Source organism: Planomonospora antibiotica, from assembly GCF_014647955.1.
Taxonomy (GTDB): Bacteria; Actinomycetota; Actinomycetes; order Streptosporangiales; family Streptosporangiaceae; genus Planomonospora; species Planomonospora parontospora.
Map to the genome: position 1 here is coordinate 54727 of NZ_BMQE01000005.1, position 115343 is coordinate 170069.

Consider the following 115343-nt stretch of genomic DNA (forward strand, 5'->3'; position numbering starts at 1 on the left):
CGCTGCCGCCTCGGCCGATTCATCGTCGAGCTGGAACACGTGTGGTTGACGCGGAACCACCTCCAACGTCACCGCGACCTCGTCGGCCCCGGCGCGTCCGGCTAGCCGTACGGCGTCGTCCAGCAGGAGCTCGCTCGAGCCGACCTGGATCAGCAGGGGCGGCAGGCCGGTGAGATCGGCGAAGACCGGACTCGCCTCAGGCGCCGCACCGTCACCGCCGGCGAGGTACCGATCGAAGAGCCACTTGAGATCGGCCGGAGCGAAGAACGGGTCCACCCCGTCCTTGGACCGCATGCTCGCGCCGCTGAGGGTCAGATCGACCGCCGGCGAGAACAGGACCGCCGCCGCCGGCATCGGCAGGCCCGCGTCCCGGGCGCGCATCATGGTGACGACAGCCAGCGCGGCACCGGCCGAGTCGCCCGCGACCACCAACCGCTGCGGATCGACCCCGGAGTCCAGCAGCTCGCGGTAGGCCGCCATGCAGTCATCGGGCGCGGCCGGGAACGCATGCTCGGGCGCCAGCCGGTAGTCGAGCGAGACCACCCGGCCGTCCAGATGCCGCAGCAGCGCGGCGGAGATGTGAGCGGTGACACGTGCCGATCCGACCACGAACCCACCGCCGTGGAGATACAGCAGCACGTCCTCGCCCGCCGTGGCCGGCGCCGCCCTCCGCAGCTCCAGTGCCGGCCGCCCGCCGAGTGTCGTCGCCGATGAGTCGACGTCCGCAGGCAAGGGCCGGGTGAACAGCGCCGCGAACTGATCGCGCCGTTCGGCAATGTCGGACATTTCGCCTCCAGAAATTAATCAAGCTCCCTGACAGTCAGGCGACCTTACCATTATGCCGCCTGATATCGTCAAGCCTCCTGACGAACTCGTCTGAAAGAAGGACCGCACGACCATGACGACGCGTTCGGGAGCGGGGGGGCGGCGACATGAGCCGAAGCTGCCGCTTCCCACCCTGCTCACGCAGGTCAGGGATATCGCTCTCGAGGGACTCCACCGGCAGTTGGCCGACGAGGGGTTCGAGGGGATCCGGTATGTCCACGGCTCGGTCTTCCGGTACATCGACGCCGAGGGTTCGCGGCTGACCACACTCGCCGAACGATCCGGACTCACCAAGCAGGCGATCAGTGAACTCGTCAGCGAACTGGAGGACCACGGTTACCTCGAGCGGGTCGCCGACGAGGTCGACCGCCGCGCGAAGATCATCAGGCTTACCGGCCGAGGGAGGACGGCCCAGGCCGCAGCTGCCCGGATCCTCGCCGACGTCGAGCAGCGATGGTCCCGGCTTCTCGGCAGAGACCGGGTCACCATATTGCGGCGCGCTCTGGAACAGGTCATCGCCCTCGAAGCGGTCAGCACTCCGACCGCGTCTCCCCCGCAATAGGCGTGCCGGCACGGGGCCAGGGCCCCGCGCCGATTCGCCATGCCCGGTGTGATCATTGGCGAGATCGCTTTCAGCCATGACGTCATATGCTTCGTGTCAGAGCCGAGTTCCGCGTCCGTTCGCCGGGAACCCCGCCCCATGCCCCGGGGACCCGTGCGCCGTCCTTGTTACCGGCGGGTTAGGCTGCGGCCATGAGCATCCGTGACATCCCCGTGCAGACCCTTGACGGCGCGCCCACCACGTTGGCCGAGCTCGCCGCGGACAAGTCCGTCCTCGTGGTGAACGTCGCCTCCAGGTGCGGCCTGACCCCGCAGTACGCCGGGCTGGTCCGCCTCCAGCAGGCCTACGCCGAGCGCGGCTTCACCGTCGTCGGCGTGCCCTGCAACCAGTTCATGGGCCAGGAGCCGGGCACGGCCGAGGAGATCCAGGAGTTCTGCGCGACCAACTACGGTGTGGACTTCCCGCTGCTGGCCAAGACCGACGTCAACGGGGACGGCCGGCACCCGCTCTACGCCGAGCTGACGCGGGCCGCCGACACCGACGGCGAGGCCGGCGACGTGCAGTGGAACTTCGAGAAGTTCCTGCTCTCCCGTGAGGGGGAGGTGCTCGCGCGGTTCCGCCCGGGCGTCACCCCGGAGGACCCCGCCCTGGTCAACGCGGTCGAGAAGTCCCTCTGACCCGGGTCCCCTCCGCACCCCCGAGGCGGTGCCGTACGGCGGCGCGCCGGAAGCGGGCCCCGTACGGCCGCGCGGAGGCGGAGGCGGGGGCGGGGTGCGCGGCGGCGCGGCTCACGAGGCGCGCCGGGGGCCGCAGCTGCCCCTGACGACGAGCTCGGTGGGGAGCAGCACGCCGCGCGGGCGGCGGCCCCCCTCGCGCAGCACCAGCTCGGCCGCGCGGTAGCCGATGTCCTGCGCGGGCTGGGCGATCACGGTCAGCGGCGGGGAGCAGAGCTCGGCCCAGGGCACGTCGTCGAACATGATCATCGACAGGTCCTTGGGCACCCGCAGGTCCAGCTCCCGGGCGGCCAGCACGGCGGCCTCGCCCAGCAGGTTGCCGCCGGCCAGCACCGCCGTCAGGTCGGGGCGGTGCTGCAGGAGCCCCGCCGCCGCCGCGTAGGCGGAGTCGCGGCTGCCGCGGGCGAAGACGATGAGCTCCTCGTCCACCAGGGCGCCCAGCGCCTGCCGGAAGACCGCCACGCGCTGCTCCTGGCCGGGCCCGCCGAGGTAGGCGATGCGCCGGTGGCCCAGCCCGGTCAGGTAGTCGACCGCGGTCCGCACCCCGCTCCGGTCGTCGGCCAGCACGGCGGGCACGTCGCCGTGGCCTGCCGCCGAGCGGTGGGCGAACACCGTGGTCAGCCCGGTGCGCAGGGTCGGCGCCCAGATCTCCGCGTCCCCGGCCGGGACCGCGACCACTCGGCCCACGCCCTGCTCCAGCAGCATGCCGATCTGCTCCGCCTCGCGCTCGGCGTCGTCGCCGGTCGTGCCGAGGATCACCGGCTCGCCGGCGGCCCGCGCGCAGGCGAGCACGCCGTCGGCCAGGCGGCCGTAGAAGCTGTCGGTGATGTCGGGCACCAGCAGCCCGATCCCGCCGGAGCGCTGCTGGCGCAGGTTGCGCCCGAGCGCGCTGGGCCGGTAGTCGAGCTGGGTCGCGACGGCCAGCACCCGCTCCCGGGTCTCGGGGCTGGCCGAACCGCCCGACAGGACCCGCGAGACCGTGGCCACGCCGACGCCGGCCGCCTCCGCCACGTCCTTGATGGTCGTCCTGCGCGTGTTCATGGAAACGATTCCATCATGTTTTCCGTGTTCGCTCCAGCACGGAGGGATAACAGAGGTGCTGATGACGGCCGAAAACAGGCTTTTCTCTTGACAGGGATGTCCGGTTCGGGTGAGATGCATGAAAACGTATCCACTATCGGGTGAACGCGGGGTTGGCCCGAGGCGCTAAGGACTTCCATGGCTTCCATCGTTCTCAGCAACGTCGACAAGATCTACGCGGGCGGCGTGAAAGCCGTGAACGGCCTCAACCTTGAGATCAAGGACGGCGAGTTCATGGTGCTGGTCGGTCCGTCCGGCTGCGGCAAGTCCACCGCGCTGCGGATGATCGCCGGCCTCGAGGACATCAGCGGCGGCGAGATCATCATCGGCGACCGGGTGGTCAACCACCTGCCGCCGAAGGACCGCGACATCGCGATGGTCTTCCAGAACTACGCGCTCTACCCGCACATGACCGTCGAGGAGAACCTCGCCTTCGGTCTGAAGCTCCGCAAGATGCCGAAGGCGGAGATCTCCAAGCGGGTCAACGAGGCCGCCAAGATGCTCGGCCTGGAGCAGTACCTCAAGCGCAAGCCGGCCGCCCTCTCCGGTGGTCAGCGCCAGCGTGTGGCGATGGGCCGCGCCATCGTGCGCGAGCCGCAGGCCTTCCTCATGGACGAGCCGCTGTCCAACCTGGACGCCAAGCTCCGCGTCTCCATGCGCGCCTCCCTCAACACGATGCACGAGCGCCTGGGCGTGACCACCGTCTACGTCACCCACGACCAGGTCGAGGCCATGACCCTCGGCGACCGGGTCTGCGTCCTGCGCGACGGCCTGCTCCAGCAGGTCGACACCCCGCAGAACCTCTTCGACAAGCCGGTCAACCTGTTCGTCGCGGGCTTCATGGGCTCCCCGTCCATGAACTTCGTCAACGCCGAGCTGATCCGCACCGAGGGCGGCGCCGCCGTGGCCTTCGCCGGCTACAAGCTGCCGGTCCCGGACTCGACCTTCGCCGAGAAGGCCGGCCTCGACCAGTACATCGGCAAGAAGATCATCCTGGGCATCCGCCCCTCCGACTTCGAGGACGCCGTCGCCGCCAACGGCCACGCCGGCGGCTGGGTCCGCCTGCCGGTCCGCGCCGAGGTCACCGAGGAACTGGGCTCCGAGATCAACGTCCTGTTCCTGATCGACGCCCCGCCGGTCCAGCACCAGGACACCGTGGCCGCCGCCGACGCCGGCGACGACGAGGACGCGACCCTGCCGCTGGTCGGCGACAAGTCGCTGTGGACCGCCCGGGTGAACTCCCGCAGCCACGTCCGCCCCGGCCAGAACATCGAGCTGGTCGTGGACACCCACAACCTGCACTTCTTCGACCCGGCCTCCGGCCTGGCGATCGGCCACGCGGCGAACGCCCGCATCTGACCATCCCCGTAGGACGACTGGGCCCGTGCCGCGACCCCCTCCCGCGGCACGGGCCCTTTCGCGTCCCCCGGCTACTTCCGCCCGATGCTGCGGGAGATCCGGGAGGTCAGGTTGAGCGGCAGGAGCCTGCCGACCGCGACGATCGCCTTGTAGCGCAGGTCGGGCACGCTCACCCGCAGGCCCCGGGCCAGATCGCGCATGGCCTCGTCGACGACGTCGTCGGCCGAGAGCCACAGGAAGCCGGGGATGCCGGAGACGTTCATCTCGGCGCGCTCGTGGAACTCGGTGCGGACGAAGCCCGGGCACAGCGCCATTACCCGGACGCGGCCGCCGTCCAGCTCGGTGGCCGCGGACTCGCTGAAGTTGACCACCCACGCCTTCGACGCGCTGTAGGTGCCCCGGGTGAAGAAGGCGGCCACCGAGGCCACGTTGACCACCGCGCCCCGGTCGCGCTCCCGCATTCCCGGCAGGGCCGCCAGCGTCAGCCGGAGCACCGCCTCGCAGTGCACCTTCAGCATGCGCACCTCGTCGGCGACCGGGACGTCGAGGAACGCGCCGGGCAGGCCGAATCCGGCGTTGTTGACCAGCAGGTCGACGCCCTCGCGGAGCCGCCGCTCGACCGCGGCCAGGCCCTCCTCGCTCGCCAGGTCCGCGGGGAGGACCTCGGTCTCCACCCCGTAGCGCAGGCGCAGTTCCTCGGCGCGGGCGAGGAGGCGTTTCTCGTCGCGGGCGACCAGGACGAGGGAGAAACCGTCGGCGGCCAGGCGGCGGGCGAACGCGGCGCCGATGCCGGCGGTCGCGCCCGTGATCAGTGCGGAAGGCATGCCCGCAGTCTATTGAAAGGCCGCCCGCGGGCCCCGGGAGGACCCCGCCGTGCCGACCGGACCCCGGGGAGGCGGGCAAAGGGGAGGTGAAATCCGGGTTCCGATCCGGTCGGCTTTCCGGGCGGACCGGCCGGGTCTCAGGGGTGGCACCCCCGCCGGGCGCTGTCATGGAACCGGTCGTGAGGCAGGGCAGGACCGATCCGGGGAGCGCGATGGGAGCACGGAACACACCCTCCGCCGTCGTTCCGGACGACGACCGTGAGGACATCCGGATCGCCGTCGTGATGAACGGCGGCGTCAGCCTCGCGGTGTGGATGGGCGGGGTGACGAACGAGATCAACCGGCTGGCCCTGAGCTCGCCCGACGCCCGCGGGACCCGGAAGGCCCGCGGAGACCGTACGACCCGTGAGGAACGCGAGGCCGGCGGGGAGGTCTACCGGGGCCTGCTGGAACTGGTGGGCGCGACGGCCCGGGTGGACGTGATCACGGGCACGTCGGCCGGGGGGATCAACGGCGCCGCGCTGGCGTACGCCCAGGTGTACCGGGCCGATCTGCGGCCGCTGGGCCGGGTGTGGGCCGAGACGGGGTCGCTGGCGCGGCTGCTCCGCAGCCCCGCGTCCCCGCACCGGCCCTCCCTGCTGCGCGGTGACGGCCACCTCCTGCCGGAGCTCGCCGGGGCCTTCGACCGGCTGGTCCCCGCCCACCGGCGGCCGGACCGGTACGTTCCGCCGCGCGAACGGCCGATCGACCTCATGATCACGGGGACCCTGATGAACGGCGAGCACGTGCCGTTCCACGACGACTTCGGCAGCCCGATCACCGAGATCGACTCGGCGGGGATGTTCCGCTTCACGCGGGACGCGGGCACGCGGCCGGAGGAGGACCCGTTCCACTTCTCCCACGACGTCACCCGCCGGCTGGCGCTCGCGGCCCGGTGCACGTCCTCGTTCCCCGTCGCCTTCGAGCCGGGGTTCGCGCCGGTCGGCGACGGCGGGCCGGACGGGCTCCACCCCGACCTGGGCGCGGCCGGAGCCCGGCCCGCGGTCGCCTCCTTCGCTCCGAGCCGCTACGTCCTGGACGGCGGCGTCCTGCTGAACCGGCCCGTGGAGCCGGCGCTGGCGGCGATCTACCGGCAGCCGGCGGAGCGCCAGGTACGGCGGCTGCTGATGTACGTCAACCCCGCGCCCGCTCCGGCCGGCCCGGAGGAGCCCGCCCGCCACGACGCCCCGCCGGTGCTCGGGGACGTCCTGGAGGCCCTGTTCCGGCTGCCCTTCGAGCAGTCGGTGGCCGAGGAGCTCAGGCGGATCGAGGAGAGCAACGCGCGCGTGCGCGGGCGTCGGGCGGAGCGCCCGGCCCTGCTGGGGGTACTGGACTGCGCGCTCGCCGCCAGGCTCATGCCCGAGTACGCGCGGGCGCAGACGCGCCGCGAGGCCGCCCGGATCCACGCCGCCGCCGTCCGCGCGGGGGACCGGGAGGCGGGCTGGCGCAGGGACGAGTTCGAGGCCGCGCTGACGGCGTGCGCCGGGGCGCACGACGTGGTCCGCCAGGTGCCCGCAGGGCTGCCCGGGGACGATCCGGCCACCGCGGACTGGGACTGGGGCTTCGAGGCGATCGAGCAGGTGGGCGAGATCGCCGTCGACGTCCTCAAACGCGCCATCTGGCTGGCGCCGCTGCCCGACCGGGAGCTCCGCCGCAGGCTCCGGGAGCGCAGGCGCGAACTCCACGACGCGATCGCGGATCTGGCGGAGGCGCGCCGGGAGGAGGAGGGGGCCTGGTCGGGGCGCGTCCGGTCGCTCCCTTCGCCGCCGCCCGATCCGCACCACCGCCGGCGGGTGCTGTACGGCTGGCTGGCCGGGGCGACGGCCCGGACGACGCCCGACGGCAGGCCCTCGGCGGCGGCGGAGGCGGCCGCCCGGCGGGGCGGGATCGCGCTGCGGATCGCCGCCGTGCTGACCGGGGCCCGCGGCGACCTCTGGCGCGCCGCGGGCCGGGCCGGTGGAGAGGGGCCGCCGCAGGCCGCGGATCCGGCCGGAGGGGAGGACCCGCCGCAGGCCGCGGGCCGGGCCCGCCGGCAGGGAACGCCACAGGCCACGGTCCCGGCCGCCGCCTGCGAGGCCGGGCGCCTGCGGGACCTGCTGGCCGAGCTGGTTCCCGGGGAGGGGACGGCGTCGCCCGCCGCGGCGCTCCGCCGGATGCTCGTCGTCGGCGTCTGCCGGCTCGCCGTCGCCGGTGAGCCGCCGGAGGTGGAGCAGGAGGTCGTCCTCCAGCAGATCAGCGCCCGGACGCCGAACTCCTTCGGCGGCTCCGAGGATCCCCGGAAACTCGCCGGGACCGAGCTCGGCCAGTTCGGCGCCTTCTACAAGAAGTCCTGGCGGGTGAACGACTGGATCTGGGGCCGCCTGGACGGGGCGACCCGGATGGTGCAGGCCGTCCTCGACCCGGCGCGCCTGCTGCAGCTCGGGCTGTCCCCGCAGGAGGCGTACCGGCGGCTGCGTGCCGTGGCGGTCGGCGGGAGGTTCGCCGGCGAGCTGGCGGCGCGCTTCGACGGCGATCGCGAGCGGATCGAGCGGGAGCTCGCCTTCCTGGGGGCCGGGAGGGAGGCGGACGACCCGGTCCCGGTGGAACCGGGCGGTTTCGCGCCGGTGGGGCCGGACGGCCCGCTCCCGGTGGGGCCGGGCGGTTCCGCGCCGTGCCCGGAGCTGCCGGCGACGGTCCTGGCGGTCGCGCGCCGGCTGCACGCGGAGATCCTCGACGAGGAACTGGACGGCCTGGCCGAGGCCGTACGGGAGGACTCCGCCGCGGGTGCCCGGCGGGGTCCCGATGCGCGGCGCTTCCTGGAGGCGTGGGAGGGGCGGCCGGAGCCGCCGCCGATGGAGTTCCTCCTCGCGGCCTTCGCACAGGCGAAGATCGGTGAGGAGCGGTTCGCCGACGAGGTGGGGACGCCGCTGTTCCTGCACACGGCGGGCCGGGCCGGGGCGGTGGGGGCCGCGGTGATCGCCTCGGCGCTGGGGTCCGCGCTCCGCCCGGCGCGCCTGGCGGAGCTGCCGTGGTCGGTGGCCGGCGCGGTCGGGCAGGAGATCGCGACCCGGGTCCGGGCCGGCCGGCGGGAGGCCGGAGGGCTGCTGCGGCGGCTCCTCGAGCACGGGCAGTGAGCCCCGGCGCCCCGCCGGTCAGTCCTTCATGAACCGGCTGAGGAGCTCCTCGACCTGCCCGTTGAGCCGGGCCCCCCGGGGCCAGCCGGCGTAGTGGGTCAGGAAGATGACGATCTCGCGGAGCTCGTCCGGGGTCAGCTCCCCGGTGCGCAGCGCCGCGTCGAGCTGGAGCTCGACGTCGCCGTCCATCCCCTGCCCGACGAGCAGACCGAGCAGGAGCAGCCGCCGGTCGCGGAGGCTCAGCCCGTCGCGGGACCAGACCTCGGCGAACAGGTGCTCGACGGTCATGCCGAAGAAGTCGCCGGGGACGCCCGAGGGGTCGTCCTCACCGTGAACCTGCTTCATGATCTCCAATCCACGAGCCCGGCGGTCGGGAGCGGTGTCGTCGAGGTACTCGTCCATGGGTGCTCCGGTCGGCCGGTCGGGGACGGGCGCGACGGGCGGCGTCGCGATCCCTCCATCCTTGGCCGGTTCCGCGGTGAGCGGTAGCTCCTTCCCGCCAATAGTCACGACATATATGAACATCCCGCTGAGAAATCACCGAGGATGCGGAAACCGCCGCTCTCCGGGAGCGCGGATCCGTATCGTCCGGCACGATCCAAGATCGCACAACCGGGGCCGCGTCCGGGGCGCCGCCCCCGGGTGAAGCCCTCGCGCCTCCCCGGCGGTCCGCTGGGACCGATGCCCTGCGGGCCACCCGCGACGGCGTGCCCGTGCGCCGGGATACGCCCGTTATAACCACTCCGCCGGCCCTCCGTACCAAATAGAGCCGATCCATCGCCAAGATTTGGTCAAGATTTCCAAGATGGTCGTCAAGAGAACGGGAGGGATACTCAAAAAACGGGCACGAATCCCTTGCCGGCCCGCAAAGCGGAGGTACAGCCCTGGTGCGAAGTTCAAGGGCGCGGCTCGCCGCGACACCGGTGGCGCTCGTCGCCGCCCTGGCCGCAGGATGCGCGAGTCCCGAGTTCACCTACGTCCACGACGGCGACGGCCGGACCTACTTCAAGGTGCCGGCCGTCTGGCGGCAGATCGACCAGCAGGCCCTGGACGCGGTCCTGGAGCGGAGCGACTCCGAGTCGGCCACCGCGCAGGTCCGCAGGCAGCTCGTCTGGTCGGTCGCCTACGACGCCCACACCGAGCCCGCCGTCCAGCACCTGTACGGCCTGGGCACCTCCGACGAGCCCTTCGTCTTCGCCCGGGTCGCCAAGCTGCTGCCCGCCGAGCTGGACGAGCTCTCCCTGAACGGCATGCGCGACGTGATCCTGCCCGTCTCCGAGGAGGTGCGCGCCCGGGCGGAGCAGATCCCCGGCTACCCGCTGACCGGCTTCGAGCTCCTGGCCGACGAGGTGCTCCACCCCGGCGACGGGGTGCGCGGGGTGCACGTGCGGTTCAACTACGCCGTCCAGGGAGCGGGGGTGCAGACCTTCGACCTCACCTCCTACCTGAGCGAGGACGGACAGCGGCTCTCCACGATGCTGGTCCGCTGCTCGGCGGCGTGCTACCGCGAGCGCGCCGCGGAACTCGACAGGGTCACCCAGTCCTTCAAGGTCAAGCGAGCCATCGGGTGAGGAGCAGCCCGCCTATGGAGATGAAGCCGCCCCCGTCCCCGCACCCCGAGGGCCTGCGCCCGCCCGGCACCGGCCCGACCGACCGGCGCGCCGAGACCCGCAAGCGCATGCCGCTGTGGGACCGGACCAAGTTCGTCCTCGTCCTGACGATCGTCTACTTCGTCCTGGTCTGGAACCAGCTGGCGTCCTTCGAGGGCATCATGACCTTCCAGGACGCGATGGCCCGTACGGCGGGCGAGGCCCCGTGGATCTTCTGGCTGCTCGGCGCCGAGCTGCTGCGGCAGCTGCACTTCCTGGTCAGCGAGCGCTCCGCCGGCTACCACCGGTTCTGGACCCGAGGCGTGTTCGGCGGCTTCGAGCGCTGGAGCCACCGCCGCTTCTCCGACTGGAACCGCTTCCGGACGGCCCGCGCGATCAAGTGGCTGTTCTGGATCGCGGTGCTGGCGCTCGTCCTCGGCGAGGTGCTGGACACCTCACCGGCCATCGCGCTCTTCCAGGCCCCCGCGCTGCTCTGGCAGGCGCTGCCGTACGTCGCGCAGCTGGCCTTCGCGTTCTTCTTCATCGCCTTCCAGTTCATCGGCCTGTTCTGGCTGCTGTCGCGGGGCGGGGTGGAGACCTACTTCCCCGACGACATCACGACCCGCTTCTCCGACGTCTGGGGCCAGGACCACGTGGTCGAGCGGGTCAAGGAGAACATCGTCTTCCTGGAGCGGCCGGACGAGATTGAGGAGCGCGGCGGCTACGTGCCCAGCGGCCTGCTGCTGTGGGGGCCGCCGGGCACCGGCAAGACCCTGATGGCCGAGGCGGTGGCGGGGGAGACCGGCAAGCCGTACGTGTTCGTGGACCCCGGTGCCTTCGTCAACATGTTCATGGGCATCGGCATCCTGAAGGTGAAGTCGCTCTTCCGCAAGCTCCGCAAGCTCTCCCTGCGCTACGGCGGCGTGATCGTCTTCTTCGACGAGGCCGACTCCCTCGGCCGGCGCGGTTCCCTGGCGCAGCAGGGACCGCGGGGCGGCCCGGGATTCTCCCCGCACTCCGGCGGCTGCCACGGGTTCGGCTACCTGTCGGAGGACACCCGGTGGCTGCTCCACCGGGCGGGCTCCCGCGCCGGTACGGCGGAGCCTGAGACCGGCCGCAGCCGCTTCTTCATGGGCGGGAACATGGGCGGCGGCGGCGACCCCGGCACCCTGCAGGCGCTGCTGACCGAGCTGTCCGGCCTGAAGAAGCCGCGCGGCATCGTCAACCGGCACGTCCGGCGGCTGCTCGGCATGCGGCCCAAGCCGCCGCCGAAGTACCGGATCCTCGTCATGATGGCCACCAACATGCCCAACTCGCTGGACGAGGCGCTGCTGCGCCCGGGCCGCATCGACCGCATCTACAAGGTCGGCTACCCCTCCAAGGCGGGCCGGGTCCGCACCTACCGGGGCTACTTCGACAAGGTCCGGCACGAGCTGACCGACGAGCAGCTGGACAAGCTGGCGACCATCACGCCCTACGCCACCGGCGCCACGATCAAGGACCTGGTCAACGAGTCGCTGATCACCGCGACCCGGGACGGCCGGGAGGTCATCACCTGGTCCGACGTGACCCGGGCCAAGCGGCTCAAGCAGCTCGGCCCGCCCGAGGACGTGGAGTACATCGAGCGCGAGCGGCACGCGGTGGCCGTGCACGAGGCGTGCCACGCGGTGGCCGCCTACCGGACCCGCTACCACCTCGAGATCGACATCGCCACGATCGAGAAGGGCGCCGACTACCTCGGCATGGTCGCGAGCATCAAGCCCGAGGACCAGTTCACCCGGTGGAAGTCCGAGCACGAGGCCGACATCATGGTCTCGCTCGCCTCGCTGGCCGGGGAGCGGATGTTCTTCGCCGAGGACAACTCCTCCGGCGTCTCGGGGGACCTGTACTCGGCGACCTACCTCACCGCGCTGATGGAGGCGCACTGGGGGATGGGCCGCGGCGTCACGTCGGTGCCCGCCCTGCAGGAGCTGGAGATCATGGGCGGCAAGTCCCTGCCGAAGCCCGGCGGGGCCGGCGGCGCCCGGCCGGCGGGCGGCGGGAAGGGGATCAAGGCCCCGGACGTCCTGGGCGAGCGCATCGAGTACAACCTGGTGCGGCTGCTGGAGCGGACCGAGGAGCTGCTGCGGGAGCACCGGCGGGAGGTCCTCTGCCTGGCCCACGCGCTGGAGACGGACAAGACGCTGAACGGCGACGACGTGGTGGCGGTCCTGGAGCAGCGCCGGGGGCCGCTGGTCGACGGCTCGGTCTACGCCTCGGACGACTTCTACGCCGAGATCGAGGAGTACCACCTGGAGGCGGCCCGGGCGCACCGCGAGCACAGCCGCGTGGCACGCGAACTGCCCGTCCCGGCGGCCGTGCCCCGGCTCGAACCCGCCGCGCTGGTCCGGGGCGCGGTCGTGACGGGCAACGGCCACGGCTCCCCGGCCGTCGCCGGGACCGCTCCGGCGGGACCCGAGTTCGTGCCGTGGGCGGAGGACCGCCCGGAGCCCCCGCCGGCGCCGCCGTCACCCGGCCCGGTGCGGCCCGGTGGAGCGGAGCCGCGGCGGGACGGGAAGCCGCGGCACGGGGCGGGGGAACCGCCGGAGGAGCGCGGGGCCGGGGAGGTCCGCAAGGGTCCGAAGGAGCGGCGGGGGCTGCGGCGGTTCGCGGTGGTCGCCGCCAGCCTGGTCGCGCTGGCCGCGTTCACGCTGCTCGGCGCGGACGCCCTCAGCGGCGGAAGGCTCAGCGCGGCGGCGGGTCTGGCCGGTGAGGCGGGGCGGGGCGCCTCCATGGCGGCGTTCGCCGCGGCGGTGATCGCCTGCGTGCTGGCGGGGATCGCCTTCCTGGCGGTCCGGGCGGTCCAGGCCGCCCGGGTCAGGGCGGAGGCGGAGCGCGACCGGGCGGTGGAGCGGGCCCAGCTCCTGGCCGCCGCGCTCGATCCGGAGACCGCGATGCGCGTGCTGGGCTACGACGGCGGCGACCGCAGGCCGGGCTGAGAAAGGCCCCGGGGGAACCGGCGTGCGGTTCCCCCGGGGGATATGTCAGTCGAACTCGCCGGCCTTCACGCCTCCGACGAAGGCGTCCCACTCGCTCTGGGTGAACGCCAGCGCCGGACCGTTCGGGTCCTTGGAGTCGCGCACGAGGTAGAGCTCATCGGCATCGGCCTTGTGCGCGGCCAGGGCCGGGTCACCGGGCACGACGGCCACTTCCACGCAGTCGCCTCCGGTGCTGAGACTGCTCTTGCGCCACATGACGCGGGACGGATCCACAGTGGACACCCGCATTTCTCCTCTTCGTATCGGTTCTTCACAACTCTTTCGCCACCTGGGCGATGAAGGCCGCCGACGCCTCGGTGCCGAAGGCCATCGCTGTCAGGCTTCCGAACATCAGGGTGTACCGGCGCACCTCCTCCGGATCCTCCGGAACGAGCCCGCTCGCGGCCTGCTCCAGGTAGACCAGGTCGGGATCTTCGGGCTCGGGGAAGCTGAGCAGGCAGAACTTGCCGTCGACCGCGGCGTGCGCCCCCGCGGAGAACGGGATCACCCGGATCTCCACGTTGGGCAGCCTGCCGAGGTCGATCAGGCGCTCCAGCTGCTCGCGCATCACCTCGCGGCCGCCTACCCGGCGCCGGAGGACCGCCTCGTCGAGCACCGCGACGAGCTGGATCGGGTCACTCGAGCCGTGCAGCAACCGCTGGCGCGAGATGCGCACGGAGACCTTCTCATCCACTTCGGAGGGGGTGTGGGTGATGGAGGTCGCCTCGATGACGGCACGGGCGTACGGCTCGGTCTGCATCAGGCCGGGAACGACGAGCGGTTCGTAGCACCGCACGACGGAGGCCTCGGCCTCCAGCCCGATGTAGGAGTCGAAACCGGGTTTGAGGGCCTGGCGGTGGCGGTGCCACCACCCCCGCTGCCGGGCCTCCCTGGCCATCTGGATCAGGGAGTCGCGCTCCTGCCCGGTCACGCCGTACACGCTGGTGAGGGCCGCCACGTCCGTCGGCTTGGGACGGGTCAGGCCCGTCTCGTACCTCCAGATGGTGGTGTCGGTGGCGCCGATCCGTTCGGCCACCTCCACCCGCGACAGGCCGCTGTTCTCTCGCAGACGGTTCAGCTCGGCCATCAGACGGCGATGCCGGGCGGTGGGACTTCTCCGGGACGCCACACCCGAACCTCCGATCTGCCGGCGGAAGAAACTGTGGAATTTCAATATGAGCTGTTGCAGTCCTTGATAGAAAGGTTCACCGTGAGTGAGTGTGCCATCCCAGAGCGGCGTCCGCATGGGAATGCATCCACCGGGGAATGAGGCGATCATGACGACCGGGCAGCAGACCGTTCCACCCCGATCCACGGTCACCCTCCATGGCGTGCCGGAGTCCGTGGCCCTGGCCCGGCGCCGCGTCAGGGAGCTGCTGGGCGAGGCCCATCCGGCCTGTGACGACGTGACGCTGCTCGTCAGCGAGGTCGTCACCAACTCGGTGGTCCACTCCGGCTCGGGCGGTGGGGGACGGGTGGCGATGACGGTGGCGGTGGGCCCGGACGCCGTGCTGGTGGAGGTGAGCGACGCCGGCTCGGGGCACTCGGCGCCGCACGTGCGCAACGAGCCCGAGGCGGAGAGCGGGCGCGGCATGTTCCTGGTCGACCTGCTGGCCGCCCGCTGGGGGATCCGGGAGAGCGACCCGCACGGGCTCAGGACCCTCTGGTTCGAGGTCGCCTTCTGAGCACCGGCGCCTTCCGCGCACCGGTGGCCCGGACGCCCGGGACGCCGGGCGCCGGGACCCGGCGGCCATAACTCCCGCATGATGTGGTGTTTGGGTCTTTGCTAACCGGCCGGCTTGCCTGACCCTCGGTTCAGACGCGTGACAACCCCCCGACAACGCGTCTGAGGAGGATACGGGTGAGACGCCGTCTGACCGTCGGGATCGCCGCCCTGGCGCTGCTGTGCCTCGGCGCGACCGGGGTGGGAGCCTCCGCCGAGCCGCCGCCCAACAGCCAGTACAAGGTCGAGGGTCCGAGCGACTCCCGGCAGCGCAGCGCGGTCGCGGCCACCGGTGCCGCGATCGACCAGGTCGACCCCGCCTCTGTCGTGGTCACCGCCACGGAGGCCGAGGTCGCCGAGATCGAGAGGCTCGGCTACACCGTCACGAAGCTCGAGGCGCCCTCGCCGCCGCCGAAGTCGCTGGCCGACTTCCCGCCGGCCGACTCGGCCTACCACAACTACGCCGAGATGACCGCGGCGGTGAACCGGATCGTCGCCGACCACCCGACCATCGCCAGGAAGATCAGCTACGGCACCTCGTACGAGGGCCGCGACCTGATCGCCGTGAAGATCAGCGACAACGTGGCCACCGACGAGGCCGAGCCCGAGGTGCTGTTCACCCACCACCAGCACGCCCGGGAGCACCTGACCGTCGAGATGGCGCTCCACATCATGAACATGCTCACCGACGGCTACGGCGGCGACAGCCGCATCACGAACCTGGTGAACGGCCGCGAGATCTGGATCATGCCGGACCTCAACCCCGACGGCGGCGAGTACGACATCGCGACCGGCTCCTACCGCTCCTGGCGGAAGAACCGGCAGCCCAACTCCGGCTCGTCCTACGTCGGCACCGACCTGAACCGCAACTGGGCCTTCCAGTGGGGCTGCTGCGGCGGCTCCTCGGGCTCGGCGTCCAGCGACACCTACCGCGGACCCTCGGCCGCCTCCGCCCCCGAGGTCAGGGCGGTCGCCAACTGGGTGAACAGCCGGGTCGTCGGCGGGGTGCAGCAGATCAGGTCGCACATCGACTGGCACACCTACGGCGAGCTGATCCTGTGGCCGTACGGCTACACCTACAACGACACCGCACCCGGGCTCACCCAGGACGACCACGACGCCTTCGAGGCGCTGGGCCGGAACATGGCCTCCACCAACGGCTACACCCCCCAGCAGGCGAGCGACCTCTACATCACCGACGGCTCGATCGACGACTGGATGTGGGGCGTCCACAAGATCTTCAGCTACACCTTCGAGATGTACCCGACGAGCGCGTCCCCGGGCTTCTACCCGCCCGACGAGCAGATCGGCCCGCAGACGACCCGGAACAGGGAGGCGGTCCTGCGCTTCCTGGAGTACTCCGACTGCGTCTACCGGATCACCGGCAAGGAGGCGCAGTACTGCTCCTCCGGCCCGCCGCCGGCGACGGTCTACTCCGACGACTTCGAGACGTCGGCCGGCTGGACGGCGAACCCGTCCGGCACCGACACCGCCACCTCCGGCCAGTGGGAGCGCGGCGACCCGGCGGCCACCTCCTCCAGCGGGACCAAGCAGCTCGGCACCACGGTCAGCGGCGTCAACGACCTGGTCACCGGGCGCCTGGCGGGCTCCTCGGCCGGCGCCTACGACATCGACGGCGGCGTCACCAGCGTCCGGTCACCGGAGATCGCCCTGCCGAGCGGCGGGACGCTGAACCTGTCGCTGTCGTGGTACCTGGCGCACGGCTCCAACTCCTCCAGCGCGGACTACCTGAGGGTGAAGGTCGTCGGCCCGTCCGGGACGACCCAGGTGTTCCAGCAGCTCGGCGCGGCCACCGACCGCGATGGCGCGTGGGCGACGGCCACGGCGGACGTCTCGGCCTTCGCCGGGCAGACCGTCCGGATCCTCGTCGAGGCGGCCGACGCCTCGGGCGCCTCCCTGGTGGAGGCCGGCGTCGACAACGTGAGGATCACCCAGGGGTCCTGACCCCCGGCCCGGTGCGCGGCCGCCGTCCGGCGGCCGCGCACCCCGGCGCTGCGCCGGGCCCGGCGGAGGGTCAGGTCCGGCAGACCGCTCCCGGGGTCCGGCGGAGGGTCAGGTCCGGCAGACCAGCTCCCCGTGGAGCAGCGACAGCCAGCCGTCCGGCTCGGCGGCCCAGCTCCGCCAGCCCGCGGAGACGCGCTGCAGCTCCTCCTCGGTGGCGGCGCCCGAGGCGAGGGCCTGGCGGGCCATGTCGGACTTCAGGATCCGCTCGGCCCACATGCCGCCCCACCACTCCCGGTCCTCCGGCGTCGCGAAGCACCAGGTGGAGGAGGTGGCGGTGATGTCGGTGAAACCGGCGGCGCGGGCCCACGACAGCAGCCTGCGCCCCGCGTCCGGCTCACCCCCGTTGGCCCGGGCGACCTGCTGGTAGAGGGCCAGCCACTCGTCCAGCTCGGGCAGCTCCGGGAACCAGGTGAAGGCGGCGTAGTCGCTGTCGCGGACCGCGACGATCCCGCCCGGCCGGCAGACCCGCCGCATCTCCCGCAGCGCCTGGACCGGGTCGCCCACGTGCTGCAGCACCTGGTGGGCGTGGACGACGTCGAAGGAGTCGTCCGGGAAGTCCAGCGCGTGCACGTCGGCCACGGCGAACCCGATGCCGGCCGTACCCCGCCGCTCCGCCTCGGCGCGGGCCAGGCCGAGCGCCTCGGCGGTGACCTCGGAGGCGGTGACGACGCCTGGTGCGACCCGCTCGGCCAGGTCCGCGGTGATGGTGCCGGGGCCGCAGCCGACGTCCAGCAGCGACATCCCCGGTGACAGGTGGGGGAGCAGGTACGCCGCGGAGTTCTCCGCGGTGCGCCAGCGGTGGGAGCGCAGCACCGACTCGTGGTGCCCGTGGGTGTAGACGGCGTCCTTGGTGGCCATGACCACTCCTTCGGTCGAGTGGATCGACCGTAGCATCTATCTCACCCAGTGAGAGATTTTATCTCAATATATGAGAATCAGATAATTGATATCCCTATCTACTTGCCCTTATGGGGAAAAGGGGGCAAGACTCGAATGGGTCGTCACCGTCACCAACGGGGGTGGTTCACGTGCGCGACGAGTTCAGTACGCACGAGGTGTGGTCACTGGAGTGCCAGTGCTGCGGGCGCGTCTGGCAGGAGGAGTACGCCGTCCGCCACGCGGCGGACGAGCGCGGCCACGAGGCCGTGGTCTGGACCCAGGCGGGGGAGTCGGTCCAGCCCCCGTGGTCGGGGGTGGACTGCCCCGGTTGCGGAGCCTCCAAGGTGAGCGCCTTCCCGCAGGGGGGACGCCTGCGCACGGCCGCGGCCCGGGCTGACGCGAGCGCCGGTCGCCCGCCCGTGGAGGCGTTGTACTCGCCCGTCCCGCGCAAGCCGCCCGTCTCGCTCTACTGACCGTATCCGGGCCCGCTCCGGGCCCGCTCCGGGGCCGCTCCGGGGCCGGTCAGGGGAGTGCTCGCCCCGGCGCCGATCTGGCCGGGGCGGGTCTCGCGCGTGTCGGTGGATCCGCTGGATCCGCTGGATCCGCTGGATCCGCTGGATCCGCGGGGACCGCGCCGCAGCACGCGGTCCCCGCGGTCGGAGCGACCCCGTCGGAGTCGCCCTCTGAGGGCATGCCGCGATCATGATGGGGGGAACCCCGCGAAACGGTAAAGACCTGGCGGAACGCCGGCCGAGTCCCCGGGCGGCGTCCCGGTTCCCGTCTCGGACCGCTCATCACCTCGGGCCGGTCGTCCGGAGGAGGGCCTCCACGGGAGGGACGACGGCGGGCGGCGGATCACGGCTGGAACGGAGCCGGAGGGCTCGCCCGCCCGTGAAAGTTTCATGGTCCGTTGACATTTGGAAAACGCTTTCCTAGCGTGTCCCTGCCTCCGGGGCACGGAGCCGTGCGCTTCCGAGGGCGCAGGTGATCACCGGACGAACCCGGAGACCGGGTCGCCGTGACCTGCCGGACCAGCAAGGAGCTCGGCTGTGAGAAGCGGATTCGACACCAGGGCCGCGGCCGTCGCCGTCGTCGGCGCGCTCGCCGCGTCCGGATGGGCGGCCGGCACCTCCGCCGCCGCTGCGGCCGCCCCGGCACCCGGTGCCTACACCATCGTCAACGACGCGAGCGGCCTGTGCCTGACCGTCCCCGGAGCCGGTGGCTCCGACGGCCTCCAGCTCACCCAGGCCGGCTGCGGCGCCGCCGGCCAGACCTGGCAGCTGACCGCCGCCGGCGGCGGCTTCCAGCTCAGGGCCGCCCACAGCGCCAAGTGCGCCGGCGTCAAGGACGCCTCCACCTCCGCCGGCAAGGCCGTCCAGCAGGAGGGCTGCACCGGCGCCGCCTCACAGACCTGGAACCTGGTCGCCGCCGGCGCCGCCTACCGCGTGGTCAGCGCGGGCAGCGCCAAGTGCCTCAACACCAAGGACGGCTCCACCGGCTCCGGCGCCCCCGTCCAGCAGAACTCCTGCGACTCGGCCGCCACCAAGCGGTGGCGTCTCGTCCCGGCGGGCGGCGACCCCACGGCCACCCCGACGGCGACCCCCACCGTCACCCCGACGGTCACGCCCACCGCGACCCCGACGGCCACCCCGACAGCGACCCCCACCGTCACCCCGACGGTCACGCCCACCGCGACCCCGACGGCCACACCGACGACGCCGACCGGCACCCTGGTGGTCGCGACGAGCGGCGACGACAGCGGCCCCGGCACGCTGAAGCAGCCTCTGGCCACGATCCACAAGGCGGTGGAGCTGGCCCGGCCGGGGACCGTCATCGCGATCCGCGGCGGCACCTACCGGCTGACCGCCAACATCCAGCTGGTCAAGAGCGGCACCGCGGCCAAGCCCATCACGATGACCGCCTACGACGGCGAGCGTGTGGTCATCGACGGCGAGCAACTGCCCAACACGCCCGCCCCGGTCGGCGGCAGCATCCCCCGGACCGGGCGCGGAGCCGTCCACATGGAGGCCTCGCACTGGAGGCTCATCGGCCTGGAGATCGTCAACGGCCCCTACGGCCTGTACTGCGACGGCTGCAACGACAACGTCTTCGAGCGCCTGTCCACCCACGACAACTACGAGACCGGCGTGCAGATCCAGGGCGCCTCCAGTCGCAACCTCGTCCTCGACCTCGACAGTTACGGCAACCGCGACCCGCGTAAGAACGGGGAGAGCGCCGACGGCCTGGGCATCAAGGAGGGCGGCGGCACGGGCAACGTCGTGCGCGGTGCGCGGCTGTGGAACAACTCCGATGACGGCTTCGACGCCTGGGAGTTCACCTCGCCGATCCTGATCGAGGGCAGCGTCGCCTACGGCAACGGGTTCAACCGGTGGAACCTGCCGGGCTACACCGGTGACGGCAACGGGTTCAAACTGGGAGGCGGCGGGGAGACCGACCCGGCCGCGGCGCACGTGGTGCGCAACAGCATCGCCTACCGCAACCAGGTGGGCGGTTTCATCGACAACGCCAATCCGGGCGCCATCGTCCTGGAGCGCAGCACCGCGTGGCGCAACGGCGGCACGGGCTTCGACGCCTCCGACGCCGACGCGACCCTCACCCGCAACCTGGCCGCCGGCAACGGCAAGGCCGCGGATCTGGGCCCGGCCGCCGCCGGCAGCGGCAACTCCTGGGACACCGGCGGCACCTGGAACGACGCCGCCCTGGTCAGCACCGATCCCGCGACGCTGACCGGGCCGCGCAGGCCCGACGGCTCCATCCCGTCCTCGGACTTCCTGCGCCCCCGCAACGGAGCCGACGTGGGCGCCCGCCTTTAGCCCGGTCGAGTTCTCGGGTACGGCCGGCGGACGGCTCTGCGGCGCGCGCTCCTGACGGCGCTGCCGGGCGGCGATGCATACGGCGAGGCCGCCCCGGCCGGGCGGGACGGCCTCGATCCACCCCCGTCAGAGGCGGAAGTCCAGGTCGGGGACGATCTCGGCGACGTCCATCTGGGCCTTCTGCAGGCGGCCGGAGTAGTCCCAGTTCATCGCCTGCCAGCGGGTGAACTGGTCGAGCACCCACACGCCCGACTGGCGGCTGCCGTTGCCGGACTTGCCGTTCCCGCCGAAGGGCAGGTGCGCCTCGGCGCCGGAGGTGGAGTTGTTGACGCTGACCATGCCCGCACCGATGCCCGCGCGGAACCGGAAGGCCGCCTTCGGGTCGGTGGTGTAGATCGACGACGAGAGCCCGTAGCCGGGCCGGTTGGCCAGCGCGATCGCCTCCTCCAGCGTGCCGAAGGAGGTCACGCCCACGATCGGGCCGAACGTCTCCTCCAGGAAGAGCCGGTCGCCGGCGCGCACGCCGTCCACGACCACCGGGTGGTAGTAGAGGCCGCCGGAGCCGGTGAAGCCGCCCCGGGGGTTCTCCGGCGTGATCCGGCCGACCGGGCCGGAGACGACCGTGTGGTGCGGCTCGATCCAGCCGAGGTACTCCTCGTAGCGCTCGGCGAACCTGTGGTCCAGCAGCGGCCCGCAGAGCACCTCCCCGGCCGGGTCGCCGATCTCCGCCCCGGCCACGGCCGCCGTGTAGCGGGCGAGGAACTCGTCGTGCACGCTCTCGTGCACGATCACCGTACCGAGCGACGTGCAGCGCTGCCCGGCCGTGCCGAACCCGGCGAACAGCGCGCCCTCCACCGCCAGGTCCAGGTCGGCGTCCGGCATGACGACCATCGGGTTCTTGCCGCCCAGCTCCAGGCAGGGCGACTGCAGATGACGCCCGCACAGCTCGCCGATCCGCCGGCCGACCCCGCTGGAACCGGTGAACCCGACCTTGTGCACCGTGCCCTCCTCCAGGGCGGTCTCCAGCCCCGCGAAGGTCTGCCCGCCGTCGGCCAGGACGAGGTTCAGCACGCCGTCCGGGAGCCCCGCCGCGGCCAGCAGCCGGTAGAGCGCGTGCGCGGAGGCCGCGGCGTACTCGGCGGGCTTCCACACCACGGCATTGCCGCACAGCAGCGCCGGGACCAGGTACCACGACGGCACCGCGACCGGGAAGTTCCCCGCGGTGACCACCGCCGCCACCCCGACGGGGACCCGGAAGGTGAACAGGCTCTTGTCCGGCATCTCCGAGGGGACCGTCTGCCCGTAGAGCCGCCGCCCCTCGCCCAGGAAGAAGTCGCAGGTGTCGACGATCTCCCGGACCTCGCCCAGCGCCTCGGCGTACGGCTTGCCGATCTCGCGGGTGACCAGCCGGGCCAGCGCCTCGGCGTTGGCCTCCACCAGCCGCCCGACCGAGGCGATCACCCGTCCGCGCACCGGCGCGGGCACCCGCGCCCACTCCGCCTGCGCGGCCGCGGCGGTACGGCAGGCGGCGGCGAACGCGCCGGCGTCGGCCAGGTGGACGCGCGCGACGACCTCGTCCACGCGGGAGGGGTTGATCGAGTCGTAGGCCGTGCCGCCGGTCGCTTCCTTGCCGCCGACGACGGAGAAGATGTCGAGGGTCACCGTTGACCTCCTTCTTGGGGCGTGTGCCCGCATTCTCTCTGCCCGCCGGCGGCCCGTCACATCCACCCGCCGGGCCGGGGACGCCCGGGGGCGGGATCGGGCGTCCGGGACGGGGTCAGAGCATGCGGAAGTCGGCGAAGTCGAAGCCGGGGGAGACGACGCAGCTCACCAGCACGCCCTCGTCCCCGGCGGGGCGGGCGGCCTGCCAGGTGCCGCCGGGGACCAGGGCCTGCGGGACCTGGCCGTCCTCCACTCTGGGGCCGAGTGTCACCGCGCGGGCCGGCTGGCCCTCGTGGCCGCCCAGGATCAGGGTCAGCGGTCCGCCCCGGTGCCAGAGCCACACCTCGTCGGAGCGGACCACGTGCGGGCGCGACTCCTCGCCGGGCTCCAGCAGGAAGTAGATCCCGGTGGCGGTGGCGCGCGGCCCGCCGTACCCGGGCGGGGCGAGGTCGCAGGAGGTGCGCCAGGTCTCCCGGAACCAGCCGCCCTCGGGGTGGGGCAGCAGGTCCAGGGCCTCGGCGAGCGGAGGGCGGGAAGGCGTCGTCACCGCACCGATCCTAAGTCGTCGCCTCCTAAGTCGTCGCCGCTCCGGTCCCGGAAGGCGGACGGGACCGGAGCCGGGCACGCCCGGGACGGGCACGCGGCGGCAAGCGCACCGGCGGGGGCGTCCGGGACCATGATCGGAGGTTTTGTCGGGGCGCCCCGATAGCGTGCGGCACGTGATCGAACGGTGGAACCGGGACCAGGTGCTCGCGCTCGCGCCCGACGCCCCGTCCCAGAAGGCGGCCCAGGGGGTCTCCTCGCCCGGCAAGTGGTCGGGCGCCGGAGTCACCGCCGACGCGGTGTGGGGCGAGTGCAAGGGCAGCGGCTCCAAACCCTACCGGGCCTGTGTCGACCTGACCGAGCCCGCCTACAAGTGCACCTGCCCCAGCAGGAAGTTCCCGTGCAAGCACGCCCTCGGCCTGCTGCTGCTCTGGTCGGCCGGCGGCGTCCCGGACGCCGCCGAGCCCGCCGACTGGACGGCCGAGTGGCTCGACCAGCGCCGCGCCCGCGCGGCCGCCTCCGTCTCCGCCCGCGCGCAGCGGAGCGACCCGGCCCCCGACCCGAAGCGGGCCGGGCAGCGCGAGCAGCGGGTCGCGGCCGGCCTGGCGGAGCTGGAGCGGTGGCTGGCCGACCAGGTCAGGCAGGGACTGGCCGGGGCACGGCGGCACGACCAGTGGGACGGGCTGGTCAAGCGCCTGGTCGACGCGCAGGCCCCCGGGGTCGCGGGGACCGTCTCCCGCCTCGGCTCCGTCCTGGCGGCCGAGGACTGGCCCGCCCGCCTCCTCGGCGAATACTCCCTGCTCCACCTCCTGCTCACCGCCCACCGGCGTGCGGTCCCCGACGGGACGCCGGACGCGCTCGGCGCGGGGCTGCGGCAGACCGTGCGCACGCGGATCGGTTTCCCCGTCGCCAAGGAGGAGGTGCTCGCCGGTGAGACGGTCCGCGACCGGTGGGACGTGCTCGGGCGGCGCGACGAGGAGCAGGACCGGCTGACCACGCGGCGGGTGTGGCTGCGCGGCAGGACGACCGGCCGGGCCGCGCTCGTGCTCGCCTTCGCCCCCGCCGGGCAGGCGCTGGACGCCTCCCTGGTCACCGGCACCACGATGGACGCCGACCTGGCGTTCTACCCCGGCTCGGCGCCGCTGCGCGCCCTGGTCGCGGAGCGCCACGGTGCGGTCTCCGCGGGCGCCCCGCCCGGCTCCTCCCTGGAGGAGGCCCTCACGGAGGTGGCGGCGGCCCTGGCGGGCGATCCCTGGCTCGACTCGTGGCCGCTCGTGCTCGACCGGGCGGCTCCGATGCGGGACGGCGGATGGCTGCTCGGCGGCCCGGACGGCGGGCTCCCGCTGCACCCGTCGGCGGGCGTGCCCTGGCGGCTGCTCGCCGTCTCGGGCGGGCACCCGCTGACCGTCGCCGCCGAGTGGACCCCGCGCGGCCTGCTGCCGCTCGCGGCCTGGAACGAGGAAGGGCTGGTCGTGCTGTGAGCACTCCCACGAACACACCGCCGGGCACCCCCGCGGACACCCCGGAGGAGCACGGCCCGGTGCCCGATCCCGCGACGTCCGGGGCGCCGGCGGCGGGCGGGGGGCCGCTCCCGGTGGCGGGGCCGCCGACGAGTCCCGCGACCGGCGTCGCGGTCCCCTGGGAGGAGCTGGTCTCCACCGCGCTCGTCGGCACCGACCGCAGGCCGCTGCCCGGCGCGGCGGACCCGGCGGCGGAGCTGCTGGCGCAGGCCGCGGTGCACACCGTGCGGGCCCGCGCCGGGCGGCGTCCCCGCCCCGGGGAGCCGCTGGAGCCCGCCCCGGCCGAGGAGCAGCCCGCCGTCCCGCGCGCCGCGGGCGACCGGCTGGCCCGGATCCTCGGCGGCGAGCAGGGCAGACTGCTCACCGAGTGGCTGGGGACCGCCGCCGGGCTCGGCCGCCGGGTCCCGGCGCACCTGCTGCCCGAGCTCCTGGACCACGCCGCCCGCGACCGTTCGATCCGGCCGTTCGCCGCCGTCCTCGCCGGGCGGCGGGGCCGCTGGCTGGCCCGGCTCAACCCGGCCTGGGACTTCCTGGACCAGGAGGCCGGGGCGGCCGGGCCGAGGTCGGAGGAGTGGGAGCTGGGCACGCCGGGCGACCGGCGCGCCCACCTGGCCGCGCTCCGGGCCGCCGACCCCGCCGCCGCGCGCGAGCTGCTCGCGGCGGCCTGGGAGAAGGAGACCCCCGACGACCGGGCGGCCTTCTTGGAGATCCTCGCCGACGGGCTCGGTCCCGAGGACGAGCCGTTCCTGGAGGCCGCGCTGGACGACCGCCGCCGCGAGGTCAGGCACCAGGCCGCCGACCTGCTCACCCGGCTGCCGGACTCCCGGCTGGCGCGGCGGATGGCCGAGCGGGCCGCCCGCTGCTTCACCGCGGCGGGCCGCCGGATCCTGGTCGATCCGCCGCAGGAGTGCGACGCCGCGATGGAGCGCGACGGCATCCGGTCCCGACCGCCGCACGGCACCGGCGCCAGGAGCTGGTGGCTGCAGCAGCTGGTGGCCCGCACCCCGCTGCAGGTGTGGCCGGCCCTGCTCGGCCGTCCGCCGGGCGAGCTGGTCCGTGCGAAGATCCCCGACTGGGAGCGGGAGGTCCTGGCCGGATGGGTCAGGGCGACCGTGCTCCAGCGCGATCCCGGCTGGGCCCGGGAGCTGTTCGACCGGGACCCGCTCGCCGACCTGCTGGCCGTACTGCCCCGTGAGGAGCAGGAGGCCGTGGCCGCCGGATTCGTCCGAGGCCACGGCCTGGACGGGCAGCTCATCATGGTCCTCAGCGGTGCCGCCGCCCCCTGGGGGCCCGCGCTGACCCGGGCCGTGCTGCAGAAGATCCTCGACCTGTCCGGCACGCAGCCGTGGAACGTCGGCGAGCTGGCCAGGCTCGCCGGCGAGCGCGCCGACCCCGCCCTGCACGGCCTGGCCGAGCGGCTCTCGCTCGAACCCCCCATCCAGGAGGTCGCCGCCCTCCTGCGTTTCCGTGACGACATGCTGAAGGAGCTCATCCCATGACGACGGTGCTGCGCGCCCACGCCGAGGACCAGTACGCCGAGGAGCTGGCGGTGCTGGCCAAGGACGACGACCGGGCCAGGCCGCCGGGCTGGAAGCTGTCGCCGTGGGCGGTGACCACCTACATCCTCGGTGACGGCGACCGGATCACCCCGAAGTACATCGGGCCCCGCCGCATCGTGGAGGTGGCGGTGGCGACGCTGGCCACCGACCGGGCGCTGCTGCTGCTCGGCGTGCCCGGCACCGCCAAGACCTGGCTCTCGGAGCACCTGGCCGCCGCGGTCAGCGGCGACTCCACGCTGCTCGTCCAGGGCACGGCGGGCACCGCCGAGGAGGCGATCCGCTACGGCTGGAACTACGCCCGGCTGCTGGCCGAGGGCCCGTCCCGGGACGCCCTCACCCCGAGCCCGGTGATGCGCGCGATGGCCGAGGGACGGATCGCCCGGGTCGAGGAGCTCACCCGGATGCCCTCCGACGTGCAGGACGCGCTGATCACCGTGCTGTCGGAGAAGACGCTGCCGATCCCGGAGCTGAACGAGGAGGTCCAGGCCGCGCGCGGGTTCAACGTCATCGCCACCGCCAACGACCGCGACCGCGGCGTCAACGACCTGTCCAGCGCGCTGCGCCGCAGGTTCAACACCGTGGTGCTGCCGGTGCCGGCCACCGCGGAGGAGGAGGTGGACATCGTCTCCCGCCGGGTGGAGCAGCTCGGCCGCTCTCTGGAGCTGCCCGAGACGCTGACCGGCCTGGAGGAGATCCGCCGCGTCGTCACGGTCTTCCGGGAGCTGCGGACCGGCGTCACCGAGGACGGCCGGACCAAGGTCAAGTCGCCCAGCGGCACCCTCAGCACCGCTGAGGCGATCTCCGTCATCACCAACGGCATCGCCCTGGCCGCCCACTTCGGCGACGGCGTGCTCCGCCCCTCGGACGTGGCCGCCGGGATCGCCGGAGCGGTGGTCCAGGACCCGGTCTCCGACCGCGTCGTCTGGCGCGAGTACCTCGAGACCGTCGTCCGGGAGCGCCAGGACTGGCGCGACTTCTACCGGGCGTGCCGTGACGCGGGCTGAGCCGCGGCCCCTCCCGCCGGCGGCCCCGGGCGGTCCCGGGACCGCCGGTGGGCCGGACACCCCCTCGGCCCGCATCACGACAGGAGGCGAGCGATGAACGTGCACGTCCTCGGCGTGCGGCACCACGGCCCCGGCTCGGCGCGCTCCCTGCGCGCGGAGCTGGAGCGGCTGAAGCCCGACGTCGTGCTCATCGAGGGCCCGCCGGAGGCCGACGGGCTCGTGGACCTGGCGCGGGACCCCGACCTGCGGCCGCCGGTGGCGCTGCTGGCGCACGTGCCGGGCGAGCCGTCGAAGGCGGCGTTCTGGCCGTTCGCGGTCTTCTCACCCGAGTGGCAGGCGATCCGCTACGCGACCGGGGCGGGCGTGCCGGTGCGCTTCTGCGACCTGCCCGCCGCGCACGCCCTCGCGACCCGCCCGGACACGCCGGACGCCCCGGCGGGGGAGGGCGCGGCCGGCGGGGACGCGGATCCCCCGGCGGACCGGGAGCCCGGGGCGGGCGCGGACGGCGGGCCCGGCGGGCACGGAGCCGACGGGAGCGGAACCGGCGGCGAGGCCGGTGAGGACGCCGGCGCCGGTGCCGATCCCGCGGACACCGGGGACGAGGAGGCGCGGGCCGTACGGGTCGACCCGATCGGGGCGCTCGCCCGCGCCGCCGGTTACGACGATCCCGAGCGGTGGTGGGAGGACGCGGTCGAGCACCGCGGCGACACGCCGTTCCAGGTGATCGCCGAGGCGATGGCCGCGGTCCGCGAGGGGCACGTCCCCGACGCGCACGAGGCGCGGCGCGAGGCCTTCATGCGCCGCACGGTCCGCGGGGCGGTCAAGGACGGGTTCGAGCGGATCGCCGTGGTCTGCGGCGCCTGGCACGTGCCCGCGCTGACGGGCACGCCGGGCAGGGCCTGGGGTGCGGGGCTGCCGGCGGCGAAGGCGGACGACGCGCTGCTGCGCGGCCTGCCCAAGGCCAAGGTGGAGACGACCTGGGTGCCGTGGACCTACGGCCGGCTGGCGGCCTGGAGCGGGTACGGCGCGGGCGTGACCTCCCCGGGCTGGTACCACCACCTGTTCGCCGTGCCCGACCGGCCGGTGGAGCGGTGGCTGACCGAGGCCGCCGGGGTGCTGCGCGCCGAGGACCTGCCGGTCTCCTCCGCGCACGTCATCGAGGCCGTACGGCTGGCGCGCTCCCTGGCGGTGCTCCGCGGGCGGCCGCTGGCCGGGCTCGCGGAGGTCACCGAGGCCGCGCGGGCGGTCCTGTGCGAGGGCGACGACCTGCCGGTGGAGCTGATCGGGCGGCGCATGGTCGTGGGGGAGAGGCTCGGCCACGTCCCCGACGCCACCCCGATGGTCCCGCTCCAGCGGCACCTGCGCGCCGAGCAGCGGCGGCTGCGGCTCAAGCCCGAGGCGACGGAGCGCGAGCTCGACCTCGACCTGCGCAAGCCGCTCGACCTGGAGCGCAGCAGGCTGCTGCACCGCCTGCGGCTGCTCGGGGTGGGCTGGGGCGGCCCGCGGACGAGCACGGGCAAGGGCACCTTCCGGGAGTCGTGGACCCTCGTCTGGCGCCCGGAGTTCGACATCGAGCTGATCGAGGCGGGCGCCTGGGGCACCACCGTCCCGGCCGCCGCCGCCACCCGCGTCCGGGACCTGGCGTCCGCCGCCGCCTCCCTGGCCGACCTGACGGCGCTGGTCGAGCGCTGCCTCCTGGCCGACCTGCCGGAGGCGCTGCCGGACGTGCTGGACGCGCTGTCGGCGCGGGCGGCGCTGGACGGGGACGTGACGCACCTGATGGCGGCGCTGCCCGCGATGGTCAGGGCCCAGCGCTACGGCGACGTGCGCGGCACGCCCGCCGCGGGGCTGTCCTCCATCGCCGAGGCGCTGCTGACCCGGATCTGCGTCGGGCTGGCCGCCGCGGCGGCGGGGCTGGACGACGACGCCGCCCGCGACCTGGTCGGCCACGTCGACGCGGTGCACGCCGCGGTCGGCCTGCTCGACCCCGGGGAGGCCGTGGCGGAGGACGGGCCGAGGGCGCGCTGGCTGGGCGCGCTCCGCGCGGTGTCCCGCCGCTCCGACCTGCACGGGCTCATCGAGGGGCGGCTCGTCCGGATCCTGCTGGACGCCGGCGACCTGGACACCGCGCGGGCGGAGCGGCGCATGTCCCGCGCCATGTCCGCGGGGCACCCGCCCGCCCGGGCGGCGGCCTGGGTCGAGGGGTTCACCTCGGGGGGAGGGCTGCTGCTGGTCCACGACACCCGGCTTCTGGGACTGGTCGACGGGTGGCTGTCCGGGCTGGCCCCCGAGGCGTTCGTGGACGTGCTGCCCCTGCTCCGGCGGGCGTTCGGCGCCTTTGCCGCGCCGGAGCGCCGCTCGATCGGGGAGCGGGTCCGCGTCCTCGGCCGGGGGGCGACCCAGGGGACGGCCGAGGCCGACGACGACGTGGACGACGAGCGCGCGGCGGCGGCCGTGCGGACCGTGCTGGCGATTCTCGGGAGGGCCTGATGGACGACGGAGAGCGGTTGCGCCGCTGGCGGCTGGTGCTCGGCGGCGGTGACGCCGACGGCACCGGGTGCGCGCTGGGCGGGACCGACGCGGGGATGGACGGGGCCCTGGCCGCGCTCTACAACGACGGCGGCGGGGAGGGCTCGCGGGAGCGGAGCGCCGGGCTGGGCGCGTCCGCGCCGAGGGTCGCCCGCTGGCTGGGCGACATCAGGTCCTACTTCCCCTCGACCGTGGTCCAGGTGATGCAGAAGGACGCCGTCGAGCGGCTGAACCTCACCCGGCTGATGCTGGAGCCGGAGATGCTTGAGGCGGTCGAGCCGGACGTCCACCTGGTCGGCACGCTCCTGTCGCTCAACCGGGTGATGCCCGAGAAGGCCAGGGAGTCGGCCCGCGCACTGGTCCGCAAGGTCGTCTCCGAGCTGGAGCGGCGGCTGGTGCAGAAGACCAAGGCCGCGGTGACCGGCGCGCTGGACCGCTCGGCCCGCACCCACCGGCCCCGGCGGGTCGCCGACATCGACTGGGACCGGACGATCCGGGCGAACCTGAAGAACTACCTGCCCGAGAAGAACACCGTGATCCCCTCGCGCCTGGTCGGGTACGGCAGGCGCCAGCGGGCGGTCCAGCGCGAGGTGGTGCTCTGCATCGACCAGAGCGGTTCGATGGCCGCCTCGGTCGTCTACTCCAGCGTCTTCGGGGCGGTGCTCGCCTCGATGCGGTCGCTGAGGACGTCGCTGGTGGTCTTCGACACCGCGGTCGTCGACCTCACCGACCAGCTGCACGACCCGGTGGAGCTGCTGTTCGGCACCCAGCTCGGCGGCGGCACCGACATCAACCGGGCCATCGCCTACAGCCAGGGCCTCATCACCCGGCCCACCGACTCGATCTTCATCCTGATCAGCGACCTCTACGAGGGCGGGGTCCGGCAGGAGATGCTCCGCCGGGTCGCCCAGATGACCGCGGCCGGGGTGCAGGTGATCGTGCTGCTGGCACTGTCCGACGAGGGCGCGCCCTTCTACGACCGGGAGAACGCCGCCGCCCTGGCCGCGATGGGGGTGCCCGCCTTCGCCTGCACCCCCGACGCCTTCCCCGACCTGATGGCCGCCGCGATCGAGCGGCGCGACATCGGCCGGTGGGCCGAGCGCCACCTGGAGCGCCCGGCGGGCTGACGGACCCGTCCCGGCGGGAGGCGGCACGGGGGCCCGTCTTCCGCCGGGACGCCGGGCGCCTGCCCGGCAGGAGGCCCCGCGCCCGGCCGCCGGGACGTTCCGGCGTATGCCCGGCAGGAGGCCCCGCGCCCGGCCGCCGGGACGCTCAGTGCCCGCCGCCGCCCTCCTCCTCGGGACGGGCCCGGAGCGGGAGCACGAAGGCCGCGGCGAAGGCGACGGCGACCATGCCGCCGCAGACCCAGAGCGTGATCCGCATCGCCTCGGGGAAGGCCCGGCCGCCCTCCAGCAGGCCGAAGAAGAGCGTGCCGACCGCGGCGGCGCCGAGCGCACCGCCGAGCTGCTGGACGGCGGTGAGCGTGCCGCTGGCGGAGCCGGACTCGTGCGGCTCCACACCGGCCAGCACGATGTCGAAGAACGGCGCCATGACCATGCTCATGCCGGCGCCGGTGACGAGCAGGGCCGGGGTGAGCTGCCACGGCGTGACGCCCGTGCCGGCCAGGTCGAGGGTGACGGCGACGCCGGCCAGGCCCGCGACCATCACGACGGCGCCCAGGTGGATCAGCCGCCGGCCCGCCTTCTGCGCCAGGCCGGCGGCGTTGACGGCGATGAAGCCGAGCACGGTCCCGACGGCGCTGGGCAGGTTCGCCAGGCCCGCCTGCAGCGGGTCGTAGCCCAGGCCCAGCTGGAAGTACAGGCCGAGCACCATCGAGAAGCCGACCAGCGCGGTGAAGAAGACCAGGCCGGTGATCAGGCCGCCGGTGAAGGCGCGTTTGCGGAACAGGCCCGTCTCGAGCAGCGGGTCGCCGCCCGCGCGCCGCTTGCGGGCCTGGTGGCGGGCGAAGACCGCGAGCACCGCGGCCGAGGCGGCCATGGAGGCGAGGGTCCAGGCGGGCCAGCCGAGGTCGCGTCCCTGCACCAGGGGGTAGACCAGCAGGAAGGCGGCGGCGGAGATCAGCCCCATGCCGGTGAGGTCCAGCCGGGAGGCGCGCTCGCCGCGGGACTCGGGCAGCATGGTGACGGCTCCGGCGACGGCGAGCAGGCCGAGCGGGAGGTTGATCAGGAAGATCATGCGCCAGCCGGTGCCGAACAGGTCTGCGTCGACCAGCCAGCCCGCGAGCACCGGGCCGCCGACCATGGACAGGCCCATGACCGGGCCGAAGGCGCCGAACGCGGCGGCCATCTCCTTCGGCGGGAACATCTCCTTGATCATGCCCAGGCCCTGCGGGAGCATCACCGCGCCGAACAGCCCCTGCAGGATCCGCGCGCCGGTCAGCATCTCGGGGGAGAGGGCCAGACCGCACAGGAGCGAGCCGGCGGTGAAGCCCAGGGCGCCGACCACGAACATGCGCCTGCGGCCGTAGATGTCGCCGAGGCGCCCGCCGGTGATCAGTCCGACGGCCATCGCCATGGTGTAGCCGGCGCCGAGCCACTGGATCACGCTGGTCGATCCGCCCAGGTCGGCGCGGATCGACGGGGCCGCGATGTTGGTGATCACGGAGTCGACCAGGTCCATGACCTCGACGAGGAGGATCACGAAGAGGGCGGGCCAGCGCCATCGGTAGGGCTCGACGGCGGTCTCGGGGCCGGTGGTGGCGGGGCGGGTCATGGGGATCCCTTCGGAGGGGGCGTGCGGCAGTTTGCGAACACCGTTCGTCATGTACGAACGCTGTTATATAGACGAACACTGTTCGCGTCAAGTACGGTGTTCGTCATCGGTACGGCGTTCGCCGACCGGAAATCCAGCGGGGTAGCATCGCCGCGTGACCGACATCCCAGCCCCGCCCTGGCGCAAGACCCGCGCCCCCAGCGCTCCCCGCACCGCGCTGAGCAGGGAGCTCATCGTCTCCACCGGCCTGCGGGTCGTCGACGCCGAAGGGCTGGAGGCACTGAGCATGCGCCGGGTCGCCCAGGAGCTGGGCACCGGTCCCGCCTCGCTCTACGCCCACGTGGCGAACAAGGAGGAGCTGCTCGACCTGATCTACGACCGGGTCATGGCCGAGATCCACGTCCCCGAACCCGATCCGGAGCGCTGGCTGGAGCAGCTCAGGGACATGGTCATGGACGCGTTCCGGGTCTTCAGCTCGCACGCCGACATCGCCCGGGTGGGACTGGCCAACATCCCGACCAGTCCCAACGCGCTGCGCATCGCCGAGGGACAGCTGGCCATCATGCTCGCCGGCGGCGTGCCGCCGCGGATCGCCGCCCTGATGCTCGACCGGTTCGGCATCTACATCTGCGCCGACGCCTACGAGAGCGCGCTCTACCTCAACCGGCAGCGCGGCAGCGACAAGGACGTCGAGTCCTTCCTGGAGGAGACGTTCGGGCAGATCAAGACCTTCTACCGGAACCTGCCCGCCGACCGCTTCCCCCGCCTCACCGCCCATGTCGACGCGCTGACCGGTCCGGACGGGGACGAGCGGTTCGAGTTCGGCCTCGACCTGATGCTGCGCGGCCTGGCCTCCTACGTCCGGGACGCCGGCGCCGGGGGTCCTACGTCCAAGGACTGACCCGCCCGGCCGATGCGCCCGCCGGAGCGGCGGCCGTACGGTCCGATCATGACGATGACGGTTCTGGAACCTCCCCTGGGCATATTCGCGCGGCGCCACCGCGCGGTGACGATCGGCATGGTGGCCCTGATCGTGCTGGTCGCCTTCGAGGCGCTGGCGGTGGCGACCGCGATGCCGGTGGTCGGGCGCGAGCTCGACGGGCTGGGCCTGTACGCGCTGGCCTTCAGCGGGGCGCTGGCCGCAGGGATGACCGCCACCGTGCTGGGCGGGCGGTGGGGCGACCTGCGCGGGCCGGTGGTCCCGCTCTGGACAGGTGTGGCGGCCTTCGTGGCGGGACTCCTGGTGGCCGGTACGGCGCCCACCATGGACGTGTTCGTGCTGGGCCGGTTCGTGCAGGGCTTCGGCGGAGGGCTCTTCCAGGTCGCGCTGTACGTGCTGGTCTCCCGGGTCTACCCGGCCGAGACGCATCCGAAGGTCTTCTCGGTCTTCGCCGGGGCCTGGGTGGTGCCCTCCATGGTCGGGCCGGCGATCACCGGCGTGGTGGTCGAGCAACTCGGCTGGCGCTGGGTCTTCCTGGGGGTGCCGCTGCTGGTCGCCCCCGCCGCGCTGCTGCTCTGGCGCGGCCTGGCCGCCGTCCCGCCCGGTGAGCACCCCGCACCCGCCGGGCCCGGGAAGCGGACGCCGATCGCCCGGAGGTTCGGCTGGGCGGTGCTGGCGGCCGCGGGCGCGGCGCTCACGCAGTACGGCGGGGCGGCGCGCGGGGCGGGCGTGATCCTGCTGGCGGCCGGCCTGGCGGCGCTGGTCCCGGCCCTGGTCCGGCTGCTCCCGCCGGGCACGCTGCGCGCCGGGCGCGGCCTGCCCACGGTGATCGTGCTGCGCGGGATCGCGGCCGGCACCGTCTTCGGGGGCGAGGTGTACCTGCCGCTCATGCTCACCCAGGAGCGCGGTCTCTCCCCGGCCGCGGCGGGCATGGTGCTCACCGGCGGCGCGCTCGCCTGGTCGCTCGCCTCGTGGATCGTCGGGCGCAGGCCGTACGACCGGGTCCTGATCCTGCGGACCGGCCCGCTGCTGATCGCGGCGGGGCTGCTGATGACGGCCCTGACCGTGTTCCCGGACGTCCCGGTCGCCTTCGCCTTCGCCGGGGAGATCGTCATGGGTCTCGGGATCGGCAGCGTGTACCCCACGCTCTCGGTGCTCGTCCTGGAGCTGTCCGCGCCGGGCGAGGAGGGCGAGAACAGCGCCTCGATGGGCGTCGGGGAGTCGGCGTTCACGGTGATGACGGTCGCCGCGGTGGGCGCCGTCGTCGCGGCCTTCGGCGCGGCGGGTCCCGTCTACCTGGCCTGCTTCGTGCTGACCGCGCTGATGGCGGTCACCGGCACGCTCGTCGCGGGCCGGGTCCGGGCCTGACGGAGGCATGCCGGCGGCATGGCACCATGGGAAGAACGTGCCTCTTCCTCACGTTGAAGGGTGGGTCCCGCCCCCGGGCGGGATTCGCGTTTACGGGCACGGGGAGACCAAGGGGAGTTCATGCCACGGGTGTGCGAGCTGGAGGTGTACCGGCTGGTCCTGCCGTACGGCAGGCGGCCGGAGAGCGTCCTCGTCCGGCTCACCGACTACGGGGGCATGACCGGCTGGGGAGAGGTCGTCGATCCCGGCCCCGGGACCTGGCCGGTCCTGGTGGAGCGGCTGGCCAGGGAACTGGTCGGCGTCGACTGGGAGCACCCGGACGAGCTCGGCGAGATCCCCGGCGGCCCGGCCGCCGACATGGCCTGCTGGGACCTGTGGGCCCGGATGCGCGGCGTCCCGCTCGCCCACGCCCTCGGCGGCAGCCGCACCTCGCTGACGGCCACCGTCAGGATCGGCGCCGAGCGCAACCTGGAGAGCCTGGTCGCCCGGGTCAACCGGCACGTCTGCGCCGGATACGCGCACATCACCATGGACGTCCACCCCGGCTGGGACATCGAGCCGCTGCGCGCCGTCCGCCAGGCCTACCCGGCGCTGGGCATCGGTCTGGACGCCCGCTCCGCCTACACCGACGTCGACGCCCTCGAGGCGCTGGACGCCTACGCGCCCTCCGTCATCGAGCGCCCGTTCACCAACCTGTCGGACCACGCCGACCTGCAGGAGCGCGTCGCCGCGCCGGTGCTGCTGGAGGTGTCGTCGGAGCGGGAGCTGGACGAGGCGATCGCCGCGGGCGCGGGCCGCGCGCTGCTGATCCGCCCCGCCGTGCTGGGCTCCCTGCGGGGCGTGCGGCGAGTGCACGACGGCGCCGTGGCGGCCGGCTGGGAGATCGCCTGCGCCGGAGGCCAGGGCACGGGCCTGGCCAGGGCGGCCACCGTCGCCGCGGCCAGCCTGCCCGGGTGCAGCCTCCCCTGCGACGTGGCCGAACCGCCGCGCAGCGCCCAGATCGTCACCCCGCCGGTCGGCGCCTCCGGCGGGGTCGTGGCCGTCCCGCTGACCCAGCCCGGCCTGGGGCACACCATCGACGAGGAACGCGTCCGCCGCCTGGCCAAGCAGTCCCACCGCGTCTGAACGGCGGGCTCGTGCTCTGCGTGGCGGCTCGGGCCGGTTCGTAGCGACCGGTGCGCGTTTCGGTGGTTCGGCCGGGTCCGGTGCTGTGTGGTGGCCGGTGCGGGTGTGCACGGGGGCGGGCCGGTGGTCCTGGCGGCCGTCGCAGCTGGGCTCTGGTGGTTTCCGGCCTCCGGCCTGGACTCGGGCGCGCGGGGTGCGGTGCTTTATACGCCGCCAGGACCACCGGCCCGCCCCCGTGCCCGGCTGCTGCGCCGTACCGATGCGGGCCGTAGCGTCTCGCTCTCCGGCCGCCCGGTGTGCTCACCGCCGCTGAAGCGATTCGTCCGGGACCGTTCAGGGCGTGGCCGCCGTAGCTGAAGCCATCGTGGCGGAAAGGAGCTCAGGGCCGGGCACCGCAGGACCTGAGAGCTCTGGGAAACCGAGCCGGTGTTCACCGCGGGATGGACCCCGGCCCTCGATCGAGCCGTACGGCACGGCGACGACCGTAAACCGGTTGGAAGGTGGATCGAGTGCGTGGCATGGGCGGAAGCAAGGGCGCCAAGGAGCTGGAGCGGGCCCTACGGGCGGGTGAGCCGGTTGGAGTGAGGCGGGCGATCCGCGGCACCGCGCGGCTGGACGGCTACGTCGTGGGTGTCGGCAGGAAATGGGCGCTGCTGCACATCGTCTGCGATCAGATCCGCCTCGACGGGTACTCGGCCGTCCGGATCCGTGATGTGGAGCATGTGACATCCTCGGGTTGGCCGGGAGCCGACTTCGTCCACCGGGCGCTGTCGTCGCGCGGTGACAGGCCCGCTCCTCTGCCGGATGTCGATCTCGACTCCACCGCCCGGTTGATCGAGACCATGGCCGAGGCGTTCCCTATGCTGGGTCTGACGTTCGAGGAGATCGACCCCGATGCTCTCTTCATCGGCCGTGCGCGCGGGATCACGTCGAAGAAGAGGGTCCGCCTTCAGCAGATCAGCTCCCGGGCCGTCTGGGACACCTCCTACACCATGTGCGGGATCCGCGATATCACCAGGTTCGACGCCGGTGACGGATACATGGAGGCACTGCATCTGGTCGGAGGAGATCCACCCGGCTCGTGAACCGCACCCTGCGGCGCCCGGCCCTGAGCTCCTTTCCGCCACGATGGCTTCAGCTACGGCGGCCACGCCCTGAACCAGGCCGGTGCGGATCGCTTCAGCGGCGGTGAGCACACCGGGCGGCCGGAGAGCGAGACGCTACGGCCCGCATCGGTACGGCGCAGCAGCCGGGCACGGGGGCGGGCCGGTGGTCCTGGCGGCGTATAAAGCACCGCACCCCGCGCGCCCGAGCCCAGGCCGGAGGCCGGAAACCACCAGAGCCCAGCTGCGACGGCCGCCAGGACCACCGGCCCGCCCCCGTGCACACCCGCACCGGCCACCACACAGCACCGGACCCGGCCGAACCACCGCCACCACACAGCACCGGACCCGGCCGAACCACCGCCACCACACAGCACCGGACCCGGACCCGGCCACGGCCGTTCAGCCGCAGCCGTCGGTGATGCCCTTGGGCGCGGTGGGGTCCGCCGGCTTGGCGGTCGGCTTCGCGGTGGTCTTGACGGGCGCGGAGGCGCTCGGCGTGACGGCCGGGGTGGCGGGCAGAGTGACGGCAGGCGTGGCGGCAGGCGTGGTGGCGGGGGTGGCGGCCGGCCTGGGAGCGGCGGCCGAGGCCCGGATGGCCTTGGCGGTGACCGTGCGGATCCTGGCCCAGTCGGGGTAACCGGTGTTGATCAGCGGCGGCACGAACTGCACGCTGGTCACCCTGGCGCCCTTGACCTTCAGCGCCAGCGGGACCAGGTGCTCCAGCATCGGGCGCGGGATGTCGGTCCTGATCAGCTCCCTGGTGGCCAGCGCCACCTGGTTGAACCGGGCCAGCACGGTCGCCGGGTCGGCCTGCTGCAGAATGGCGCCGAGCACGCAGCGCTGGCGGCCCATCCGGCTGAAGTCGTCGCTGTAGGTGCGCGAGCGGGCGAACCACATCGCGTCGGCGCCCCCGAGCCTGCGCCTGCCCGCCTTGACCACGCCCTCGTTGTACTTGCCGAACACCACGTCGTGCGGCACGGTGATCGTCACACCGCCGAGCGCGTCGATGAGACGGGCGAAGCCCCACATGTTCACCAGGGCGTACCAGTCGATCTTCAACCCGAGCGTGTAGCCGACGGTGTCGATCAGGACCTGGGCGCCCTGCTCCTTCCGGCCGCCGAAGATCTCCGGGTGGGCGTCGGCGTACTCCCAGACCGCGAACAGCAGGTCCTCGCGCCCGCCTCCGGGCCCGGTCGGGAGGCGGAAGCCGTTCGGGAACCGCCTGGCCATCGGGCTGCCCGGCACGAAGCGGACGTTCTCCAGATTGCGCGGGAGGCTGAACAGCACGGTGTTGCCGGTGCGCACGTCGACGCTGGCCACGTTGATGCTGTCGGTGCGCACCCCGGGCCGGTGGTCGTCGGCGTCGCCGCCGAGCAGCAGGATGTTCACCCGGCTGCGGCCCGCCCACGGGTCCTGCTCGCGCCCGGCGGGAAACGTCGCGGCCGGGGAGGAGAAGACACCCTCGATCGCGGTCTGGGAGACCGCGGCGTACTGGCCGACGAACCCGAACGGCAGCAGCACGGCCACCGCGAGCACGCCGGCGACCGTCCCGGCGGCGGCCTGCCCCGTGGCGGGCAGCGTGCCGGGGTTGAGCACCATGAAGGAGTGCACGACCAGGGCGAACCAGGCGACCCCCAGGGCGAGCGAGGCCACGGTGACGCCCGTCAGCCAGGACGACGCCAGCAGCTGCCCGGCGAGGCTGCCGAGGTCGGAGGTGAGGCCGACCCAGAGCAGGGCGAGCAGCAGCGCGGCGTACAGCGAGAGCAGCACCAGCCCGGTCCGGCGCCAGCCCGCGCGCAGGTGCGCGGCCCCCGGTGCGATGACCGACAGCGCCGTCCATCCGATGACCGCGCCGATCCCGGGCGGTTTTGATCTGTCCCGCACCTGCTCCCCGTTTCCCGCGCTCCCCGCACTTCCCAGTGCGCTTCCCGCGCCCCGCGCCCGCGTCCGAGGGCTCGTGCACTCGTGCGCCGCACAGGAGATGGTAGGCGGAAGGGCAGGTCGAGCAGGCGAAGAGCGCGTGAACGCATCAGAAAAACATCCCGATTAATCCAGACATTTGAACTGGAATAAGATTCGGTCATGTCTTTCACTGAGATCCAGTACGGCGTGGCCGACGGTGTGGCCACCATCACGCTCGACCGCCCGGAGCGCCTCAACGCCTTCACCTACGTGATGCGCGCCGAGCTGATCGAGGCCTTCGACCGCGCGGACGCCGACGACGAGGTGCGCGCCGTGGTCGTCACCGGGCAGGGCCGGGCCTTCTGCGCCGGGGCCGACCTCGGCGGCGGCGGCGACACCTTCAACCACCGCAGGACCGGCGAGATGTTCGGCGGCGCCGACACCGTCGACGGCTCGCCGCGCGACGGCGGCGGCACGGTCGCCCTGCGCATCGCCCGCTCGCTCAAGCCGGTCATCGGCGCGATCAACGGCCCCGCCGTCGGCGTCGGGGTGACCATGACGCTCCCCATGGACGTCCGGCTCGCCTCCGACACCGCGAAGTTCGGCTTCGTCTTCGCCCGCCGCGGCATCGTGACCGAGGCCGCCTCCAGCTGGTTCCTGCCCCGGATCGTCGGCATCTCCCAGGCGATGGAGTGGGCCGCGACCGGCCGGGTCTTCCCCGCCTCCGAAGCGCTCGAAGGCCGCCTGGTCTCCCGGGTCCTGGCCCCCGCCGAGCTGCTCCCGGCCGCCTACGCGCTCGCCCGCGAGATCGCCGGCAACACCTCCGCCGTCTCGGTGGCCGCCATCCGCCGGCTCATGTGGTCGGGCCTGTCGGCCGCCTCCCCGTGGGAGGCGCACCGCGCCGACTCGATCCTGATGAACGTCCTCGGCGCCGCCCCGGACGCGGCCGAGGGTGTCACGTCCTTCCTGGAGAAGCGCCCGGCGGACTTCCCGATGAAGGTCAGCCGCGATCTTCCGGACGCCGTTCCCGCCTGGCCCGCCAACCCGTACGAAATATCCTGAAGCGCATGCACGACGTTCTCGGCCCCGACTACGAGCTCACGGTCCTGCCCATGCCGGACGACTACGAGGGCGAGGTCGTCGCCTCCCTCGTACGGCGCCGCGCCGCGGACCCCGCCGGCAGGGCCGTGCTCTACCTGCACGGCTTCACCGACTACTTCTTCCAGACCCACCTGGCCGAGCACTTCGCCGCCCAGGGGATCGACTTCTACGGCCTGGACCTGCGCAAGTACGGCCGCTCGCTGCTGCCGCACCAGACCCGCGGGTTCGTGCGCAGCGTCACCGAGTACTTCCCGGAGATCGACGAGGCGGTCCGGATCATCCGGGTCGAGCACGGCCACCAGGAGGTGATCCTCAACGCCCACTCCACCGGCGGGCTCGTCGCCGCGCTCTGGGCCGACCGGGTCAGGGGCCGGGGGCTGGTCCAGAACCTGGTGCTCAACAGCCCCTTCCTCGACCTCAACGTCCCCGGCCACCTGCGCCTGGCCGCCGACGTGCTGCACCTGCCGCTCTCCCGCCTGCCCGCCCGCGCCGTACTGCCCCTCGGGCTGTCCACCGCGTACGGCACCAGCCTGCACCGCGAGCACCACGGCGAGTGGGAGTTCGACCTGGAGTGGAAGCCGGTCGGCGGGTTCCCGGTGCACGCCGCCTGGCTGGCGGCGATCCGCCGCGCCCAGAGACGGCTCCACGGCGGCCTGCGCGTGGACGTGCCGGTCCTGGTGCTCTGCGCGGAGAAGGGCCTGCGGCTGCGCGACTTCGCCCCCGAGGCGCAGGGCGCCGACACCGTGCTCGACCCCGAGCAGATCGCCCGCTGGTCGACCAGGATCGGCGGCCACGTCACCTGCGTCCGCGTGCCCGGCGGCATGCACGACCTGGTGCTGTCGCCCGCGCCCGCGCGCGAGCGGGTCTTCGCCGAGATGGACCGCTGGCTGGCCTGCTACCGCTGAGCGGGCCGCGCCCCCGGCGGCCGGTCCCGATGTCCACCGGTCCCCGCGGGGACCGGTGTCCGTCGGGACCGGCCGCCAGGAGGACGCCCTGGCAGGCGGGAAGGACGGCCCCAGGGGGAACGGTCACCAGGGGAAGGCGAACAGGCCGTAGTAGGCCGCCGCGACCAGCAGCAGCCCGGTGCTGCCCAGGACGCCGGCGATCGCGACGTGCTGCGGGCGGCTGGGCTGCCAGCCCTCCCGCAGCGCCGAGACGACGGCGGCGGTGGCCGTCACCTCCTGCAGCAGCATCAGCACGGCCAGCCCCCGGATGACCAGCCAGCCGGCGAGGACCGCGGGCCAGGCCCCCGCCTGGTTGACCGAGAACAGCACCAGCAGCGTGATGAAGGCCAGCACCGAGGCGAGGAGCCCCGCCCCCGTCCACGCCATCCGGCGGAACCGGCGCCGGATGGGCGGCCAGAGCCGGGCGTTGGCCTCGGCCCGGGGACGGCTGCCGCGCAGCCGCACCACCACCGCGGCGACCGGGCCGGCCACGTAGCCGACGGCGGCCAGGCAGAGCGTGAGCCCCAGGACCGTGCCCCCGGCGTACCACGGCGCGGCCGGGACGTCACTGGCCTCGTAGCGCTGGACCGGGGTGGCGCCGGCGATGCGCGGAGAGGGCGACGAGGCGCGCGACGCCGCCGCGGGATCCGCCGTGCCGGGCAGGCCCCTGACCCAGTTGGCGAGCGTCTCCAGGTAGCCGGGGGCGAACGGGCCGCCGTGCACCCGCATGCCGTGGTCGGCCCCCTCCAGGTAGCGGATCGTGTAGGCGTCGTTGCCGCCCTCGGCGAGCGCGCGGGTGAGGGTCTGGCTGCTCTCCACGAACGGGATCGACGGATCGCGCGTGCCGTACAGGGCCAGCACCGGCCGGCGGGTCCCGCGCAGCGCCGGCACGCCGTCGTGGCGCAGGAAGTTCATGTCCACCGCGGACATCGCCCGGATGAGCAGCTCGCGCACCCCGCTCGGAGCGTGCAGCCGGTCCAGCTGCTCGCCCAGCGCCCAGCTGACCTGCCGTACGGGTGAGACGTTCGGGGCGGAGACCAGTACGGCGAAGCCGACGTCGGTGCTGCGGGAGGCCGCGATCGGCACCACCCAGCTGCCCTCGCTGACCCCCCACAGTCCGGTGCGGGCCGGGTCCACGTCGGCGCGCCCGCGCAGCTGGGCCAGCATGCGCAGCGCGTCGTCGGCGAGCAGGCCGAAGTCGCGGTGGCGGAAGTCGTAGCCGACGGTCCGCTTGTCGTAGACGAGCGTGACGATCCCGGCCCTGGCCAGCCACTCGGCCTGCGTGTCGAACTCGCTCCGCACGCCCGGCCCCGCCCCCTGCACGAAGACCAGCGCGGGATGCCGGCCCGGGGTGAGCGGCGCGCGGATCGTCGCCTCCAGGGTGGTGCCCGCGGCCGGGACGGTGACCTCCCGTACGGAGATGGGCGCCGTCGCGGAGACGGGCCGCAGCTCGCGGGCGGGCTGCGGCGGGAGCGTGCGGAAGACCGGGTCCACCGTCAGCGGCGACGGGTCGAACGGCGGGGGCAGGGTGTAACCCACCGTCGCCAGGGCCGCCATGATCACGCCGGCGGCCACGCCCAACACGCCCCGGCCCACGCGCATGCCGCTCCGCTCCCCGATGGCCGTCCGTCCGAGTCTCCGTCTTCGATCTTCAACCCTACCCAGAGTGGAGGAAGCGTGGGTATCCAGTGGATATCGATGAGACCGGCGAGGTGAGAGTGGCGGCATATGTCGCTGAGTCCTGTTAGCTTCAGGCGTCATGCGGGTGCTGCACACATCGGACTGGCACCTGGGCCGTTCGTTCCACCGGGAGAGCCTCCTGGCGGCCCAGGGGGTCTTCGTCGACCATCTGATCGAGACGGTCAGGGCCGAACGGGTCGAGGCGGTCGTCGTCTCGGGCGACGTCTACGACCGGGCGCTGCCGTCGGTCGACGCGGTCGACCTGTGCAACGAGGCGCTGCGGCGGCTGGTCGCCGAGGGCGTGCGGACCGTGCTGATCAGCGGCAACCACGACTCCGCGCGCCGCCTCGGCTTCGGGGCCGACCTGATCGACGCCTCGGGCGTGCACCTGCGCACCGACCCGGCCCGGGTCGGCACGCCCGTGCTCGTCGGCGACGTGGCGTTCTACGGCATCCCCTACCTGGAGCCCGAGCTGGTCCGCGGCCCCTGGGAGCTGCCCGAGCGCACCCACACCGCGGCGATCGGGCACGCCATGTCCCTCGTCCGGGCCGACCTCGCGCGCCGCGGCACCCGGTCGGTGGTGCTGGCCCACGCGTTCGTGACCGGGGGCCGGGCCAGCGACAGCGAGCGCGACATCAGCGTCGGCGGCGTCGCGCACGTCCCGGTCTCGGCCTTCGAGGGCGTCGACTACACGGCCCTCGGCCACCTGCACGGCCGCCAGCGGATGAGCGAGACCGTGCGCTACTCCGGTTCCCCGATCGCCTACTCCTTCTCCGAAATCGGTCAGGTCAAGGGCTCCTGGCTGGTGGACATCGGCCCGGACGGGTTCGCCGGCGCCGAGTTCGCCGAGGCGCCGGTGCCCCGCAGGCTCGGCCGCCTCGAAGGCCGCCTCGACGACCTGCTCGCCTCGGACGCCCACGCCGACCACGAGGACCGCTGGCTCCAGGTGGTGCTGACCGACCCCGTCCGGCCGAAGGGCGCCATGGAGCGCCTGCGCACCCGCTTCCCGCACGCGCTCACGCTCTCCTTCGAGCCCGAGGGCGGGCAGCCGGAGAGCGATGCCCGGCCCCGGCTGGCCGGTCGCCCCGAGATCGAGGTGGTGCTCGACTTCGTCCGCGAGGTGCGCGGTGAGGCCGCCGACGACGAGGAGACCCGGCTGCTCCGGCAGGCCGTCGAGGAGTCCCGCGCCAAGGAGGCGATGGCGTAGATGCGCCCCCACCGTCTGCAGATAACCGCCTTCGGCTCGTTCCCGGGCGAGGAGGAGGTCGATTTCGACTCCCTGGCCGAGGCCGGGCTGTTCCTGATCCACGGCTCCACCGGCGCGGGCAAGACCACCGTGCTGGACGCGCTCTGCTTCGCCCTGTACGGCCAGGTGCCCGGCCAGCGCAACAGCGCCCGCAGCCTGCGCTGCGACCACGCCCCGCCCGGTCGGGGCCCGCGCGTCGTCCTGGAGGTCACCATCCGGGGCCGCCGGCTGCGCGTCACCCGCTCGCCCGCCTGGCAGCGGCCCAAGCAGCGCGGCACCGGCACCACCCTGGAGCAGGCCAAGGTCCTGCTGGAGGAACTCGCGCCCTCGGGCGAGTGGACCGGCCTGACGACCCGGATGGACGAGGCGGGCGACCTCATCGGCGGCCTGCTCGGCATGAACCTGGCCCAGTTCTGCCAGGTCGCGATGTTGCCGCAGGGGGACTTCGCGCACTTCCTGCGCGCCGACGGCGAGGAGCGCCGCCGGGTCCTGGAGCGGCTCTTCTCGGTGAAGGTCTACGCCGCCGCCGAGTCCTGGCTCGCCGACCGGCGGACCGAGGCCTTCCGCGACCAGCAGGCCCTGCGCCGGGAGGTCGACTCCGTCGTCAACCGCGTCGAGGAGGCGGCGGGCCCCGGCCTCCTGACCGCCCTCGCCGCGCCTGCGGCCTGCGCGGCGTCCCCGGAGCCGGAGGCGGAGGCCCTGACGGCGCTGCCGGGGGTGGAGGCGGACGCCCCGGCGGCGCTCCCGGAGCCGGAGGCCGGGGTCCTCGCGGTGCTTCCGGGGATGGAGGTTCCGGAACCCGCGGCTGCTCCGGAGCCGGCGGTCGCTGCGGAGCACACCGCGGAGGCGCGGGACGTGGCCGCCTGGATGGAGGACGATCCGCTGGGCTGGGCCGGGGCGCTGGCCGGCCTCGCGGAGGGGGCGGCCGCGCGGGCGGCCGCCGAATGCGCCCGGAGCGAGAAGGCGGCGCTGGAGGCACGCCGGCTGCTGGAGGACGGTGTCGCGCTCGCCGACCGGCGGCGGCGGCACGCCGAGGCCCTCACCCGGAGCCGGGCGCTGCAGGAGAGCGCCGAGGAACGGGCCGACCTGGAGGCCATCCTGGCCGAGGCGGCCAGGGCCGACCGGGTGCTCCCGCTGATCCGGGAGGTCGAGCAGCGCACCGAGGCCGCCGCCAAGGCCCGCAGTCTGGCCGCCGACGCGCTCAACCGCGCCACCCCCCTCCTGGACCGGGACCTCCTGCACGGCGGGGCCCGGCCGGCGGGGCCCGGCCGGCTGACCGCGCTGGAGCGCGAGCGGCTGGACGAGATCACCCGGCTGGGGGAACTGCGCGCCGAGGAGCCGAGGCTGGCCGCGCTGCTCGAGGAGCGCGGCCGGGTGGAGGCGGAGGTCGCCCGCTTGAGCGGCGAGCAGACCGCCGCCGACACGCGGCTGGCGGTCCTCCCCGGCCTGCGTGCCGAGGTGGAGGCCCGTCTCACCGCCGCCCGCCTCGCCGAGGCCCGGCTGCCCGCCGCCGAGGAGGCCGGAGAGGCCGCCGCCCGGCTCGCGGAGCTGGAGACGGACCTCGCCCGGCTCGACGCCCGGCTGCACGACCTGGCCGGGAAGGAGGCCGCGCTCGCCGAGGCCCGGCAGGGGCTGCCCGCCGCGCTGAGCGAGGCCGCCGCCCGGCTGGCCGCCGTGCGGGCCGAGGCCGCCGGGATCCCCGCGGCCCGGGCGGCGGTCGCGGCCGCCGCCGCCGTGCTGGACGCCGTCCGGCGGCGCGACGGCCTGACGGTCCGGCTGGAGGAGGCCCGCCGGGCCCGCAGCGAGGCCGTCGACCGCGCCCAGGAGTCCCGCGACCGGCTCCAGGAGATCCGCCAGTCCCGGATCGACGGGATGGCGGCCGAGCTCGCCGCCCGGCTCGTCCCCGGCGACCCCTGCGCGGTCTGCGGCTCGCCCGACCACCCCGCCCCGGCCGCCCCCGCCGACGCGGCGCCCACGCCGGACGACGAGCGCGCGGCCGAGAGCGCCTATGAGGCGGCGCTGAGACTGCGGCAGGACGCCGAGAACGAGGTCGCCGACCTCACCTCCCGGCTGGACGAGACCCTCGCCGCCGCCGGCGGCCTCACCGCCGGGCAGGCCGGGGAGTCGCTCGCCGCGGCGGAGCGGGAGCACGCCGCCCTGGCCGGGGCCGCCGCGGGCGAACCGCGGCTGGCCGCCGAGGTGGACCGCATCACGGCCGAACTCGAGGACGTGCGGGCGCAGGCGGAGGAGATCACCGGCCTGCTGGCCGAGACCCGGGCCCGGCGGGAGAGCGCCGTGACCGAGCAGGCCCTGCTGTCCCCCCGTCTCCGCGCGGACCGGCACGGGACCGGAGACGCGCGCGAGGACGGGACCGCCGGCGAGGCGGAGGAGGTCGACGCCGGGAGCGCAGACGATACCGAGGACGCCGGCACCGGGAGCGCGGCCGGGGACGGCGCCGCCGGGCCGGTCGCCGGAGGGGAGGGCCCCGCGTCCTCTGCGGGCCGGGCGGCGCAGGCGCTCCGCCGGGCGGAGCGGACCCTGCGGGAGCTCCGGGAGTCCGCCCGGGCCGTGCCCGGCCTGGAAGCCGAGGCGGCAGGGCTGGCCGCCGAACTGGAAGGGCTGCGGGAGCGGTCGAGGGGACTGGCGGTGGCGCTGTCGGCCTGCCGTACGAACCTGGAGCGGATCACCGCGGACGCCGGCCTGCTGACCGCGCGCCTGGACGCGGCCCGGGGCGGGGACCTGACGCTGGCCGCCCGGCTGGAGCGGCTGGCCGACGAGGCCGGACTGCTCCGGGAGGCCGTGGAGGCCACCCGGCGGGAGCGGGACGCCGAGGACGAGCTGGAGGCGGCCCGGGCACGGGCCGCGGCCGGGGCCGCCGAGGCGGGCTTCGCCGGGATCGAGGACGCCCGGGCCGCGGTCCGTCCCGCGGCCGAGCAGGAGGAGAAGGCCGAGCGGCTCCGCGCGCTCGACCGGGAGCGTGCGGCCGTCGACGCCCAGCTCGCCGATCCGGAGCTGATCGCCGCGGCGGCCGAGCCCGAACCCGACCTGGCCGGGCTGAAATCCGGCCGGGACGCGGCCGACACCGTGCACGCCGCCCTGCTGTCGGCCTCGGACCGGGCCCGTCTCCGCCGCGACCGGCTGGCCGCGCTCCGCACCGAGCTGGCCGAGTGCCTGGACCGGTGGCGGCCCGCCGCCGAACGGCACCGCATCGCCGAGAGCCTCGCCGCGCTGGCCAGCGGGAACTCCGCCGACAACCAGTGGAGCATGCGGTTGTCGGCCTACGTCCTGGGCGAGCGGCTCCGCCAGGTGGTCGCCTCGGCCAACGAGCGCCTGGACCACATGTCGGGCGGGCGCTACCTCCTCCAGCACGACCTGCGCCGCGCGGCAGGGGACCGGAGCCGGTCGGGCGGCGGGCTCGGCCTGCGGATCCTGGACGGCTGGACCGGGGTGGACCGCGATCCCGCCACCCTGTCCGGCGGGGAGAGCTTCATCACCTCGCTGGCGCTGGCCCTCGGCCTGGCCGACGTGGTCACCGCCGAGGCCGGGGGAGTGGAGCTCGGCACGCTCTTCGTCGACGAGGGTTTCGGCACCCTCGACGAGGACACCCTCGACGGCGTCCTGGACATCCTGGACGGCCTGCGCGACGGAGGCCGGGCCGTCGGCATCGTCAGCCACGTCGGCGAGCTGCGCACCCGCATCCCGGCCCGCCTGCACGTCCGCAAGGAGCGCCACGGCTCGACGATCCGCCAGTAGCGGACCGGCGGGCGGGGCCCGGAGCCGCGCCGGTGGATCCCGGTGGAGGCCCGGGCCCCGCCCGCCGCGCCGCTGAGGGCGTCCGGCGGGCCCGCCGAGTCACTCCACCGGGACCGGGGGACGGCTGACGGACGACATCAGCGCCCGGACCCGCTCGGCGTGCCGGTCATGGCCGATGACCACCGGCGGCTCGTTGTACGGCATGGCGTCGGAGGAACGGCGCAGCTTGACGTACTGCCCGCAGGCGTCCACCGCGTAGGGCTCCATGTCGTCCTGGAGCGCGCCGATCACCGTGATCCCGTAGGTCTCGCCGATCCGCCGGAACAGCGCCACGGCCTCGCGCCGGTGCTCCTTGCCGAGGTTGCGGCCCAGTTCGTCCAGGACCAGGCAGAGGTGCCCGCCGCCGGAGGAGGCGATCGCCGCCGCGCAGACCAGCTTCACGGCCTTCTCGTCCATCAGCGCGGTGTTGGCCCTGCGGTTGTACGGCACGAAGGACTGCCCCTCGCCCCGGCGCCACTTGGGCGTCACCCGCCAGGCCCAGCGCTGCTCGGGGTCCGCGGGCGCGGGCGGCACCGGGAACTCCAGGGTCGCGCCGTATCCGCCGTAGGCGGTGTCCAGCTTGTCGAACTCCTCGACCACCCGGGTCAGCCGCGCCCTGATCGCCGCGGTCAGCGCCGCCCGGTGCACGGCGGTGGACTGGGCCGCCTCCTCGGCGCCCTTGGCGGCGGCGGCCAGGTCGCGCTGCCGGGTGGCGACCTGGGCCTCGATCTGGCGGCGCTGGTGCCGTTCGTACTCCTCCTGGCCGCGCAGGTAGGACGCGAGCGCCGCGCACACGCCGGGGAAGGTCGCCTGCTCCCGCGCCGTCCGGCCTGCGCCGGGCTCGGTCCGCTGCCGGATCAGGAACCGCAGTTCCTCCGGCATCTCGGCGTCCTCGCCGGGGAAGGTGTCGCGCAGCGCCTCGTCCAGGCCGCGCTCGGCGGTCCGCCACCACTCCTCGGCGGTCAGCGGGCGCTCGGCCTCGGGCAGCTCCCGCAGCCACTCGCGGGCCTGCTCGGCGGTGCCGCCCCACTCGCGGGTCAGCGCCTCCAGGCCGAGCGCCTCGCGCTCCGCCTCGACCGAGGCCGCCTGCGCCGCCGCCCGGGCCCGCTCGGCCTCGTGCCGGGCCCGCAGGCCCTCCAGCCGCTCGATCTCCATGTTCCTGGTCCGGGAGCGGAAGTCCAGCGCGCCCGCCCGCCGTTCGGCCTCCGCCACCGCCGGGGAGACCTCGGCCAGCGCCCCGGCCAGCTCGGTCAGCCGGACCCGCCGTTCGGCCAGCCGGCGCTCGACGTCGGCCAGCTGCACGGCGGCCCGGGCGCCCTCCAGCCGCCGCCCGGCCTCGGCCACCGCCTCCTCGGCGGCCCGTACGGTCCCGGCCGCCTCCTCCTGCAGGTCGCGTGCCCGGTGCAGGCGCTGCTCGGCGGCCTTGATCCGGGTCTCCCGGCCGGTGGCCACCGCCTCGAAGGCCCCCACCACGGTGACGCCCGCCGCGCTGACCAGCACCGAACCGGGCAGCGCGGACAGGGCCCGCGCCGCCGCCTCCAGGTCGGCGGCGTCGACGACGACCGCGTGCTCCTGCGGCCAGCCCCGGGCGCCGGTGACGGCGGCCGGGACCGCCCCGCCCGGCGGCACGGCGGTCCCGCTCCCCGGCGCGGCGCGCCCGTCCCCGGCCGGAACGGCTCCCCCGGGAGCACCGCCCACCGGGAGCCCTCCCGCCGGTCCGCCGTCCCGGGCGTGCTCGGCCACGTCGACCGCGTCGAGCAGGCCGGTCGCGCCCACGCCCGCCTCGGCGAGCGCCCTGAGCTGGGCGGCGGCCGGACCGCTCTCGGCGTCGTCCAGCGCGGCCCCGGCGTCCGCGACCTCGCGGTCGGCCACGCCGAGCGCCTTCAGCGCCTCACTCAGCCGGGCTCGGGCCCGGGCCAGCTCGTCCTCCGCGGCGGGCACGTCCCGGCCGTCGGCCAGCCGCCGCCGCTCCTCCAGGCCGGGGATCCGGCCGCGCAGCTCGTCCGCCGCGCTCTCCGCCACCGCACGGTCGGCGTCGAGCCGGGCCGCGCGGGCCTGCAGGGCGGCCAGCTCCGCCCGGGCCTCGGCCAGGCTCCGGTCCAGCGTGTCGTCCTTCAGCGTGGCGATCTCCGCGCGGACCGCCTCGATCTCCTCGGCCGCCCGCTCACCCGACCGGCGCAGCTCCTCCAGGTCGGCGGCGAGCGCCTCGTCCCGCAGCACCGCGTCACCGAGCCTGCGCGCCTGCCGTCCCCGCCAGCAGCGCAGCGCGTCCGCCAGCCGTACCCGGGCGCGGTCGCGCCGGTCGAAGGTCTCCAGCAGGGTCCGGGACTCGTCCTCGAACTCCTTGAGCATCTCCACGGCCCGCGCCGCCCGCACCCGCTTGGCGTGCTCGTCGCGGCGGGCCTCCCGCTCCTGGTCGAGCTCGGCGTCGAGTCCGGTCAGCGCGGCGATGGCCTCGAAGACCCGCTCGGGGGAGATCTCGTTGAGCGGTTGGGAGAGCAGGTTCGTGGCGACCTTGCTCCGCACCGAGGTGGACAGGAACGACACGCACCGCACGCGGTCGCCGTACAGGAACCTCGTCAGGTCGCGCGCGACCACGTCCCGCCGTCCCGCCGAACGCGGCAGGCCCGCCCAGATCTCGTCGGCCCGGACGACCCGCTCGGCCTCCGAGGCGGCGGCGGCCATCCGCACCCCCCGCGTCCACCGGACCTCCAGGTGCGGCGCCTCCTGGTTGACCCGCAGCCACACGGTCACCGCCTCGGGCAGCCCGGCCTCCGGGACGCGGGGGTGGTCGAAGACGCCCACGATGTAGCCGTGACCGGCGCTCGCCCACGTCCGCCCGCCGCCGCCGGCCGCGAGCTCGGCGTTGAACAGCAGCTCCGCGACCGACTTGGCGCCGGAGGCGAAACGCCACTGCTCGTCGCCGAGCAGGGCTGTGATCATCGCGATGAACGAGGACTTGCCCGCCCCGTTGGAGTCCTTCGGACCGGCCCCGGCGACCACGACGAGCGTGCCGGGAACGATCGGCACGGGGTGCGTGGACAGGCGGGAGATGTTGACCGCCTGCACGGCGATCAGCACCCGGTCGCCGACCACGTCGTGGCTCGGCTCGCCCGCCCGGACCTCCACCGGCACCAGGCTCGCCTGGCTCCCGGGTGAGTCCTTCGCCGTACGGCTCGACTGCTCGGCCAACCTCGTCGTTCCTTCCGTGTTCTGCTCTGGTGCGCCCGGCTGCTACCGGCGCCGGGCCCGTACGGCCGCCGCCAGCGGGGTGTGCGGCCCCGCGGCGAGGATCAGCTCCTCCTGCAGGCGCCGCCTGGCCGCCGGGGTCAGCCGGTGGAACTGCGGGCCCGGCACGTAGCCGCCCGCCTCCTCGCCCGACTTCACCTGGGTGACCAGCCCCGCGTGGCGCAGGGTCCGCAGCGCGGCCTCCAGCTCGCCGATGGGCAGCAGGGTGTGCCGCCGCAGCTCCTCCGCCTGGGCGGGGAAAGGCGACAGCCAGCTGTCGGCGGGCAGCAGGCCCTCGGCGCGGGGGATCGCCACCGAGTGGACCAGGACCAGCACCAGGACGGCCCGCTCGGCCTCGCCCAGGGCGGTGCCCGCCTCGGCCGCCGCGTCGTCGGCGTATCCGGAGGTCCACGTCTCCCGGCCGGAGACCAGGACCCTGCCCCGGCGCCGGAGCATCTCCGCCAGCACGCGGCGGAGCACCGGGTCGCGCAGCGCGGGGAACCGGGCCTCGTGCACCGGCTCGGCCGCGTGCTCCACCGCCATGAACGCGGCGACGACCTCCGCTCGGCGGCGCTCGTCGAACGGGGCGAGCAGGTCGTCGTCCGCGCCCTCGGGGAGGTCGAGGCTCGCGGCCGCGTCGTGGCCGGTCTCCCCGGCCACGGGCAGCACGGCCGGGACGCCCTCCTCGCCCGGGCCGGGCAGGCGCCGCACCAGCTCGCGCAGCTGCGCGTGGGAGGCGGCGGGCCAGGAGGCGCACCGGGGGCCGAGCCGTACGGCGCCGTCGGCCACCACCAGCCAGGCCGAGTCGTGCAGGCGGCGCAGGGCGCCGACGGCCCAGTTGCGCATGAGGTCGTCGGAGCGGCCGATCAGCGCCCGGTAGGCCGCCAGCACGTCGTCGACGGGCGCGGGGGTCCCCGGCCACGGGTCGGCGGTCAGGTCGCTCCAGCAGCACTTCAGGGCGGCGGCCAGCACCCGCCGGGTCTCCCCGGACCGTTCCACGGCCACCGGCGGGACCTGGTATTCGGCCAGGAGCGAGGGGGTCGTCCCGTCCGGCCAGGCGGGCAACGCCATACCGGTGCCGTCGCCGTGGCCCAGCCGCACCATGCCCGGAGGCGCGGCCTCGCCGGGGCCCAGGGGGAGAGGGCCGGTGGACCTGGCCCGGACGTGCGCGAGCGCCGCCGTCCCGGCGGCCTTCGTCCCGGCGGCCTTCGCGGCCCCGGAGATCTCGGCCGTCTCGATGGCCGCGGTGACGCCGGCGACCGCGTCGGATCCGGACGGTGAGACGGGAACAGCGGCCACGGCGGCGCCGGGCGCGCCGATGCCGTCAGGCGTCACGGCCGGTCCTCTCCAGCAGTCCGTGGGAGAGCCAGGCGGGCTCGGCTCCGGGCTCGGCGGACAGGCCGTCGGACCAGCGCAGGCGGTAGGGCGATTCGGGACGCAGATCGGCGGCGACGAGGTCGGCGAGCAGGCGGCGGACCGAGACCCACTCGCCGTCGGCGGTGAGCAGCTCCTCCAGCCGGGCCGAGGAGCGCCCGCCGAGCGCGGTCTCGGCGACCGAGGCCAGGCGGTCGAGTCCGTCGGCGCCGGGCTCGTAGGAGTCCGCCGGACCGGGGTCGGGCAGCGCGGGGCGCGGAGGGGCGGGCTGGACGGGTGCGGGACGGGGGCTCTCGTCGACCGCGCGGACGATCGCCGCCGGATCGTGCCACGGGGCGGGGGCGTCGAAGACGAAGCCGTCGAGCACCGCGGCCAGGCGCTCCTTGTCCGCCGTCTGGGCGAACGTCCGCCAGGTCTCGGCGGGCAGCAGCGTGAGGTTCCTCGTCGTGCCCGCGGAGTCGGCGAGCCGCCCGGCGGCGCGGCGGGAGGCGTCGCTGTAGGAGTAGATGGCCGCGCGCAGCTCGGTGCAGGTGCGGTCCAGGTCGGGCCAGCGGGTCAGGATCGTGGCGTGCAGGCTCTGCGCGCGCTGGGCGATCTCCTCGGTGCCCCAGAGCGTGGGCGCCTGCTCCCGGAGCTCCTCGATGGTGCCCCCGGTCAAGGTGATCAGCTCCAGGGCCCAGAGCCGGAAGGCCCGCGCCAGGTTCTGCGCGCTGACGCGCGCCTCCTCCATCGTCGTGCGCGGGTCGGTGACGTTGAGGTCCTCCAGCGCGAGGAGCCGGTGCACCTCGGACTGGCCGCCGTCGTGGAGCATGCGCCGGATGAACATCAGGCCCACCATGCTGGTGAACGACGCCCGGTAGCGGAGCTGGTGGGGCTTGGGGAAGACCTCGCGGACCGCGCCGAGGCCCTTGAGCACCCGCAGGCGGTTCTCGAACATCTCCAGCGGATGGGCCCGGCAGGCGTGCCGCATCTGCTCGTGGGTCAGCCACTCCTCCCCGGCCTCGGCGAACGCCGTGAACAAGGTCTCGGCGATGTCGACGAGAACGGGATCGTCCACCACCGCGCCGCTGTCGCGCGCGAGCGCGGCGAACATCCGGCGGTAGGTCGTGAGCACGGCCTCCTCGCTGAGGGCCGAGTCCAGGGTGATCTCGTGGTTCGTCTCTGGCACGCGCCCTACCGTAAGGCTTGCGCCCGACAATCCCGTCCTCCGTGTTCTCCGGACCCCTGCGAACCCCTATAAAACAGGACATTGTGCCTGATGGGACGGGGTGATGGCCGGAACCGGCCAGCGTCCGCCGTTCCTTCAGGTTAAATCCGGGTAACGCGGTAGTCGGCCGGTTCCACTGGGTAGCGCCGGGATCCGGGAGACGGATCGTGTGTCACCGTGAGAGGGAGACTGCGTGTGATAAATGTCCTGATAGCTGAGGACATGCACCTCGTTCGGGGGGCGATGGTCGCCCTGCTCTCGACGGAGGAGGACATCGAGGTCGTGGGGGAGGCGGGGCACGGCGACGAGGTGGTGGAGGCGTGCCTGCGCCACCGCCCCGACGTCGCGCTGATCGACATCGGCCTGCCCGGCACCGACGGCATCACCGCCGCGGCGGAGCTGCGGCGCGCCCTCCCCGGCTGCCGCACGGTCATCCTCACCGGCCTCGCGACGCCGGCCGCGCTGCGCAGGGCGCTGGACGCCGGGGCGCGCGGCTTCGTCGTCAAGGACACCCCCGCCGGCGAGCTCGCCGAGTGCGTGCGCCGGGTCGCGCACGGCGAGCAGGTCGTCGACCCCGACCTGGCCGTCGCCGCGCTCAGCGCCAGGGAGAACCCGCTGACCTGCCGGGAGCTGGAGGTCCTGAAGGTGGCCGCCGAGGGGGCCCCGGTCGAGGAGATCGCCGACCGGCTCTACCTGTCCGGGGGCACCGTCCGCAACTACCTGTCGCGGATCCTGTCGAAAGTCGGCGCGAGGACCCGCGTGGAGGCGATCAGGATCGCCAAGCAGGACGGCTGGCTCTGGCCGGACGACCTCAGCGAGGTCGGGCTGGTCCGCCACCGCTCGCGCGTCTGACCCCGCCCCGCCCCCGCTCGCGTACCAGGGCCCCGTCCCCGCCCGCCGCGGCCGTCCGCGCGTCCCGGCCCCCGTCGCCGTTCGGGCGGCGGGGGTCCGCGGCCGTCTGCGCGTGGCCCCCGTCACTGTCCGGGCGGCGGGGCCTCCAGCCCTGTGTGCGCCGCCAGGAAGGCCAGCAGGTCCGCCGCCAGCCAGGCCGCCCGCCCGGCGGCCCGGGCGCCGTGCCCGACGCCCTCCTCGTGGCGGAGCAGGACCGGCCGGTCGCCCGACGTGGCGTGCTGCAGCGCCGCGCACATCTTCCGCGCGTGCATGGGGTCCACCCGGGAGTCGCCGCCGAACGAGGCCAGCAGCGTCGCCGGGTAGTCCACGCCCTCGCGGACCCGGTGGTACGGCGAGTAGCCCAGCAGATGGGCCAGTTGCCCCGGGTCCTCCGCGGAGCCGTACTCCCCCCGCCAGGACGGGCCCAGGCCGGAGAGCTCGTAGCGGACCATGTCGAGCAGCGGGGCCGAGCAGGCGGCGGCGGCGAACAGCTCGGGCCGCTGGGTGATCGCGGCCCCGGCCAGCAGCCCGCCGTTGGACTCGCCGCAGGCGGCCAGCATCCCGGCCGTGGTCCAGCCGTCGGTGATCAGCCGCTCCGCGGCGGCCGTGAAGTCGTCGATGGAGTTCTGCTTGCGCTCCAGCATGCCGTCGCGGTGCCAGGCGGCCCCCTCCTCGCCGCCGCCGCGCACCTGGGCGAGCGCGAAGACGCCTCCGGCCTCCACCCACGGCAGGATGTAGGCGGAGTAGGAAGGGGTCAGCGGGATCCCGAACCCGCCGTAGCCGTACAGGATCGCCGGGCGGGGCCCGGTCCCGGGCCGGGCGAGCACGACCATCCGCACCGGCGTGCCGTCGGCCGAGGCGTAGACGATCTGGCGGGACTCCAGCTCGGGCGCGTCGACGGCGCCGGGCGCGGCGGCCCAGAGCGAGGTCCGCCCGGTGCGCGCGTCGTAGCGGTGCACGCTGCCCGGAGTGACGCCGTCGGTGTAGGAGAACCACACCTCGCAGCCGCCCTCGGGGCGCGCGGACATCCGGCCCGCGGTGCCGAGCCCGGGCAGCGGGACCCCTCCCACCCGCTCGCCGGTGGCCGGGTCGTGCACCCCGATCTCGCTGATCGCGTGCCGGGTCCGGCCGACGAGGAGCACCGGGCGGCCGGGACCGTCGAGGACCGCGAAGTCGGAGATCACCGCCTCGGGGTCGGGGCCGACCAGTTCCCGCCAGCCCTCGGGGCCGGGGTCGGCCGGATCGGCGACGCACAGCCAGCCCGTGGGCGCGTCCAGCGTGGTGAGCAGGTACAGCCGGCCGTCGCGGCCCACGGCGGGCACCGTGACCGCGTCCGCGCCCTCCTGCACCACCCGAAGGCCGGGCCGCTCGGGCGGGGACGCGGCCAGGTCGGCCAGCCAGACGTCGTTGCCGGCCCCGGCCGGAGCCGAGACCGTCAGCCAGCGGCCGTCGTGGCTGGAGCCCAGGCCGTAGGACCGCTCCTCGGCGCAGACCACGACGTCGTCGGCGGCGGGCGTGCCGAGCCGGTGCAGGCACACCCGCCGGTCGCGGACGTAGAAGAACGCCTTGCCGTCCGGGAGCCAGGCCACCGGGGCGTAGCGGCAGCGGTCGATCGGGCCGTCCACGGTCCGCCGGGTGCCGACCTCCATGACCCGCAGCTCCGACCGCTCGTCCCCGCCCCGCGACAGCTGATAGGCCAGCAGCCGGCCGGTGAGGTCGGGCTGCCACCGGTCCAGGACGGTCAGCCCGGAGGGGTCGATCGCGCCCGGGTCGACCAGCGCCTCCTCCGACCCGTCCGGGCCGGCGGTGTACAGGACCGGGTGCTCCCGCCCGGCCTCGTGACGCAGGAAGAAGCGGCGTTCCCCGCGCCACAGCGGCGGCGTGACCGTTCCGGCGGAACAGAGCTCGGCCACCCGGGCGTGCCAGCGGTCGCGGCCGGGCAGCGCGGCGGCGTGCGCCCGCCACAGGTCCTCCTGGGCGGCCGACCAGCTGCGGGTCCGCGGGCTCGCCGGGTCCTCCAGCCACCGGTACGGGTCCGGTACGGCGTGCCCGTGGAGGAGGTCGGTGACCGGCTGCCGCTCGGCGGGGGGATAGATCATCTGATCGGCTCCTGGACGTCCGGGGTGAGGTCAGGCCGCGTGCCCGGAGGGCGCGTCCGGCCGGGTGCCGGGCGGCGCCTCCGCGGAGGCGGTCCGTGGGTCCCACCGGCCGACCAGGCCGGCGTAGAGGGGGGACGAGGCGAGCAGTTCCGCGTGCGTCCCCAGCCGCACGCGCGTGCCGTCCATGACGAGGACGCGCCGGGCGCGCAGGGCGGAGGCCGGCCGGTGGGCGATGACGAGGAGCGTGCCGCCGCGGCGGGTGAACGCCTCCTCCGCGCGGGCCTCGGCCGCCGGATCGAGGTGGCAGGTCGCCTCGTCGAGGACGATCAGGCGGGCCGGGGTCAGGTAGGCCCGGGCCAGCGCGACCAGCTGGCGCTCACCGGGGGAGAGCAGCGCGGGGCGGATCTCGGCGCGGTAGCCGCCCAGCCGCTCCACCAGCCCGGTCAGGCCGACCGCGGCCACCGCCTCGTCCACCTCCCCGGCGCCGGCCCGCGCGAGGTAGGTCAGGTTCTCCATGAGGGATCCCCGGAAGACGTACGCCTCCTGCGGGATGAGCACCCGCTCGGCCGGGTCGAGGCGGTCGGCGGGCACGCCTCCGACCAGGACCTCGCCCGCGTCCGGCCGGAGCACGCCCGCGATGAGCCCGGCCAGCGTGGACTTGCCGATGCCGCTGGGCCCGACCACGGCGAGGTGGTCCCCCTCGGGGACGGACAGGTCGAGACCGGCGATCACCGGTTCGGCGTGCGGCCCGTAGGCGAACGTCACGCCGCGCAGCTCGGCGCCCCCGTCCGCGGCCGGCAGCCGGTCCCCCGCCGCGCGCGGCCGGTCCGCGCCGGTGCGCGCCGACTCCTCGATGCGGTCGAGGGAGACCCACAACCGGACCCCGCTGACGCCCAGGCCCTCCACGAGGTTGTCCAGGGCCGGGGCCAGCGACTGCGTGACGTAGGCCAGGGCGCCCAGGATCACGCCGGCGCCGGCCCCCTCCGACAGCAGCCACGGGGTGCCGGCCAGCACCAGCACGGCCGGGGACCACCCTCCCACCGCCAGCGAGAGCGTGCGGACGGCGGTCACCCGGGCGAGCGCACGCCCGGCTTCGGCCTGCTCCGTCACCCGGCGCCCCACCGCGGCGGCCGCCCGCTCCTCCGCCGCGCAGGCCGCGATGTCGCGCAGGCCGCCGGCCACGGCCGTGACCGACTCCGCCGTCCGCTCGTCGGCCAGCAGGAACGCCCGCTGCCGCCGGGCCAGGACCGGAAGCGAGAGCAGGAAGAGGCCGAGACCGGCGGCGAAGGGCGGCAGCACCAGCACCAGCACCTGCGGGATCAGCGTCATCAGCCCGAGCAGCACGCTCACCGCGGTGAACACGAAGGACCTGACGACCGTGACGACCGAGGCGAGGGCGTCGCGGGCCAGCTCGACCTGGAGGTTCGAGCGGGCCACCGCAGAGGCCTCCGTGCCCGGTCCCGGAGCGGCAGACCGCTCCAGCGCGCCCTCGACGACGTGGCTGAGCAGATCCTCCCGGAACGGCTCCACAATGGCGGCGACGGCCAGTACGACCCGCTGCGCGCCGACCGCGGCGACCAGCCAGGCACCGCCGAGGACCGCCAGCCAGGCCAGGCCGGTCGCCGGCCTGCCCGCGGCGAAGCCGTCGTCGATCGCCCGCGCGACGGCCAGGCCGATGACGAGCGCGGGCGCACTCTCCAGCACGGACCACAGGCCGAGCCGGACCAGTACGCGCGGATCCCGGCGGAGCGCCCGCAGAACCGGCCGCTTCACGGTGTGCCCGCCGGCTCCGCGGCGCCCGCCCGGCGCGGGCGGGGCCCAGGTCCGTCCGGCCCGGTCGGCCGCACCTCGAAGACGGCCCGGTAGCCGGGATCGTCCCAGAGCACCCGGTGCCGGTCGTAGCCGCGGACCCGGCCGCCCTCCAGCCAGATCACCCGGTCGGCCGCCGCCGCGGTCGCGACCCGGTGGGTCACGATCAGCCGGGTACGGCCAGCCAGCTCACCGGCGAGCGTCTCGCTCACCCGGCGCTCGGTCAGGGTGTCCAGGCTGGAGGTGGCGTCGTCCAGGACGAGCAGGCGCCGGCCGTGCGCGAAGGCGCGGGCCAGGCCGAGCCGCTGCCGCTCCCCGCCGGACATCGGCGCGTCGGCGAGCGGAGTGCCGTATCCCGAGGGGAGCCTCCTGACGAAGGCGTCGGCGCACGCGGCGTGGGCGGCCGCCCGCAGTGCCTCCAGCCGCTCCGGGGTGGGCGGGGCGTCCGGCGCCGCGGGACCCGCTCCGGGACCGGGCTCCCGCAGGCCGAGGCCGATGGCGTCGGCGACGGTCTCGCCGATCAGGACAGGGCGTTCGAAGGCGTAGCCGACGGCTCCGCCCAGCGCCTCCCGGGACAGGTCGGGCAGCTCGACGCCGTCGAGGAGCACCGCGCCGCCGGAGGGGTCGGCCAGGCGGCCCGCGAGGGCCGCGAGGACCGACTTGCCCGCACCCGAGCGGCCGACCACGGCCACCGAGCACCCTCCCGGGACCAGCAGGTCGACGCCGGACAGGCCGTCGGCGGTGACGCCTCTCAGCTCCAGGGTGCCGGGGCCGGGAGGCAGGGAGCGGCGGCCGTAGGCCCTGCGCGGCTCGGCGAGCAGCTCGCCGAGCCGCCCCGCGGCGGCGCGGGCCCGGGCCAGGCGGCCCACGTAGCCCAGCGCCGAACCGAGCCCGGCGCCGAGGACGACGTAGCGGGCGGCCGAATACAGCTCCCCCGCGGTGAGGTCGCCCGCGGCGAGGCGGAATCCCCCCACCCCGAGCACCGCCACCTCCAGCAGCGGCACCACGACACCGGCCTGCACGCCCGCGCGGGCGTTGGTCCGCCACATCTCCATGGCGTGCGCGCGCAGCCGGGGGAGCGGGGCCAGCACCCGGGCCTTCTCCTCTGCGTGGGTCCCGGCGGCGGCGATGGTGCGCGCCCCGGCCAGGGCGTCGATCAGCCGGGCCGCGATGTCGCCCTGCGCCTCCTGGTAGCCGCCGGCGAGGGTGGTGCTCACCCTGAGGAAGGCCCGGAGCACGAGCACGATGGCGACGAGGCCGGCGGCGAGGGTCAGCGTCAGCCAGGGATCGATGAGGGTGAGCGCCACCAGGCCTCCCGCGGTGGGGATGACCAGCGCCGCCCCGGTGACGAGGGTCTCCGGCGCGCGGCCCGCCTCTTCGGCGTTGACCCCCGCCCGGGTGACCAGCTCCCCCTCGGAGAAGCGCCGGTTCAGCGCGGGGCCGGCGCCGAGCACGTGCCGCACGGTCAGGTGGCGCAGCCACTCCGAGGCCCGGGTGCTGCAGGCTCCGGTCGCCCACACCCCGAGGGCGTCGCACGCCACGGCCGCGACCACGATCGCGGCGCAGGCGCCCAGCCACGTCCCGCGGGAGGGAGCGGCCGAGACGAGGGCGTCGACCGTCCGGCCCAGGACGAACGGGAGCGCCAGCTGCGCGAGGGCACCGGTCACGGCGGTGACGGCCAGGACGCCGAGCCACGGGCCGCTGCGCCGTACGATCCGGGCGACCAGCCGATCCGACGACCGCACCCGTCCCTCCTCTCCCGGTGCCGTCCGCAAAGGAAATGCCCGGGACGGCCTCCGAAAGGCCGTCCCGGACACGCGTGCCGCTAGTGGCAGAGCGCGACGCTGAGGTTGCTGGGCTTGCCGGAGTTGCAGGTCAGCGCGGTCAGGGTGCTGCCGCCGCCGCCACCGCCGCCGGTGGGGGCCTCGAGGGACTGCAGGTCGAGAAGGACCATGGGATTACTCCAGTTCTGTGTTCGGGGGATGGGTGTCGAACCGGGACTAGTGGCAGAGCGCGACGCTGAGGTTGCTGGGCTTGCCGGAGTTGCAGGTCAGCGCGGTCAGGGTGCTGCCGCCGCCGTGGCCGCCGCCGGTGGGGGCCTCGAGGGACTGCAGGTCGAGAAGGACCATGGGATTACTCCAGTTCTGTGTTCGGGGGATGGGTGTCGAACCGGGACTAGTGGCAGAGCGCGACGCTGAGGTTGCTGGGCTTGCCGGAGTTGCAGGTCAGCACGGTCAGGCTGCTGCCGCCGCCGCCGTGGCCGCCGCCGCTGGGGGCTTCCAGGGACTGCAGGTCGAGAAGTACCATTCGTTCACACCTCCTTCGGTGACTCGCCGGGGTGGGACCGCTCGGCGGGCTCGTGTGCAGGCGATGCCGTTGCCATGGCGCCTGCGCCGCCGGGCGGTTGGATGAAGGGGAGGAACACCGGGCGGTCGCTCAGCGCGGTGCTCATCGCGAACAGGACTCCGGCCGTGCCGGTCGCGAAGTCCATGGAGAGCCGGAGCAGCTGGTCGCCGGGGAAGGCCAGCCCGTCGCCGTGACTCAGCGCGTGCCAGGCCAGCCCCCGGATCTGCTCGGCCAGGTCGGTGCCGGGACCGTCGGGGAAGGGGCCCAGCCCTCCGCCGAGAGCCGCGATCATGCCGGCCCGGCCGGTGAACAGCCCGGGCTGCACGAAGAACCTGCCGCGGGTGACGAGCCGGCAGGCGTCGAGCGCGGCCGCGAACCCCTCGTCGTCGCGGTGGGCCAGATAACGGGCCAGGACCAGGCCTATGCCCACGGACCCCTCGTCGAGGTAGGGCAGGGTGCGCCAGCCCTGGTCGACCTGGAGCGTCCCGTCCTGGGTGGTCCTGCACCGCCGCAGGTCCTGGCGGAGCGCCACGGCGGCGTGCTCCAGCAGTGCGGTGTCGCCGGTGTGCTCGTAGGCGTGCAGGAAGAGCAGGGCGGAGCCGGCCGAGCCGTACATCAGGCCGGCGCGGGGGCCGGTCCCGCCGCTGAGCTCGGGCACGTCGTCGGGACCGCCGAGCCGGTCGGCGCAGATGCCGGCGGCGCGCAGCGCCGTGTCCGAGAGCGCGCGCTCACCGGTGGTCCGGGCGAGGTGGAAGAGGTTCAGGCCGATTCCGGCCAGGCCGCCGAACAGGCCGGTGTCGAGCAGCTCCCACTTCTCGCGCAGGCACCTGTCCACGATGTCCAGCGCGTCCTGGCGGTGGCCGAGCAGGTCCAGGACGTGCGCCACACCGTGCAGTCCGTCGTAGAAACCGACGCGCGCACCCCGCTCGAGGTCGCGCGCCCGGCGCCGCAGCCACTCCTCGTGCTCGGGGAGGCGTGCGGCCCCGGCGGCGTCCAGCGCGTAGAGCACGCCGGCGGCCCCGTGGGCGAAGGTGAGGCCGCCGCCGGGTTCGAACTGGGACGGGTCGCCGGGGAAGAGCCGGTCGTCGCGGTCGGGGGTGGCGCTCGCCAGGATGGCGCGGACCATCGCGTCCCGCACCTCCGGCCAGGCGTCGCGGCCCGGCCGGGGCGCCGGCAGCGCCGCCACCGGCTCCGCGCCCGTGATCGTCCGGACCGCGTCGTCGATCACCCCGGCCGGGACGGGGAAGGCCTCCTTGATCAGGCCCGCCAGCTGGGCGGCCTTGCCCCGGTCGAGCATCTGCATGATCATCAGCTGGGGGGCGAACAGCCCGATGCAGAGGCAGGCCAGGGCGTAGGCGTCCGTCTCGAGGCCGTGCCGGTCGCGGGGCGCGGCGAAGGCGGGGTGGCCGAGCGTGGCGCGTTCGCGGTTCTCGGCGAGGGTCGCGACCTCGTAGTCGATCAGGACCATGCGGCCCTCGGCGGTGACGAGGATGTTGTTCGGGTGCAGGTCGCCGAAGACCACCCCGCGCCCGTGCAGGGACTCGACGGCCGCGCGGACCTTGGGCAGCACGTCGAGCACCCAGGCGGTGTAGTCGGCGAGCTCGCGCGGGCCGCACGAGGCGCGGGTCAGCGGATACTTCTGCACGAGGAGCCGCTGCAGCGGGTTGCCGTCGACGAACTCCTGGACCAGGAAGTGGTGGTCGCCCAGTGTGAAGTAGTCGACGAGCGCGGGCACCGCGTCCAGCCCGGACAGCCGCTCCAGCATGTCCCGCTCGTGCGCCAGCCGGGTGACGGCGTCCCGGTCCATGGTGTCGAGCCCGGCGTACGGGCGCGCCTCCTTCAGCACCACCCGCCGGTCGGTCCGCGCGTCCCGGCCGAGGTAGACCCCGCCGCCGTTGGAGAACTGGATGACGCTCTCGATCTCGTACGGCAGGCCCGCGGTGGTGACCGCGTTGCGCGCGGCCAGGTGAGGTTCGAGGAAGGCCGGCAGAGTCACCCAGGAGGGGAGGCTGAAGGAGGGGCCGCGGACGTCCGGGACGAGGTTGCCGTCCCCGTCCTCGAGGGCCAGGACCAGCTCGCCGTTGCCTCCCGTGCAGTGGCGCGGGACGAAGCCTCCGTACCGTACGAAGAGCGGGCCCTCGCCGTACCGGAGATCGCTGAGGATGTAGGGCCCCCGCACCCCCCGCAGCAGGACGTCGAGCTCTTTCAGGGTGAGTTCGAGCTGGCTGTCGTCCAGCGGGTAGACCGTGACCAGCTTGCCGCTCGATCCGCGGGCGGCCGCCTTGGAGTTCAGCATCGTCATGACCGGCCGGCTGCGCAGGAACTTGAACGGGATGTCCCGCGGCACGCAGTAGTCCCACACCGCTTCCATGGCGCGCTCGGCGTCCTCCACGCACGCCGACACATGGATCTTCCATCCCTGCGGCGGCACCGTCCCCTCGGCCGGCGCGTAGTGCATCCACGTGTCGGTCGCCTGGTGAGACCAGCCGTCCGGGACCTCCCGGGACGCGAGGGGGAAATCGGGATGGCCGCCGCGGCTGCCGTCAAGAGTGTCGTAAAAGAGCGGATCCGCGAGGCAGTAAAGCTCGTACTGGTCATTCACGGGGATCTCCTTGCTGGCTTCCAAAGAGAGAATCCCGGACGTACACGGCTATTTCCAGTTACAAGTTACATCGCTCGAATATGCATAATTCACAGGCATGACGGTGAGGATGTGCGTCATGCGAGGTGGAGTCGATGAAGTGAAAGTTATTCAGAAAAGTCGACGGGGGCTTCGGCGACCAGCCGGAACCATCCGTCCGGCCCGGCCGCGGCGTCCACGGTGCCTCCGAGGCGGGCCATCCGCTGCCGGAGGTTGGCCAGGCCCCCGGCCTGAGGGTGCGGATCCGGACGCGGGCCGGAAGTGGGCGCGCGGCCGGGAGCGGGCTCGGCGGCGAGGGCTCCGGACGGGGACGCCGACCGGGAGCGGCCGGCCGGGAAGCGGCCGGGGCCGGACGCTCCGTCGTTGGCGACGGTCAGCCGCAGCCGGCCGTCGTGCCGGGTCGTCTCGATCACGCACTTGCGGACCGCGCTGTGCCGGAGCATGTTGGTGACGCTCTCCCTGATCACGGCGCCCAGCGCCATGTTCAGGTCCGCGGGCAGACCGGTGGCGTCGACCTGGATCAGGCAGTCGGCTCCCAGGCTCCACAGCAGGGCTTCGGCCCGTACGGCCTCGCCGTGCAGTGAGAGGTTCCGGTGGGACCGGGAGGCGTTCCGCACGGCGTGGGCGGCGTGCCGTACGGCCTGGAGCGCCTCGGCGAGATCGCCGCGGAGCCGGGCGTCGCCGTGCGCCTGCCGGTAGGCCAGCTCGCTCTTGATCGACGCCAGCCAGAGCCAGTGGCCCACGAGATCGTGCATGTCCCGGGTGAAGTCCTCGCGCGCCCGCGCGACGGCCCTGTCCCGCTCGGCCGCCTGCTCCCGCCTGAGCCGCCTGAGCCGCGCCCAGAGAAGGGCCGTGACGCCCAGCGAGGCGAGAAAGAGCAGAGCCGTGACCGCCACCGCGGGATGGATGTGAGACAGCATGCCGACTCTCGCCGGAGGGGGAGTAACTCCGCCATAAAACCATCAATTAGGTTAACTGTCAACAAAACCAAACAATGCTCGGATGTGTCAACGAGTCCGAAATGTCAAGACTGATGGCGGTCAACCGATATGTAATTCCCGCCGGACGGCCCCTCCGTGCGGGCGCGGGCCGGGGCCGCTCACGGCAGCACGAGCGGCAGCGGGACCAGCAGGTAGACGCCGGCCAGCAGGGCCGCGCCCGAGACCAGCAGGAAGAGCAGCACCCAGAACCCGCCGGGCAGGAAGGTCAGCCGGGCGAGCTGGTCGGCGTCGGAGTCGGGGGCGCGGCCGCGGCGGCGCTTGCGGCCCAGTTCGAGGATCGGCCGGACCCCGCCGAACAGCAGGAACCAGACGGCCAGATGGGCGATGACCGCGTCGACGTCCGGCGGGGCGTACCAGGTGAGCGCGGCGATCGCCCCGCCGACGGCCAGCAGGCTCACCGCCCCGAACAGGTTGCGGATCACCGCCAGCATGCAGACGAGCAGTGCGACCACGACGGCGATGAGCACGGCGACGTAGCCGGAGGAGGTCAGCCAGGCGCCGCCCAGACCCAGCAGGGAGGGGGCGACGTAACCGGCGGCGGCCGTCAGGATCATGCCCGGGCCGGTGGGCCTGCCGCGGGTGAGCGTCACGCCCGAGGTGTCGGAGTGCAGCCGGATGCCCTGCAGCTTGCGCCGGGTGAGCAGCGCCATCAGCGCGTGACCGCCCTCGTGGGCGATGGTGACCAGGCCCCGGGAGAGCTGCCACGAGGCCGACCACGTCACCACGGCCAGGGCGGCCAGCGCGGACAGCAGCACGACCCACGCGGGCGGTCCCGGCCGGGCCGTGGTGAGAGTCACCCACACTTCGGTCAACGTTCACTTCCCCTCGCGGATGCCCCGGAACGCCAGAGCAAAGCGTCCCACGGGAACAAGTCTGGTGGAGACGGTCCCAGGGTGCTGTATACCTGTGAAGTATCTGCCGTTATTAAGCTTGAAGTGCAGAACGGCAATGATCGGGAGATGCCCGTGAGCGACACCAGCGCCACACTCGTCAGAACCTTCTACGACGCGCTCGCGCGCCGCGACCTCGACGCCATGGAACGCTGCTACCACCCCGACGTCACCTTCGGCGACCCGATCTTCCAGGAGCTGGAGGGCCGGGCCCGGATCATGGGCATGTGGCGCCTGCTGATGGCGCGCGGCGCCGGCCTGGACGTCTCGCTCAGGCGGGTGACCGCCGGCCCCCACGAGGTCACCACCGACTGGATCGCCGGATACACCTTCACCGCGACCGGGAGGAAGGTCGTCAACCAGATCGACTCGCTGTTCCGGTTCGAGGGCGGGCTGATCGTCCGGCAGCACGACGACTTCGACTTCAGGCACTGGTCGAAGATGGCCCTCGGCAGGCCGGTGGGGCTCGTCGTCGGCTGGACTCCGGCGCTCCGGGCGCGGATCCGGAGCCGGGCGATGGAGGGCCTCAGGGAGTCGATGGCCCCCGCCTGACGCCGGTGCCCCCGCTCGGCGCCCGCCGTCCCCTCCCGGGAGAGCGGGGCCCCGCGGCCCGTCGGCCGAGGAGCCTGCGGGCCGCCTCCGCTCAGCCGAGGAGCTTGCGGGCCGCCTCCTCGATCTCGCCCTCCGAGAGCAGCACGTGCTTGGCCGCGTCGCCCAGCGGGACGAAGCTGTCGGAGGAGGTCACCCGGGCGATCCTCCCGCCGAACCCCGCGTCCAGCAGTTCCGCGACGATCCCCTCCGAGACGCCGCCGCCGCGGCGGGTCTCGTCGGCGATCAGCACGTTGCCGGTCAGCTCGGCCGCGCGCAGCAGGTCCTCGACCGGCAGCGGGGCGAGCCAGCGCAGGTCGAGCACCCGGCAGCTGTATCCCTCCGCGGTGAGCCTGACCGCGGCGCGCAGGCTCATCCGCAGGCCGTTGCCGAAGGTCACGATGGTCAGGTCGCGGCCGTCGCCGTAGCTGCGGGCACGGCCGATCGGCACGTGCGTCTCCGCCCAGCGCGACGGCGGGGCGTACGGCGCGAGCCAGCCGTTGTCGCCTTCCTCGAACATGTCGCGCGCGGTGTAGAGGGCGATCGGCTCGAGGAGGACGCAGACGCTGCCGTCGGTGCGCGCGGCGGCCAGGCAGGTGCGCAGCATCGCGGCGGCGTCGTCGGGCCGGGCCGGGGAGGCGACGACCAGGCCGGGGATGTCGCGCAGCGCGGCGACGGAGTTGTCGTTGTGGAAGTGGCCCCCGAAGCCCTTCTGGTAGGCGTAGGAGGGCAGGCGCAGCACCATCGGGTTGCGGAAGGCGCCGCGGGAGAAGAACTGCAGGGTGGCGGCCTCGCCGCGGATCTGGTCCAGGGCGTTGTGCAGGTAGGCGAGATACTGGACCTCGGGGACCGGGAGCAGGCCGGACACGCCCGCGCCCAGCGCCAGGCCCAGCACCGTCTGCTCGTCCAGGAGCGTGTCGAACACCCGGTTCGCGCCGAAGCGCTTCTGCAGGCCGCGGGTGACGCCGTAGACGCCGCCCTTGCGGGCCACGTCCTCGCCGAAGACCAGGACGTCCGGACGGGCGGCCAGCTCGTCGGCCAGGGTCCGGTTGATCGCCTGGGAGAGGGTCAGCGGCCCCTCGTTCTCGGGCAGCCGCCCGCCGAAGGCCCGCTCGCGGGCCGCGGCGGGGGCGGCGGCCGGGACCGCCTCGGCCACGGCGCCGGGGGTGCGGGGGGCCAGCGGCTCCACGATGTCGACGGCGGAGGTCAGCCGCGGCCTCCTGGAGCTCTCCATGGCCATCCGCAGCAGGTGCTCGCGCATCGTCTCGTAGCGGGTGAGCAGCTCGTCGGGGGTGGCCAGCCCGGCCTCGACGAGCAGGCGGGCGGTGGCCACCAGCGGATCGCGGGCGAGGTCGGCGTTGATCTCCCGCTTGGTCCGGTAGGACAGCTCCACGTCGGAGCCCGCGTGGCCCATCAGCCGGACGGTGCCCAGGTGCAGCAGGGCGGGGGAGCGGCTGGAGCGTACGTGGTCGGCGGCGGCCCTGGCCGCGTCGTGCGCGTCGGCCAGATCGCAGCCGTCGGCCTCGAAGTACTCCAGCAGGGGGTGGCGGGACGCCTCCACCCAGCCGCCCGGGGTGCGCACGCTGATGCCCAGGCCGTTGTCCTCGCAGACGAACAGGACCGGCATCCCCAGGCCCTGGTAGGAGCCGTAGGCGGCGGTGTTGAGGCCCGACAGGGCGCTGGCGTGGTTGACCGAGGCGTCGCCGAAGCTGCACACCGCGATCGCGTCGTCCGGCCAGGCCCCCCGCACGCCGAGCTGGCGGGCGCGCTCGATCGCGAAGGCGACGCCCACCGCGCGCGGCAGGTGGCTGGCGATCGTCGAGGTCTGCGGGATGACCGCGAGGTCGGGGTGGCCGAAGACCTTGTGCCGGCCGCCCGCGATCGGCTCCTCCGCCGAGGCGACCAGGCCGAGCAGCACGTCCCGCAGGCCCTGCTCGGGCAGCCGCCCGGCCATCGCCGAGCGTGCCAGGTAGAAGGCGCCGGAGCGGTAGTGGAGCAGCGCCGGGTCGGTCGTGCGCAGGGCCGCGGCGACCGCGGCGTTGCCCTCGTGACCGGCGGAGCCGATGGTGTAGAAGCCCTCGCCGCGTTCGCGCAGGAGGCGGGCGGTGACGTCCAGGAGCCGGCTGCCGAGCTGGAACTCGAAGAGCTCCCGGCAGCGGGCCCCCGTCAGACTCGTGCCCTCGCGCACCGGCAGGGCCGGGTCGCGTCGGGTCCCGGCGGTCAGGCCCGCCACCGCTTCGGCGAAATGAGTCTCAACAGAGTCGCGCGCCACAAGCCTGATTATGTCCCGGCGAGCCGTCCCCGTCGCCGTCCTTGGCCTCTTTCGTCCACCGGATCTTCCGTCCGGTCCGCGGGCGGCGGGTTCCGCCGACCCCGCCGGCCGCGTCGGGGCCGGGCGCCGGCCCGTCGTGGCGCCGGGGCGGAGTGACCGGGCCGGGCGGCACCGAAGTTAACGAACCCTAACGTCGCGCCTCGGCGAGCGCCGCGCGGGCCATCGCGTGCAGCAGCGGGGCCATCGCCTCCGGCGGCAGCTCGCCCGCGCTGTGCGGGGTCGAGTTGAGCAGGCCGAAGACCGCGTGGGTGGCCGCGCGCAGCCGGGGCGGCGGGCAGCCGGGGTGCAGCTCGCTCAGCACGGTCACCCACTCCTCCACGTACAGCCGCTGCAGCCGGCGGATCCGCCGCCGGGCCGGCTCGGGGACGTTGCCCAGCTCGCGGTCGTGCACGGTGATCAGCGCCGGATGGCTGAGCGCGAACTCGATCTGCCCGGCCAGCAGGGCGTCCAGCGCGCTCTCCGCGTCGGGCGCCGCGGTGACGCGCTCGGCCGCCGAGGAGTGCAGGCGCTCGCTGATGTCCAGCAGCATCTCCGCCAGCAGCGCCTCCTTGCCGCTGAAGTGCCGGTAGAGCGCCGGGCCCGAGGTGCCGACCGCCCCGCCGATGTCCTCGATGGAGACGCCGTGGAAGCCGCGCGCCGCGAACAGCTCCGCGGCGGCGTCCAGGATCTCCGTGCGCCGGGAGCGGCGTTCGCGGGTAGGGGTACGGGCGGTCGTCACGACTCGCATGGTAGACGGTGGCGTTAACGATGACTAACATCACCGGTGGAGTTAGCGGCCGTTAACCCCCGGCAACGGCGCCGGGCGGTGATCTGCGAAGGAGGCCCGCATTGAGCAGCTGGCCGGTGCTGCGCAGCACCTGCGACCCGGGCGGTGTCGCCTTCAAGGCGAACACCGAGGTCAACGAGCGGCTCGCCGCCGAGCTGCGGGAGCGGGTCGCCGCCGCCGCGCTGGGCGGGCCGGAGCGCTCGCGGGCCCGGCACGTCGCCCGCGGCAAGCTCCTGCCCCGCGAGCGCGTGGACGCCCTGCTCGACCCCGGCTCCCGCTTCCTGGAGCTCTCCCAGCTGGCCGCCACCGGCCTCTACGGCGGTGACGCCCCCGCGGCCGGGATCATCACCGGCATCGGCCGGGTCTCCGGCCGCGAGTGCGTGGTGGTCGCCAACGACGCGACGGTCAAGGGCGGCACCTACTACCCGATGACGGTCAAGAAGCACCTGCGGGCCCAGGAGGTCGCCCTCGACAACCGCCTGCCGTGCGTCTACCTCGTCGACTCCGGCGGCGCGTTCCTGCCCAAGCAGGACGAGGTCTTCCCCGACCGCGAGCACTTCGGCCGGATCTTCTACAACCAGGCCACCATGTCGGCGCGGGGCATCCCGCAGATCGCCGCCGTCCTCGGCTCCTGCACGGCCGGCGGCGCCTACGTCCCGGCGATGAGCGACGAGGCCGTGATCGTCCGCAACCAGGGCACGATCTTCCTGGGCGGGCCGCCGCTGGTGAAGGCCGCCACCGGTGAGGAGGTCACCGCCGAGGAGCTCGGCGGCGGCGACCTGCACTCCCGGACCAGCGGGGTCACCGACCACCTCGCCGAGGACGACGCCCACGCCCTGCGGATCGTCCGCGACATCGTGGCCACCCTCGCCCCCCGCCCCGAGGCCCCCTGGGAGCGCGCGCCGGCCGAGGAGCCCGCGCACGACCCCCGCGACCTGTACGGCATCGTGCCCGCCGACACCCGCACGCCGTACGACGTCCGGGAGGTCGTCGCCCGCGTCGTCGACGGCTCCCGGTTCCTGGAGTTCAAGGCCGAGTACGGCACGACGCTGGTGACCGGCTTCGCCCGCATCCACGGCCACCCCGTCGGGATCATCGCCAACAACGGCATCCTGTTCGCCGAGTCCGCGCTCAAGGGCGCGCACTTCATCGAGCTGTGCGACCGCCGCAACACCCCGCTGGTCTTCCTGCAGAACATCAGCGGGTTCATGGTCGGCCGGGCCTACGAGGCCGGCGGCATCGCCAAGCACGGCGCCAAGATGGTCACCGCCGTCGCCTGCGCCCGGGTGCCGAAGTTCACCGTCGTCGTCGGCGGCTCGTTCGGCGCCGGCAACTACGCCATGGCCGGCCGGGCCTACTCGCCCCGGTTCCTGTGGATGTGGCCCAACGCCCGCATCTCGGTGATGGGCGGCGAGCAGGCCGCCAACGTGCTGTCCACCGTCGGCGACGCCGACCCCGACGCGATCCGGCGGCAGTACGAGGAGCAGGGCAACCCCTACTACTCCACCGCCCGCCTCTGGGACGACGGCGTCATCGATCCGCTCGACACCCGCACCGTCCTCGGCCTGGCCCTGTCCGCCGCCGCGGGCGCCCCCCTCGACCCCGTCGGCTACGGCGTCTTCCGGATGTGACCGCGACCATGACCCCGACCCCGACCCCGACCACGGCTCCGCCCGTGCACCCGACCGTGACCGTGGCTCCGGCCACGGCTCCGGCCGCGACCCTGCCCGTGACCCCGACCGTGGCTCCGACCACGGCCCGTCCGCTCCGCCGGGGGCAGCCCTGATGCGCTTCCACACCGTCCTCATCGCCAACCGGGGCGAGATCGCCCTGCGGATCATCCGCACGCTCCGGCGGCTCGGCATCCGCTCCGTCGCCGTCCACAGCGACGCCGACGCCGGCGCGCCGCACGCCCGCGAGGCCGACACGGCGGTCCGGCTGCCCGGCGGCTACCTCGACATCGAGGCGGTCGTCGCCGCCGCCGCGGCCACCGGGGCCCAGGCCGTCCACCCCGGCTACGGCTTCCTGGCCGAGAACACCGCCTTCGCCCGGCGCTGCGCCGAGGCCGGCCTGGTCTTCGTCGGACCGCCCGCCGAGGCCGTCGAGGCCATGGGCGACAAGATCCGCGCCAAGGCGACCGTCTCGGCGGCCGGGGTGCCGGTCGTGCCCGGTGCCGCCGAGCCCGACGACGACCTGCTCACCGCGGACATCGGCTTCCCCGCGCTGATCAAGCCGTCGGCGGGCGGCGGCGGCAAGGGCATGGTGCTGGTCCGCTCGGCCGCCGAGCTGCCGGACGCGCTGGAGTCCGCCCGCCGTACGGCCGCCGCCGCGTTCGGCGACGCGACCCTGCTGGTCGAGCGGTTCGTGGAGGACCCCCGGCACATCGAGATCCAGGTGCTGGCCGACGCCCACGGCAACGTGATCCACCTCGGCGAGCGCGAGTGCAGCCTGCAGCGCCGCCACCAGAAGATCGTCGAGGAGGCCCCGTCCCCGCTGCTGGACGCGGAGACGCGGGCCAGGATGGGCGCGGCGGCGGTCGAGGCCGCCCGGTCCGTCGGCTACGTCGGAGCCGGGACGGTGGAGTTCATCGTCCAGGGCTCCACGGCCGACTACTACTTCATGGAGATGAACACCCGCCTGCAGGTCGAGCACCCCGTCACCGAGCTGGTCACCGGCCTGGACCTGGTCGAGCTCCAGCTCCGGGTGGCGGCCGGGGAGCCGCTCCCGCTCACCCAGGACGACGTGCGGCTGCACGGCCACGCCGTCGAGGCCCGCGTCTACGCCGAGGACCCCGCCCGCGGGTTCCTGCCGACCGGCGGCCGGATCCTCGCCCTGCACGAGCCCGGCGTCCCCGGCCCCGGCCGGCCCGCCACCGACGGGACCGTCCGGGTCGACTCCGGCCTCGCGGCCGGCGCGGTCGTCGGCAGCGACTACGACCCGATGCTGTCGAAGGTCATCGCCTGGGGGCACGACCGGCCGAGCGCGCTGCGCACCCTCGACCGGGCGCTCGCCGACACGACCGTCCTCGGCGTGACGACGAACATCGCCTTCCTGCGGGCGCTGGTCGCCCACCCCGAGGTGGCCGCCGGGAACCTCGACACCGGCCTGGTCGAACGCCGCCTCGGCGAACTGGTCCCGCCCGCGGGCACCCCGGACGACGTCCTGGCCGCCGCCGCCCTGCTGCTGCAGCACGAGCTCGTGCCCGCCGCCCCGGCCGACCCGTGGGACGTGCCCGACGGCTGGCGGCCCGGCGCCGGGGCCGCGTGGACCGTCTGGCGGCTGGAGGGCCCCGGCGGCGTGACCGCGGTCGGGGTGCGCGGGCTGCCCGCCGCCGGGAGCGGGGCCGCCGAGGTCCGCCTGCCGTCCGGCGACGGTGACGGTACGGCCGGCACGGACCGGGTCCTCCGCGCGGACCTGGCCGTGGACGGCTCCGACGTGCTCGTCACCCTGGACGGCGTCCGGCGGCGCTACGCCACCGCCCGCGACGGCGACACCGTCTGGCTCGGCCGGGAGGGGAGCGCCTGGGCCCTGACCCGCCACCACCTGGGCGATCCCGGAGACCGGGCGGGAGCCGGAGCGGCCGGCGACGGCGTGGTCCGCAGCCCGATGCCCGGCACCGTGCTCGTGGTGAAGACGGCGGTGGGGGAGCGGGTCGCCGAGGGGCAGCCGCTGGTGATCGTCGAAGCGATGAAGATGGAGCACACCGTGACCGCCCCCGTCGGCGGGACGGTCGCCGAGCTGCCGGTGCGCGCCGGGCAGGCGGTCGACATGGACGCCGTGCTCGCCGTCGTCCGGCGGGAGGAGGAGTCGTGACGGACAGGGGGGCGCGGCCCGCGCCGTACCGGGCGGAGGGCCTGCCGGAGCGGGTCACGGTCTACGAGGTGGGGCCGCGCGACGGGCTGCAGAACGAGCCGGTGGTCGTCCCCGTCGAGGTCAAGGCCGAGTTCGTGGCCCGGCTCGCCGCCGCCGGGCACACGGTGATCGAGACGACCAGCTTCGTGCACCCGAAGTGGGTGCCGCAGCTCGCCGACGCCGCCGAGCTGCTGGCCGCCGTCGAGCGGGCCCCCGGGGTGCGCTACCCGGTGCTGGTGCCCAACGAGCGCGGCCTGGAGCGGGCGCTGGAGCTGGGCGTCACCGAGATCGCGGTCTTCGCCAGCGCCACCGAGACGTTCGCCGCCAAGAACCTCAACCGGACGCTGGACTCCCAGTTCGAGATGTTCGAGCCGGTCGTCGCGCGGGCGCTGGAGCACGGCCTGAAGGTGCGGGCCTACGTGTCGATGTGCTTCGGCGACCCGTGGGAGGGCCCCACCCCGATCGGCCAGGTCGTCGAGGTCGGCCGCAGACTGCTCGACCTCGGCTGCTACGAGCTCTCCCTCGGCGACACCGTCGGCGTCGGCACCCCCGGCCACGTGGCCGCGCTGATCGGGGCATTCGGCGGCCCCGAGCGGCTGGCGGTGCACTTCCACGACACCTACGGCCAGGCCCTGGCCAACACCCTGGCCGCGCTCCGCGCCGGGGTGACCGTGGTCGACGCCTCCACCGGCGGCATCGGCGGCTGCCCGTACGCCGAGTCCGCCACCGGCAACCTCGCCACCGAGGACCTGGTCTGGATGCTGCACGGTCTCGGCGTGGAGACCGGCCTCGACCTCGGCGCCCTGGTGGAGACCAGTACCTGGCTGGCCGGAAGGCTCGGCCGCCCCAGCCCGTCCCGGGTCGTCCAGGCCCTGTCCAAGGCCCTGCCCAAGGAGTGACAGCAGCGATGAAGCTGACCGAAGAGTACGAGGACCTGCGCAAGACCGTCGAGGCGTTCGCCCGCGACGCGGTCGCCCCGGTGATCGGGGAGCTGTACGAACGCGAGGAGTTCCCCTACGACATCGTCCGCCAGATGGGCCGGATGGGCCTGTTCGGCCTGCCCATCCCCGAGGAGTACGGCGGCATGGGCGGCGACTACTTCGCGCTCTGCCTCACCCTGGAGGAACTGGCCCGGGTCGACTCCAGCGTGGCGATCACCGTCGAGGCCGCGGTCTCGCTGGGCGCCATGCCGATCTACCGCTTCGGTACGGCCGGGCAGCGCGAGCGGTGGCTGCCGAAGCTGGCGAGCGGCGAGATGCTGGGCGCGTTCGGCCTCACCGAGCCGGGCGGCGGCTCCGACGTGCCGGGCGGCATGCGGACCACGGCGGTGCTGGACGGCGGCGAATGGGTGATCAACGGCTCCAAGGCCTTCATCACCAACTCCGGCACCGACATCACCGGAGTGGTCGGCGTGGCCGCGATCACCGGGCGGCGCGCCGACGGCCGCCCCGAGATCTCCACCATCCTGGTCCCGGCCGGCACCCCCGGCTTCACCGTCGCCAAGAAGTACTCCAAGGTCGGCTGGAACTGCTCCGACACCCGCGAGCTCTCCTTCGCCGACTGCCGCGTCCCGGCGGAGAACCTCCTCGGCGAGCGCGGCCGCGGCTACGCGCAGTTCCTGCAGACCCTCGACGAGGGCCGCATCGCGATCGCCGCCCTCTCGGTGGGCCTGGCCCAGGGCTGCGTGGACGAGTGCCTGGGCTACGTCCGCGAACGCCAGGCGTTCGGCCACCCGATCGGCCACTACCAGGCCATCCAGTTCAAGATCGCCGACATGGAGGTCCGCGCGCACACCGCCCGCCTGGCCTACTACCACGCGGCGGAGAAGATGCTGGCGGGCGAGCCGTTCAAGAAGGAGGCCGCCATCGCCAAGCTGGTCTCCTCCAACGCCGCGATGGACAACGCCCGCGACGCCACCCAGGTCTTCGGCGGCTACGGGTTCATGAACGAATACCCCGTCGGGCGCTTCTACCGCGACGCGAAGATCCTGGAGATCGGCGAGGGCACCAGCGAGGTCCAGCGCATGCTGATCGCCCGCGAGCTGGGCCTGTCCGACCTCTGACCCGGAGACACGCGCGGAAGGGGCGGAGGCCGATGGGCCCCTTCCGCGTCGTGGCGGACCGCCGGCGCCGCCTGCACGGCGACCCCGGTCGCCACGAGGCGGGCCGAGGCCCGTGGCCGTGTCTCACGACCTTCTCCCCGCGGTCCGGTCACGGAACCCGGCCCGGCCACCCGCCGCGCGGCCTGCGGGGAACGGCGGCGCTGACCGTGGTTCCCTCTCCCGGCACCCCGTTGACGCTCAGGGCGCCGCCCAGGCGCGCGAATTCGGCGCGCCTGCCGCCCAGGCGGGCTTCGAGGGCGCCGACCGCCCCGTCGCCGTCGGCGCCGATCGTCAGACGCAGCCCGCTGGGGGCCGCGGTGAGGGCGAGGGAGACGGTGCGCGTCCCGGGCCGCCGCTCCATCTCCTGCAGCACGTCGCCGATCGCATCCCGGACGACGTCGCCGACGTGCCCCGGGAGGTCCTCCTCGGGCAGCGCCCATATCTCCACCCTCACCCCGGTCCGCAGGGACCAGGCGGTGAGGTGGTCCTCCAGCTCCCGAGCGAAAGCGGGCGGTGCGCTCAGGAGTAGTTCATCATTCGACACGCTTTCCTCTGTCTCTGCGTGATGGACGGGTATGTGAGCTTGTTTCGACGCTGCGCTCGCCGCCTCCCCGAAGCGGTCCCGACGGATCGCACACCGGGTGCCGGATGTCGGCGGCACGTCAGGCGCCGAGGCGGGAGCTCACCGGGCCGGGGCGGGCGGTTCAGGCGCGCCAGCCGCCGTCCACGGTCAGGTCGACCGCGTTGACGGCGCGGTTCTCCAGCAGGAAGACCGACGCGTCGACGACCTCGGCCATGGTCGGGACGCGGCCGGTGAGGGTCCGTTCCGCGACGACCTGCAGCAGCGCGGCCCGGTCCGCCCAGGACGGGGTGTCGGCCACGACGCCCGGATGGATCGCGTTGACCCGCACCGGTGCCAGCTCCGCCGCCAGCGTGGCCACCATGCCGGTGACCCCGCCGTTGACGATGGACACGGTCGTGGAGCCGGGATACGGCCGCTCCCGGGCGATCCCGCCGAACAGCAGGACCGAGGCGTCCCGGGACAGGCGCGGCGCCAGCGTGTGCACCACCTCGGTGTAACCGACCAGCTTCAGGATCGTCAGCTCGGCAGCCCGCCCGTGGTCGTAACCGGCGAGGGTGTTCTGATCGCGGTCCACGGCGACCAGGGCCAGCCGGTCCACCTCGCCCACGTCGGCGAGCGCGGCGGCCACGGCGCCGGGTTCGATCAGATCCAGGGCGATCCCGCGGGCCGTGCCGGGACCGCCGAGTCCGGCGGCGACCTGGGCGGCCCGGTCGGCCCGGCGGCCGGTCACCACGACCGACCGGCCCCGACGCACGAAGTGCCGCGCCAGCTCCGCCCCGATTCCGCCGGTACCCCCGACGATGACTACCTCACCCATGTGACATGCCCTTCCTCGCGTGCGGCCGTTGCGGACGACGCTAGGAGGGCGCACTTGGAGGACGCTTGGGACGCTCTTGTGGCCGGAGGCCGGGTCGGCGGGCGGTTTCCGGGTCAGGCCGGGCCGAGCAGGTCCCACCGGTTGCCGGCGATGTCCAGGAACACGGCGATCCGGCCGTAGGGCTCCGTGCGCGGCGCGGTCACGAACTCGACCCCGGCCGCCGTCATCCGCCGGTGGGCCGCGTCGAAGTCGTCCACGACGATCGTGACCAGGTCGATCCGCATCCCCATGATCATAGGCGCCTCCGGGCGGATCTTGACGCTTGTCCGGTACCCGAAGAGGAACAGGGGATGATCCCGCGCGCAGGCGTCACCGCGACAGGGCTGCTCGTGCTCTCGCTCGTACTGGCCGGAGCCTGCGGTGACGGCGGTGGCCGCGCGGACGGACGGGTCTCCTCGGAGATCGTGACAGCCGCTGGGGTCGGTGGCCTTCACCCCTGACGGTGGCGCGCTGGTCTACACGGAGGGCGTCACCGTGAAGCGCGTCCCGGCCGATGGAGGAGAGGCGCCGCGGCGCCTCGCGTCGGTGGGACTGGCCGGTACGTCGCAGATCATGCGCTTCAGCCTCGACGGCACCGGCCGGTACCTGCTCTCCACAGACCGGTGGCGGAGCTTCCGGGTCGACCTCACCGACGGTTCGGCCACGTCGTTGCCGATCACCACGGACCAGCGCCCGGCCGAAGGCGACCTCAACGCCGCCTGGTGACGACGTGCCGTCCCCGGCCTGTGATCCGTGGCGGACCGGGGACGGCGCGCCGGAGGCCGCCGTTCCCGCCGGGGTCACTCCTGCGCGCGGGCCGCGGCCGCGACCGCGGCGGCGAGGGCTTCGCTGATGTGGGCCTCGGCGGCGGCCTTGGTGACGCCGAGGCCGGAGAGCACGCCCGTGCCGTCCTCGAGCTCCAGCAGCGCGAGCAGGATGTGCTCGGTCCCGATGTAGTTGTGGCCCAGCCGCAGGGCCTCCCGGAACGTGAGCTCCAGGGCCTTGCGGGCCTGGGGGCCGTACGGGACGAGGTCGGGCACCTGCTCGGCCGCCGGGGGCAGCGCCGCGGCGGCGGCCTGCCGTACGGTCTCCAGGGGCACGTTCTGCGCGACGAACAGCCGGGCGGCGATCGCCTCCGGCTCGCTCAGCAGCCCCAGCACCAGGTGCGCGGGGCCGATCTCGGCGTTGCCCGCCGCCCTGGCCTCGTTCGTCGCCGCCATCACGACGTTCCTCGCCCGGGGGGTGAAGCGCTGGAACCCCTGGTCGGGGTCGAGGTCCGAGGGGTCGCCGGGGGTCTTCGGGACGAAGCGTTTCTGCGCCGCCTGCTTGCTGACGCCCATGCTCCGGCCGATGTCCGTCCAGGACGCGCCCGAGCGCCGCGCCTGGTCCACGAAGTGGCCGATCAGGTGGTCGGCCACCTCGCCGAGGGCGTCGGCGGCGATGACCGCGTCGGAGAGCTGGTCGAGGGCGTCGGAGTGGGCCTTCTTGATGGCCTCGATGAGGTCGTCGAGGCGGACGGGGTTGGTGAGCTGAACAGGCTTCGTCATGCGTCAACCATAGGTTGACGATATCGGACCGTCAACCCAAGGTTGACGGCTTCCGGGACTGCGCCCCTCGGGACCGCTCGGGCATCATGGGGGAGTGGATCTCAACTACTACGACACGCTCATCGCGGTCGCCGAGGACTGTCCGGTCGACGCGGGCGTGGACCCCCCTCTGGGCCGGGACGGGAAGAAGACGATCGCCGTCGTGCAGTTCGAGATGCTCTCGGACCGGCCGGGCGCACTGACCCAGGAGGACGTGCTGTTCGAGACCTGGCTGAGGCGGCAGGAGGGCCTCGGCGCGCTGCCGGAGGCCGAGCGCGCGGAGCTGCGGGCACGCCTCTTCGCCAAGCCGCAGGCGTGCCTGCGGGCCTCGCCCCTGCCGAAGAAGTACGGCTGGGGCCTGCTGTTCGACGCGCAGGGCCGCATCACGCTGTGCCCGATGGAGTCGGAGGACTACCGGCGGATCGCCGCCGGTTCGGTCCCGGACGTCACGGTCCGCAGGGCCATGCGCTCCCGCCGGGGCTGATCCCCGCGCGGTCCGTGCCCGCCGACCGGCCGGACGGCGGCCTCGGGTGCGGGACCCGTGGCCCGATCCTCCCGGCCGGAACGCGGGCGCCGGTGAACGGGCCGGAGCCCGCGTGCCGTCGTCCGCGCTGAAATTTTCATCCCCCGTGAAAGTCGTTCGCACAGCTCAGAGAGGCGCGAGGTGAGGGGGAAACCCCTCGCGGCTAGGTGGGGGAGGGGCGTGCGGCTACTTTGGGAGCGCTCCCACCAACCCCCTAAGGAGCCGTTCGATGTCAAGAAAATCCATTCTGGCCACGGTGTGCGCGGCGCTGGTCGTGGCCTCCGGCGCCGCGGTCTCACTGGCCGCCGGAGCGTCCGCGGCCGATTCCTCCTTCTACGTCGATCCGGAGACCAGTGCGGCCAGGTGGGTTGCCGCCAATCCCGGTGACTCCAGGGCGGCCGTCATCCGCGACCGGATCGCCGCCGTGCCGCAGGCGCGCTGGTTCACCACGACCAACACCTCGGCGGTCCGCTCGCAGGTGTCGTCGTTCGTCGGCGCGGCCGCGGCCGCGGGCAAGACGCCCATCATGGTCGTCTACAACATCCCCAACCGCGACTGCAGCGGCGCCAGCACCGGCGGAGCGCCCAACCACACGGCCTACCGGCAGTGGATCGACGAACTGGCCGCCGGTCTGCAGGGACGCCCGGCCTCGATCATCCTCGAACCCGACGTGCTGCCGATCATGACCAACTGCATGAGCTCCTCCCAGCAGCAGGAGGTCAACGCCTCCATGGCGTACGCGGGCAAGAAGCTGAAGGCGGCCTCGAGCCAGGCGAAGGTCTACTTCGACATCGGCCACTCGGGCTGGCTGGGCGCGGGCGAGGCCGCGGCCCGGCTGCGGGCCGCGGGCATCGAGAGCAGCGCCGACGGCATCGCGCTCAACGTCTCCAACTACCGGTGGACCTCCACCGAGACGGCGTACGCCAAGAGCATCATCTCCGCCACGGGGATCTCCCGGCTCCGCGCGGTCATCGACACCAGCCGCAACGGCAACGGCCCGCTGGGCAGCGAGTGGTGCGACCCGGCCGGCCGGGCGATCGGCACGCCGAGCACGACGAACACCGGCGACTCGATGATCGACGCGTTCCTCTGGATCAAGCTTCCGGGTGAGGCGGACGGCTGCATCGCCGGGGCCGGGCAGTTCGTCCCGCAGCGGGCCTACGACATGGCGATGGCGGCCCCGAACACGCCCACGGCGACCCCGACCGTGACGCCCACCGTGACCCCCACCGCCACGCCCACCGTGACCCCCACGGTGACCCCCAGCTCCACGCCCATCGGCGGGCGGGCCTGCACCGCGGCCTACAAGGTGGTCAACTCCTGGCAGGGCGGCTTCCAGGCCGAGGTGACCGTCAAGAGCAGCGGCAGCGCGGCGCTCTCCGGCTGGACCGTGACCTGGGCCTTCCCGAACGGCCAGACCGTCAGCCAGCTCTGGAACGGCCGGCACACCCAGAGCGGCGCCGACGTCTCGGTGCGGAACGCCGACCACAACGGGAACCTCGCCGCAGGAGCCTCGGCGTCCTTCGGGTTCACCGGCACCGGGAGCGGCGCCGCGCCGTCCTCCGTGAGCTGCTCCGCCGCCTGACCAGGGCGGAGCCCGCGACCCGGTACGGCCCGCGTCCGACGCGCATCCCCGCGGGCCGTACCGGACCCCGTCCGCGGACCGGCACGGGATCGCATCCCGGACCGGCCCGTGAAAGCCCGTGAGCCGGGTCCGCCGAATGAGGATCGGCGGGCCCGGCTCACCGGATTCGGGCGCGGACGGCCACGGTCACGATCGGGAGCTCGAACTCGCCGTCCGAGGTCTCGGGCGTGGAGTCCAGGTAGGCCCTGATCCGGTCCATCAGCTCCGCGCGTTCGGCCCCGGGCATGGTGAGGACATGCGAGTGGGTGCCGATCGTCGCCGCCATGGACGCGGCCGTACGGCGCTGCCCGTGGGCGAACTCGGCCTGCTCCACCCCGAGAAGACCCCTGCCCTCCAGGGTGGCCGCAGGGGACCGCCAGCCCTGGAGCGACACGGTGCTGGCGGCCGTCTCCTTCAGCCCGCGGACCCACGGGACGCGGTCGTCGTCGAGGTTCCAGAGACCGGCCAGCATCCCGCCCGGCGCCAGGACGCGGCGCATCTCCGGCAGGGCCCGGTCGAGGTCGAACCAGTGCATCGCCTGCCCGACGAGGACGGCGTCGACCGAGCCGTCGGGCAGCGGGATCTCCTCCGCGCTGCCGGGCAGCGACCGGACCTCCGGCAGGGCCCGGCGGAGCTCACCGAGCATGGCCGGGTCCGGCTCCACCGCGACGACGGCCGAAGCGCCGCCCGCCTGCCGTACCAGCACCTCGGTCAGCTTCCCGGTCCCCGCCCCCAGGTCGAGCAGGCGCGGCGGCGTGCCGCCGGAGACGGGTTCCAGCGCCCAGCGCACGGCGTCGGCGGGATAACCGGGACGCTCCCGGGCGTAGGCGGCGGCCTGGCCGCCGAACGACGACGCGCGCGGGGCGAGGGCGCCGGGATCGATCCTCCCGAAGGCGGCTGGGCTGTCCACCGGCACACGATAACCCGGAAACCGGGCCGGGTCGCTCCCCGTGGCACGGTGCGCGCTCCCGCCGGACGGTACGTGGCGGCATGCGATGACGCGTGGCGGCGGGGCGGCCGGGGCCCGGTGACGGGCGCGGGGGTCAGCTGGGCAGCTGGGCCTCCAGGCGGTAGCCGTCCACGGTCACGTAGACCTGGTCGCCCGGCCGGGCGTTCAGGCGCATCAGCACGGGCTGCAGCGAGTCGAAGACCGGGTGGTCCCGCCAGACGAGGACCACCGCGTTGTCGCCGGGGCCGGTCACCGACAGCAGCGTGCCGGGCCGCATGCCGAGCCGGGTGGCGTACCCCTCGGGCACGGCCACCGGCGCCCCGCGCAGGTGCTCGCTGGTGACCTCGATCCGCTGCCAGCGGCTGGGGTCGGTGGCCGGGTTGGGCGGCGGGGGCATCGGGGCGCGCTCCCGCTGGCTGGTGATCAGGTGCGGCCGGCTGTTGCCGGACAGCGCAGAGAGCGCAGCCAGGGCGGCGCGGGGGTCGATCGAACCGGCGTCGACCTGGGGGATCGGCTGGCCGCCGCGGTGGTGGCCGTTGGCCCCCGGCGTACGGCGGGGCAGTTGCTTGGTGCCCGTGCCGTCGGACGCGGCGGAGGACTCCCCGGGCGCCGCGGACGCGGCGAGCGCGTCCAGCCACGCCTGCGCGGAGTGGGTGCGGATGCCGAGCTGATGCTCCATGAGCGCGAAGACGTCGGCGTCGTCCGGTTTGCTCGCGAGCAGCTGGGTGGTCCGCTCCCGCAGGCCGCCCAGGTCGCCGACGACGAGCCAGCCGTCCTGGAGCCGCCGGTCGGGCATGAGGGTGACGAGGACCCGCCAGAGCGGGGTGCCGAGCGTGGGGACCCCGACGGGGTGCGCGGGGTCGGCGCCGATGAGCTGGTCCTCGGTGGCGGCGGCGCCCAGCCACTCGGTGAGGCCGAACATGTGGCCGGTCAGCGGGGCCGACTCCGAGGAGCGCAGCCAGAGCAGGATGCGCTCCTCGGCGGCGCGCTGGGCCGCCGAGAGGGCGCCGAGGTCGGCGTTGAGCTTGTGCGCCAGCGCGCGCAGGCTGATCGGGTCGACGGCGAACAGGCGGTCCACGGCGACGGCCCGCTCCAGCGGGCTCCAGTCGCGGAACATGTTGTCCACCAGGCGCACCAGCGGGTAGTCGCTGATGTCGACCCGGGGCGGGGCGGGCGGGGCCGCCGGGGCGGGCCGCTGGGGCAGCGGGGCCGGGGCGGTCTGCGCGGGAGCCGGGGCCTGCGCGGGCACCGGGACGGTCGGCGGGGCCTGGGCGGGCACCGGGACGGTCGGCGGGGAGGAGACGGCGGGGGCGGCCTGTACGGCCGGTGCGGCGGCGGGGGCGGTCTGCGCGGCGGCGGGCGCGGCCTGCTCGGTGAGTCCCGGGATCCGGCCGAGCACCTCGCGGAACATCGCGGTGACCACCACCTCGGGGGAGGCGGGCACGGCGGATCCGGTGAGGTCGCCGGCGGTCAGGCGGCGCAGCCGGGACCAGCCGCCCAGGCCGGCGATGGCCGAGCGCGCGGGCTCCGGCCAGCCGGGGAGGGTGGGGTCGACGGTGTGCACGTGCAGGGCGGGCAGCACGTCGCTCAGCGGCAGGTGCTCCCACCGGGCGACCGAGAGCCGGGCCAGCCGGTCGCAGACCCAGTCGAGCCCGGCGGTGCCGAGGGCTTTGGGGAGGGTGACGGAGGACCACCAGCCCGCCGGCAGGCGGGGGTCGGCCAGGGCTTCGGCGACCTGCTGCTGACGGCTCCAGCGCAGGGCCGGGACCAGATCACTCAGGCAGATCGATGACTCGGCATCCATCGGTTGACCGCAACCTCCCCAAAGTGACGCATGTGGCTAATGGTGCAGCCTACGCCGCAAGCTATCAATTGGTCTTAAGAGGGTAAAGCTGGTTGGAACCCAGATCAGACCGTAGGATACGCGGACGACCACCGATGACCGTAACAGCTTCGGCGCCGGCCCGGCTCCCCGCTTCCAGTGCGGCCTCGTCGTCGGCCCCCGCCAGCAGGGCCGTCAGCAGCCCGGCGGCGAACGCGTCCCCCGCTCCGGTGGAGTCCACGGCCTGGGCGGCGACCCCGGGGACCCGGGCGACCGGACGGCCGCGCCGGGCCATCACGGCCCCCTGGGAACCGAGTTTCACCGCCGCCGCGCCGTACCGGAGGCTGAGCCGCTCGGCCGCCCGCTCGGCGGAGGTCTCGCCGGTCAGCAGCAGCGCCTCGTCGCGGTTGGGGATCACCAGCCCGGCCGGTCCGGTCTCGCGGACGAACCGCTCGGTCCCGAAGTCCCGCAGGAAACCCGTCGAGGCGGGGTCCACGCTGCTGGACAGGCCGCGCCGGCCGGCCTCGGCCAGGACCAGGCGGGCCAGCAGCAGGCCGGGCTCGGCGAAGAGGAGGTAGCCGGACAGGTGCAGGTGGGCCACCCCGTCGAGCAGGGCCGGGTCCCAGTCGGCCACGCCCAGGCGGCCGCCCGCGCCCCGGTTGGTGAGCATGGACCGCTCCCCGGTCGCGTCGACCACGGCGATCACCACGGCGGTCGGCCGTTCCGGGTCCGTGCGCAGGTACGGCCGGACCCCGGCCCGCCGCAGCTCGGCCTCGTGCCAGCCGCCGGTGTCGGCGCCGACCCGGGCCAGGAACCGCACGTCCGCGCCCAGGCGGGCGGCCCAGGCGGCGGTGTTGGCCCCCGAGCCGCCCGGGCGCAGCTCGATGTCGGCGGCGGTGTCCGTTCCGGCGGCCAGACCGGCGAACCCGGCCCGGCCGTGCAGCGCGACGACGTCGGTGACCACGTCGCCGACCACCAGCAGGCCCCTGCCGCCCGCGGTCCTCTCGGATCCCGCGGCGTCCTCGGACCCCGCGGCGTCCTCGGACCCCGCGGTCCTCTCGCGCCCCGCGGCGCCTTCGGGTCCCTCGGTGTCCTTCACGGGATGTCAGTCCTCCCCGCTCCAGGACCGGGCGATCCTCGCGGCCAGGCGGACGTTCCCGCGCACGGCGGCCAGGTTCGCCTCCAGCGAGGCGCCGCCGGTGCCGCGCACCAGGTACCCGAGGAGGAACGGGGTGATCGCCTGGCCGGTGACCTTCTCCCGATCCGCCGCGGCGAGCGCCTCGGCGAGCACGCGGTCGTGCAGCTCCGGGTCGAGCTGCCGGTCGCGGGGGACCGGGTTGGCCACGATCAGGGCGGTCTCCGGGCCGCCGAGGGCGTCCTGGGCCCGCATCGCGGCGGCGGCCTCGTCCGGGGTCTCGATCCGCCACTCGACCGGCTCGCCGGAGGTGTGCAGGTAGAAACCGGGGAACTCGTCGGTGCGGAACCCCGCGACGGTGACGCCCCGGGTCTCCAGCCGCTGCAGGGTGGCCGGGACGTCCAGGATCGACTTCACCCCCGCGCACACGACGGTGATGCGGGTACGGCTGAGCGCGTCGAGGTCGGCCGACTCGTCCTGGTCGGCGGTCCACCCGCGGTGGACGCCGCCGAGCCCGCCGGTGGCGAAGATCCGGATGCCGGCCCGGGCGGCCAGGAACGAGGTCGCCGAGACCGTGGTCGCGCCGCTCGCCCTCAGCGCCGCGGCGAGGGGCAGGTCGCGGGCGCCCAGCTTGCGCAGCCCGGTCCCGGTGGCGATCCGCTCGAGCCCGGCGGAGTCCAGGCCGATGCGCGCGACCCCGTCCAGCACCGCGATGGTCGCGGGGACGGCCCCCTCCTCGCGGACGATCTCCTCCAGCTCGGCCGCGACCTCCAGGTTGCGGGGCTGGGGGAGACCGTGCGAGATGATCGTGGACTCGAGGGCCACGACGGGGGAACCCTGCGCCAGCGCCTCGGCCACCTCCTCGGAGGGGCGGAGCATGCTGTCGAGCGGCTGCCGGGTGGTACGCATGAGCGGGTTCTGTCTCCTGGATCCGGGGCCGGGCGGTCGCCCGGCTGGAACGGCGCAAACGGTCGTTTCTGCTTCAAACAAGCACGTTACGGCATGGTAGGGCGGCGCCCGCCCGGAGCCCGGACGGCAACGGGAGTGAGGCAGTAAAGAATCTACATTGTAAAGGGGAAGGGTGTCGCGCGTCCCGGTGAAGGCCGCAGGCCGCCATCGGGAGGCCACGCCATAGCCTGGGGCTATGAGCACACTGCCCGACCTCGAGTCCCTGCGGTTGCTCGTCGACGTCGAGAGACTGGGGAGCCTGGGGCAGGCGGCCCGGACGGCGGGCATCGCCCAGCCCTCGGCGAGCAAGCGGATCGCGCTCCTGGAGCGCCGCCTCGGCCTGACCCTGCTGGAACGCACCCCCCGCGGCTCCACCCTCACCTCCCAGGGGACGATGATCGCGGCCTGGGCGGCGCAGGTGCTCGCGGCGGCCGAGGAGCTGATGCGCGGGGCGGAGGCCGTGCGGCACGCGCGGGCGGCGCACCTGCACATCGCGGCCAGCATGACCGTGGCCGAGTACCTCCTGCCGCGCTGGCTCGGAGAGCTGCAGAGCCGTGAACCGCAGGTCCAGGTCGGGCTGGAGGTGCAGAACTCCGCGGAGGTGGCCAGGCTCGTCGGAGGAGAGGCGGGCGGGATCGAGCTCGGGTTCGTGGAGGGGCCCTCGGTGCCGCAGGGGCTGGCCTCCCGGGTGGTGGCCGCGGACCGGCTGGTGGTCGTGGTCGCGGCGGGCCATCCGTGGGCGCGCCGCCGTACGCCGCTGCTCGCCGCGGAGCTGGCCGCGACCCCGCTGGTGGTCCGCGAGCGCGGTTCCGGCACCCGGGAGACCCTCGACCGGGCGCTGGCCGGGCACGCCGTCGCGGCTCCCCGGCTGGAGCTCGGTTCGAACACCGCGGTCAAGGGCGCCGCCCGCGAGGGCTCGGCCCCGGCGGTGCTGAGCGGCTACGCGGTCGAGGGGGAGCTCGCCACCGGGCGGCTGGCCGAGGTGGCGACCGCCGGCATCGACCTGGAGCGCAGCCTGCGGGCGGTCTGGCGCCGGGGGCGCCCGCCCACCGGTCCCGCCGCGGTCCTGCTCTCCATCGCCCTCGGCACGGCCAGGGGCTGACCGCGCGGGCCGGTCGGGCGGGTCGGGTGCGAGGGGGCCGAGGGGGCGGTCCCCGGGTGTGAGGGGGGCGAAGGGCCGGTCGGCCGGGCGCGAGGAGACCGTGGAACCGGCTCCGGCCCGGTGGCGGACCCGCGGCCGCTCCGGGCGTGCGAGAGCTATAGACCTGTTTGTCTTTTTCGATATATGGTGCCCGGCATGGCATCCGCCGAGCCGACGCCCCCGGTCCGCTCCCGCCGCGCCTCCCGATATGACGTCGTCGTCGCCGGAGGCGGCCACAACGGCCTGGTCGCCGCGGCCTACCTCGCCCGCTCCGGCCGCCGGGTGCTCGTCCTCGAACGCCTCGGCCACGTGGGCGGCCTGGCCGTCTCGGCCCGGGCGTTCCCCGGGGTCGACGCCCGGCTGTCGCGCTACTCCTACCTGGTCAGCCTGCTCCCGGCCAAGGTCGTGAAGGACCTGGGGCTCGCGGTGGAGCTGCGCCGCCGCCGGTACGCCTCCTACACGCCGGTGGGGGAGACCGGCCTGCTGGTGGACGGCGGCGACGCCGGCCGCACCGCCGCGTCGTTCGCCCGGGTCACCGGCGGGACCGCCGACCTCGGCGCCTGGCGGCGCTTCTACGCGATGACCGCGCAGGTGGCCGCCCGGATCGCGCCGACCCTGCTCGAACCCCTCATGAGCCGTACGGCGATGCGCGACCTGGTGGGCGCCGAGGCCTGGCGCGAGCTGTTCGAGCGGCCGATCGGCGAGGTCGTGGACGAGCGGTTCGCCGACGACACCGTGCGCGGGGTGGTGCTCACCGACGCCCTGATCGGCACCTTCGCCGACCCGTGCGACGAGAGCCTGCTGGCCAACCGGTGCTTCCTGTACCACGTGATCGGCGACGGCACCGGCGAGTGGAACGTCCCGGTCGGCGGGATGGGCGCGGTCTCCGGGGCGCTGGCCGGGGCCGCGCGGGCGGCCGGGGCGGAGATCCGCACCGGGGCCGAGGTCGTGGCGGTCGACCCCGGCGGGGAGGTGACCTTCCGCGACGGGACCGGGGAGCACGCGGTCACCGGCGAGCGGGTGCTGGCCAACGTGCCGCCCGCCGTACTGGCCCGGCTGCTCGGCGGCGGCGATGACGGGCCCGCGCCGGAGGGCGCCCAGCTGAAGATCAACATGGTGCTGTCCCGGTTGCCCCGGCTCAGGGACCCGGAGGTCGACCCGGCGGCGGCCTTCAGCGGCACGTTCCACGTCAACGAGGGCCGCGAGCAGCTCGCCCGCGCCCACGCCGAGGCCGCGCGGGGGGCGATCCCGGGCCTGCCCCCGGCCGAGGTGTACTGCCACTCGCTGACCGACCCCTCCGTCCTCGGTCCGGAGCTGCGCGCGGCCGGGGCCCAGACGATGACCCTGTTCGGCCTGCACATGCCCGCCCGGCTGTTCCGCGCCGACCCCGCCGGAGCGCGGGAGGAGGCGGTGCGCGCGACGCTCGCCTCGGTGAACCGGGTCCTCGCCGAACCGGTCGAGGACTGCCTGCTGCGCGGCCCGGACGGCCGCCCCTGCCTGGAGGCGAAGACCCCGGTGGACCTGGAGGCCGAGGCGGGCCTGCCCGGCGGGCACATCTTCCACCGCGACCTGTCCTGGCCGTTCGGCGAGCCCGGCAGGTGGGGGGTGGAGACCGGTTTCGAGCGGATCCTGCTCTGCGGCGCGGGCGCCCGGCGCGGCGGCGGCGTCAGCGGCATCCCCGGGCACAACGCCGCGATGGCGCTGCTGTCCTGACGGCCGCGGGCCTTCGCGCGAGGGCGCCGCGGTCGTGGGCCCTCGTGCGGGGATCCGCTGCGGTGGTGGGCCTTCCGCGCGGGGATCCGCTGCCGCCCCGACGGCCGCAGGTCTTTCCCGCGGGAACCTCAGGGGTCCTTCATGAGCCTCTCATGATGGGTCTCTAGCGTTGCAGGCATGGGCGACGGTGAGGCGGCGCGGGTGCTGGTCGTGGACGACGAGCCCGCGCTCAGGGAGGCGCTGCAGAGCAGCCTGGAGTACGAGGGCTACCGGGTGGGCCTGGCCTCCGACGGGCAGGCCGCGCTGGAGGTCCTGGAGCGGGAGCCGTACGAGGTGGTGCTGCTGGACGTGATGATGCCCCGCCTGGACGGGCTGACCGCCTGCCGCAGGCTCCGGGCGGCCGGCAACCACGTGCCGGTGCTCATGCTGACCGCGCGCGACGCCGTGGGCGACCGCGTGTCCGGGCTGGACGCCGGGGCCGACGACTACCTGGCCAAGCCGTTCGAGCTGGACGAGCTGCTGGCCCGGGTCAGGGCCCTGCTGCGGCGCGGCGCCCTGGCCGCCCCGGCGGCGGAGCAGGACTCCGGCGTGCTCGTCTGCGGCGACCTGCGGATGGACACCGCCGGCCGGGACGTCACCAGAGCGGGCGTCCCGCTGGAGCTGACCCGGACCGAGTACCTGCTGCTGGAGCTGTTCATGGTGCACCCCCGGCAGGTGCTCACCCGCGAGCAGATCCTCAGCGAGGTGTGGGGCTTCGACTTCGAGCCGTCGTCCAACTCCCTGGACGTCTACGTGATGTACCTGCGGCGCAAGACCGAGACGGGCGGGCTGCCCCGGCTGATCCACACCGTCCGCGGCGTCGGCTACGTGCTGCGGCCCTCGCCGTGAGGACGCCGTGAGGACGGGTCCCCGCTCCCTGCGCTCGCGGCTCACCCTGCTGGTCGCGGCGGCCGTCGCGGCGGCGATCGCGGTGTGCGCGGGCGCCTGCTGGTTCCTGGTCCGCTCCGAGCTCCTCGACCAGGTGGACCGCTCCCTGCGCAGCCCGAAGGGACCGCAGGGCGTCGAGTGGATCGAGCGGTACTGCTCCGGTGCGGAACCGGACCGCCCGCCGCCCCGGCTGGCCCTCCTCCAGCTGGTCGACGCGGCCGGCCGGACGTGCGCCGTCGGCACCGAGGTCGAGGTCGTCCCGGGCGACCGGGAACTGGCACGGGCGCCCAGGGGCACGGAGGCGTTCCGGGACGGGACGACCTCGGAGGGGGACGAGGTCCGGGTGCTGGTCCAGAGCGTCGGCGGAGGCCTGGTGCTGATGGAGTCCCGGCCGTTGGAGGAGTTCCGGTCCACGCTCACCGCGCTCGCCGGGATCCTGGCCGGGGTCGCCGCGCTCGGCGTGGTGGGCGCGGCGACCGCGGGCCGGCTCATCGCCCGTACGGCGCTGCGGCCGGTGGAGCGGCTGACCGGGGCGGTCGAGCACATCGCCAGGACCGAGGACCTCGGCACCCGCATCCCGGTCGAGGGCACCGACGAGCTCGCCCGGCTCGGCGCCTCCTTCAACGCGATGACCGCCGCGCTGGCCGGGGCCCGGGAGCGCCAGCGGAGGCTGATCGCCGACGCCGGGCACGAGCTGCGCACCCCGCTGACCAGCCTGCGCACCAACATCGACCTGCTGCTGCGCAGCGAGGACTCCGGCCGCCCGCTGGAGCCCGCCCCCAAGTGCAGGCTGCTGGCCGGCCTCAAGGCCCAGTTCGAGGAGATGTCCACGCTGGTCGGGGCGCTGCTCCAGCTCTCCCGGGGCGACAGCGAGCACGCGCCGCGCGTCGAGGTGGCCTTCCACGAGGTGGTCGGGGCGGCCGTGGAGCGGGCCCGGCTCCGCGCCCGCGACCTGCCGATCGAGACCGACCTCGGGCCCTGGTACGTCCACGCGGACCCGGCCGCGCTGGAGCGCGCGGTGGTCAACCTGCTCGACAACGCGGTGAAGTTCTCCGCGGACCCCGGCGACGGTCCGGAAGGCGCCCGGCCCGGCTCCGGCGACGGCCCGGGAGACGGCGGCCCCGGCGGCCCCGGTGGTCCCGCTGGTTCCGGCGGGGGGCGGGGGCCGGTGGTCGTACGGCTCCGCGACGGTGAGCTGACCGTCCGCGACCACGGTCCCGGCATCGCCCGTGCGGAGCTGCCCTACGTCTTCGACCGGTTCTGGCGCTCGCCCTCGGCCCGGAGCATGCCGGGTTCGGGCCTGGGGCTGGCGATCGTGGCGCAGGCCGTACGGGAGGCCGGGGGAGAGGTCGCCCTGGAGAACGCCGACGACGGCGGGGCCGTCGCCCGGCTGCGCCTTCCCGGCTCCCTCGCGGCGGGCGGCGGAGACTGACTTCCGGCATCCCTGTTTTTCTCACCCTGCGTTAACGGTCGCCTCAGGATCACCCAAGACCGCGTGCCGAATCTGGGGTCATGAGAGAGCAGAACCGCCATCCGCGGGGGGAAGCATGGACCGGCTGACGGTTCCGGCGCCGGTGCGCACCCGGCTGGTCGAGGTCGTCGTGCCCGTCCACAACGAGGAGCGGGTGCTGGCCGAGAGCGTCCGCCGGCTGCACGCCTACCTCACCGGGACCTTCCCGTACGGCTTCCGCATCACGATCGCAGACAACGCCAGCACCGACGGGACCTGGCGGATCGCCCTGGACCTGAGCCGGGAGCTGCCGCACGTGCGCGCCGTCCACCTGGACGCCAAGGGCCGGGGCCGGGCGCTGCGCAGGGTGTGGTCGGAGAGCGCCGCCGACGTGGTCGCCTACATGGACGTGGACCTTTCCACCGACCTGGACGCGTTCCTGCCGCTGGTGGCCCCCCTGCTGTCGGGCCACAGCGGCCTGGCCATCGGCACCCGCCTGTCCCGGGGCTCGAACGTGGTGCGCGGGCCCAAGCGGGAGTTCATCTCGCGGACCTACAACCTGATGCTCCGCGGGGCGATGGGCGCGGGCTTCTCCGACGCCCAGTGCGGGTTCAAGGCGGTCCGCACCGAGATCGCCCAGGCGCTGCTGCCGGCGGTCGAGGACGAGGAGTGGTTCTTCGACACCGAACTGCTGCTGCTCGCCGAGCGGCACGGGCTGCGCATCCACGAGGTGCCGGTGGACTGGGTGGACGACCCCGACAGCCGGGTGGACATCGTCAGGACCGTCATGGACGACCTGAAGGGCATGGCGCGGGTGGCCCGCAGGGCCCTGTCCGGCCCGGTCCGCCTCCCGGTCCCGCCGCGGGTCGGGAACGCCCGGTTGCCCAGCGGCATGGCCCGCCAGCTGCCCAGCTTCGCCGTCATCGGCCTGGTCAGCACCCTGGCGCACCTCCTGCTGTTCGTCAACCTGCGGCTGCTGGTGCCCGCGGTGGTCGCCAACGGCATCGCCCTGGTCGTCACCGCCGTCGCGAACACCGCCGCCAACCGCCGCTTCACCTTCGGCGTCACCGGGCGCGCCGGGGCGCTGCGCCACCAGCTCGAAGGCGGTCTCGCCCTGGTCGTCGGCTTCGCCCTGAGCACCGGCGGCCTCGCCCTGCTGGACGTCCTCATGCCGGACGCGTCCACCACCGCCGAGGTCGCCGCGGTCGTCGCCGCCAACGCCCTCGCGACCCTGGTGCGCTTCCTGCTGCTGCGCGTCTGGGTCTTCCACCCCCGCCGTGTGAAGGAGCCTGCCCGATGAACGGCCCCGTCCCCGCAGCCTCCACCGATCCCGGAGCGGTCCCCGGCGCCCCCGCCGCTTCGGACGCCGTCCCCGTGCAGGACGATCCACGGGGGGCTCCGCGCGGCGCCCGGCACGCGGGTCCGGCCGCCGGCGCGCCCCGGTGGGCGCGTCCCGGCCTGTGGGCCGTGCTGGCGCTGGCGGCCTTCCTGTACACGTGGGCGCTCGGCCGGAACGGCGACGCCAACGGTTACTACGCGGCCGCGATCCTGTCGGGCACGCAGAGCTGGAAGGCGTTCTTCTTCGGCGCGCTGGACGCCGGGTCGTTCATCACGGTGGACAAGCCGCCGGTCGCCCTGTGGGTGATGGGCCTGTCGGCGAGGGTCTTCGGCTACGGCACGTGGAGCATGCTCCTGCCCCAGGCGGCCGCGGGCGTCGCCTCCGTCTGGGCCGTGCACTCGGCGGTGCGGCGCTCCCTGGCGGAGCTCCCGGGCCACGCCTCGTGGGCCGCCGGGCTGGTCGCGGCCCTGGTGATGACGCTGACCCCGATCACGGTCGCGATCAACCGGGACAACAACCCCGACACGGTCCTGGTGCTGCTCCTGGTGGCGGCCGCCTGGTTCTGCCTGGAGGCGATCCGCGACGGCCGCACGCGCACGCTGGTCGTCTCGGCCGTCCTCGTCGGTTTCGCCTTCAACACCAAGATGCTCCAGGCCTACCTGGTGGTGCCGGCCTTCGCCCTGGCCTACCTGGCGCTGGCACCGGGCACGGTGTTGCGCCGGTTCGGCCGCCTGCCGGCCGCGGGCGCGGCCCTGGGCGTCTCCAGCGGGTGGTGGATGCTCGTGGTCGACCTGTGGCCGGCCGGGAGCCGTCCCTACGTCGGCGGCAGCACCGACAACTCCGTCTGGGACCTGGTCATCGGGTACAACGGCCTCGGCCGGATCTTCGGCGGGAACGGCCGCGGAGGCGGCGGCGGGTTCGGCGGGGAGCCGGGCGCGGGACGCCTGTTCAACGACGTCCTGGCCGGTCAGATCTCCTGGCTGCTGCCCTTCGCGGTCCTGGCGCTGACCTGCGGCCTGGTCCTGGCCGGCCGCAGGTCCCTGCCCGGCGCCCGCGCGGCCCTGCTGCTGTGGGGCGGCTGGCTGGTCGTGCACTACGCGGTCTTCAGCTTCTCCAGCGGCACCTTCCACCCGTACTACACCACCGCGATGGCCCCGGCCGTCGCCGCCCTCACCGGGCTCGGCGGAGTGCTGATGTGGCAGGCCCACCGCGAGTCCCCGGTGTGGGCGTGGGCGCTCCCGCTCGGGATCGCGGTCACCGGGGCGTGGTCGTTCACCGTGCTGCGCCGCAGCTCGGACTTCGTGCCCTGGCTGGCCTGGGCCGTGGCGGGGGCGAGCGCGGTGGCGGTGCTCGGGCTGGTCGCGGCCCGCCTCGGGCGGCGGACCAGGCTGCGGATCGCCGCGGCCGCGCTGCTCGCCGGGGTGCTCGGCGGTCTGGCCGGTCCCGCCGCCTACGCGCTGACCCCGCTCGGTTCGGCCGTCAACGGGACGAATCCGACCGCGGGCCCGGCCGGAAGCGGTGGTCCCGGCGGCATGCGCGGCTTCGGCGGGACGCCGGGCGGCACCCGGCCGGGTTTCCCCGGCGACGGGGCGCGGCAGGCCCCGCCGCAGGGCCCCGGAGGCGGCGCGGACGCCGGGGCGGGTACCACGGCGGACGGTGCCGCGGACGGCCCGGTGGCGGACGGCGCCGCGGGCGACGCCGCCGCGCGCGGCGACGGGATGCGGGGAGGCCCCGGCGGGTCCCTGAGCGCGGAGATGATCGCCTATCTGAAGGAGAACCGGGGCGGGGCGACCTGGCTGGTGGCGGTGGGCAGCGCGCAGAGCGCTTCCTCTGCCATCCTCTCGACGGGCCTGCCCGTCATCGCGATGGGCGGTTTCACCGGAAGCGACCCCGCCATGACCGCGGACCGGCTCCAGGAGCTCGTCGCCTCCGGGCGGCTGAGGTACGTGATGCCCGGCGGCGGGCGGAGCGGCCCCGGCGGCGGGGGCTCCTCGGAGGTGAGCACGTGGGTGCAGGCCAACTGCACCGCCGTCGCAGCCTCCGAGTACGGCGGCACCGGCGCCCCGGAGGGCACCACCGGTACCGGGCAGTCCCTCTACCGCTGCGGCTGAACCGCGTGCCTCCCCCGTCCCCGGCGTACCTGCCGGACCGTCCGCACCGGCGGACCCGGTGGCCGTCGCCGGACGGGGCGGGGGAGGCGCGCTGCTGTAGTCTTGCGCCGTGCAGAGCGGAGAAGGGGCGCGCGGCAGCCGCGCGGACCAGGCGGACCAGCGGCGGGCGGAGCTGCTCGAAGCCGCCCGGAGGGTCGTGCTGGAGCGGGGGCTGGCCGGCACCCGCGTCGCCGACATCGCCAGGGCGACGAACGTGAGCGGCGGACTGATCCACTATCACTTCGCCACCAAGGACGATCTCATCACCGAGATGCTCCGCAGCACGACCGAGTCGGAGATCCAGCGGCTCAGGGAGATCGTCGACGGCCCGGGGACGGCGGTGCAGCGGCTGGACAGCGTCCTGCGCCTGTGCATCCCGGCCTCCCGGGACGACCAGGGCTGGATCCTCTGGCTCGACGCCTGGGCGGTCGGGGTGCGCGAGGAGCACGTCCGGACCATCCTGCTGGAGTTCGAGGGCGCCTGGATCGAGATCCTCCGCGAGGTGATCACGCAGGGCGTGGCGCTGGGGGAGTTCGCGTGCGACGACCCGCAGGGCGCGGCCGAGCGCCTCGACGGCATGCTCGACGGCCTGGCCATCCGCTACACCCTGGACGCCGGGAACATGTCCAGGAGCAGGCTCCTGCACCACGCCCGCGTCGCCGCCGCCCGCGAGGTGGGCCTGGACCCGTCGGTCTTCCCCGTCTCCTGAGCGGGCCCGGACACGCGCCGGAGGATCGTCCTTCCCGGGCGCGGACATCGGGAGAACCGGCCCTCCCGGGCACGGACCTCCGGAGGACGCGGGTCCTGCGGGCGGGGCCCGGCCGGGACGCCGCGCTCAGGCGGGCATGGCCGCCAGGAGGTAGGCCAGCCGGGCCGCGGCGGCCTCGACGTCGTCGGCGCTGCCGAGCCGGTAGCCCCACGAGGTGATGAAACCGCCGTCCGGCGCGCAGGTGACGGTCTCCGCCAGGGTCTCGCTGAACCGGTTGCGGACGCGGACGTAGGCGGGGTCGCCGAGCGAGACGCCCGACAGGGACAGGTCGGCGTGCGAACGGGTCGCCGTGGCGAACCTCTCCAGACAGGACAGCGTGTCGAGCATCGTGCCTCACCTCCGTCCCGTCGAGGATTGCACGATCTTCGGAAGTTAATCAAGCAATTGCGGCGATCATTCGGCCGATTGCCGGGTGAGGTCCTCCAGGACCCGGACGATCACCGCTCGCGCGTCCTCGCGGAAGGCCGCCACCTCGCAGAACTCCTCGAAGGACCGCTCGTAGAAGGTGATGTCCTCCGGGTCGCGCAGGACCAGGTTCCTGGTGCGGGTGGGCACCGCGACCTGGTCGCGGTCGTAGATCCAGAAGCCGTTGAGCAGGGCGGACGGCAGGGGCGCCGTGAAGGGGACCACGCCGAACTCCACGTTCGGCAGCGCGGTCACGGCGAGCAGCCGGTCGAGCTGGCCGCACATCACGTCCAGCGGCGCCAGCCGGTAGCGCAGCACCGCCTCGGGCACGACGAAGCGGAACCGCTTGCGCTGGTCGTAGAGGATCTCCTGGCGCTGCATGCGGACCCGGATGGCCGCGTCGACCTCGTCGGGGGCGTTGTAGAGGCGCTTGAGCCGGGTGAAGACGCTCCGGGCGTACTCGGTGGTCTGCAGCAGGCCGACGACCAGGCCCGGCTCGAACGCCCGCAGCAGCGTGGTCCGCGCCTCCAGGTCGCGGATGTCCTCCTGGAGCGCGGCCAGGCCGCTGCGGTGCCGCTGCCGCCAGGAGTCCTGGCGCTCCAGCAGCCCGGTGAGCTGCTCGGTGAGCTCCTCGACGACCTCGGGCGCGGCCCCCACGGCCCGCCCCCACGCGCCGATGTCGTCGACGGTGGCGGTCTGGCGGGCGTTCTCGATCCGGGAGACCTTGGAGGCCTGCCAGCCCAGCCGCTCGGCGAGTTCCTTGCCCGACAGGCGGGAGGCCTCCCGCAACTGCCTGAGCTGCACGCCCATCCGGGTGCGGGCCTGCTGGAACTCGCTCATTCCTCGTCCTCCTGGTGGGCGGCCTGCACGAGGGTAGACGCCGGGTGCGGATCATGCCATAGGGCCGCCGCAATCGTGATCGACATGTGCGGCGGGGGAGGTCCCGCCGCCGGCCCGGGGGAGGGCACGGGCTCAGGAGCGCGCCCTCCGGGCGATGTCCACGAGGAGTTCGCGGGGGCTCAGGAGAGCACCCGCCGGGCGATGTCCACGAGGAGTTCGCGGGGGACCTCGACGGCGGTCTCCCCCTCCAGGACGTGCCGGAGCCCGGCCAGGGCCTCGGCGTCGGTCACCCGGAGCCCCTGGACGACGACGGTGCCGCGGTCGGTCTCGTAGAGGGAGGGGCAGGCGCCCGCCTCCGACGTGGAGCCGAGAAACCGCAAACGCATGATGGGTCCTTCCCCGAACGCCATTCGCAACGCAATTGCGCGCAATCTTAAACGGATCAAAGGGGAAGAACGGTGCGGATCACCGAACTCCCAGGAATCTGGGAGCGGCGAACCCGCCCGGCGGCGCCCGGCGACCCGCACTCCCGGTACGGAGCGGGCCGCGCCGGACGCTCACAGCAGGGCGCGGGGGATGTCCGTCACCGCGGCGCGCAGTTCCTCACCCAGCGCCTTGGCCTGGGCGTCCATGCGGGGGCTGGAGGCGACGCCCCGGCCGAGGAGCCCGTGGACGACGAAGTTGAGGGCGAGCAGGTTGGGCAGGTCGAAGCGCTCGACCACGAGACCGGCCGTCTCCGGGAGGAGCTCCCGCAGCCGCCCGGCCGTCAGGTGCTCCGAGAGCCACGCGAACCGCTCGGCGGTCCCGGTCCAGACCCCGAGGTTGGCGTTGCCGCCCTTGTCGCCGGACCGGGCGCCGGCGATCGTCCCCAGCGGAGCCCGCAGGGTCGGCCCCCCGCCCCCGCCGGCCGGGAGGGACGCCCGCACGGCCTGCCGGGGGGACGGCCGTACGGCCTCGGGCGCAGGTGGGGGGACCACCGCGCCGGAGGCGCCCGCGGGTGAGGCCGGCGGGTCGGCGGGCACCTCCCGGCCGTCCAGCAGGACCCGCGGGCGGACGGCGTCCGCGGGCACCAGGCACGGCCAGTAGACCCCGTACGGCGAGGCGTCCCCCGGAGGGGCCAGGCCGTGGAAGCCCGGGTAGGAGGCCAGGCCGGTCTCCACCACGGCGGCGGAGAAGGCGCGGCCGGCCTTCCCCCGGTCGGGGTCCATCACGGTGACGCGCAGCAGCGCGGTGCCCGCGAGCGGGGTGAGCTCGACGTGGACCTGCTCGAAGGAGTCCCGCGGCACGCGGGCCCAGACGGCGTCCAGCGCGAGCCGGGCCTTGGCCTCGATGTCCAGGCCGGTCAGCACCATGGTCATGGTGTTGCGGTAACCGGCGGGGTAGGTGACCGCCACCTTGAGCGTCTCCGGCGGCGCCTCGCCGCGCACCCCGGAGATCCGGACGCGGTCCGGGCCCTGCTGCTCCAGCCGGATCGTGTCGAACCGGGCCGTGACGTCCGGCCCGAGGTAGCGCGGGGAGCCGATCTCGTAGAGCAGCTGGGCGGTGACCGTGCCGACGGACACGGTCCCGCCCGTCCCGGGGTGCTTGGTGACCACGCCGGACCCGTCGGCCTCCAGCTCCACCAGCGGGAACCCGCAGTGCGGCAGGTCGGGCACCTCGCCGAAGAACGCGTAGTTGCCGCCGGTCGCCTGGCAGCCGCACTCGATGACGTGCCCGGCGGCCACCGAGCCGGCCAGCGCGTCGTGGTCGCCGGGGCCCCAGCCGTACCGCCAGATCCCCGGCCCGGTGACCAGCGCCGCGTCGGTGACGCGGCCGGTCACCACCACGTCCGCCCCCGCCGCGAGCGCGGCGGCGATCGGCCGCCCGCCCAGGTAGGCGTTGGCGGTCAGGGGCGTCGCGGTGAGCTTCTCGCCGGTGTCGGCGTTGACCGCGTCACCGAGGACGCCGAGGTCGCCGGTGAGGTCGTCACCGGTCACGCAGGCGACCCGGACCCGCAGCCCGAGCCGGTCGGCCAGCTCCGACACCGCCGCGGCGCACCCGGCCGGATCCAGCCCGCCGGCGTTCGACACGATCCGGACGCCCCGCTCCAGGCAGGTGCCGAGGACCTGCTCCAGCTGCGCCAGGAACGTCGGCGCGTAACCGGGACGGCCGCTGCGCCGGTTGCCCGCCAGGATCAGCATGGTCAGCTCGGCGAGCCAGTCGCCGGTGAGCACGTCGATCGGCCCGCCCTCGACCATCTCCCGGGCGGCCGAGAGGCGGTCGCCGTAGAAGCCGGAGCAGTTCGCGACGCGGAGCATCAGGCGCCCCGGACGGGCTCTCCGGGGTCCGACGGCTCCGGCCGCGGCACCCAGGACGGCAGGCGCTTGGCCATGAAGGCGGCGATGCCCTCCTGGCCCTCGGCGGAGGTGAACCGCTGGGCCGACAGCTCGGCCATCCGGCGCATGCCCTCCTCCACCGGGAGGGCCGGCACGGTCCGGACGAGCTGCTTGGTGATCGCCAGCGCCTCGGGGCCGCCGCGCAGCAGCATGTCGGCGTAGCGGGCGACGGTGGCGTCCAGCTCCTCCTCCGGGACGGCCCGGGTCAGCAGGCCGATCTCCTGGGCGCGGGCGGCGTCGAAGACCTCGCCGGTGAGGAGGTACTCGGCCGCGGCCCGCGGGTCGAGCCGCCGCAGCACGGTCACCGCGATCATGGCGGGCACCACCCCCAGCCGGACCTCGGTGAACGCGAACGAGGCCGAGTCCGGCGCGATCGCGAAGTCGCACGCCGCGACCAGGCCGAGCCCCCCGGCGCGCGCGGTGCCGTTCAGCCGGCAGATGACCGGCTTGGGACTCTCCCAGATCATGCTCATGATCTCCGGGAACGACGCCGTCACCGGCGCCTCGTGCGCGCCGCCCGGCTCGGAGCGCTGCTCCTTCAGGTCCGCTCCGGCGCAGAACACCGGCCCGGTCCCGGTCAGGACGATCACCCGCACGCTCTCGTCGGCCAGCGCCCAGTTGAGCCGGTCCTCCAGGTCGCCGAGCAACCGCACGGACAGCGCGTTGCGGTTGCGCGGCGAGTCGAGCGTGATCGTGGCGATCCCGCCGGACACCTCCTTGCGCACCAGCCGCTCCACCGGCCAACCCCCGTCGCTGTTCATTCCGCCCACTTCCCTCGTCGGCGCGCCGCGGACGGGCCGTCTCCCGTCCCGCGTGGCGCGTTCACTCCGGCCTCCCGATCACGGCCAGTACGGCTCCCGCCTCGACCCGGCGGCCCGGTGCCGCGTCCAGCCCGGTCACCGTGCCCGCGGCGGGCGCGGTGATCCGGTGCTCCATCTTCATAGCTTCCAATACCACGACCACCTGCCCGGCGGTGACCTGATCGCCGGATGCCACCTCGACGCGCAGCACGGTACCGGGCATGGGCGCGAGCAGCGAGCCGGGGGCCGGGCGCTCGACCGGCTCGGGCAGGCGGGGCAGCGGCGTGAGCCGTACCGAGCCGAGGGGGGAGTCCACGTACGTCACGCCGTCGTGGCGGGCGACCCCGAAGCGGTGCCGTACGCCGCCGGTCTCCAGGACCACGAGATCCGGGGCGGCGCCGACCAGGACGGTGTCCGGGAAGCCTTCGGCCCGCAGGCCGTCCCTCGTGATCCGGTAGGCGACCGTGCGGACGGCGCCGCCGCCGGACGGATCCGGGCCGGCCGCGCCGGCCGGGCTCTCTGCGTCTCCCCTGCTCCCCGTGTTACCCGCGCCGACCCTGAAGGCGGCGTGCTGCGGCTGGGAGACCACGTTGCGCCACCCGCTCGGCAGCCCGGCCTGCACGGTCGCCGCGGCCCGGTTCGCGGCGGCCTGGGCGAGGGCGGCGGCCAGGGCGGAGAGCGGGACCGCGTCCGGGCCGCCGGGACCGGCGGACGCACCGGATGCGGTCGGCTCTCCGGAGGCGGTGGACCCGAGGGGTCCGCCGGAGGTTCCGGAGACGAGGCCGGCCCCGGGAGGTCCGGACGGCCCCCGGTCCGCGGCGGCGAGGCCGTGCCGGTCCAGGAAACCGGTGTCGGTCGCGCCGGCCAGGAACGCCTCGTGGCGCAGCACCGCGACCAGCAGGTCCCGGTTGGTGACCGGGCCGTGGATCCTCGCCCGGGCGAGCGCGCCGGCGAGCCTGCGGGCGGCGTCGGCGCGGGTCGCGCCGTGAGCGATCACCTTGGCGAGCATCGGGTCGTAGTGCACGCCCACCTCGGAGCCGTCCTCGACGCCGGAGTCCAGCCGCAGACCGCCGGAGACGGAGGCGAAGCGGGCCGCGACGCCGGGGACGTCGAACCGGTGCAGGACGCCGCTCTGCGGGAGCCAGCCCAGCGCGGGGTCCTCGGCGTACAGGCGGGCCTCGATCGCGTGGCCCGCGGGCGCGGGGGGCGCCGGCGGCAGGGCGCCGCCCTCGGCGATCCGCAGCTGGAACCCGACCAGGTCGAGGCCGTACACGCACTCGGTGACCGGGTGCTCGACCTGGAGCCGGGTGTTCATCTCCAGGAAGGCGACGGTGTCGTCCTTGACGAGGAACTCGACGGTCCCCGCCCCGACGTAGCCGACGGCCCGGGCGGCGTCGGCCGCCGCCGCGCACAGCCGCGCGCGCAGCGCGGGGGAGACGGCGGGGGAGGGGGTCTCCTCGATCACCTTCTGGTGCCGCCGCTGGATCGAGCACTCCCGCTCGCCCAGCGTCCAGACCGTGCCGTGCGCGTCGGCCAGGACCTGCACCTCGATGTGGCGGGCGTCCTCCAGCAGGGGCTCGACGAAGACCGCGCCGTCGCCGAAGGCCGACTCCGCCTCGCGCCGGGCCGACTCGACCGCCCCCGGGAGGTCGTCGGTGAGCCGGACGATCCGCATCCCCCGCCCGCCGCCCCCGGCCGAGGCCTTCACCAGCAGCGGGACCGCCCAGCCGGACGCGTCCCCGCTCATCCGGGCGAAGACGGCGTCCAGGTCCCGGTCGAGGTCGTCCATCGAGTAGCCGGGGCCCGCGGTGAAGTGGGGCAGGACCGGCACCCCCGCCTCGGCCATCAGCGCCTTGGCTCCGATCTTGGAGCCCATGGCGGCGATGGCCTCGGGACCCGGACCGACCCAGGTCAGCCCGGCGTCGAGGACGGCCCGGGCGAAGTCCGCGCTCTCCGACAGGAAGCCGTATCCGGGGTGGACGGCGTCGGCGCCGGTCCGCAGGGCGGCCCCGACGACCTTCCCGATCGACAGGTAGGTCTCGGCGGGCGCGACGCCGGGCAGCCGTACGGCGTGGTCGGCCTCGGCGGTGTGCGGTGCGCCGGAGTCGGCGTCGGAGAAGACCGCGACGGTCTCGATGCCGAGGTCGCGGCAGGTGCGGAAGACGCGGCGGGCGATCTCGCCCCGGTTCGCGACGAGCAGGCGGCGGATCACGGTCACATCCGGAAGACGCCGAAGCCCGCGGGCTCCGGGACGGGGGCGTTGTTGACGGCCGACAGGCACAGGCCCAGGACGGTGCGGGTGTCGCGGGGGTCGATGACCCCGTCGTCGTAGAGCCGCCCGGACAGGAAGAACGGCAGCGACTCCGCCTCGATCTGCGCCTCGACCGCCGCGCGCATCACCGCGTCCGCCTCCTCGTCGTACGGTCTGCCCCGGGCCTCGGCGGCGGCCCGGCCGACGATGGACAGCACCCCCGCGAGCTGCGCCGGGCCCATGACGGCCGATTTGGCGCTCGGCCAGGTGAACAGGAACCGGGGGTCGTAGGCCCGCCCGCACATGCCGTAGTTGCCCGCGCCGTAGGAGGCGCCCATGACGACCGTGAGGTGCGGGACGGTCGAGTTGGAGACCGCGTTGATCATCATGGCGCCGTGCTTGATGATGCCGCCCTGCTCGTACTCCCGGCCGACCATGTAGCCGGTCGTGTTCTGCAGGAAGAGCAGCGGCGTGCGCGCCTGGTTCGCCAGCTGGACGAACTGAGCGGCCTTCTGGGCCTCCTGGCTGAACAGCACGCCGCGGGCGTTGGCCAGGATCCCGACCGGGTAGCCGTGCAGCCGCGCCCACCCCGTCACCAGGCTCGGGCCGTACAGGGGCTTGAACTCGTCGAACTCGCTGCCGTCCGCGATCCGCACGATCACCTCGCGCGGGTCGAAGGGGATCCGCAGGTCCTCCGGCACGATGCCCAGCAGCTCGTCGGGGTCGTACAGCGGGTCCCGCACGGGGCCGGGCGCGCGGCCGCGCCTGACCCGGCCGAGCCCGCGCACGATCCGGCGCCCGATCCGCAGGGCGTCGTGCTCGTCGTCGGCCAGGTGGTCGGCGAGGCCGGAGACGCGGGCGTGCATCTCGGCGCCGCCCAGCGACTCGTCGTCGGACTCCTCACCGGTGGCCATCTTCACCAGCGGCGGCCCGCCGAGGAAGACCTTGGCCCGCTCCCTGACCATGACCACGTGGTCGCTCATCCCGGGCACGTAGGCGCCCCCGGCGGTGGAACTGCCGAACACCAGGGCGATCGTCGGGATGCCGGCGGCGCTCAGCCGGGTCAGGTCGCGGAAGATCCGCCCGCCCGGGATGAAGATCTCCTTCTGCGTCGGCAGGTCCGCCCCGCCCGACTCGACCAGGTTGACCAGCGGCAGCCGGTTCTCCAGCGCGATGTCGGCGGCGCGGAGCGTCTTGCGCAGGGTCCACGGGTTGGACGCGCCGCCCCGCACGGTCGGGTCGTTGGCGACGACCACGCACTCGACGCCCTCGACCACCCCGATGCCGGTGACCACGCTCGCGCCGACCGGGAAGTCGCTGCCCCAGCCCGCCAGCGGGGAGAGCTCCAGGAACGCGGAGTCGGGGTCGACCAGCAGCTCGATCCGCTCCCGCGCGAGCAGTCCGCCGCGCGCCCGGTGCCGCTCGACGTATCTGCCGCCGCCGCCCGCCACGGCCTTGGCCTGCTCGGCCTCCAGCGCGGCCAGCTTGGCGATCATCGCCTCGCGCCGTGCCCGGTACTCGTCCGAGGAGGTGTGCGACCCGCTCACCTGCCCTCCCTCGCGGCTCCCGCCGGCGCGGTGGGCCCCGGCCGGTCCGCCGGGCCGGCGGACCCCGCCGGCCCGGATGCCCGCAGTGTGGCACACCGGGCGGCCGGTCCGCCTCCTCCGGGTCGGCACCACCAGGTCGGCACCGCCGGGTCAGCCGCAGTGGCTCCAGCCGCTCTTCCAGGACAGCGAACCGTGCGAGCCGCCCCAGATCACGCACTTCTTGGCGGCGGTGAGCCGTACCGGGCCCGCGTAGGCGGTGAAGTTGCCGGGGTTGCTCCCCGACGAGCCACCCTTCACCTGGAGGATCGCGTTCATCTTGACCTTGCCCGGGTGGACGTACCGGGACAGGGTGACGACGCAGTTCTGCTTGCTGGTGGCGTTGTAGAGCAGGTGGATAGTCGCGCTGCCGCCGAGCGCGCGGGAGTTGATCTGCCTGAAGCCCGACCCGCACACCTGGGCCGCGGTGAAGGTGTTCGGCTTCAGCGTCGGCTTGGAGGTCGGCTTGGACGTCGGCTTGGACGTCGGCTTGGACGTCGTCTTCGCGGTGGCCGTGGGTCTGGCCGCCGGCTTCGCGGTGGTCCTGGCCGGGGAGGGTGAGGGCTCGGAGGAGCCGCCGATGTCCGTCGGCTGCGACGCCTCGTCGCCCGGCTGCAGCGTCCCGTCGTCCGGGCGGGAGGTGGCCTTCCGCGTCGGGCGCGGCGTCGGCTTCCCCCTGCGCCCGTCGTCCGAACGGGCCCGGGAGTCTCCCGCCGCCGGTTCTCCGGGGTCCGCCGGGCCGCGCGTGGGCTCCGGTGCGGGACTCTTCTGCTTCGGGGCCGGTTCGGGGGACTCGGAGGCCGCGGGCGGCTCGTCGGGGGTGAGCTCGGGGACAGGTTCTCCGACGGGTTCTCCGGCGGGCTCCTGCCGTTCCGCGGAGGAGGCCGCCGGACCGGCGGCCCTGGAGGCGGCGGCCTTCTCGTCGTTCTGCAGGACGACCACGGTTCCGGTGGCCACGCCGAGGGCGGCCACGGCCGCCACCCCGGCCAGCAGCAGGCCCGTCGGGCGCCGCGGCCGGGGCGGCGGCTCCGCGGGACCGGCCGCCCGCGCCCCGCCCTGCCCGGGAGCCGCGGCGTGCGCTGCGGCCTGCGGTGCGCCCTGCGGCGCGGCCGCTCCGGCCTGCCCGGGGACCCCTGCGGGGCCGGGAGGCGGGACGCGGAGCGCCGGGGCGGTGCCCGACATGAGGTGGCCGACGAGCTGCTCGGCGGTGGGCCGCATCGCCGGGTCCTTGGCCAGGCCGGCGGCGATCAGGTCGCGCAGCGGCCCGGGGTCCAGCCGGCCCAGGTCCGGCTCGAGGGTCAGGATCCGGTTCATCACCACGGGGATGGAGTCCTGGCCGAACGCGGGCGTCCCGGTGGCGGCGAAGACCATGGTCACGGCCCAGGCGAACACGTCGACCGCGGGCGTGGCCTCGCCGCCGCTGAGCTGCTCGGGCGCCAGGTAGGACGGCGTCCCCACCGACGTCCCGGTGGCGGTCGTGCCGGGGGAGTCCAGCGCCCTGGCGATGCCGAAGTCGATCACGACCGGGCCCTCGGGGCCCATCAGCACGTTGGCGGGCTTGAAGTCGCGGTGCAGGATGCCCGCGCGGTGGATGGCCGACAGGGCGGTGGCCGTGCTGACGGCCAGGCGCTCCAGCGCGGCGCCGCGGCGCGGGCCCTCGGTGTCGACCAGCCGGCGCAGCGACGGGCCGGGCACGTACTCGCTGACGATGTACGGCCGGCTGCCCGCCAGATCGGCGTGCAGGACCGGCGCGGTGCAGAACCGGGCCACCCGCCGGGCGACCGAGACCTCCCGCAGGAAGCGCGCGCGGGCGTCGGAGTCCGTCGTCAGCCCCTGGTGGAGGAGCTTGACGGCGACCTGCTCGCCCTGGGGCCCCCGCCCCAGGTAGACGACCCCCTGGCCGCCCTCCCCGAGGCGCCCGGTGAGCTCGAACGGTCCCAGCCGCCGAGGATCCTCCGCCGTGAGCGGCTGTACCACGATGACCCCCCGGCAAAACCTGAAAATTCGGTTATGTGGGGCAGCACGCTACCAGTGCGGGAGGGGAGGCGGATGATCTACCGGTTCCCCGGCCTCAGATGGCCTTGCCCGGGTTGAGGATGCCGAGCGGGTCGAAGACGCGCTTGATGCCGTGGTGGACCTCCTCGGTGACCGGCCCCGCCTCCAGCGCCAGCCAGCGCCGCTTCAGCAGTCCCACCCCGTGCTCCCCGGTGAGCGTGCCGCCCCGGTTCAGGGCCTCCCGGAAGACCTCGTCGGCGGCGGCCCAGACGTTGGGCGGCGGCTCGGGCAGCCCGCGGTCGAAGACGAAGACCGGGTGCAGGTTGCCGTCCCCGGCGTGCGCCACCGTGCAGATCAGCACGTCGTGCCGGACCGCGATCGCCTCGATGGCGGAGATCATGTCCGGTAGCGCCGAGCGCGGCACGCACACGTCCTCGACCAGGCAGGCGCCGAGCCGCTCCTTGGCGTGGTAGGCCAGCCGCCGCAGGCCGATCAGCTCCTCGGCCTCCTGGGGGCCGGCCGCCACGGCGACGAACGAGGCTCCGTTCTCCTCGCACAGCTCGCGCATCCGCTCGGCCACCGCGGGCCCGTCGACCGCGTCGGACTGCGCGATCAGCATCGCCTGGACGGCGGGCTCCAGGCCGATGTTCCGCCAGTCGTCGATGGCCTTGAGGGTGGCCCGGTCGAGCATCTCCAGCAGCGACGGCTGGCAGCCGGCCGCGATGACCGCCGCCACGGCCGCCGCCGCGTCGCGCAGGGAGGCGAACTCCGCGGCGATCGTCGCGGGCGGGGCCAGGGGCGCGCGGCGCAGCCGTACGGTGGCGGAGGTGATCACACCGAGGGTGCCCTCGGACCCGACGAACAGCCCGGTCAGGTCGTAGCCCGTCACCCCCTTGACCGTCCGCCTGCCGGTGGTGAGGATCCGCCCGTCGGCCAGGACGACCTCCAGGCCCAGCGCCGAGTCGCGGGTCACGCCGTACTTCACGCAGCGCAGGCCGCCGGCGTTGGTGGCCAGGTTGCCGCCGATGGTGGAGATCTCGTAGGAGGAGGGGTCGGGCGCGTACATCAGGCCGTGCTCGCGGGCCGCGCGGTCCAGGTCGGCGGTGATGACGCCGGGCTCCACCACGGCGATCTCGTCGGCGGGGGAGAGCTCCCTGATCGCGGTCATCCTCTGCAGCGCCAGCACGACGCACCCCTGCACGGCCGTCGCGCCGCCGGCCAGCCCCGTCCCGGCCCCGCGGGGGACCACCGGCACCCGGTGCCGGGTGGCCCACTCCATGACGGCGACCACGTCGGCGGTGCTCTCGGCGAGCACGACGGCGAGCGGGCCGCCCGGCTCCAGGAACGTCCGGTCGCGGGCGTAGGAGTCGGTGACGTCGGGGTCGGTCAGCACCTTCCCGGAACCGAGCGCGGCGGTGAGTTCAGCGATAGCGGTCACACCCCGGACTGTACGGCCCGCGGGACCGGTCCCCGTACCGCCCGTAAGCCCGGTTCCGGGCCCGCCGCCCGCGCGCATCCCGGCCCGGAGTCGTCGTCCGGCATCATGCCGTTAATTAATTCCTGTCCCTTATGTCCTAGTTGTGAGATATCTTCCAACAAACCAATTGATCACATTTTTACAACATCAGTCGGACGGTTTACCTCTGCTTTATTTCGTCCTCTAACGTCCCGCACGGTGCGCAAATAGGCGCGCCGGGGAGCGTCCGCGCCCGGCGAACCCGGGCAGGGAGGGTATCCGTTGTCCAGCAGAGGCAGAGGCGCGCGCAAGCGCCTTCTCGCGATCGTGCCCGTTCTCGGGCTCGCCGCCGCGGGACTGTCCGTCAGCGGCGTGTCGGCCCAGGCCGACAGCTCGGCCGCACGATATGTCCCGTCGTCGAGCGACCACTACATCAACTACGCGCCGCCGCGGATCCAGAGCGACAGCACGGCCATCGACGAGCGGTTCCAGCGCGGCACCGCCAAGCGGTCGGGCCTGGCCCACGCCCAGGAGATCGACCGGAAGTTCGCCGAGGGCAACCCGGTCGCCGCCAAGACGCTCGCCTCGCGGGAGACCCGGGCGATCAGGACGGGCAAGAACCCCTTCGACTTCATCTTCAAGAAGGCGGGCAAGACCCAGCAGGCGAAGCTGCTCACCCTCCTCATCGAGTTCAACGAGAACGCCAACGACGACTTCTCCGGCTTCAGCCGGCCCAAGTCGATCGACGACGTCAACGACTGCGTGACCGAGCCGCCGGGCACCAAGATCAACGGCCCGCTGCACAACCAGATCCCCGACCCCGCCTCCTCCGGTGCGGGCAGGGACAACAACACCATGTGGGTTCCGGACTTCAGCCCGGAGCACTACAACAAGATGCTCTACTCGGACAAGGGGATCACCCAGCGCGTCCGGATGGACCTCACCGACCCCCGGGACGGTAAGAAGGGCATCGACATCTCCGGCCACACCATGAAGAAGATGTACGAGGAGATGTCCAAGGGCGCCTACACCGTCACCGGTGAGGCGATCGGCTGGATCAAGGTCCCGCACTCGGAGGCCTGGTACGGCGCCGGCCGCTGCGGCACCATCCCGCAGGACATGTCCGGCCACCCGGACAACCCGGCCGGCCCCGCCGCGCTGGGCGTCGACGCGGTCAACGTCCTGGCGCAGCAGAACCCGGACTTCCCCTGGGCCGACTACGACATCGAGGACACCGGCGACGCCGACGGCGACGGCAACACCCTGGAGCCGGACGGCGTGGTCGACCACCTCGTCCTGGTCCACGCGGGCGCCGACAAGTCGGGCGGCGGCGGCGCCGAGGGCCCCTACGCCATCTGGGCGCACTCCAGCGCCATCCCCGGCGGCTACACGATCCCCGGCACGGACAAGAAGATCTCCAACTACATCGTGCAGCCCGAGGACTCCGGCGTCGGCGTCTTCGCCCACGAGTACGGCCACGACCTGGGCCTGCCGGACTTCTACGACGCCTCCGGCGGCGGCGACACCAGCGTGGACTTCTGGGACCTGATGTCCTCCGGCTCGCACGCCGGCCCGATCATGCAGTCGATGCCGACCCACATGGGCCTGTACGCCAAGTGGGTGCTCGGCTGGGCCGACCCGAAGATCGTGAACCCGGGTGACCGCAAGCAGCTGGTGACCGTCGGCCAGGCCTCCCGCACGCCCAAGCACACCGCGGACGGCGTGCGGATCAACCTGCCCGACAAGAACGTCACGATGGCCGTCCCGCACAGCGGCGCCAAGCTGTGGTGGTCCGGCAACGACCAGAGCTGGGCCGACGTCAAGCTGACCCGGGAGATCCAGGTCCCCGCCGAGGGCGACCCGCGCTTCTGGATGTGGAACCAGTACGCCATCGAGGCCGACTGGGACTACGGCTTCGTCGAGGTCTCCGCCGACGGCGGCGCCACCTGGGCCGAGCAGAAGGTCTACGACGAGGCCGGCACGCTGGTCACCACCGACGACGGCTACGACGACCCGAACAGCCGCATGCACGACTACGGCGACAAGAAGTACGGCCTCACCGGCGCGACCGACGGCTGGCGGCACGACTACGTGAGCCTGGCGCCGTTCGCCGGCAAGACGATCCAGATCCGCCTGCGCTACGCCACCGACGCCGGGTTCGAGGACACCGGCTGGTTCGCCGACGACTTCTCCGTGACCGCCGGCGGCGCCACGGTGTGGAGCGACGACGTCGAGGGCGGCGACAACGGCTGGACCGCCGTCAAGGGCACCTTCACCGACACCTCCGGCGCCGGCTGGCACACCCACAGCGGCAGCCTGCAGACCGCCCAGTACTACCTGGCCGAGTGGCGCAACTACGACGGCTTCGACAAGGGCCTGCAGTACACCTACGACACCACCTGGTCGCACGAGAACGCCTGGAAGGTCGAGCGGATCAAGTACAACGCGCCCGGCCTGCTGGTCTGGTACCGCGACGCGGCCTACCCGGCCAACAACGGCGACGCGCACACCTTCGCGCTCCCGTCGGTCGGCCCCAAGGGCGAGATCCTCGTCGTCGACTCGCACTACGAGCCGCTCCGCCGCAGCGGCGAGGCGGCCGAGAAGGACCCGTCGGCGCTGAAGAACCTCCCGTCGCGCCCGCAGTCCTCCAACGCGGCCTTCACCTTCGGCAGGACGTACCCGTTCACCGAGTGCATCGAGGGCGAGCCGTTCACCGAGTACTGCACGAAGTTCCCGGCCCTCCCGGCGGTGAAGACCTTCACCGACGCCAAGACCTGGTACCCGGGTCTGGAGGTCCGTGACGGCAACCTGTTCTACCGCCTCCGCGACGCCTCGGCCGTCGTCCCCTCCAAGGGCGACCAGCCGTACTCCACCCGGGTCGTCAACCCTGACGGCACCCCGGCCACGGAGCTGTACGGCACCGACATCGGCGGCGGCCACATCCTCGGCACCGGCAACCCCGGCGACGAGGGCAAGGCGCTGGGCGTGCAGATCAAGCTGATCTCCCCGCTCCCGGCGAACCTGGGCGTCATCGTCCAGGTGACCCCGGCGAAGAAGTGAACCCGGTGACGACACCGGGCAGGTAGACCCGTAGGGGCCGGAAGGTCCGCCACGGGATCAGGGCCACGCCGTCCGTGCGACGGCGTGGCCCTACGATTTGCAGGGAGAACCAGAACGAAGAGGGGCAGAGTGGGAGAGCTTCGCAGCAAGGCCGAGCACACCGAGGCCGTCCGGACCGGCCGGCGGGCCTGCGTGGTGGTCAACACGCGCTCGCGCCGCGGCCGCCGCCGCTACCCGCAGGTGCTCCGCACGCTCCGGGCCGAGGGTTTCGACCTCCTCGGCGTCTTCCCCGTGGACGACCCGAAGCGGCTGCGCGAACTCCTGGACGCCGCCCTGGAGGCCGGGCCCGACCTGCTCGTCGTCGGGGGCGGGGACGGCACGCTCAGCGCCGCCGTCAAGCACGTCGCCCACCGCGACGTCGCCCTGGGCGTGCTGCCGCTGGGCACCACCAACAACTTCGCCCGCAGCCTCGGCCTCCCGCTGGACCTGGCCGGCGCGATCAGGGTGCTGCGCACCGGCAAGGTCGCCGACATCGACCTCGGCATCGCCGGGGACCGGGAGTTCGCCAACCTGGCCAGCTTCGGCGTCTCGGTCGAGGTCGCCGGGACGGTCAGGCCGTGGCTGAAGCGCCTGCTCGGCCGGGCCGCCTATCCGCTCACCGCCCTGACGATCCTCCCCGGCCACCGGCCGTTCCGCGCGTTCATCACGGTCAAGGGCCGCCGCCACGAACTGCTCACCCACCAGCTCAACATCGCCAACGGCCGCTTCCACGGCGGCTGGCAGGTCGCCCGCGACATCAGCATCGACAACGGCCTCCTGACGGCCTACCAGCTCGGCTCCGGCAAGCGGCTCCGGCTGCTGGTGGAGACCCTGGTCCGGGCCGCCACCGGGCGCTGGCGCAGCCTCGCCGGCGGCCCCTTCGTCATCGGCACCGAGATGTACCTCGAGACCGACCCCCCGATGGCCGCCGACGTCGACGGCGAGGTCCGCCTGATGACCCCTCTCACGATCAGGACCGTGCCCAACGGCCTGCGCGTGATGGTCCCCGAGGACTTCGTCGACTCCTGAGCGGCCCGGCGCCGGACGGCCGAGCCCGGCCGGCGGATCTTCTTCGCGGAGTTTCTCAGATCCACGCCGGAGCCGTCGATGGGAGGACACCTGCGGGCCCCGCCGCAGGTCGCCTCTATCGACGGGATTCGACGTGAAGATCTCCAATATGCCGATCAGCCGGAGACTGGGGGCCGGTTTCCTCGTGGTCGTGCTCAACATGGTGCTGCTGACGGCCTTCGGCGTGCTGCAGGTGGAGCAGATCGACGACCGGTTGACCACCATCAACGACCTCAACGCGGTCAAGCAGCGCTACGCCATCAACTTCCGCGGCAGCGTGCACGACCGGGCCATCAGCCTGCGCGACGTCGTGCTGGCGCGGACCCCCGAGCAGGCGCGGCCGGAGATCGAGCAGATCGAGAAGCTGGCGGACAGGTACACCGAGTCGGCGGCCAAGATGACGGCGATCTTCGCCGACGCGGGCAGGGTCAGCGAAGAGGAGAAGGCCGCGCACGCCGAGATCGAGCGCATCGAGCGCGAGACGCTCCCGCTGATCGACCGGGTCGTCGAACTGCGGATGGCCGGCGACACCGGCCAGGCGCTCCAGGTGTTGACCGAGCAGGCCAAGCCGCTGTTCGTCGACTGGCTCGCGGCGATCAACGTGCTGATCGACCTCGAGGAGTCGATGAACCAGGCCGAGACGGCGCAGGCGCGCGACACCGCCGAGGGCTTCCTGGCCGTCATGCTGCTGATGTGCGCGCTGGCCATCGCCGTCGCGGTCGTCGTGGCCTGGCGCATCACCCGCGGCATCACCCGGCCGCTGGCCGAGGCGAGCACGGTCATGGCCGCGGTCGCCGACGGCGACCTGACCCGGCGCCTGGACGCCGCCTCGGGCGACGAGGTGGGCCGGATGGGACGGTCCGCGAACGCCGCGCTGGACAGGATCGGCGACGTCATGACGGCGTTCGCGCACAGCGCCGGGGAACTGACCGCCACCAGCGAGCGGATCGGCGCGCTGTCGCACCGCATCGCCGACGGCGCCGAGGAGTCCTCGGCGCAGACCGGCGTCGTCGCGGCCGCCGCGAGCGAGGTCTCGCGCAACGTCCAGACCGTCGCGGCGGGTTCGCAGGAGATGGGCGAGTCCATCCGCCAGATCGCGCACAACGCCACCGAGGCCGCCACCGTCGCCGCCCGCGCGGTGACCGCCGTGGAGACGACCACCGCGACGGTGTCGCGGCTGGGCGAGTCCAGCCGGATGATCGGCGACGTGGTGAAGGTCATCACCTCCATCGCCGAGCAGACCAACCTGCTGGCGCTCAACGCCACCATCGAGGCCGCGCGCGCCGGGGAGTCGGGCAAGGGCTTCGCGGTGGTCGCGGGCGAGGTCAAGGACCTGGCCCAGGAGACCGCGAAGGCGACGGAGGACATCTCCAGGCGGGTCGAGGCCATCCAGGCCGACACCGCCGGGGCCGTGACGGCGATCGCCGACGTGGCCCAGGTGATCGCCCGGATCAACGACTACCAGACCACCATCGCCGCGGCCGTCGAGGAGCAGACCGCGACGACGAACGAGATGAACCGGGGCGTCGCGGAGGCGGCCGCGGGGTCGGGGCAGATCGCCGAGAACATCACCGGCGTGGCCTCCATCACCAGGGCCACCAGCGAGTCGGTCGGGGAGTCCCAGCGCGCGGCGAAGGACCTGTCGGAGGTCTCCGGGCGGCTGCGGTCGCTGGTGGCGGGGTTCCGCTTCTGAGGCCGGCCGGATGACCGGCCACCCGATTGGGACGCACCGTCCGGGGTAGCCGTACCTCCTCGACAGATGGAGGAGACATGGCGTCCCTGATAGCCCGCATCCGCAACTACCTGAGCAGCCCGCAGGGGCACAGGAACCTCGAGAAGGCCAAGGCGATGGCGCGCGACCCGCGCAACCAGCAGAAGGCACGCGGGCTGCTGTCCCGCTTCCGTGGCGGCCGGAGCCACCACCCGACGAACCGCTGGTAGGCCCCGGCTCCTCCGGCGAGGCTGAGGACCGGGGTCGTGGGCGGCCGCGATCCCGGTCCTCAGCCGGCCGGACGGTCGCGGCCCTCCGGCCGGCGACTCAGTCGGCGAACGGGTCGCGCCGGCGGGCGGTGCGGGGCCGCGCCTCGGCCTGTCCGCGACCGCCAGATGGCTGCTCGCCGCCTGCTACGCGGCCGCGGTCCTGGTGGTGTACGGCGCGCGCGGCTTCGGCGCGGTCGACGAGATCGTGCGCATCCCGGTCATCGAGTACCTCCTCGTCGGAGTGCTGGCCGCGCTGGTCGGGGCGGGGCTGCGCGCGGCCGGGCTCGTGCGCCGCCGGAGGCCCGCCGGCGCGTCGCAGGACGAGGGGTGATCCCGTACCGGCCCCGGTGATACGACCACCGGGGCGGGCGATGCCGGTCGTTCCGGCTCAGAACTGCAGTTCCGACCAGTCGATCATGATGGGGATCGGGTTGCTGACGCTGGGAGCGTCACCGGGCTCGTCCTTCATGAACGTGCCGATGTGCTTGTAGAGCATCGCCGCCCGGTCCAGCCGGTAGCGTTCGATGATCGACACGCCGGTGTGGTCGAGCCGGACGATCCAGTAGTGCGGGATGCCGGCCTTGGCGTACTCCCCGAGCTTGTCGGTCGTGTCCTGGGTCTCCGACCCCGGTGACACGATCTCCACGATGAGCAGAGCGTGCTCGGCGCGGAGCCGTTCGCCTCGCCCTCGATCCAGACACCGGTAGAGCGCGACGTCGGGCCGCCGGGTGAGCAGCGGCAGATCCCTCAGCCGCAGGTCCACGTCGTTGTTCACGGTGACGCACTCATGCCCCTTGCTCATCGCGGCGCGGGCATGACGCTCCAGCAGGTTGGCCAGTCGCCTGCCGGCGGTCCGATGATCGGGCGTGGGCGCCGCACAGTAGACCACGTAGCCGTCGACGATCTCGATGGCCTTGGCGATCTCCTCGGGAAGCGCCTCGTACTCCTCGGCGGTGACGCGGGCGGGCTGAGGACGAATGCTGAGAAGCCAGCTGTCATCCGGCAGGGCTGTCATCTGGGATCTCTCCTCGTCACGGTCCGCTCCACGCGCCAAGCCTATGGCCTGTCCTGCCGCCTGTGAGAGCACGCGCAGGACGGAGAGCCGCGTCGGTTCGGGCGTGGAGGCACGCGGCCCGGCAGGGCTCTCAGGCCGTCTGCCGGGCGGCTCCCAGCCGGGCTTCCGCCTCGTCCCAGGCCGAGGCGTCGCCGGAGGGCTCGTAGCGGCGCAGCGGTTCGACCTGCGCCGCCAGGGCGCGCATCTCGGCGAGGCCGGCGACCTCACCGGCCGCCCGCGCCTGGACCAGCACGTTGCCCAGCGCGGTCGCCTCGGCGGGGCCGGCCACCACCGGCAGGCCGCAGGCGTCGGCGGTGAGCCGGCAGAGCAGCGCGTTGCGGGAGCCGCCGCCGACCAGGTGGACCACCTCCACGTCGCGGCCGGACAGGGCGACCGCCTGGCGGATCGCCCGGCGGTGGCCCAGGGCCAGGCTCTCCAGGATGCAGCGGACGAACGCCGGGGGAGAGGAGGGCGGCTCCTGGCCCGTGCGGCGGCATTCGGCCGCGATCCGGGCCGGCATGTCGCCCGGGGGCAGGAAGACGGGGGCGTCCGGGTCGACCAGTGCGGCGAACGGGCGCTCGTGCTCCGCCGCCTCCAGCAGGCCGCCGAGGCCGGCGCCGGGCCAGGTGCGCAGCGACTCCGACAGCAGCCACAGGCCCATGACGTTGCGCAGGTAGCGGACGGTGCCGTCGATCCCGGCCTCGTTGGTGAAGTTCGCCGCCCGCCCGGCCTCGGTCAGCACCGGGGCGGACAGCTCCACCCCGGCCAGCGACCAGGTCCCGCAGGAGACGTAGGCGAAGCGCGGGCCCGAGGCGGGCACCGCGGCGACCGCCGAGGCCGTGTCGTGGGAGGCGACCGCGGTCACCCGGCAGGTGTGGCCGATCTCCGCCGACACCTCGGGCAGCAGGGGGCCGATCGGGTCGCCGGGCCGGCGCAGCGGCGGGAAGATCCGCGCCGGGAGGCCCAGCCGGTCGATGAGGCCGGACGCCCAGGAGCGGGTGCGCACGTCCAGCAGCCCGGTGGTCGAGGCGTTGGTCACCTCCGCGCCGATCTCCCCGGTGAGCCGGTAGGCGAGCAGGTCGGGGACGAGCAGCATCGTCGCGGCGCGGTCGAGGTCGTCGGCCAGCAGCTGGTAGACCGTGTTGAACGGCAGCACCTGCAGCCCGGCCACGTCGTACAGGGCCTGCGCGCCGATCTCGGCCGCGACCCGCTCGGCGACGCCGTCCGTGCGCTCGTCGCGGTAGTGCACCGGGTCGCCCAGCAGGGCCCCGGAGGAGTCGAGCAGCCCGTAGTCGACCGCCCAGGAGTCCACCCCGATCGAGGCGACCGGCCCGGCCCTGCGCAGGCCGTGCAGGACCTCCCGGTAGAGGCCGTGCACGTCCCAGCGGAGCCCGCCGGGCGTGCGGACCGGGCCGTTGGGGAAGCGGTGCGCCTCGGTCAGGGCCCGGCCGTCCCAGACCATGACCCGCCCGCTGGAGGCGCCGAGGTCGACGGCGGCGAAGCGGCTCATCGGGTGGACTCCCTGGCCACGAGCTCGGGCTGGAACATGATGTGCTGGTGGGCGTGGGTCTCGGGGTTCTCGCACTCGTCGAGCACCAGCTCGGTGGCGATGCGACCGAGCTGGTGGGTGGGCTGCCGCATCGAGCTGAGCGAGACGGCCGAGGCGGCGGCGAACTCGATGTCGTCGTAGCCCATCAGCATCACGTCGTCCGGCACCCGCACCCCGGCCTGGAGCAGCGCGCGCAGCACGCCGAGCGCGAGCAGGTCGTTGGCGCAGAAGACGGCGTCCGGCAGGCCGCCGGAGAGCAGGTCGCCCGCGGCCTTCTCCCCGGCGCGCGCGTTCATCGCGGCCATCTCGGCGACCCGCAGCCGGTCCGGGCCCAGCCCGGCGGCCTCCAGCGCGGCCAGCGCGCCCTGCCGCCGCTCCAGGCACTGGCGGATCGTCAGCGGGCCGGACACGTAGGCGACGCTCCCGGCGCCGCGTGCCAGCAGGTGCGCCACCGCGGTACGGCCGCCCGCCACGTCGTCGACGGCCACCGCGCACTGGTCGGGCCGGTGCGCCGGATGGTCGACCAAGACGACGCTGATCCCGTGCTCGCGCAGCCGGTCCAGCCGGCTGAGATCCTCGTCCGTGGGGATGATCAGCACCCCCCGGACCCGCTGCTCGGCGAGCACGCGCAGGTTGCGCTCCTCCTTGGCGCGCGACCCGGCGGAGTTGCCCAGGATCACGGCGTAGCCGCGCTCGCTCGCCGCGTCCTCTATCCCGGCCGCCACATCGGTGAAGAAGGGGTTGCCGATGTCGATGACGCTCAGGCCGAGGGTCCTGCTGTGGCCGGCGCGCAGCGTGGAGGCCGAGCCGTGGCGGACGAAGCCGAGCTCGCGGATCGCCTCCTCGACCCGTTCCCGGGTGGCGGGGGCGACCTTGGCGGGCCGGTTGAGC

General features: G+C 74.2%; 90 protein-coding genes (2 of these 90 only partly in view). 44 read left to right on the top strand and 46 right to left on the bottom strand.

Annotated features, from left to right (window positions below; all coding sequences use genetic code 11):
* Positions 1 to 786 carry the 5' portion of an alpha/beta hydrolase gene (locus tag IEZ06_RS06305; protein ID WP_189235700.1) on the bottom strand. 63 nt of this gene lie to the left of the window's left edge, so 786 of the gene's 849 nt are visible here — the first part of the coding sequence; it begins with the start codon at positions 784 to 786; the stop codon falls past the left edge of the window.
* A gap of 112 nt (positions 787 to 898) precedes the next feature.
* Between IEZ06_RS06305 and IEZ06_RS06310 the strand changes: the two genes are divergently transcribed.
* Positions 899 to 1387, top strand: a complete 489-nt coding sequence (locus IEZ06_RS06310; RefSeq protein WP_189235701.1) for a MarR family winged helix-turn-helix transcriptional regulator — start codon at positions 899 to 901, stop codon at positions 1385 to 1387.
* 191 nt (positions 1388 to 1578) lie between these two features.
* Positions 1579 to 2064 (top strand): glutathione peroxidase, encoded by a 486-nt coding sequence (locus IEZ06_RS06315; protein ID WP_189235702.1) that lies wholly within the window; start codon positions 1579 to 1581, stop codon positions 2062 to 2064.
* A 111-nt stretch (positions 2065 to 2175) separates the two neighbouring features.
* Here the strand turns inward: IEZ06_RS06315 and IEZ06_RS06320 are convergent, their stop codons facing one another.
* Positions 2176 to 3162: a LacI family DNA-binding transcriptional regulator gene (locus IEZ06_RS06320; RefSeq protein WP_068895729.1), complete on the bottom strand. Its 987-nt coding sequence runs from the start codon at positions 3160 to 3162 to the stop codon at positions 2176 to 2178.
* A 177-nt stretch (positions 3163 to 3339) separates the two neighbouring features.
* Between IEZ06_RS06320 and IEZ06_RS06325 the strand changes: the two genes are divergently transcribed.
* Positions 3340 to 4560: an ABC transporter ATP-binding protein gene (locus tag IEZ06_RS06325; RefSeq protein WP_189235703.1), complete on the top strand. Its 1221-nt coding sequence runs from the start codon at positions 3340 to 3342 to the stop codon at positions 4558 to 4560.
* Positions 4561 to 4631: 71 nt separating this feature from the next.
* Here the strand turns inward: IEZ06_RS06325 and IEZ06_RS06330 are convergent, their stop codons facing one another.
* The gene (locus IEZ06_RS06330) at positions 4632 to 5384 is read right to left on the bottom strand and encodes an SDR family NAD(P)-dependent oxidoreductase (RefSeq protein WP_189235704.1); all 753 of its coding nucleotides are present in this window, start codon (positions 5382 to 5384) and stop codon (positions 4632 to 4634) included.
* A gap of 212 nt (positions 5385 to 5596) precedes the next feature.
* Here IEZ06_RS06330 and IEZ06_RS06335 point away from each other — a divergent pair, with 212 nt between their 5' ends.
* Positions 5597 to 8536, top strand: coding sequence for a patatin-like protein (locus tag IEZ06_RS06335; RefSeq protein WP_189235705.1), 2940 nt, complete (start codon positions 5597 to 5599; stop codon positions 8534 to 8536).
* Positions 8537 to 8554: 18 nt separating this feature from the next.
* Here IEZ06_RS06335 and IEZ06_RS06340 read toward each other — a convergent pair whose 3' ends face one another.
* Complete coding sequence (locus IEZ06_RS06340) at positions 8555 to 9046, bottom strand: carboxymuconolactone decarboxylase family protein (protein WP_229797829.1); 492 nt, start codon at positions 9044 to 9046, stop codon at positions 8555 to 8557.
* A 377-nt stretch (positions 9047 to 9423) separates the two neighbouring features.
* Between IEZ06_RS06340 and IEZ06_RS06345 the strand changes: the two genes are divergently transcribed.
* Positions 9424 to 10107, top strand: coding sequence for a hypothetical protein (locus IEZ06_RS06345; protein WP_189235706.1), 684 nt, complete (start codon positions 9424 to 9426; stop codon positions 10105 to 10107).
* 14 nt (positions 10108 to 10121) lie between these two features.
* Positions 10122 to 13103 (top strand): AAA family ATPase, encoded by a 2982-nt coding sequence (locus tag IEZ06_RS37115; protein WP_268245583.1) that lies wholly within the window; start codon positions 10122 to 10124, stop codon positions 13101 to 13103.
* A 45-nt stretch (positions 13104 to 13148) separates the two neighbouring features.
* Here the strand turns inward: IEZ06_RS37115 and IEZ06_RS06355 are convergent, their stop codons facing one another.
* Both IEZ06_RS06355 and IEZ06_RS06360 read right to left on the bottom strand, forming a co-directional pair.
* On the bottom strand, positions 13149 to 13391 hold the full coding sequence (locus tag IEZ06_RS06355; RefSeq protein WP_189235707.1) for a DUF397 domain-containing protein: 243 nt from the start codon (positions 13389 to 13391) through the stop codon (positions 13149 to 13151).
* A 22-nt stretch (positions 13392 to 13413) separates the two neighbouring features.
* Entirely contained in the window at positions 13414 to 14229 is an 816-nt protein-coding gene (locus IEZ06_RS06360; protein ID WP_229797830.1) for a helix-turn-helix domain-containing protein, read from the bottom strand.
* A 190-nt stretch (positions 14230 to 14419) separates the two neighbouring features.
* Here IEZ06_RS06360 and IEZ06_RS06365 point away from each other — a divergent pair, with 190 nt between their 5' ends.
* Positions 14420 to 14827 (top strand): ATP-binding protein, encoded by a 408-nt coding sequence (locus IEZ06_RS06365; RefSeq protein ID WP_189235709.1) that lies wholly within the window; start codon positions 14420 to 14422, stop codon positions 14825 to 14827.
* Between the two features lie 176 nt (positions 14828 to 15003).
* Positions 15004 to 16830 carry a M14 family metallopeptidase gene (locus IEZ06_RS06370; RefSeq protein WP_189235710.1) on the top strand — a complete coding sequence of 609 codons (1827 nt, stop codon included), beginning with the start codon at positions 15004 to 15006 and terminating at the stop codon, positions 16828 to 16830.
* 108 nt (positions 16831 to 16938) lie between these two features.
* On the opposite strand, the gene IEZ06_RS06375 is transcribed toward IEZ06_RS06370, so the two are convergent.
* Positions 16939 to 17748, bottom strand: a complete 810-nt coding sequence (locus IEZ06_RS06375) for a class I SAM-dependent methyltransferase (protein ID WP_189235711.1) — start codon at positions 17746 to 17748, stop codon at positions 16939 to 16941.
* Positions 17749 to 17918: 170 nt separating this feature from the next.
* Between IEZ06_RS06375 and IEZ06_RS06380 the strand changes: the two genes are divergently transcribed.
* Both IEZ06_RS06380 and IEZ06_RS06385 read left to right on the top strand, forming a co-directional pair.
* The gene (locus tag IEZ06_RS06380) at positions 17919 to 18242 is read left to right on the top strand and encodes a hypothetical protein (RefSeq protein ID WP_189235712.1); all 324 of its coding nucleotides are present in this window, start codon (positions 17919 to 17921) and stop codon (positions 18240 to 18242) included.
* 576 nt (positions 18243 to 18818) lie between these two features.
* On the top strand, positions 18819 to 20603 hold the full coding sequence (locus IEZ06_RS06385) for a right-handed parallel beta-helix repeat-containing protein (RefSeq protein ID WP_189235713.1): 1785 nt from the start codon (positions 18819 to 18821) through the stop codon (positions 20601 to 20603).
* A 126-nt stretch (positions 20604 to 20729) separates the two neighbouring features.
* Here IEZ06_RS06385 and IEZ06_RS06390 read toward each other — a convergent pair whose 3' ends face one another.
* Positions 20730 to 22265: an aldehyde dehydrogenase family protein gene (locus IEZ06_RS06390; protein WP_203871766.1), complete on the bottom strand. Its 1536-nt coding sequence runs from the start codon at positions 22263 to 22265 to the stop codon at positions 20730 to 20732.
* A 115-nt stretch (positions 22266 to 22380) separates the two neighbouring features.
* Entirely contained in the window at positions 22381 to 22812 is a 432-nt protein-coding gene (locus IEZ06_RS06395) for a cupin domain-containing protein (RefSeq protein ID WP_189235715.1), read from the bottom strand.
* 172 nt (positions 22813 to 22984) lie between these two features.
* Here IEZ06_RS06395 and IEZ06_RS06400 point away from each other — a divergent pair, with 172 nt between their 5' ends.
* The 5 genes from IEZ06_RS06400 to IEZ06_RS06420 all read left to right on the top strand — a co-directional run bounded on the left by IEZ06_RS06400 (position 22985) and on the right by IEZ06_RS06420 (position 30547).
* On the top strand, positions 22985 to 24289 hold the full coding sequence (locus tag IEZ06_RS06400; RefSeq protein ID WP_189235716.1) for an SWIM zinc finger family protein: 1305 nt from the start codon (positions 22985 to 22987) through the stop codon (positions 24287 to 24289).
* On the top strand, positions 24286 to 25827 hold the full coding sequence (locus tag IEZ06_RS06405; protein ID WP_229797831.1) for a DUF5691 domain-containing protein: 1542 nt from the start codon (positions 24286 to 24288) through the stop codon (positions 25825 to 25827). The genes IEZ06_RS06400 and IEZ06_RS06405 overlap by 4 nt, the downstream gene beginning before the upstream one ends.
* On the top strand, positions 25824 to 26891 hold the full coding sequence (locus IEZ06_RS06410; RefSeq protein WP_068895698.1) for an ATP-binding protein: 1068 nt from the start codon (positions 25824 to 25826) through the stop codon (positions 26889 to 26891). Before IEZ06_RS06405 ends, IEZ06_RS06410 begins: the two co-directional genes overlap by 4 nt.
* A gap of 93 nt (positions 26892 to 26984) precedes the next feature.
* Complete coding sequence (locus tag IEZ06_RS06415; RefSeq protein ID WP_189235717.1) at positions 26985 to 29381, top strand: DUF5682 family protein; 2397 nt, start codon at positions 26985 to 26987, stop codon at positions 29379 to 29381.
* Entirely contained in the window at positions 29381 to 30547 is a 1167-nt protein-coding gene (locus IEZ06_RS06420) for a VWA domain-containing protein (protein WP_189235718.1), read from the top strand. The genes IEZ06_RS06415 and IEZ06_RS06420 overlap by 1 nt, the downstream gene beginning before the upstream one ends.
* A gap of 145 nt (positions 30548 to 30692) precedes the next feature.
* Here the strand turns inward: IEZ06_RS06420 and IEZ06_RS06425 are convergent, their stop codons facing one another.
* Positions 30693 to 32204 (bottom strand): MFS transporter, encoded by a 1512-nt coding sequence (locus IEZ06_RS06425; RefSeq protein WP_307811640.1) that lies wholly within the window; start codon positions 32202 to 32204, stop codon positions 30693 to 30695.
* A gap of 103 nt (positions 32205 to 32307) precedes the next feature.
* Between IEZ06_RS06425 and IEZ06_RS06430 the strand changes: the two genes are divergently transcribed.
* The 4 genes from IEZ06_RS06430 to IEZ06_RS06445 all read left to right on the top strand — a co-directional run bounded on the left by IEZ06_RS06430 (position 32308) and on the right by IEZ06_RS06445 (position 36671).
* The gene (locus IEZ06_RS06430; protein ID WP_189235719.1) at positions 32308 to 33054 is read left to right on the top strand and encodes a TetR/AcrR family transcriptional regulator C-terminal domain-containing protein; all 747 of its coding nucleotides are present in this window, start codon (positions 32308 to 32310) and stop codon (positions 33052 to 33054) included.
* A 48-nt stretch (positions 33055 to 33102) separates the two neighbouring features.
* Positions 33103 to 34461, top strand: coding sequence for an MFS transporter (locus IEZ06_RS06435; RefSeq protein WP_229797832.1), 1359 nt, complete (start codon positions 33103 to 33105; stop codon positions 34459 to 34461).
* A 120-nt stretch (positions 34462 to 34581) separates the two neighbouring features.
* A complete protein-coding gene (locus IEZ06_RS06440) occupies positions 34582 to 35586 on the top strand; it encodes an enolase C-terminal domain-like protein (RefSeq protein WP_189235721.1) in 1005 nt (334 codons plus the stop codon).
* Positions 35587 to 36104: 518 nt separating this feature from the next.
* Complete coding sequence (locus tag IEZ06_RS06445) at positions 36105 to 36671, top strand: hypothetical protein (protein ID WP_189235722.1); 567 nt, start codon at positions 36105 to 36107, stop codon at positions 36669 to 36671.
* Between the two features lie 420 nt (positions 36672 to 37091).
* On the opposite strand, the gene IEZ06_RS06450 is transcribed toward IEZ06_RS06445, so the two are convergent.
* Positions 37092 to 38576 (bottom strand): LCP family protein, encoded by a 1485-nt coding sequence (locus IEZ06_RS06450; protein ID WP_229797833.1) that lies wholly within the window; start codon positions 38574 to 38576, stop codon positions 37092 to 37094.
* A gap of 198 nt (positions 38577 to 38774) precedes the next feature.
* Between IEZ06_RS06450 and IEZ06_RS06455 the strand changes: the two genes are divergently transcribed.
* Positions 38775 to 39656, top strand: a complete 882-nt coding sequence (locus IEZ06_RS06455) for a crotonase/enoyl-CoA hydratase family protein (protein WP_189235723.1) — start codon at positions 38775 to 38777, stop codon at positions 39654 to 39656.
* Between the two features lie 5 nt (positions 39657 to 39661).
* Entirely contained in the window at positions 39662 to 40600 is a 939-nt protein-coding gene (locus IEZ06_RS06460; protein ID WP_189235724.1) for an alpha/beta hydrolase, read from the top strand.
* A 123-nt stretch (positions 40601 to 40723) separates the two neighbouring features.
* On the opposite strand, the gene IEZ06_RS06465 is transcribed toward IEZ06_RS06460, so the two are convergent.
* Complete coding sequence (locus tag IEZ06_RS06465; RefSeq protein ID WP_189235725.1) at positions 40724 to 42241, bottom strand: alpha/beta hydrolase family protein; 1518 nt, start codon at positions 42239 to 42241, stop codon at positions 40724 to 40726.
* A 157-nt stretch (positions 42242 to 42398) separates the two neighbouring features.
* Between IEZ06_RS06465 and IEZ06_RS06470 the strand changes: the two genes are divergently transcribed.
* Together IEZ06_RS06470 and IEZ06_RS06475 are read left to right on the top strand one after the other, a co-directional pair.
* Positions 42399 to 43526, top strand: a complete 1128-nt coding sequence (locus tag IEZ06_RS06470; protein ID WP_189235726.1) for an exonuclease SbcCD subunit D — start codon at positions 42399 to 42401, stop codon at positions 43524 to 43526.
* On the top strand, positions 43527 to 47318 hold the full coding sequence (locus IEZ06_RS06475; protein ID WP_189235727.1) for an AAA family ATPase: 3792 nt from the start codon (positions 43527 to 43529) through the stop codon (positions 47316 to 47318).
* Positions 47319 to 47417: 99 nt separating this feature from the next.
* Here IEZ06_RS06475 and IEZ06_RS06480 read toward each other — a convergent pair whose 3' ends face one another.
* The 3 genes from IEZ06_RS06480 to IEZ06_RS06490 are packed head-to-tail and all read right to left on the bottom strand — an operon-like array spanning position 47418 to position 53127.
* On the bottom strand, positions 47418 to 50549 hold the full coding sequence (locus tag IEZ06_RS06480; RefSeq protein ID WP_229797834.1) for a coiled-coil domain-containing protein: 3132 nt from the start codon (positions 50547 to 50549) through the stop codon (positions 47418 to 47420).
* Between the two features lie 42 nt (positions 50550 to 50591).
* Positions 50592 to 51920: a hypothetical protein gene (locus tag IEZ06_RS36140; RefSeq protein WP_229797835.1), complete on the bottom strand. Its 1329-nt coding sequence runs from the start codon at positions 51918 to 51920 to the stop codon at positions 50592 to 50594.
* On the bottom strand, positions 51910 to 53127 hold the full coding sequence (locus IEZ06_RS06490; RefSeq protein WP_189235728.1) for a hypothetical protein: 1218 nt from the start codon (positions 53125 to 53127) through the stop codon (positions 51910 to 51912). The genes IEZ06_RS36140 and IEZ06_RS06490 overlap by 11 nt, the downstream gene beginning before the upstream one ends.
* A gap of 234 nt (positions 53128 to 53361) precedes the next feature.
* Between IEZ06_RS06490 and IEZ06_RS06495 the strand changes: the two genes are divergently transcribed.
* On the top strand, positions 53362 to 54018 hold the full coding sequence (locus IEZ06_RS06495) for a response regulator transcription factor (protein ID WP_189235729.1): 657 nt from the start codon (positions 53362 to 53364) through the stop codon (positions 54016 to 54018).
* Between the two features lie 122 nt (positions 54019 to 54140).
* On the opposite strand, the gene IEZ06_RS06500 is transcribed toward IEZ06_RS06495, so the two are convergent.
* From IEZ06_RS06500 to IEZ06_RS06540, 9 genes are all read right to left on the bottom strand, one after another.
* Positions 54141 to 56156 carry a prolyl oligopeptidase family serine peptidase gene (locus IEZ06_RS06500; RefSeq protein ID WP_189235730.1) on the bottom strand — a complete coding sequence of 672 codons (2016 nt, stop codon included), beginning with the start codon at positions 56154 to 56156 and terminating at the stop codon, positions 54141 to 54143.
* 30 nt (positions 56157 to 56186) lie between these two features.
* The gene (locus tag IEZ06_RS06505; RefSeq protein ID WP_189235731.1) at positions 56187 to 57929 is read right to left on the bottom strand and encodes an ATP-binding cassette domain-containing protein; all 1743 of its coding nucleotides are present in this window, start codon (positions 57927 to 57929) and stop codon (positions 56187 to 56189) included.
* Complete coding sequence (locus tag IEZ06_RS06510; RefSeq protein WP_189235732.1) at positions 57926 to 59710, bottom strand: ABC transporter ATP-binding protein; 1785 nt, start codon at positions 59708 to 59710, stop codon at positions 57926 to 57928. The genes IEZ06_RS06505 and IEZ06_RS06510 overlap by 4 nt, the downstream gene beginning before the upstream one ends.
* 80 nt (positions 59711 to 59790) lie before the next feature.
* Entirely contained in the window at positions 59791 to 59919 is a 129-nt protein-coding gene (locus IEZ06_RS06515) for a SapB/AmfS family lanthipeptide (RefSeq protein WP_141704130.1), read from the bottom strand.
* Between the two features lie 46 nt (positions 59920 to 59965).
* A complete protein-coding gene (locus tag IEZ06_RS06520; protein ID WP_189235733.1) occupies positions 59966 to 60094 on the bottom strand; it encodes a SapB/AmfS family lanthipeptide in 129 nt (42 codons plus the stop codon).
* A 46-nt stretch (positions 60095 to 60140) separates the two neighbouring features.
* A complete protein-coding gene (locus IEZ06_RS06525) occupies positions 60141 to 60272 on the bottom strand; it encodes a SapB/AmfS family lanthipeptide (protein ID WP_189235734.1) in 132 nt (43 codons plus the stop codon).
* 4 nt (positions 60273 to 60276) lie between these two features.
* On the bottom strand, positions 60277 to 62913 hold the full coding sequence (lanKC, locus tag IEZ06_RS06530; protein WP_189235735.1) for a class III lanthionine synthetase LanKC: 2637 nt from the start codon (positions 62911 to 62913) through the stop codon (positions 60277 to 60279).
* Between the two features lie 146 nt (positions 62914 to 63059).
* Positions 63060 to 63872: a sensor histidine kinase gene (locus IEZ06_RS06535; protein ID WP_189235736.1), complete on the bottom strand. Its 813-nt coding sequence runs from the start codon at positions 63870 to 63872 to the stop codon at positions 63060 to 63062.
* Positions 63873 to 64051: 179 nt separating this feature from the next.
* Positions 64052 to 64750: a M50 family metallopeptidase gene (locus IEZ06_RS06540; protein WP_373293810.1), complete on the bottom strand. Its 699-nt coding sequence runs from the start codon at positions 64748 to 64750 to the stop codon at positions 64052 to 64054.
* 168 nt (positions 64751 to 64918) lie between these two features.
* On the opposite strand from IEZ06_RS06540, the gene IEZ06_RS06545 reads away from it, so the two are divergent.
* Positions 64919 to 65395 carry a nuclear transport factor 2 family protein gene (locus tag IEZ06_RS06545; protein ID WP_373293811.1) on the top strand — a complete coding sequence of 159 codons (477 nt, stop codon included), beginning with the start codon at positions 64919 to 64921 and terminating at the stop codon, positions 65393 to 65395.
* 91 nt (positions 65396 to 65486) lie between these two features.
* Here the strand turns inward: IEZ06_RS06545 and IEZ06_RS06550 are convergent, their stop codons facing one another.
* A complete protein-coding gene (locus IEZ06_RS06550; protein WP_189235739.1) occupies positions 65487 to 67703 on the bottom strand; it encodes a thiamine pyrophosphate-dependent enzyme in 2217 nt (738 codons plus the stop codon).
* A gap of 187 nt (positions 67704 to 67890) precedes the next feature.
* Positions 67891 to 68490, bottom strand: coding sequence for an SACE_7040 family transcriptional regulator (locus tag IEZ06_RS06555; RefSeq protein ID WP_189235740.1), 600 nt, complete (start codon positions 68488 to 68490; stop codon positions 67891 to 67893).
* Between the two features lie 101 nt (positions 68491 to 68591).
* On the opposite strand from IEZ06_RS06555, the gene IEZ06_RS06560 reads away from it, so the two are divergent.
* From IEZ06_RS06560 to IEZ06_RS06575, 4 genes are all read left to right on the top strand, one after another.
* On the top strand, positions 68592 to 70160 hold the full coding sequence (locus IEZ06_RS06560; RefSeq protein WP_189235741.1) for a carboxyl transferase domain-containing protein: 1569 nt from the start codon (positions 68592 to 68594) through the stop codon (positions 70158 to 70160).
* Positions 70161 to 70314: 154 nt separating this feature from the next.
* On the top strand, positions 70315 to 72342 hold the full coding sequence (locus IEZ06_RS06565; protein WP_189235742.1) for an acetyl/propionyl/methylcrotonyl-CoA carboxylase subunit alpha: 2028 nt from the start codon (positions 70315 to 70317) through the stop codon (positions 72340 to 72342).
* Complete coding sequence (locus IEZ06_RS06570; RefSeq protein ID WP_189235743.1) at positions 72339 to 73280, top strand: hydroxymethylglutaryl-CoA lyase; 942 nt, start codon at positions 72339 to 72341, stop codon at positions 73278 to 73280. Before IEZ06_RS06565 ends, IEZ06_RS06570 begins: the two co-directional genes overlap by 4 nt.
* Positions 73281 to 73288: 8 nt before the next feature.
* Positions 73289 to 74443 carry an acyl-CoA dehydrogenase family protein gene (locus IEZ06_RS06575; protein ID WP_189235744.1) on the top strand — a complete coding sequence of 385 codons (1155 nt, stop codon included), beginning with the start codon at positions 73289 to 73291 and terminating at the stop codon, positions 74441 to 74443.
* A 148-nt stretch (positions 74444 to 74591) separates the two neighbouring features.
* On the opposite strand, the gene IEZ06_RS06580 is transcribed toward IEZ06_RS06575, so the two are convergent.
* The 3 genes from IEZ06_RS06580 to IEZ06_RS36145 all read right to left on the bottom strand — a co-directional run bounded on the left by IEZ06_RS06580 (position 74592) and on the right by IEZ06_RS36145 (position 76166).
* Entirely contained in the window at positions 74592 to 75026 is a 435-nt protein-coding gene (locus IEZ06_RS06580) for a sensor histidine kinase (RefSeq protein ID WP_189235745.1), read from the bottom strand.
* Between the two features lie 160 nt (positions 75027 to 75186).
* The gene (locus IEZ06_RS06585) at positions 75187 to 75882 is read right to left on the bottom strand and encodes an SDR family oxidoreductase (RefSeq protein ID WP_189235746.1); all 696 of its coding nucleotides are present in this window, start codon (positions 75880 to 75882) and stop codon (positions 75187 to 75189) included.
* Between the two features lie 113 nt (positions 75883 to 75995).
* Positions 75996 to 76166, bottom strand: a complete 171-nt coding sequence (locus IEZ06_RS36145; RefSeq protein ID WP_229797836.1) for a VOC family protein — start codon at positions 76164 to 76166, stop codon at positions 75996 to 75998.
* 199 nt (positions 76167 to 76365) lie between these two features.
* Here IEZ06_RS36145 and IEZ06_RS06595 point away from each other — a divergent pair, with 199 nt between their 5' ends.
* Complete coding sequence (locus IEZ06_RS06595) at positions 76366 to 76647, top strand: hypothetical protein (RefSeq protein ID WP_189235748.1); 282 nt, start codon at positions 76366 to 76368, stop codon at positions 76645 to 76647.
* A gap of 74 nt (positions 76648 to 76721) precedes the next feature.
* Here IEZ06_RS06595 and IEZ06_RS06600 read toward each other — a convergent pair whose 3' ends face one another.
* On the bottom strand, positions 76722 to 77468 hold the full coding sequence (locus IEZ06_RS06600) for a Clp protease N-terminal domain-containing protein (RefSeq protein WP_189235749.1): 747 nt from the start codon (positions 77466 to 77468) through the stop codon (positions 76722 to 76724).
* 94 nt (positions 77469 to 77562) lie between these two features.
* On the opposite strand from IEZ06_RS06600, the gene IEZ06_RS06605 reads away from it, so the two are divergent.
* Both IEZ06_RS06605 and IEZ06_RS06610 read left to right on the top strand, forming a co-directional pair.
* A complete protein-coding gene (locus IEZ06_RS06605; RefSeq protein ID WP_189235750.1) occupies positions 77563 to 77991 on the top strand; it encodes a DUF6157 family protein in 429 nt (142 codons plus the stop codon).
* A gap of 268 nt (positions 77992 to 78259) precedes the next feature.
* Positions 78260 to 79615, top strand: coding sequence for a glycoside hydrolase family 6 protein (locus tag IEZ06_RS06610; RefSeq protein WP_189235751.1), 1356 nt, complete (start codon positions 78260 to 78262; stop codon positions 79613 to 79615).
* Positions 79616 to 79772: 157 nt separating this feature from the next.
* On the opposite strand, the gene IEZ06_RS06615 is transcribed toward IEZ06_RS06610, so the two are convergent.
* The 4 genes from IEZ06_RS06615 to IEZ06_RS06630 all read right to left on the bottom strand — a co-directional run bounded on the left by IEZ06_RS06615 (position 79773) and on the right by IEZ06_RS06630 (position 84469).
* Complete coding sequence (locus IEZ06_RS06615) at positions 79773 to 80564, bottom strand: class I SAM-dependent methyltransferase (protein ID WP_229797837.1); 792 nt, start codon at positions 80562 to 80564, stop codon at positions 79773 to 79775.
* A gap of 133 nt (positions 80565 to 80697) precedes the next feature.
* Positions 80698 to 82407: a hypothetical protein gene (locus IEZ06_RS06620; RefSeq protein WP_189235752.1), complete on the bottom strand. Its 1710-nt coding sequence runs from the start codon at positions 82405 to 82407 to the stop codon at positions 80698 to 80700.
* A gap of 64 nt (positions 82408 to 82471) precedes the next feature.
* Positions 82472 to 83524, bottom strand: coding sequence for a carbohydrate kinase family protein (locus IEZ06_RS06625; RefSeq protein WP_189235753.1), 1053 nt, complete (start codon positions 83522 to 83524; stop codon positions 82472 to 82474).
* A 6-nt stretch (positions 83525 to 83530) separates the two neighbouring features.
* Positions 83531 to 84469 carry a pseudouridine-5'-phosphate glycosidase gene (locus tag IEZ06_RS06630; protein ID WP_203871757.1) on the bottom strand — a complete coding sequence of 313 codons (939 nt, stop codon included), beginning with the start codon at positions 84467 to 84469 and terminating at the stop codon, positions 83531 to 83533.
* A 235-nt stretch (positions 84470 to 84704) separates the two neighbouring features.
* Between IEZ06_RS06630 and IEZ06_RS06635 the strand changes: the two genes are divergently transcribed.
* From IEZ06_RS06635 to IEZ06_RS06665, 7 genes are all read left to right on the top strand, one after another.
* Positions 84705 to 85610: a LysR family transcriptional regulator gene (locus tag IEZ06_RS06635; RefSeq protein ID WP_189235754.1), complete on the top strand. Its 906-nt coding sequence runs from the start codon at positions 84705 to 84707 to the stop codon at positions 85608 to 85610.
* 195 nt (positions 85611 to 85805) lie between these two features.
* On the top strand, positions 85806 to 87362 hold the full coding sequence (locus tag IEZ06_RS06640) for a phytoene desaturase family protein (RefSeq protein ID WP_189235755.1): 1557 nt from the start codon (positions 85806 to 85808) through the stop codon (positions 87360 to 87362).
* A gap of 177 nt (positions 87363 to 87539) precedes the next feature.
* Positions 87540 to 88250 (top strand): response regulator transcription factor, encoded by a 711-nt coding sequence (locus IEZ06_RS06645; RefSeq protein WP_189235756.1) that lies wholly within the window; start codon positions 87540 to 87542, stop codon positions 88248 to 88250.
* 7 nt (positions 88251 to 88257) lie between these two features.
* Entirely contained in the window at positions 88258 to 89721 is a 1464-nt protein-coding gene (locus tag IEZ06_RS06650) for a HAMP domain-containing sensor histidine kinase (protein WP_189235757.1), read from the top strand.
* Between the two features lie 115 nt (positions 89722 to 89836).
* Positions 89837 to 91039: a bifunctional glycosyltransferase family 2/GtrA family protein gene (locus tag IEZ06_RS06655; RefSeq protein WP_189235758.1), complete on the top strand. Its 1203-nt coding sequence runs from the start codon at positions 89837 to 89839 to the stop codon at positions 91037 to 91039.
* Positions 91036 to 93189 (top strand): mannosyltransferase YkcB-related protein, encoded by a 2154-nt coding sequence (locus IEZ06_RS37120; protein ID WP_189235759.1) that lies wholly within the window; start codon positions 91036 to 91038, stop codon positions 93187 to 93189. The genes IEZ06_RS06655 and IEZ06_RS37120 overlap by 4 nt, the downstream gene beginning before the upstream one ends.
* 109 nt (positions 93190 to 93298) lie before the next feature.
* Positions 93299 to 93937: a TetR/AcrR family transcriptional regulator gene (locus tag IEZ06_RS06665; protein WP_189235760.1), complete on the top strand. Its 639-nt coding sequence runs from the start codon at positions 93299 to 93301 to the stop codon at positions 93935 to 93937.
* A gap of 126 nt (positions 93938 to 94063) precedes the next feature.
* Here the strand turns inward: IEZ06_RS06665 and IEZ06_RS06670 are convergent, their stop codons facing one another.
* The 9 genes from IEZ06_RS06670 to IEZ06_RS06710 form a co-directional block, all read right to left on the bottom strand.
* On the bottom strand, positions 94064 to 94324 hold the full coding sequence (locus tag IEZ06_RS06670; RefSeq protein WP_189235761.1) for a hypothetical protein: 261 nt from the start codon (positions 94322 to 94324) through the stop codon (positions 94064 to 94066).
* 66 nt (positions 94325 to 94390) lie between these two features.
* On the bottom strand, positions 94391 to 95242 hold the full coding sequence (locus tag IEZ06_RS06675; RefSeq protein WP_189235762.1) for a helix-turn-helix domain-containing protein: 852 nt from the start codon (positions 95240 to 95242) through the stop codon (positions 94391 to 94393).
* Positions 95243 to 95421: 179 nt separating this feature from the next.
* Positions 95422 to 95628, bottom strand: a complete 207-nt coding sequence (locus IEZ06_RS06680; RefSeq protein WP_189235763.1) for a hypothetical protein — start codon at positions 95626 to 95628, stop codon at positions 95422 to 95424.
* A gap of 171 nt (positions 95629 to 95799) precedes the next feature.
* On the bottom strand, positions 95800 to 97539 hold the full coding sequence (locus tag IEZ06_RS06685) for an acyclic terpene utilization AtuA family protein (RefSeq protein ID WP_189235764.1): 1740 nt from the start codon (positions 97537 to 97539) through the stop codon (positions 95800 to 95802).
* Positions 97539 to 98378, bottom strand: a complete 840-nt coding sequence (locus IEZ06_RS06690; protein ID WP_189235765.1) for an enoyl-CoA hydratase-related protein — start codon at positions 98376 to 98378, stop codon at positions 97539 to 97541. Before IEZ06_RS06690 ends, IEZ06_RS06685 begins: the two co-directional genes overlap by 1 nt.
* A 61-nt stretch (positions 98379 to 98439) precedes the next feature.
* Positions 98440 to 100629: an acetyl/propionyl/methylcrotonyl-CoA carboxylase subunit alpha gene (locus IEZ06_RS06695; RefSeq protein ID WP_189235873.1), complete on the bottom strand. Its 2190-nt coding sequence runs from the start codon at positions 100627 to 100629 to the stop codon at positions 98440 to 98442.
* Positions 100630 to 100631: 2 nt separating this feature from the next.
* Positions 100632 to 102164 (bottom strand): acyl-CoA carboxylase subunit beta, encoded by a 1533-nt coding sequence (locus IEZ06_RS06700; protein WP_189235874.1) that lies wholly within the window; start codon positions 102162 to 102164, stop codon positions 100632 to 100634.
* Between the two features lie 201 nt (positions 102165 to 102365).
* Complete coding sequence (locus IEZ06_RS06705; protein ID WP_229797838.1) at positions 102366 to 104228, bottom strand: serine/threonine-protein kinase; 1863 nt, start codon at positions 104226 to 104228, stop codon at positions 102366 to 102368.
* Positions 104229 to 104322: 94 nt separating this feature from the next.
* A complete protein-coding gene (locus IEZ06_RS06710; RefSeq protein WP_229797839.1) occupies positions 104323 to 105684 on the bottom strand; it encodes an FAD-binding oxidoreductase in 1362 nt (453 codons plus the stop codon).
* Between the two features lie 300 nt (positions 105685 to 105984).
* Here IEZ06_RS06710 and IEZ06_RS06715 point away from each other — a divergent pair, with 300 nt between their 5' ends.
* From IEZ06_RS06715 to IEZ06_RS06735, 5 genes are all read left to right on the top strand, one after another.
* The gene (locus IEZ06_RS06715) at positions 105985 to 108762 is read left to right on the top strand and encodes an immune inhibitor A domain-containing protein (RefSeq protein WP_189235767.1); all 2778 of its coding nucleotides are present in this window, start codon (positions 105985 to 105987) and stop codon (positions 108760 to 108762) included.
* A gap of 129 nt (positions 108763 to 108891) precedes the next feature.
* Entirely contained in the window at positions 108892 to 109830 is a 939-nt protein-coding gene (locus IEZ06_RS06720) for a diacylglycerol/lipid kinase family protein (protein ID WP_189235768.1), read from the top strand.
* A 133-nt stretch (positions 109831 to 109963) separates the two neighbouring features.
* On the top strand, positions 109964 to 111562 hold the full coding sequence (locus tag IEZ06_RS06725; RefSeq protein ID WP_189235769.1) for a methyl-accepting chemotaxis protein: 1599 nt from the start codon (positions 109964 to 109966) through the stop codon (positions 111560 to 111562).
* A gap of 77 nt (positions 111563 to 111639) precedes the next feature.
* On the top strand, positions 111640 to 111810 hold the full coding sequence (locus IEZ06_RS06730; RefSeq protein ID WP_189235770.1) for a hypothetical protein: 171 nt from the start codon (positions 111640 to 111642) through the stop codon (positions 111808 to 111810).
* A 205-nt stretch (positions 111811 to 112015) separates the two neighbouring features.
* Positions 112016 to 112180, top strand: coding sequence for a hypothetical protein (locus tag IEZ06_RS06735; RefSeq protein WP_189235771.1), 165 nt, complete (start codon positions 112016 to 112018; stop codon positions 112178 to 112180).
* A gap of 57 nt (positions 112181 to 112237) precedes the next feature.
* Here IEZ06_RS06735 and IEZ06_RS06740 read toward each other — a convergent pair whose 3' ends face one another.
* The 3 genes from IEZ06_RS06740 to IEZ06_RS06750 all read right to left on the bottom strand — a co-directional run.
* A complete protein-coding gene (locus IEZ06_RS06740) occupies positions 112238 to 112864 on the bottom strand; it encodes a Uma2 family endonuclease (protein WP_189235772.1) in 627 nt (208 codons plus the stop codon).
* Positions 112865 to 112994: 130 nt separating this feature from the next.
* Entirely contained in the window at positions 112995 to 114413 is a 1419-nt protein-coding gene (locus IEZ06_RS06745; protein WP_189235773.1) for a rhamnulokinase, read from the bottom strand.
* Positions 114410 to 115343: the 3' portion of a LacI family DNA-binding transcriptional regulator gene (locus IEZ06_RS06750; RefSeq protein WP_189235774.1), read on the bottom strand. Its footprint extends 68 nt past the window's final position; the window shows 934 of its 1002 coding nt (coding positions 69-1002); its start codon lies beyond the right edge, outside the window — the gene reads right to left on this strand; its stop codon occupies positions 114410 to 114412. The genes IEZ06_RS06745 and IEZ06_RS06750 overlap by 4 nt, the downstream gene beginning before the upstream one ends.

Bases quoted from the DNA above. Each gene is read 5' to 3' on its own strand.
- IEZ06_RS06310 (WP_189235701.1), top strand. From the start codon at position 899: ATGACGACGCGTTCGGGAGCGGGGGGGCGGCGACATGAGCCGAAGCTG.
- IEZ06_RS06315 (WP_189235702.1), top strand. From the start codon at position 1,579: ATGAGCATCCGTGACATCCCCGTGCAGACCCTTGACGGCGCGCCCACC.
- IEZ06_RS06320 (WP_068895729.1), bottom strand. From the start codon at position 3,162: ATGAACACGCGCAGGACGACCATCAAGGACGTGGCGGAGGCGGCCGGC.
- IEZ06_RS06325 (WP_189235703.1), top strand. From the start codon at position 3,340: ATGGCTTCCATCGTTCTCAGCAACGTCGACAAGATCTACGCGGGCGGC.
- IEZ06_RS06330 (WP_189235704.1), bottom strand. From the start codon at position 5,384: ATGCCTTCCGCACTGATCACGGGCGCGACCGCCGGCATCGGCGCCGCG.
- IEZ06_RS06335 (WP_189235705.1), top strand. From the start codon at position 5,597: ATGGGAGCACGGAACACACCCTCCGCCGTCGTTCCGGACGACGACCGT.
- IEZ06_RS37115 (WP_268245583.1), top strand. From the start codon at position 10,122: ATGGAGATGAAGCCGCCCCCGTCCCCGCACCCCGAGGGCCTGCGCCCG.
- IEZ06_RS06355 (WP_189235707.1), bottom strand. From the start codon at position 13,391: ATGCGGGTGTCCACTGTGGATCCGTCCCGCGTCATGTGGCGCAAGAGC.
- IEZ06_RS06360 (WP_229797830.1), bottom strand. From the start codon at position 14,229: ATGGCCGAGCTGAACCGTCTGCGAGAGAACAGCGGCCTGTCGCGGGTG.
- IEZ06_RS06365 (WP_189235709.1), top strand. From the start codon at position 14,420: ATGACGACCGGGCAGCAGACCGTTCCACCCCGATCCACGGTCACCCTC.
- IEZ06_RS06375 (WP_189235711.1), bottom strand. From the start codon at position 17,748: ATGGCCACCAAGGACGCCGTCTACACCCACGGGCACCACGAGTCGGTG.
- IEZ06_RS06410 (WP_068895698.1), top strand. From the start codon at position 25,824: ATGACGACGGTGCTGCGCGCCCACGCCGAGGACCAGTACGCCGAGGAG.
- IEZ06_RS06415 (WP_189235717.1), top strand. From the start codon at position 26,985: ATGAACGTGCACGTCCTCGGCGTGCGGCACCACGGCCCCGGCTCGGCG.
- IEZ06_RS06420 (WP_189235718.1), top strand. From the start codon at position 29,381: ATGGACGACGGAGAGCGGTTGCGCCGCTGGCGGCTGGTGCTCGGCGGC.
- IEZ06_RS06425 (WP_307811640.1), bottom strand. From the start codon at position 32,204: ATGACGAACGGTGTTCGCAAACTGCCGCACGCCCCCTCCGAAGGGATC.
- IEZ06_RS06435 (WP_229797832.1), top strand. From the start codon at position 33,103: ATGACGATGACGGTTCTGGAACCTCCCCTGGGCATATTCGCGCGGCGC.
- IEZ06_RS06440 (WP_189235721.1), top strand. From the start codon at position 34,582: ATGCCACGGGTGTGCGAGCTGGAGGTGTACCGGCTGGTCCTGCCGTAC.
- IEZ06_RS06445 (WP_189235722.1), top strand. From the start codon at position 36,105: ATGGGCGGAAGCAAGGGCGCCAAGGAGCTGGAGCGGGCCCTACGGGCG.
- IEZ06_RS06455 (WP_189235723.1), top strand. From the start codon at position 38,775: ATGTCTTTCACTGAGATCCAGTACGGCGTGGCCGACGGTGTGGCCACC.
- IEZ06_RS06460 (WP_189235724.1), top strand. From the start codon at position 39,662: ATGCACGACGTTCTCGGCCCCGACTACGAGCTCACGGTCCTGCCCATG.
- IEZ06_RS06465 (WP_189235725.1), bottom strand. From the start codon at position 42,241: ATGCGCGTGGGCCGGGGCGTGTTGGGCGTGGCCGCCGGCGTGATCATG.
- IEZ06_RS06470 (WP_189235726.1), top strand. From the start codon at position 42,399: ATGCGGGTGCTGCACACATCGGACTGGCACCTGGGCCGTTCGTTCCAC.
- IEZ06_RS06475 (WP_189235727.1), top strand. From the start codon at position 43,527: ATGCGCCCCCACCGTCTGCAGATAACCGCCTTCGGCTCGTTCCCGGGC.
- IEZ06_RS06500 (WP_189235730.1), bottom strand. From the start codon at position 56,156: ATGATCTATCCCCCCGCCGAGCGGCAGCCGGTCACCGACCTCCTCCAC.
- IEZ06_RS06515 (WP_141704130.1), bottom strand. From the start codon at position 59,919: ATGGTCCTTCTCGACCTGCAGTCCCTCGAGGCCCCCACCGGCGGCGGT.
- IEZ06_RS06520 (WP_189235733.1), bottom strand. From the start codon at position 60,094: ATGGTCCTTCTCGACCTGCAGTCCCTCGAGGCCCCCACCGGCGGCGGC.
- IEZ06_RS06525 (WP_189235734.1), bottom strand. From the start codon at position 60,272: ATGGTACTTCTCGACCTGCAGTCCCTGGAAGCCCCCAGCGGCGGCGGC.
- IEZ06_RS06535 (WP_189235736.1), bottom strand. From the start codon at position 63,872: ATGCTGTCTCACATCCATCCCGCGGTGGCGGTCACGGCTCTGCTCTTT.
- IEZ06_RS06555 (WP_189235740.1), bottom strand. From the start codon at position 68,490: ATGCGAGTCGTGACGACCGCCCGTACCCCTACCCGCGAACGCCGCTCC.
- IEZ06_RS06565 (WP_189235742.1), top strand. From the start codon at position 70,315: ATGCGCTTCCACACCGTCCTCATCGCCAACCGGGGCGAGATCGCCCTG.
- IEZ06_RS06575 (WP_189235744.1), top strand. From the start codon at position 73,289: ATGAAGCTGACCGAAGAGTACGAGGACCTGCGCAAGACCGTCGAGGCG.
- IEZ06_RS06585 (WP_189235746.1), bottom strand. From the start codon at position 75,882: ATGGGTGAGGTAGTCATCGTCGGGGGTACCGGCGGAATCGGGGCGGAG.
- IEZ06_RS36145 (WP_229797836.1), bottom strand. From the start codon at position 76,166: ATGCGGATCGACCTGGTCACGATCGTCGTGGACGACTTCGACGCGGCC.
- IEZ06_RS06600 (WP_189235749.1), bottom strand. From the start codon at position 77,468: ATGACGAAGCCTGTTCAGCTCACCAACCCCGTCCGCCTCGACGACCTC.
- IEZ06_RS06610 (WP_189235751.1), top strand. From the start codon at position 78,260: ATGTCAAGAAAATCCATTCTGGCCACGGTGTGCGCGGCGCTGGTCGTG.
- IEZ06_RS06620 (WP_189235752.1), bottom strand. From the start codon at position 82,407: ATGGATGCCGAGTCATCGATCTGCCTGAGTGATCTGGTCCCGGCCCTG.
- IEZ06_RS06630 (WP_203871757.1), bottom strand. From the start codon at position 84,469: ATGCGTACCACCCGGCAGCCGCTCGACAGCATGCTCCGCCCCTCCGAG.
- IEZ06_RS06635 (WP_189235754.1), top strand. From the start codon at position 84,705: ATGAGCACACTGCCCGACCTCGAGTCCCTGCGGTTGCTCGTCGACGTC.
- IEZ06_RS06640 (WP_189235755.1), top strand. From the start codon at position 85,806: ATGGCATCCGCCGAGCCGACGCCCCCGGTCCGCTCCCGCCGCGCCTCC.
- IEZ06_RS06645 (WP_189235756.1), top strand. From the start codon at position 87,540: ATGGGCGACGGTGAGGCGGCGCGGGTGCTGGTCGTGGACGACGAGCCC.
- IEZ06_RS06655 (WP_189235758.1), top strand. From the start codon at position 89,837: ATGGACCGGCTGACGGTTCCGGCGCCGGTGCGCACCCGGCTGGTCGAG.
- IEZ06_RS37120 (WP_189235759.1), top strand. From the start codon at position 91,036: ATGAACGGCCCCGTCCCCGCAGCCTCCACCGATCCCGGAGCGGTCCCC.
- IEZ06_RS06670 (WP_189235761.1), bottom strand. From the start codon at position 94,324: ATGCTCGACACGCTGTCCTGTCTGGAGAGGTTCGCCACGGCGACCCGT.
- IEZ06_RS06675 (WP_189235762.1), bottom strand. From the start codon at position 95,242: ATGAGCGAGTTCCAGCAGGCCCGCACCCGGATGGGCGTGCAGCTCAGG.
- IEZ06_RS06680 (WP_189235763.1), bottom strand. From the start codon at position 95,628: ATGCGTTTGCGGTTTCTCGGCTCCACGTCGGAGGCGGGCGCCTGCCCC.
- IEZ06_RS06685 (WP_189235764.1), bottom strand. From the start codon at position 97,539: ATGCTCCGCGTCGCGAACTGCTCCGGCTTCTACGGCGACCGCCTCTCG.
- IEZ06_RS06690 (WP_189235765.1), bottom strand. From the start codon at position 98,378: ATGAACAGCGACGGGGGTTGGCCGGTGGAGCGGCTGGTGCGCAAGGAG.
- IEZ06_RS06700 (WP_189235874.1), bottom strand. From the start codon at position 102,164: ATGATCGCCAAGCTGGCCGCGCTGGAGGCCGAGCAGGCCAAGGCCGTG.
- IEZ06_RS06730 (WP_189235770.1), top strand. From the start codon at position 111,640: ATGGCGTCCCTGATAGCCCGCATCCGCAACTACCTGAGCAGCCCGCAG.
- IEZ06_RS06740 (WP_189235772.1), bottom strand. From the start codon at position 112,864: ATGACAGCCCTGCCGGATGACAGCTGGCTTCTCAGCATTCGTCCTCAG.
- IEZ06_RS06745 (WP_189235773.1), bottom strand. From the start codon at position 114,413: ATGAGCCGCTTCGCCGCCGTCGACCTCGGCGCCTCCAGCGGGCGGGTC.